Genomic DNA, 112,786 nt, shown 5'->3' with positions numbered 1-112,786 from the left:
GAGTACCGCGTTGGCTACATCGGAGACTTCAGCGCGAGTCGGCATCGGGTTCTGGATCATCGACTCCATCATCTGGGTCGCGGTGATCACGATCTTGTTATTGCGGCGGGCGTGCAGAATGATCTTCTTCTGAATGCCCACCAGCTCGGCGTCGCCAATTTCAACGCCGAGGTCGCCGCGCGCGACCATCACGCCGTCGCTGGCACGGATCAAACCATCGAGCGCTTCGTCGTCGGCTACCGCTTCGGCACGTTCGATCTTGGCGATCAGCCACGCGCTCGAACCGGCTTCATCACGCAGACGGCGGGCCAGCTCCATATCGGCCGCGTCGCGGGGGAAGGAGACTGCCAGATAGTCCAGATCCATCTCGGCGGCCAGCTTGATGTCGGCTTTGTCCTTGGCCGTCAGCGCCGGTGCGGTCAAACCACCGCCGCGACGGTTGATCCCCTTGTTGTCCGACAGGGGGCCGCCGATCAGTACGGTGCAGTGCAGCTCGTCGGCGGTGGTGCTGTCGACCCGCATGACCACGCGGCCGTCGTCGAGCAGCAGCTCGTTGCCAACGCTGCAGTCTTTCACCAGGTCCGGGTAGTCGATGCCGACCACTTCTTGAGTACCCGCATCACGTGGGTGGGTGACGGAGAAGCGGAAACTGTCGCCTTCAGCAAGTTCGATACGCTTGTTGGTGAACTTGGCGATGCGGATCTTCGGACCTTGCAGGTCGCCCAGCAACGCGACGAAGCGGCCGTGCTTCGCGGCTATCTCCCGTACCAATTGAGCCCGAGCGCGGTGCTCGTCCGGCGCACCGTGGGAGAAATTGAGACGCGCGACATCAAGTCCGGCCAGGATCATTTTCTCCAGCACCTCGGGCGAGCTGCTGGCTGGGCCCAGTGTGGCGACGATTTTGGTACGGCGCGAAATCATTCATTGCTCCTTTTTCAGAATGGCCGGGAGGCTACTATGCCGGGCGGATGTAGTCATCGTTGGCATGCACTACTCTTTGAGTGAGGACAGAAGGGGTTTCAAGGCCGCTATAAATACGCCGAAAGGTCTGCAGTTCTGCCTGCCGTGGTCGATAAGCCGTGATCGGAGGATTCTTACCATGCGCACTCTCGTCATATTATTTCTGGCCACCCTAAGCGTAGGCTGCAGCAGCAGAAACGCACTTGATCGTCATCTGGACGCCGCTTACCAGCACTATCAGCTGGGTGATTGCGACCGGGTCATGCTGGAGCTTTCCCAGGCCGAGCGGCGCAGTCGCCCGCGCGATAATCTTCAGCCGGAGATATCCATGCTGCGCGGCCAGTGTCTGGAGCGCCTCGGGCTCTTTGTCGATGCGGTGGAAACCTATCGCTTCATTCAGACACGCTATCCAGCCACTGAATATGCGTTTCGCGGTCGCGCGAGGCTGGAGACACTACGTCAGTTAGGGCACTATCAACCGGAGGAGCGGGTGGTAACCCACGCCGTCAAACCCTGAAGCGATACCAGTCATGGCTGACTGGGCGGGAAGGAACCCATGCGCATTACACCGCTTGTATTCGTAGCGCTTTTTGCGTCGCCATTGGCAACTGCGGAGATCTACCGCTGGGTCGATGCCCAGGGAAACGTCCATTTCGACTCGCGCTCGCGCCCTGGCGCTGAGCAGGTCGAGGTGAGACCGCAGGTCATCGAGCGCGACGAGGCGACCCGCGAGCGGGAGGCCAGAACCGAGCGATTCTTCGACGCGCGTCGGCAGGAGCAGCAAGCCGCTGAGCAAGCGGCCAGTGAGCAGTATGCAAAGCGCGAGCGTGCATGCCGCGAGTGGAAGCAGCAGCTATCGAGGCTGTCGCAGGGTGGGCGCTACTACCGTGCGGATGCAAAGGGTGAGCGGGTCTACTACAGTGATGAAGAAATAGGGGCAACGCGGCGGCAGCTGGCCAGTCGTATCAGTCAGAACTGCAGCTGAGCGGCTGGCAACGGTCGCGGCGATCAAATTGGCGGCAGGCCCGGAACCGATGAATATGCTCAATCAACGCAGTATCCAGCGGCACCAGCTGCCGTATTACCTCAACGTTTTCAATAGGTTCACCGATAAGCCGCTGGGCTTTATCGGCAATCTGTCCGAGACCGGTCTGATGCTTATCAGTCCCTATCCGATGATGACCGATGCGCGCTTCGAGATGCGTCTGAAGATTCCTGGACAGCACGGCCAGCTGCGCTATATCGACTTCAGCGCCACCTGCCGCTGGTCGCGCGAAGATGTCACGCCAGGCAGCTTCGATTCGGGATTCGTGCTGAACACACCGCCCAGCGATATCCGCAACATGATCGATGCGCTGCATCACTATTTCAGCTTCCGGCCGATGCTGAGCATTCCGCCGGCTCGCCTGCCTCATGGCGAGGCGCCGCAGAGCCGCGCCGCTGACGAAGACCGTTGTCACGGCATTTGAGCCGGGCTTGCGAGTTGTCGCGCAACAGGTAATCGCTAGAACATTCCGGCTTTCTTCCATGCCAGGTAACGACTGATCAATGCCGGCCCCAGATCCTGGGGTCGAGCATCGAGTACCGGCACGCCATGGGCCTGCAGCCTATCGTGCAGACGGCCGCGCGCATTCAGATAGTCCATGGTTCCACAATAGGCCAGCGCGTCTTCGAAGCTGCTCAGCGGCCGCTCGCGCAGACCGTCGAGCACGGACTCGCGCAGACTCACCACCAGCACGCGGTGGCGTTTGGAGAGGTGGCGCACGGCGCCGAGGAGGTCATCGTCATCCTCGTCGCGCAGGTTGCTGAGGATGATCACAAGGGCCCGACGCTTCTGCTTTTTCAGCACATCGACTGCGGCCAGCATGAAATCAGCGGGCTGGCGCGTGTTGATCAGATCGTAGGCGCCATGGAGCAAGGCATTGAGTTGCGACTGTCCCTTTGCCGGCGCCAGGAAGCGTTTCTGCTCGGTTGCGAAGGTGTACAGGCCCAGCGCATCGCCTTGGCGCAGGGCCGCATAAGCCAGCAGCAGGCTGGCGTTGAGCGCATGATCGAAGTGCGAGTAAGTGCCGTCTTGGCTGCGCATGCGCCGGCCGCAGTCGAGCATCAGCAAGATCTGCTGATCGCGGTCGTCCTGATACTCCCGCGCAATGGGCACGCGCTTGCGCGCGGTGGCCTTCCAGTCGATCTGGCGAAGGGTGTCGCCTTCGCGAAATTCGCGAAGCTGGTGGAAATCCATTCCCAACCCGCGGCGCGGTTGCTGCCGGACGCCGAGGCGGCTCAGCCAGCTGTCCACTGCCATGAGCGGCGCGCCGTGCAGACGAGTGAAGTCAGGAAACACGCGTGTTTGCGATCCCAGCGGCAGCAGGCGACGCTGGCGCCATAACCCCAGTGGGCTGTGAAGCCGGACCTCACAGTTGTCGAAAAGAAAATGGCCTCGCTGAGCGGGGCATAGCCGGTAGCCGATCTCGCAGCGTTGGCCGGGCGGGAGGGTCACACGCTGCGGCAAATGCTGGAATGCCATGCCAGCCGGCACATGGTCGAAGATTTCCATCTGCAGCGGATCAGCTGTCGCGGCCCATAGCTGAAGCTTCACCTCTTGCCAGCGCCAGAGCGCCAGATGGCCCGGGAGGGTGCGTTGCAGCATTGGCGAATGCTGTCGCCGAAGGCGCCACGCGTCGAGGATCGCCACAACACCGGTACACACCAGTAAGCCCCACCAGGCGGTGGTAGCAATGGCGGGTGAGGCCCGGTCCACGGCTGACAGCAGGCCCAGCGGCAGCGCAAGGGCAAACAGCACCAGAAGCCCATAGACCAGGCGGCGGGATGGGCTCATCACAAAGCCCTCGAGGCGTATCGGCTCACAGTCGCGGCGCCGCCACCTGGTCGAGCAGTTGGCGCAACAGCTGGTCCACTGAAACGCCTTCGATATCCGTCTCGGGCGACAGCCTGACCCGATGCCTGAGCACGGCTACCGCGCAGCCTTTCACATCGTCCGGGGTCGCGAATGTCCCGCCACGCAACAGTGCGCGTGCACGTGCGCAGCGAACCAGCGCGATGGAGGCTCGTGGGCCCGCGCCAAGGGCCAGCCCCGGCCAGTCGCGCGTCGCGCGTGCAATGCGTACCGCGTAGTCGAGCACTTGATCGTCGAGGGGCACATCACTGGCAATTTTCTGCAGGGCCTGGACGTCCTTTGCTTGCAGCAAAACCCGAAGGCCGCTGACGTCCAGAATGTCGGTGCGCGCGGAGCGAGTGACCTGGCGGACCAGCTCCAGCTCCTCTTCGGCCAGCGGGTAATCCATGCGCAGCATCAGCATGAAGCGATCCAGCTCGGCTTCCGGCAGTGGGTACGTACCTTCCTGTTCGATGGGGTTTTGGGTGGCCATTACCAGGAAGGGTTGTGGTGCGGCCAGTGCGCGGCCCTCTAGCGTAACCTGCCGCTCCTGCATGACTTCCAGCAGCGCCGCCTGGGTCTTCGCCGGCGCTCGGTTGATCTCGTCAGCCAGCAGCAGGTTGGTAAACACCGGCCCTTTGCGCAGGTTGAACTGCTCGGTGGCCATGTCGTATACGGCGTGACCGGTGATGTCGCTCGGCATCAGGTCAGGGGTGAACTGGATCCGCGAGAACTCTCCGCCAAAGCAGCGCGCCAGGGCACGAACCAGCAAGGTCTTGCCCAGTCCCGGAACACCTTCGACCAGTACATGTCCGCCTGCGATCAGAGCGGTGAGAACACCATCAACGACCTCCTGCTGGCCGATGACGGCCTTGTGCAGCTCCAGGCGTAACGCCTGTGCCAGCTGACTGGCGCGTTGAAGCTGAATGCTTGCATTGGCGGCAGGCGAGGTACCGGTTGCGGCCTGGTTCGGTTCGCTTGTGGCTTCACTCATAGAGAATTCCTGAGGGTTTGCAGATGGGCAACCTGTGAGGTGAATTCGGCAACGCTGACCGGCTTGGCAGGTGGCGGTCGCATAGCATGGTCGATGGTTTCAAAGGGCAGGCTGCAGAATGTCGCCAACACCCGGCACTGTTGCTCGCGCGCCAACGTTTCGAAACCCGCATGTCGGCGCTGCGCCTTGCCCGCAATGTCGCGCTGCAGGCCGGTCAGCAGCTGACCTTGTCCGGCACGGCGATAGAGGAAATCGGCGCTTGCACGAATGTGCTCCTCAAGCTGCCGGCGGCTGCGATCCGCGCTGTCGATTAGCGGGCCCTGTCGGTGTGACAGATGCCAGAGCGTGAACGCCAGAGCCAGCAGCAGAGCCACGAGCGCTTCGGGAAAGTGGCGTAGCAGCTGTTCGGCCAGACTGTCATGGCCGGTGCGATAGACGAAGGTGACCTCGCGGTCCTGGGTCAGGTACCAGAGCAGCCAGGCATGATCGTATTGACCTATCCGGTCGTTCTGCCATATCCAGCTATCGGTCAATGCAGTGATCAGCCCTGCGCCATGCTGCAATTGCAGCATGTGTGTCGCACCCTGACTGTTGGCCCAGGCGTGGGCCTTCTTGTCCGCATCGTAGAGGTGAAAGCCCGTATCGAACGCGAGATAGGCGGGTGCGTCTTCGTTCTCGAGGTACAGCCGGGTCAGTTCGACGCCCTTGTCCGCGCCAGGCAGCTCCCTGGCTGGTTCAGCAGATTCTTCTCCCGCCGTCTCGTACTGTTGCAAGCCAAGAGCATCGAGTAACAGATCGCCGCTGCTTGCTGCGCGCTCGTCCCAGATACGCTCTGCTACGAACACCAGATGGCCGCCTTGCGCGACCCATTCGAGCAGCTGTTCCGTTTGCTTCGAGGTCATCTCCCCGCGTTCGCCCAGCAATAGCAGAATCTGCTTTTCAGGCTGCAACTCGGCCAGTGTGGCCAGGCTTTCGGCGCGAATGATCGTGCGCTGCTGCTTAGCGAGAAATTGCTCTGCTGCCAGATAGGGCGCGCTGCGCACCTGTGGTGCCGGGCCGTGCTTGATGACTTCCTGGTACGAGGTCGCCCTGCTTGCGGCATACGCGAGCAGTGCTGCGAGCAGTACGGCGACCAGTAACAGGCACGCGATGCGACGGCGACTCACTGTAACGCTCCTGCGCCGAAGATGGCTCGCCACTGACCGCACAACTGATCCTTTGTCGAGATGGGTGGAACCTGATGTCCATAGGCGAGATTCAACCAGTGCTCGGTGAGCGTCTGCGCATAGGCGAGGAGTGCCGGATGATCATGCTGGCGCAACAGTTCCAGGATCTCTCCTTCGGTATGGGCCGTTCTCAGAGGCAATTTATGGTCATGCAGCAGATGGCTGAGCAGGGCTCGGTAGAGCAGGCCGAGCGCCTTGCGCGGACTGTCCAGCCATAGCCGCTCGGCTTCACTCGCGACGTCCCGGGGCAGGCTTTCCGGCTGCACTTCAAGCCCGAACAACACAGCTGGTGTGCGCTGGCGCGTTTTGCCAGCGACGCGAAATCGCGGCGCATGCAGCCTTAGCCAGTCTCGGTAGCGCCAGATGGTGTAAGCCGTCAGACCGAACAATGCGGCCCACAGGAGCGCCTCGATACCCGCTGCGAGGTGGCTGATGCTGCGCTGCAGGCTGCCTGCGCCGAGTAAGGAGTCGAGTAGTCGAGCCAACCAGCCAGGTTCGGCGTCCGTCTGTTCATCGCCGAAGCGCCAGCGGGTCACTGTCTCCTGGTTTCTGAAAGGCGGCTGATCGAGCAACTGGGAAATCTGTTCTTGTGCCGCCGTGCTGGTCAGGGGTTGATTGAGCAGACGTTCGCTTTCGGCGCCCGGGACAGTTGTCGTGTGTTCGCCCTCCGGGGCAGCTTCGACGTCCATCACAAACGGATTCAGTATCAAACCTAAGGCGAGCACCAGTGCGGGCAGCAAGGGTGTGAGTCTCTGTAGCAGTCGGCGGAAACTCAGTTCGATATCCCAGGCCTCGAGTATCGTCCGCCGGTTCAGGTAAAGGCTGAAACCGCTGGCAACGTAGATCGGCTCCCAGATCATCAGCACCAGCACGTACAACAGGTTGGTCAAGTGTTCGAACCAGAGCCAGTTGCCGTCCAGCTCCAGCAGGTCCCGCCAGGTCCAGTCCGCCAGCAGCTGTTGCGGAATAAGTATATAAAGCAGCGCGATCGCACCCAGCCAGAGACCACTTTCCAGATGCGCGCCGACGATGGTGAGCCAGCGTGCAGGGCCGCTGTCACGTTGCCTTAGCACTGTCAGGCGTTGCTGCCTGGTTGAGCCTGAAAGGCCTTCGAGCTGCACGACTGGCAGGTCAAAGCTTCGGGTCAGGCTGAAGCGCCGCCAGGTCATGCTGGAAAACCACTGCGGGCGCAGCACGCCCGGCAATGCCCTGAAGCTAGCGTGCAGAGTTGGGGTATCGCCGAACAGTGAACGGGAAAGAATGTATAGCGGCAATCGCTCGTATAGCGGCTTGCACCACCAGAACAGCAGCAGGGACAGGGTCGGGTGTTGCCAAAGCAACAGGCTGATCAGCACGAATACCGGCAGGGTCAGCAGTGCCCAGCTGAGCATCAACAATTTGGCGTGCCGCCGCGCCAGCAGGATGCCCAGATCCAGGGCCTCCCAGGCGCTGCGCGGGCGGATCGCCATGGTCGCGTCATTCAGCTGCATGGTTACTCCTGCCGCTCAAGAGCAGGTACAGGCCCACCAGCAGCCAAAGGAATGCGCCCACCGCGTACTTAATCAGCGCCGACGGGTAAGTCATCGACGACCAATAAGCTTCGACGAATGCAGCAATCAGGAGCATCAGTGCGGCGCCGGCGATCAGCCGTACGGCGCGGGCGGCGGCCAGCCGAAGGGCTTCACCACGCCTGAGCCGACCCGGCGCGATGAGCGCGCCGCCCAGCTTCAACCCGGCGGCTCCAGCCAGGGTAATCGCTGTCAGCTCGAACGCACCGTGACCAATCACGAACGACCAGAACGGCTGGTCGTAGCCGATTCCGGTCAGATGGCCTGCGATTGCACCGATGATCAACCCATTGAACAGGAGATAGAAGACGCTGCCGACTCCAAACAACAGCCCACCGGCAAAGGTCTGAAACGCGATGCCGATGTTATGCATGACGTAGTAGCCGAACATCATCCAGTCATCGCTCGAACCACGCTCGCCGAAGCGGCCAAGCCGGCTGGCGTCGGGGTCGTACATCGCTTCCATCTGTGCAACCTGATCCGGGCTGACCAAGCTGTAGATGAGATCAGGGAAGATCAAGACCAGAACAGTCATTCCCAGAAGGCTGCCATAGAACAGCAGGCTGGCCGCGGCGAGGTAGCGCCATTCCTGCCGGATCAATCTTCCGGACCCGCCCAGAATGAAACCCAGCAGTCGCCCCAACAGCGGGCTGCGGTGACGATAGAGTTGCTGGTGCCCGCGCTGTGCCAGCAGCTGCAAATCATCGCTGAGGCGTGTGCCGTATCCACGAGCCTGAGCCAGCGCGAGCTGCTGGCAAATACGTCGATAGGCTGCGGGGAACGCCGCGACGGAAGCCGCTGGGGGCTTCTTGCCTCGTTCGAGCGCATCGAGGGTTTTGGCGAACGCCTCCCATTCGGTCTGGTGCTGATGTTGGAACTGGCTCTGTTTCATGGCGGGCCTACCAGGCCGCGGGCGATGCCATGGAGCTGCGCTTCGGCTAGCGCGGGCGTAGTCCCCAGGGGAGCAGCGAGGATTCCTGCAAGCTCCTGTCTGCGCGCAGGGGACAAGCTTTCCTGCCGCTCCGCAAAGCTGATCACCGCGTGTTGCTCGGTCAGTTCGAGTGGGAAGGGTGCGGCGATGGCCTCGACCGTCGGAAGCGCCGCTTTGCTGCCGCCTCGCTCGCGATAGACCACCAGCGTGCCGGCGGCCAGATCGCCGAGTCGTTTGAATGACGGGTGCCAGAGGCAGCAAATCGCCCCGAGAAAGTAGCCGAAGGGCAGTATGTCGACGAACCGCAGCAGGTTGCGCGTGAGCGATGACGCCCAGCCGACTGGCGTGCCGTCGTCATGAACCACCTTCAGCCCCAGCCAGTGCTTGCCTGGCGTTCTACCGTCGTTCAGCACTTCGAACAGCACCATGTACCACCATTGCACGACAAACAGCAGCAGGGAACCGGCTCCCATGCCGAACTGGCCCAGCGAGGCCAGACCCAACCCCAGCGTGGCCAGCAAGGCCAGGCGTATCACCAGATCCAGGGCAAACGCTAATGCCCGGGGCACCAGGCCGGCCGGGCGCAGCAGCAGGTCGATGCCTTCTGGCGTTTCAACTCTGTGTGTGTTGTCCAGAGATGCGGAGACGGGCGGCAATGGTTGTGCTCGATGACGGATTACAGTGGGATGATCGCGCGGTATGGCCGGCCGATTGATGCACAGGAGCATGACCGGCAGAAGCCGCTATGAAACCACCTAATTGTCTGATTCGGCCAGCGTCTGTGCGCGGTTTTGAGCCGGGCGGCAAGTTGCTGCGCATTGAGTCGACGCGCCCGTGCGTCTGGCGCACCTCGTCAATCGTGGCGCAATCGTCAACTGCTCAAGCGCGCTAGACTGCGCCCGAACAATGAGAGGGAGGCTCCCGTGACATCCAGCATCTTCTGGTACGACTTCGAAACCACAGGCATTTCTCCGCGTTGTGACCGCCCGCTGCAGGTCGCCGGTATCCGCACTAACGAGGCGCTGGAGGAGATCGGTGAGCCGCTGAACATCTATTGCCGTCTGAGCGATGACATCCTGCCGCACCCTGCGGCCTGTCTGGTGACCGGTATCACCCCGCGTATCCTTGCCGAGAAGGGCCTTCCTGAAGCTGAGTTCGTTGCACGACTGCATCGGGAGCTGGCGCAGCCGGGCACCTGCAGCGCTGGCTACAACACCCTGCGCTTCGACGACGAGGTATTGCGCTACACCCTGTACCGAAATTTCCATGATCCCTATGGGCGCGAATGGCAGGGCGGAAACAGCCGTTGGGATCTGATCGACCTGGTTCGCACCGCTTATGCGTTGCGACCTGAAGGGCTCAACTGGCCCGAGGAGGACGGACGCGTCTCGCTGAAGCTCGAGCGTCTGAGTGCAGTCAATGGGCTTGAGCATCTGCAGGCGCACGATGCCTTATCAGACGTTCGAGCAACCATTGGCCTGGCGCGGTTGATTCGCGACCGCCAGCCGAGACTCTATGACTACCTGTATAAACTGCGGCGCAAGAATGCAGTCATCGAGCAGATCCAGCTGCTCAAGCCCATGGTGCATATTTCCGGTCGCTTCTCTGCTGCGCGACATTATCTTTCGGTGGTGCTGCCGCTGGCCTGGCACCCGCGCAATCGCAACGCTCTGATTGTTTGTGACCTCAACGCCGAATGCTCTCCGCTGTGGGAGGAAACCAGCGAGGATATTCGTGAGCGGCTGTATACCCGGCGGGAAGACCTGGGCGAGAAACTTCCGATTCCATTGAAGTTGGTGCACATCAATCGATGCCCGGTGATGGTGCCCATGAATGTCTTGCGCGAATCGGATGTAGAGCGGTTGGGCCTCGACCTGAAATGTTGCGAGTCAAGGGCTCGGGATCTGCGCGACCGTTTACCGGAATGGAGCTCAAAGCTCGCCGATATCTATGAGGAACAGGCATTCGCGGGACTGTCGGATCCTGAGCAACAGCTGTACGAAGGCTTTCTTGGCGACCGCGATCGTCGGCTCTGTGAACAGGTACGTGATAGCGATGGAAGTTCGGCTGAAGTACCGCCATTTGATGATCCGCGATTACCGGAACTGCATTTTCGTTATCGCGCGCGTAATTTCCCCGAGTCGCTCACCTCAACGGAAAAACTGCGATGGGAGACGTTCTGCCAGCAACGCTTGACCCTTCCAGAATTCGGCGCACCGAATACATTGCAGCAATTCGAAGCTGCTCTGCAGGCTTTACAGCCCTCAGCAAGCCTGGATCAGCAAGTCTTGCTGCAGCAGTGGGCGGTGCATGCCAATGTCATGCGTGAGCGCTACATCCGCTGAACAATGTTTCAGGCACAAAAAAGCCATCTGGCTTCGTTAGAAGCGTAGATGGCTTGGATGCAGCGAAGGTATTTAGCCGAGCAGAGTAGCCCAGCCTTCAACTTCGTCAGAGCCCCACTGAGCTTTCCATTCCTTCAGCGTCTTGTGATTGCCGCCTTTGGTTTCAATAACTTCGCCATTGTGCGGGTTCTTGTATTGCTTGACGCGGCGGGCCCGCTTGGTTGCAGTTGGCGTCTTGGTGGTGCGCTGTGTCTTGCTGTTCCGGGCATCTGGGTCGAGCAGGGCGATGATGTCGCGCAGCGACTTCTGATATTCGCCCATGAGTTCGCGCAGCTTACCTTCGAACTCAAGCTCCTTTTTCAGCTTGTCGTCTGCCGAAAGAGACTTCAGGCGTTCCTGGAGTTCCTTGATAGCTTCTTCTGTGGCGCGGTATTCATTGATCAGCGACATGTCACTTCCTTGGTATAGGTTTGAACGCAAGTGCTGGCAATCATAGACAGCTGCAATGCACAAGTAAATATAGCGATGAATAAAGATGCTATCCGGAACGCGCACTTATTACTGTGCGCCCGTTAGTTCAATGACTTGCTGGTTCGCTTCGCCAAGAAACTTGCGTTTGTGGGTTGTCATCAAATATTTCCGGAAACCACAGAGCGTCGTAATAAACGGGCCGTGATGGGCATTTAGTAAATGCGGATTGGCCGTTGCAACAGTTATTAAAAACCCTCCCTGAAGTCCATGCGGCGACTGTGGGGATGCGTAAACGCCGTGCCGGTAAGCCCATGACGTAGCGCCAATCATCTGGTTGCGGTTTTCTTCGCTGCGCTAGAATGCGCGACCTTTTTCATGTCGGAGTTTTGTTCATGCGCACGTTCAGGCTGGTCATTGCCTGCCCCGATGGCGTTGGCATTGTTGCCAAGGTCAGTAATTTCCTCGCCACCTACAATGGCTGGATCACGGAAGCCAACCATCATTCGGATCATCAGAGTGGCTGGTTTTTCATGCGCCATGAGATTCGAGCCGACTCGCTGCCTTTTGATCTAGAAGGCTTCCGTCAGGCCTTCTCACCGATTGCACGCGAATTCTCCATGGAATGGCGAATTACCGACTCTCAGCAGCGCAAGCGCGTCGTGCTGATGGCCAGCAGAGAGTCGCATTGTCTGGCCGATCTTCTGCATCGGTGGCACAGCGGTGAACTGGATTGCGATATTCCCTGCGTGATCTCCAACCACGACGACTTACGCAGCATGGTCGAGTGGCACGGTATTCCCTACTTTCATGTGCCCGTTGAACCCGGGCGTAAGGAAGAGGCATTCGCCGAGGTGTCGCGCCTCGTTCGTGAACAGCAGGCAGATGCGATTGTACTTGCCCGGTATATGCAGATTCTTCCTGCCGAATTATGTGAAGAGTTCGCCCAGCGCGTGATAAACATTCATCACAGTTTTCTGCCTTCCTTCGTTGGCGCCAAGCCCTATCATCAGGCCTCCCTTCGCGGCGTGAAGCTGATCGGTGCAACTTGCCATTACGTGACCGAAGAGTTGGACGCAGGTCCGATCATTGAGCAGGACGTGGTACGCGTCAGTCATCGCGACAGCATCGAGGACATGGTGCGACTGGGCAAGGATGTTGAAAAGATGGTGCTGTCGCGTGGCCTGCGCTATCACTTGGAAGAACGCGTGCTGGTTCATAGCAACAAGACGCTGGTATTCAACTGACCGTCGTTCCGGCGCGGAGGGTGCATGAGCGATCCTTTGGCAAAGTCGAGTGCAACCGCGCCGCCGATCATTGGCAGTGGATGTACGCAACGCTACGATCCCGATCATCTGGGGCCAGAACTCGGTACGGATTTTCCTGGGGCTGATGCGTTATGGAAACTATACCGATCCTCTTTCGATGAAGCGGACCAAACGCCGGACGTACTAATTTCAGCCGACGCCTAATAAAAGTTTTCTTGCAGACCTACGAGCTGACGTTGCCAGTCATCCAGTTCCTAACCCTGGGATCAATTGTATGAGCCAAAGTGATCGTTTTGTTTTGGGTGCGGAGGCGTCTGGCGAGCCGAATACGCATCCGCTCCGGCTGATAAATCGACACGGATTGATTGCGGGTGCGACCGGGACCGGCAAGACGGTAACGCTGCAGCGGCTCGCTGAGGCGTTCAGCGATGCGGGAGTCGCGGTTTTTGCAGCCGACATAAAGGGGGATCTTTGTGGGCTGGGTGCTGCCGGTGCGCCGCAGGGAAAGATTGCCGAGCGTATCGCCAGCATGCCCTGGCTGGAACACAAGCCGCAGGCGTATCCGGTGACGCTTTGGGACGTCCAGGGTCAGTCCGGCCATCCTTTGCGCACAACACTGACCGAGATGGGGCCGCTCCTGCTGGGAAGCTTGCTTGAGCTGACCGACAGTCAGCAGGCCGCGCTTTATGCAGCGTTCAAGGTGGCTGATCGCGAAGGTCTGCTGCTGCTTGATCTGAAGGATCTCAAGGCGCTGCTGAGTTATCTCAAGCAGAATCCACAGGCGCTGGGGGATGATCAGGCGTTGTTGACCAGTGCGTCGACCCAGGCGCTGCTGCGTCGCCTGGCTACGCTTGAGCAGCAAGGCGCCGAGGCCCTGTTCGGGGAGCCTGCGCTAGCGCTGGAGGATATCTTGCAACCGGCCGCTGACGGACGTGGCCGCATTCATCTGCTGGACGCCAGTCAGCTCGTGCATCAGGCACCCAAGGTCTACGCGACCTTCCTGTTGTGGTTATTGGCCGAGTTGTTCGAGCAATTGCCCGAACGCGGCGATGCGGATCGCCCACTGCTGGCCCTGTTTTTTGATGAGGCGCATCTGCTGTTCGGCGACACGCCGAAAGCGCTGCAGGAGCGTCTGGTGCAGGTCGTGCGGCTGATTCGTTCGAAAGGTGTAGGCGTCTATTTTGTCACCCAGTCGCCAACTGACCTGCCGGATGAGGTGTTGGCGCAGCTAGGGCTGCGTATCCAGCACGGTCTTAGGGCCTACACGGTGAAAGAGCAAAAGGCCTTGCGTGCAGTGGCTGACGGTTTTCGTGCCAATCCGGCATTCACCACGCTCGATTCCCTGGCGGATCTGGGGATCGGCGAAGCGCTTGTTGGAGGGCTGGAGAACAAAGGCATGCCAGCCGTGGTGCAACGCGTAGCGGTCGCACCGCCGCAGTCCCGGGTTGGGCCGCTAAGTGAGGATGAGCGGCGTGCTTTGATCTCCGCCTCGCCATTGCGTATGCGCTACGACAAGGCAGTCGATCGCGAATCGGCTTACGAGATCCTGCTTGAGCGTGCAGAAAAGGCGGTGGCGGCCGAGCCTGCGGTAAAAAGCGAAAAGACCAGGGCCGAGACCGGCGATGCGTTCGGTGATTTGCTCGGACGCGTGGTCAAGAGCGCTGCGCGTCAGGCTGCGTCACAACTCGGTCGGCAACTGGCGAGAGGGCTGATGGGCTCGTTACTTGGGAAAAGGCGCTGATCTCAATAACGCTGCCCGAAACCACTAATTGCCGAAGCTGGTTGGCAACTTCCTCATCGGGAGAAGCATCGCGCTGCTTCACTCGGATTGTGGTTCTTTCTGCGCTATCTCTTTTTCAATCTTTTCCAGCTCTTTCTTGAATGCCTGATCGTGAATGGTCTGCTTTTTACGCCACGGCTTTCGCTCAGGATCGGGTTGTGCGGCATAGGTGGTTACCTCACCGCCATATACCGTCTTGAAACGATTTGCCTGCTTTTCCAGTTCGGCGCGTAGTTCTTCTTTTGTCACTCTTTATCTTTTCCTGTCTGAACATTCTGGCGTAGCCGCCAGGGGACTAAGGTGTCGCACAGCCGTTCGAGGGCTGGCAGCCTATTTAAAATGGTTGTTTGGCGGCACTGCAAGCGGGCGGAACCGAACGAGCTAATTGAGTAGTTGTATTTCTCAGAACCGGCGGCGCCTCGACAGAGGCTGGTGTCTGCGAATCAACTTGAAGCTGGGTTGGCCCGTGTTGCCGGGCTTTGAGTATCAAATAAAAACAGACGGATGTCTTGTTGTTGTTCTCAGTTATAGCTGGCTGACAGCGCTGGACCCGCAGTTTGCCCCTTCATCTCCAGACTTTCTGCAGCTAATAAAAAACCGCGCCGGAATCGGCGCGGTTCTTAATCACATCGGCAGTTTAGCGAGACTGACTGGCAATGTTGTCAGGCGCGCGGCCGTACACGTCATCCAGTCGCTCGATATCATCTTCACCAAGGTAACTCCCGGACTGAACTTCGATGATTTCCAGCGGGATTTTGCCTGGGTTGGCCAGACGGTGGATCGACGTTACCGGGATATAGGTCGACTGGTTCTCGGTCAGGAGGAAAGTCTTGTCATTGCAGGTAACCTGGGCGGTGCCCGATACAACGATCCAGTGCTCGGCTCGGTGATGGTGCATCTGCAGAGAGAGCTGGGCGCCGGGGTTGACGCAGATGCGCTTGACCTGGAAGCGGCCACCCATGTCGACTGAGTCGTACCAGCCCCACGGGCGGTACACAGCGCAGTGATTCTGGGTCTCGGAGCGCTTCATGGCGTCGAGCTTGTTGACCAGCTTCTTGACGTCCTGAACCTTGTCCTTGTGCGCGATCATGGTCGCGTCCTTGGTCTCGACCACGACGATGTTGTCCAGGCCCACCACTGTTACGAGTTTGCCGTTGCCGTGCACGAGGCAATTGCGGCTGTCTTCGACAATCACATCACCTCTGGTCACGTTGCCGTTCTCGTCTTTTTCCAACACATCCCAGAGAGACGACCAAGAGCCGACATCACTCCAGCCGGCTGACATCGGTACGACGCAGGCCAGCTCGGTCTTTTCCATCACGGCATAGTCAATCGAGTTGTCTGGGCAGCACGCGAATGTGGCCGGGTCGATCAGAACTTCTTCCCCATTCTTGGCGCTGCGCTCAAGGGCAACCCAGCAGGTGTCGTAGATGTCCGGGTCGTGCTTTTTCAACTCTTCCAGGAACACGCTGGCGCGGAACAGGAACATGCCGCTGTTCCAATAGTAGTCACCGGATTCAACGTACTGCTGAGCACGTGCTTCATCAGGCTTTTCAACGAAGTTGGTCACGCGGTTGACGCCATCCGGCAGGCCATTGCGCTGGGTATGGTCGCACTTGATATAGCCGTAACCGGTTTCCGGGCTGGTGGCAGGGATGCCGAACAGGACCATTTCACCATTTTCGGCTGCGTTGGTCGCCAGGGCCAGAGAGCGCTGAAACGCCTTGTGGTCTTCGATCACATGATCCGCTGGCAAAACCAGCAGTAGCTCATCACGCCCATCCTCGATTAGCTTCATTGCCGCAATGGCGATCGCTGGAGCAGTATTGCGGCCGAATGGCTCAAGCATCAGGCCCTGAATGCTCAGCTTACGCGCGGCCAGCTGCTCTTTGACGATGAAGCGGTGCTCCTGATTGCAGACCAGCAGCGGGGGTTGCATGCCTTCGAAGGCCAGCCGCTCGATGGTTTGCTGGAACAGTGTCTGCTCGGCTGTCAGCGCGAGGAACTGCTTGGGAAACGCCTTGCGCGAAAGTGGCCAAAGCCGGGAACCGCTGCCGCCTGAGAGGATGACCGGAATCATGTTGTTTCTCCTGAATCGTTGAGAAGGGGGAAGTTCTTCTTGTCCATTTGGGCGACATGGGCTTCCATGCTCACCATACATTTGCTGGTCGGGCCTTCAGGTGCCGCGCGCCGTCAAGTTTCGTTTTCCAGCAGGAAAACAATCTTCGGGGCGAACTACGTGCTCCGAGCCTGAAATTTGGGGTAATGCCTGATGGTCGTCAGTTGCCGAGTTGAAGGCTGCAGCGCTGATCGCGGTATTGAAATGAGTGCCTGTAAGCCCTCTATCGATCTGGTACAAGCAGACTGGCGTTGATTTCGCACGCGCTTTTTCTGCCTGTTTTTGGCGCGTTCGGCGCTTTACGGTGAATACCGAGGCTGCGCTGATCCGGCTTGTTTGTTCACGATGGGTCATGCCTGGCGACCCTTTAGGTCTGCGCGGGCTGACTCCTTGAAAACCCTGCTCTGAATTCCACTGCACGTTCATGTGCGACGTCCCTTTCCATCTGGAAATGCCGGTACGCGCTTATGATTGCGAGTGGCTTGCGATAGTTCCCCACGTCTATACCGCTGATCGGAGAGTTTTTTACGTTAAGGGAGAGCATCACGTTGCGCCGGAATAATTGTGGGGTGGCGACGGTGAGCGAAGTAAGAATCGTGATCAGCGATTTTAAACTGAGGCCGTTCACCCTCGCCGTGGGAGGCGAGGGCGGTCGGGTGAGCGGGATGTCAGGATTGGGCGTCGCGCAGAAATACGAGATGGTCAGCGAATGAGTCGTCGGCGCTATAGCCATAGCCGTCGTAGTCAAAGCCTTTCAGGTGCTCGGGATCTTCGATGCGCTCCTTGATGACGTAGCGACTCATCAATCCGCGCGCTTTTTTTGCGTAAAAACTGATGATCTTGTACTGGCCATTTTTCATGTCCTTGAAATCGACTTCGATGATGCGTGCGTTCAGCGCTTGGCGCTTCACTGCGCCGAAGTATTCGATCGACGCGAGGTTCAGCAGCACATCGTCGCCTTGGGCGGCCAACGCCTCGTTGAGCCACTGGCTGATGCGCTCGCCCCAGAATGCGTAAAGATCCTTGCCGCGGGGATTGGCGAGTTTGGTGCCCATCTCAAGGCGGTAGGGCTGCATCAGATCCAGCGGCCGCAGCACCCCGTATAGCCCGGAAAGCATGCGCAGGTGCTGCTGAGCGAATTCGAAGTCGTCCTCGCTGAAGTCGCTGGCATTCAACCCGGCATAAACGTCGCCTTTGAAAGCCAGCAGCGCCTGCTTGGCGTTATCGGGGTTGAAGTCCGAGTTCCAGCTGCCGTAACGGGCCACATTCAGGGCAGCAAGCTTGTCGGACAAATGCATCAGCTCGCTGATCTGCTGGGGAGACATGTCGCGCAGTTGGTCGATCAGCTGCTGGCTGTGGTCGAGATGCTCGGGTTGGGTGAAGCGTCGGGTTGGCGGTGGAGTGTCGTAATCCAGGGTCTTGGCCGGGGAAATCACCATCAGCATGCAACGGTCTCCTTTAATGTCTGGGCGATTCTAGGCCGTATCCCTATCCACGCTCCAGCTATGGGCTCGATTAGCCACGCCAGGCGCAAAGGCACGTTGTTCAGATTGAAGAGGAAAAGTACGAATAGCTGATTGCGATCGCTCTAGCTGTCAGTCATCGCACAGGTCGGCACTCGGCTCCAACCCTTGTGGGTGCGTGGGCAGTCAGGCGGACTTAGGATGTGAATCGAGATAGAAGGCAATCTGCAGGTACAGGGCGACGGGGTCATACAGTCCACGATGAAGATTGCGTGGTTTGTCAGCTCTGGCAGTTGGGCGTGTTCATTCGAACTGGCTTGCTCGAACGACCTGGCGCTTGCTGCAAGCCGATGCGAAGGCGTGCTGGTGGGGGATTCGAGCTTATTTTCATGACCGCTGAAATCATTCGCTGCGGCAAAATCGCACAGGTTGATTCCTGAGCCTAGACCTCCGTCTGGCATGAGCCAAGCGCTATTCGTCGTTCTGATAAAAAAACGTCATACGCCTGAAAAAGACTTTTTCCTGTCATCTGTTTTGCGGTATTACCTGAAGCAAGACCGCCGAAACCTGCACTCACAGGTGGCGGCCTCTGGGTGGCCCCAAGCCCCTGCCTCCCAAGTCCGCTCACCTTGCGCACGGTGGTTTTCTCTACGGCGGAGCGCATTCGGCCCTCCGTCGTCCCGGCTCGGAAAAGGTGATCGCGTATGGATGACTACGGCAGACCCCGCGCAACTCAGCCCACCCTCTACGTTCTGGATACGAACGTCCTGATTCACGACCCCAACGCGTTACTGAACTTTCAAGAGCACCAAGTCGCCATCCCAATGACTGTGCTCGAAGAGTTGGATCAACTCAAAGCAGGCAAGCACAGCGTCTCGGCTGAATGTCGGCAGGCGATTCGGCTGATCGACAAGGTGCTGGGTGATGCGACGCCCGAACAGGTTGAGCTTGGCGTGCCGATCCAGCGTGACAAGAGTGGGCCATGTGGCAGCCTCTCGATCCTGATGAGCAAGGGCGCGGACTCCAGCGCGTTGCCGGACGACCTGAACGACAACAAGATCATCAACCAGGTCGTGGACCTGCAACGCCGTACCGCAGGCGTCCCGGTGGTGCTCGTCACCAACGACATCAATATGCGGCTCAAGGCCCGAGCCTGCGGTGTTGCCTCCGAGGATTACCACACCGACAAACTGGTAGACGATGTCGGGCAGCTATCGCGCGGGTATCACAGCCTGAGCGGGTCGTTCTGGGATAGGGTGAGCAAAGTCGACACCCATCAGGGCCACGGCAGGACCTGGCATCGCGTGCAGCTGATCGACAATCTCCCAGCCGTGCATATCAATGAGTTCATTCTCGATGAACAGGGGTTCGTAGGCTGGATCAAGGGCATCAAGGCGGACGAATTGCTGTTGCTGGACATGCATCAGGAACCGTTGCTGCATCAGGAAGCATGGGGGCTCCGGCCGCGGGACATTCATCAGGCGCTGGCACTGTTCGCCTTGCTCGATCCGGACATTCATCTGGTCAACCTCTCGGGCGCTGCGGGCTCAGGCAAGACAATCCTTGCTCTGGCCGCTGCAATCGAGCAGACGGTCGTCAGTAAGCGCTACCGTCGAATCATCGCCACTCGCAGCGTTCAGGGGCTCGATGAGGACATCGGTTTTCTCCCTGGCACCGAGGCCGAGAAAATGGAGCCGTGGCTGGGGGCGATCACAGACAACCTCGAAGCGCTGCACATGGATGATGAGAATACCCACGGCAGCGTCGACTACATCCTGCAAAAGGTGCCGCTGCAGTTCAAATCTCTCAACTACATCCGTGGGCGTAGCTTTCAGCAAAGCCTGATTCTTATCGATGAATGCCAGAACCTGACGCCGCATCAGATGAAAACCATCATTACGCGGGCTGGCAGTGGGTCCAAGGTGGTGTGTCTCGGCAACCTTGCGCAAATCGACACGCCCTATCTTTCAGCGACCAGTTCGGGATTGACCTACCTCACCGAGCGATTCAAGGACTTCCCGCACGGCATGCACATCACCCTTCAAGGGGTGCCGCGTTCGGTGCTGGCTGAGTACGCTGAAGCCCATATGTAATTCCGGTAGGGCAGGGATGCGGTGCGGCCATTGTGTTTACAATGCCGCATCGATATCCGGAGTTGCCCACTTATGCTTACTCACCTCGATGCCCAGGGCCGGGCCAATATGGTCGACGTTACTGCCAAAGCCGTTACGGCACGCGAGGCAGTAGCAGAGGCCAGGATCCACATGCTTCCTGAGACCTTGCAGATGATTCAGCAGGGCGGCCACCCCAAAGGCGACGTTTTCGCGGTCGCCCGCATCGCCGGCATCCAGGCGGCGAAGAAAACCCATGAATTGATACCTCTCTGCCATCCTCTATTGCTGACCAGCATCAAGGTCGACCTCCAGGCGGACGGCGCGGACTGCGTGCGGATCGAAGCCCGCTGCAAACTCGCGGGCCAGACCGGCGTCGAGATGGAGGCGCTGACGGCTGCCAGCGTCGCCGCGCTCACCATCTATGACATGTGCAAGGCAGTCGATAAAGGCATGGTCATTGATGGCGTTCGGCTGCTGGAAAAGCTCGGTGGCAAAAGTGGCCATTGGCAGGTGCCGGCATGATCCGGGTTCAATATTTCGCCCGTTACCGCGAAGCCCTCGGCACCGATTCGGAATCTCTAGAGTGGGATGCGTCTCTGCGGACCCTCGATGATTTACGTGCCCATCTCACGGCGCGCGGTGCCGAGTGGGATGTACTGGCCGAGCAAAACCTGATGTGTGCTCGCAATCAGGAACTTTGCAGCCTGGATGAGCCGCTAGCAGACGGCGATGAGGTGGCGTTCTTTCCTACGGTGACCGGAGGCTGACATGGCAGTGCGTGTCCAACAGGCAGCGTTCGACCCTGGCGTCGAACTCAATGCGCTGCATGCCGCCAATCTAGGTGTTGGTGCGGTGACCGGTTTCGTCGGTTACGTGCGCGATTTCAATGACGGGCACGACGTCGCGGGAATGTTTCTCGAGCATGCGCCGGGCATGACGGAAAAGGCGTTGCAGAAGATCATCGACGAGGCCAGCGAGCGCTGGCCCCTGCTCAAGCTTGAAATCCTGCATCGCGTAGGGAAATTGGGTCCAGGTGAGCCGATCGTGTTCGTTGGAGCTGCCAGCGCGCATCGCGATGCCGCTTTCGATGGCTGTCGATTCGTGATGGATTATCTGAAGACCCGTGCTCCGTTTTGGAAGAAGGAAGACACGCCAGATGGGCCGCGCTGGGTCGAAGGGCGTTGCAGTGATCAGGTCGCCGCCGATCGCTGGAAAGGCAGTGCCGGCGACTAGCTGAAGGTGATCTGCAGTTTATAAAGTAATGTCGACAGCATGAAAACGATGCCCAGGCCAAGCAGGGCAACGCCCCACTTCTGCTCGCGAAAGTTGAAGCCCGCACCCATGAGAATGAAGCTCACGATGATCAGTAGCAACATGGTTTCCAAGCTATCCATGGGCTTGCCCCTGCTGTGAATGTCTTCATTTCACTTTAGATGCTCGTCCTGAGCGCGATGTGACGCAGGTCAGTCTTGCCGCAGTGCCAGGGCATGGCGCAATAAAAAAGGCGAGGCCAGATGCGGCCTCGCCTTGTTTGTTCTTGCGCTAGCGTTTCTGCGGCACGGGTGCAAGTAGTTCGGCGGGGGGCATTTCGCAACTGATCTTGCGCCCCAACAGCGCCTCGATTGCCGGCAGCGCGAAGGAATCATCTTCCCCGGCGAAGCTGATCGATGTGCCACTGGCGCCGGCCCGACCGGTGCGGCCAATGCGGTGCACGTAATCGTCAGGCACTTCTGGGAGCGTGAAATTGATTACGTGGCTGATGCCGTCGACATGGATGCCGCGGCCAGCGACATCGGTGGCGACCATAACGCGGATCTTGCCTTCGCGGAATCCTTCCAGGGCGCGGATACGCTTGTGCTGGGGCACGTCGCCGGACATCTGCACGGCGCTGATCCCGTCTCGAGTCAGGCGCTCTTCGATGCGCCGCACTTCGTCCTTGCGATTGGCGAACACCATTACGCGTGTCCAGTCATTCTGGGTGATGAGGTTGTAGAGCAGCTTGTATTTGTCGCTGCCAGCCACGGCATAGACATGCTGTTCTACGGTGTCGCTTGCGACATTGAGCGCTTCGATCTCGACGATGGCTGGGTCGGTGGTCCATTGCTTGGCCAGGTTCATTACGTCTTCGGTGAAGGTCGCCGAGAACAGCAGTGTCTGGCGTTCGCTCTTAGGCGGTGTCTGGCGGATGATCTGGCGGACCTGCGGGATGAAGCCCATGTCGAGCATGCGATCCGCTTCATCGAGAACCAGCACCTCGACCATGTCCAGGTGCACTTCGCCGCGCTGGTTGAAGTCCAGCAGACGCCCCGGGGTTGCCACCAGAATGTCGCAATAGCGTGATTCGAGTGCCTTGAGCTGCTTGTCGAAGTCCATGCCCCCGACGAAGCTCATTACGTTCAGGCCGGTGTATTTGGTCAGGTTCAGCGCGTCGTTAGCGATCTGCACCACCAGCTCGCGCGTCGGCGCGATGATCAGCGCACGGGGCTCACCCATGTAGCGATCGCCAGGGGGCGGCGTTTGCAGCAGCTGAGTGATGGTCGAGATGAGAAATGCCGCGGTTTTGCCCGTGCCCGTCTGTGCACGGCCAATGGCGTCACGTCCCTTGAGGGTAAAGCCCAATACCTGTGCCTGGATCGGCGTGCAGTACGGAAAGCCGAGCTCGTGAATGGCGTGCATCAGCTCGGGGGCGAGCTTGAAGTCGTGGAACCGTGTTTTGCCTTCAACTGGTTCAACCTGGAAGTCTTCAAGCTTCCAGACCGGTGCGGGAGGGGCGGCAGGTTTGCGGGCGCGCTCTGGCTTAGGCCGGGCAGCTCTTGGAGCAATACCAGACTGCGCTTCAGGCAATTCAGGGCGGGCTGGGCTACTGGGTTCGGTATGAGTAGCGGTGCTGTTATGAGGCTCGGGGGCGGCAGGCTCGTTCGAGCCTTTACCGAAGATCTTCTTGAGTGCTTTGAGCACGGTATTCTCGTCTTTATCTTTAGGTTTGCCCATCAGTGTAATGCAAGACGCACAGCCGGCGAAGACCTGCTCAATGCCGGGTCGGTTCAGCGCGCTGCTTTATCCGCAGACCCGATTTCGACCTTGTTCCTTGGCCTGATACAACGCTTGGTCGGCCTGGTTGATGAGGCTGTCCAGATCATCATTGATTCGCATGGGTGCAACGCCGACGGAAATGGTCACCCCTGGCAGCAAGCCGATCGGTGAATGAAAGGATGCAATGTCCTCCAGGCTCTGGCGCAAGCGCTCGCCTACGTTCCTCGCATCGTCGAGTGCCATCTCGGGTAACAGCACGACGAACTCTTCGCCGCCGTAGCGCACCAGACTGTCGGCCGGGCGAAGCAACTTTCCGAGCGTATTGACCACCATGCACAACGCATGATCCCCCGCAAGGTGGCCGAGCCGGTCGTTGTAATCCTTGAAACGATCCACGTCGAGCATGAGAAGCGAGAGTGGCTGACCGCTTAGTGAGCAGCGTGCACTTTCGCGGCCGTAGATGTGTTCCAGCCAACGGCGATTGAACGAACCAGTCAGCTTGTCGATGTTGGCGTTCTGCTCGCTGTTGATGATCAGCCGGTCGCTAAGGCGAACCCGATGGCAGAGCAGTTCAGCCAGGTTTTGCATCAGTTGTGGCGAGCGGGTCAACAGTTGCATCGAGCGGCGATGCACGCGCAGCAGTGTTGATTGTTCAAGTGCAACCACGAAAGCCGAAGGAGGCAGATCGTCCATGAAGCTGATCTCGCCGGCGCAGTCTCCGGGACCTATTGCCCGAACAGGGTTGCCATCGAGCGTGTCCAGGTGGACTGCGAGTTCACCTTTAAGGAGCAGATAGAGATAACGGTTGTGTTCGAGAGGGGACAGCAGAAGTTCGCCCATTTCGATCTCAAAGGGCTCGAATACTTCCTGCAACAACCGAAGACAGGGTTCATCCACCCGGTCCAACAGCCGCACCCCTTTGAGGTGCTGCATTTCAACCCGCCATTCGGCTAGCTTCATGACTGCAACACCCGGCTGGCTGACTTTCTCGTCATGAGATTGCACGCGTCCGATTACTGGCTAGGTCGGCTTCTTCTGGCCGCGATGCTCGCTACGAAGGCAGGCGCATCGAGTATTAATCTACCCACGCCAAGCGTAGCTGTAATTGCTGGCTGAGACAGGCGCGCGGCGTCACATTTTTCTTTGAATGCGGTCAAGCGCCACGGCCTTTCCTAGCCCAGGCGGTCAGCCAGCCATTGTCCGATATCACGAATCTCATCCGGCACCACTTCGTGGGCCATGGAGTAGTCCTTCCACTGCGCCTGTACCTGGTTCTGTACCAGGCAATCGTAAGCGGCACGACCCATCGCCGGCAGCACCACATCGTCCCGTGAACCATGCAGTACCAGCACCGGCAGGCTTGCCTGTACTGGCGAAAGCTTCAGGTCCGGATTGAATGTCGGTGCATAGGTAGACAGCGCAATCACTCCACCTAGCGGGCCCGGCCAGCGCATGAATGCGGTGTGGTAGACCACGGCGCCCCCTTGGGAGAAGCCAGCCAGGAAAATGCGGGCAGGGTCTATTCCGCTGTCGCGCTGCGCTTCGATCAGGTCGATCACGCTTTGGGCAGAGTGTTCCAATTGCGCCTGATCGATAGCGCGGGCGGGACTCATCGCCAGAATGTCGTACCAGCTCGGCATGGCCCAGCCACCATTGATGGACACGGCTCTCGTTGGCGCCTGGGGTAAGACGAAGCGGGTGGTCAGCAATCGCTTTTGCAGGGCTTCGGCAACGGGGAGGAAGTCGTAGCGGTCAGCGCCCAGGCCATGCAACCAGATGACGCACGCGTCGGCAGTCGTGGCGGGTTCGATGATCAGCGGGTCACTCATGAAAGGCTCCGTTCAGGTGGTGCGCGCTAATTTGGTGCGAGCGCGCAGTGGAAGTGCAGCAAACTGCACCGAGATTACCTGCACCAGCCGCGCGAATGAAGCGCGTGGCCAGAAGCGAGGCGGCTTCAGGATTCTGGTACGGCGCTTGCTTTGGACGATGTATCTGGTGTGTGAACGCGTCTCCAGTACAGCTGAAGACAAAGCACATCAGGGGTGTTGCTGATAACCAAACGGCGGCTAGACTGAGGTCAGTTTCTTCTTCGTCCCCTCGACGGACATCGAGCGGCAGCCTGTGATCCGGGCAGAAGACGCTAACCACAAGAATAAAAGCAAACTGGAGGTTTCGATGATAAGGGTTAAATCCACACTGGCCGTGCTTGGCGCTGCGACATTGTTGGGCACCGGCGGTCTGGCACAGGCGGGGGCGACTCTTGACGCGGTCAAGAGCAAGGGGTTTGTGCAGTGCGGCATCAGCGACGGGTTGCCGGGTTTTTCCTATACCGACGCCAAGGGTGAGTACAAGGGTATCGATGTGGACATCTGCCGCGCGGTCGCGGCGGCAGTTTTCGGCGATGCAGGCAAGGTCAAGTACAGCCCGCTGACTGCAAAGGAGCGCTTCACTGCGTTGCAATCCGGTGAAGTCGACGTGCTTTCGCGTAACACGACCTGGACCAGTTCGCGCGATGCGGCCATGGGCTTGAATTTCACTGGCGTCACCTACTATGACGGCCAAGGCTTTCTGGTGAACAAGTCGGTGGGTGTTTCCAGCGCCAAGGAACTCGACGGCGCTACCGTCTGCATCCAGGCCGGTACGACCACAGAGCTCAATCTCTCCGACTATTTCCGCGCCAACAATCTTAAGTACACCCCGATCACCTATGACACTTCCGATGAAAGCGCCAAGTCGCTGGAGTCGGGTCGTTGCGACGTGCTCACCTCTGACCAGTCCCAGCTCTACGCTCAGCGCATCAAGCTGGCAAAGCCGGACGACTATGTCGTACTCCCAGAGGTCATCTCCAAAGAGCCGCTCGGCCCAGCAGTGCGTCAGGGCGATGAAGAGTGGTTCGACATTGTTCGCTGGTCGTTGCTGGCGATGATCAATGCCGAGGAACTGGGCGTCACCGCGGCAAATGTCGAAGAAACCGCAAAAAGTACAAAGAACCCTGACGTCGCTCGTCTGCTAGGAGCAGAGGGTGAGTACGGCAAGGATCTGAAATTGCCAAAGGACTGGGCGGTGCAGATCGTCAAGCAGGTTGGCAACTACGGTGAAGTGTTCGAGCGCAACATTGGCTCCGGCAGTGAGTTGAAGATCGAACGTGGTCTCAACGCGCTCTGGACCAATGGCGGTCTGCAGTACGCACCTCCGGTGCGTTGACCGAGCTGGGCCGGCGGTGTGCCGGCCTTGTTTCAAGGATGAGCCTTGCCGGTGCTAATGCACCGGCAGTGCCGTATGAGGTTTCTTGATGCGAACCATCGCCAAATCGGGGGCAACGCGCGGCTCGTTGCTTACGGATCCACAGGCGCGTGCCTGGCTGTTTCAGGTCATCGCCGTCATCACAGTCGTCGCAGTCGGCTGGTTTCTGTTTCACAACACTCAAACCAATCTCGCCCACCGGGGCATCACGTCAGGCTTCGGCTTTCTCGACAACGCAGCCGGTTTCGGTATCTCCCAGCATCTGATCGACTACAGCGAGAGCGACTCCTACGGGCGCGTCTTCTGGGTCGGCCTGCTCAATACCCTGCTGGTCAGCGTTGTCGGGATCATCCTGGCGACCATCATCGGCTTCATTCTCGGGGTGGCCCGGCTGTCTCCAAACTGGCTGATACGGCAGATCGCCACGGTCTATATCGAGACGTTCCGCAACATCCCGCCACTGCTACAGATCTTCTTCGTCTACTTCGCGGTGCTCGCGCCTTTGCCGGGTCCGCGAGATAGCCTGAGCCTGTGGGACGCAGTGTTCGTCAACAACCGCGGCGTGCAAATGCCATCACCCAGTGCAGCGGAAGGCTTCTGGCCGTTCTGGGTCGCGATGTTTGTGGCGCTGGTTGCGATTGTCATGCTCAACCGCTGGGCACGGGCGCGACGCCACGCTACCGGTCAGCCCTTTCCCGTGTTCTGGGTTAGCTTTGGGCTGTTCATCGGGATTCCGACGCTCTGCTCGCTACTGTTCGGTGCACCGTTTCTGTGGGAAGTCCCGGAGTTGCAGCGGTTCAACATTCGTGGCGGCTGGGTGGTGATCCCGGAGCTGGTTTCCATCGTTCTGGCGCTGTCGATCTATACCGCTGCCTTTATCGGTGAAACGGTTCGAGCGGGAATTCAGTCGGTCAGCCACGGCCAGACCGAGGCGGCTGCGTCCCTGGGCCTTCGACCAGGCCGGGTGCTACGTCTGGTGATCATTCCGCAGGCGATGAGGGTGATCATTCCGCCGCTGACCAGCCAGTACCTCAACCTGGCGAAGAACTCCTCGCTGGCAGCTGCCATCGGTTACCCCGACATGGTGTCGCTGTTTGCCGGCACGGTGCTGAATCAGACCGGTCAGGCCATCGAAACCATGGCCATCACCATGAGTGTGTATCTCGCCATCAGCATCAGCATTTCGCTTCTGATGAACTGGTACAACAAGCGCATTGCGCTGATCGAGCGGTAAGGACGAGCGCATGACAACTCATACTTTCAAACCGGACCTGCCGGCACCGTCCACCAATATCGGTGTGCTGGGCTGGATGCGGGCCAATCTGTTTTCCAGTTGGATCAATACGCTGCTGACGCTGGTCGGCGTCTACCTTATCTGGCTGACCGTTCCTCCTCTCATCGATTGGGCGATCATCAAGGCCGACTGGACTGGTGAGACTCGAGCCGACTGTTCCCGTGAGGGTGCATGTTGGGTCTTTGTGCAGACGCGCTTCAGCCAGTTCATGTATGGCTTCTATCCGCCGGAACTGCGCTGGCGGGTGGATGCCACGGCGTGGCTCGCCATCATCGGTGCAGCGCCGTTGTTTCTGCGGCAGATGCGACACAAGGGCAGCTACGGGATCGCCTTTCTGGTGATCTACCCGCTGGTTGCCTACTGGCTATTGCACGGCGGTTTTCTGGGGCTCGAAACTGTGCCGACCAGCCGCTGGGGCGGGCTGATGCTGACCATCGTCATCGCGGCGGTAGGCATCGCCGGGGCATTGCCACTGGGCATTCTGCTGGCGCTCGGGCGCCGCTCGAACATGCCGGCGATCCGCGTGCTTTGCGTCACCTTCATCGAGTTCTGGCGAGGCGTGCCGCTGATCACCGTGCTGTTCATGTCGTCAGTGATGCTGCCGTTGTTCCTGCCTGAGGGCATGAATCTCGACAAGCTCATGCGAGCCATGGTCATGGTGGTCTTTTTCGAGGCCGCCTATATAGCCGAGGTGGTGCGTGGCGGCCTGCAAGCGATTCCCAAGGGGCAATACGAGGCGGCTGCCGCGATGGGCCTGGGATACTGGCGCAGCATGGTTCTGGTGATTCTGCCGCAGGCGCTGACGATGGTGATCCCGGGCATCGTGAACACCTTCATCGCACTTTTCAAAGACACCAGCTTGGTGATCATCATCGGTCTGTTCGACTTCCTCAACAGCATCAAGCGCGCCACCTCGGATCCTGCATGGTTGGGCATGTCGACCGAAGGGTACGTGTTCGCAGCACTGGTTTACTGGATCTTCTGCTTTGGTATGTCGCGCTATTCCATGCATCTGGAACGCAAGCTCGACACCGGCCACCGGAATTAAGGACGACATCATGAACGACACTCGCATTCAATCCGAGCAGCCTGAGCGGGCCGGTGAACCGGTCATCCAGATGCAGGGCGTACACAAATGGTACGGGCAATTCCATGTCCTCAAGGACATCAACCTCAACGTCACCCAGGGCGAGCGCATTGTGTTGTGCGGACCATCGGGGTCTGGCAAGTCCACGACCATTCGTTGCCTCAATCGGCTGGAGGAACACCAGCAGGGACGCATCGTGATAAATGGTGAAGAGCTGACCAACGACCTCAAGCAGATCGAGGCGATCCGCAGTGAAGTCGGCATGGTGTTCCAGCACTTCAACCTGTTTCCGCATCTCACGGTTCTGCAGAACTGCACGCTTGCGCCGATGTGGGTGCGCAAGATGCCGCGGCGCCAGGCCGAGGAAATCGCCATGCATTATCTGGAGCGGGTTCGCATTCCAGAGCAGGCTGGCAAGTTTCCGGGGCAGTTGTCGGGCGGTCAGCAGCAGCGCGTCGCGATTGCCCGTGCGTTGTGCATGAAGCCGAAAATCATGCTCTTCGACGAACCAACCTCGGCGCTGGATCCCGAAATGGTCAAGGAAGTGCTGGATACTATGGTCGGTCTCGCGGAAAGCGGGATGACGATGCTTTGCGTAACGCACGAAATGGGTTTCGCGCGCACCGTCGCCGATCGGGTGATCTTCATGGATAAAGGTGAAATCGTGGAGGAGGCCGACCCGGAAACCTTCTTCACCACGCCGAGTAACGAGCGCACCAAGCTCTTCCTGAGCCAGATCCTGCACTGACAAGAATAGTCGCAAGCTGCAAGCCACAAGCGTTCAGCAATCGCATAACAGATGAAGACGCTTGACCGTATCTGGATGACAGTCCAGATACGGATTCGCTTGCAGCCGGTCTTAGCCTCGGACGCTGTCATGGGCTAGAATACGCGGCCCGACTGCTCCCCCCTCCGAGGCTGTTCCGACGATGTTGATCTTGCGCGGCGCTCCCGCTCTTTCCGCCTTCCGTCACGGTAAGCTCCTGGCACAACTGACCGCAAAGGTCCCCGCTGTTAGCGGGTTGTACGCCGAGTTTGCTCATTTCGCCGAAGTATCCGGCACGCTTGGCGCGGACGAGGAGCAAGTGCTCGCCCGGCTGTTGAAATATGGCCCAAGCGTACCGGTACAGGAGCCAGCCGGCCGGCTGTTTCTCGTGATTCCCCGTTTCGGGACCATCTCACCCTGGTCAAGCAAGGCCAGCGACATCGCTCGCAACTGCGGCCTCGAGAAGATCCAGCGGCTCGAACGCGGCATCGCCTACTACGTGGCCGGAGAAATATCTGACGCCGACGCAGCACGGATCGCCGCGGTGCTGCATGACCGCATGACTCAGCTTGTGCTCGCGCAATTCGAAGACGCCGCGGATCTGTTCAGCCATGCCCAGCCGCGGTCTTTGACCGCCGTTGATGTACTCGGTGGCGGTCGCGCTGCATTGGAACAGGCAAACGTTGCTCTGGGCCTGGCGTTGGCTGATGACGAGATCGACTATCTGGTGACCAGCTTCAGCGACCTTGGGCGCAACCCGCACGACATCGAACTGATGATGTTTGCCCAGGCAAATTCGGAACATTGCCGTCACAAGATCTTCAATGCCAGCTGGGACATCGACGGCGAAAGCCAGGAAAAGTCGCTGTTCGGTATGATCAAGAACACCTTCCAGTTGCATGGCGAAGGCGTGTTGTCGGCCTACAAGGACAACGCCGCCGTAATCGTCGGCAACGTGGCGGGGCGCTTTTATCCGAATCCGGACACAGGTGAGTACGCGGCCAGCCAAGAGCCGGTGCACATCCTGATGAAGGTGGAGACTCATAACCACCCGACGGCTATTGCACCGTTCCCCGGCGCCGCTACCGGCTCTGGCGGTGAAATTCGTGACGAAGGCGCTACCGGCCGCGGCGCCAAGCCTAAAGCCGGCCTGACCGGTTTCACCGTTTCCAATCTGAACATCCCGGGTTTCGAACAACCTTGGGAAGTCCCATACGGCAAGCCCGAACGCATAGTCACGCCACTGGACATCATGATCGAAGGGCCGCTCGGCGGCGCAGCGTTCAACAACGAGTTCGGACGGCCCGCGCTGAGTGGTTATTTCCGCACCTTCGAGCAGTCGATCAGCACCCCACATGGCGATGAAGTCCGCGGTTATCACAAGCCGATCATGCTCGCTGGCGGCATGGGCAACATCCGCGAAGATCATGTGCAGAAAGCCAAGATTTCGGTCGGCGGCAAGCTGATCATGCTGGGTGGGCCGGCAATGCTCATCGGTCTGGGCGGAGGCGCAGCCTCGTCGATGGCCACCGGCAGCAGCTCGGCGGATCTCGACTTCGCCTCGGTGCAGCGCGACAACCCGGAGATGGAGCGCCGCTGTCAGGAAGTTATCGACCGCTGCTGGCAGCTGGGCGATAAGAACCCGATCAAGTTCATCCATGACGTCGGTGCTGGCGGCCTGTCCAACGCTTTCCCTGAGCTGGTCAACGATGGCGGCCGAGGCGGGCGCTTCGAGTTGCGCAATGTGCCAAATGACGAACCCGGCATGGCGCCGCACGAGATCTGGTGCAACGAGTCCCAGGAACGCTACGTGTTGTCAGTCGATGCGGCTGATTTGGAGCGGTTCGAGGCCATCTGCAAGCGCGAGCGCTGCCCCTTTGCCGTAGTAGGTGAAGCCACAGCCGAGCCTCACCTGACGGTTTCCGATAGCCATTTCGGTAACGACCCGGTCGATATGCCCCTCAACGTTCTGCTGGGCAAGGCGCCGCGCATGCACCGCAGCGCGAGCCGAGAAGCTGAGCTGGGCGACGACTTCGCGGCCGAGCAGGTTGACCTGTCGGAGGCGATCAGTCGCGTGCTGCGCCACCCTGCCGTGGCCAGTAAAAACTTTCTGATCACAATCGGTGACCGCAGCATCACCGGTATGGTGGCGCGCGACCAGATGGTCGGCCCCTGGCAAGTGCCTGTGGCCGACTGCGCGGTAACCTCGACCAGCTATGACGTCTATACCGGCGAAGCCATGGCCATGGGCGAACGCACGCCGCTGGCGCTGCTTGATGCACCTGCGTCCGGGCGGATGGCGATTGGCGAAACCCTGACCAACCTTGCGGCTGCGCGCATCGAAAAGCTTTCCGACATCAAACTTTCCGCCAACTGGATGGCCGCCGCCGGTCATCCCGGCGAAGACGCTCGCCTCTTTGACACGGTCAAGGCGGTTGGCATGGAGCTGTGCCCGGAGCTGGGTATTACCATTCCGGTCGGCAAGGATTCCATGTCCATGAAGACCCGGTGGAGCGAAGAGGGTGTCGACAAAAGTGTGACCTCGCCGCTTTCGCTGGTGGTATCCGGCTTCGCGCCGGTGGTGGACATCCGGCAGACCCTGACGCCGCAGCTGCGGCTCGACAAAGGCGAAACCGACCTCGTGCTGATCGACCTGGGTCGTGGGCAGAACCGTATGGGTGCATCGATTCTGGCGCAGGTTTATGGCCAGATGGCACGACAAGCCCCTGACGTCGATGATGCCGAAGACCTTCAGGCATTCTTCGCCGTGATCCAGGGGCTCAACGCCGACGGTCTGCTGCTGGCTTACCATGACCGTTCCGACGGAGGCCTGCTGACCACGGCGCTGGAAATGGCGTTCGCTGGTCATTGCGGACTCAATTTGAATCTCGACGCATTGGTCGAGTCGGCGGCGCAGATTCCCGCCGCTTTGTTCAACGAAGAGTTGGGCGCGCTGGTTCAGGTTCGCCAGGGCGATACTGAAGTGGTACTCGCTCAGTTCAGTGCAGCAGGCTTAGCCGACTGCGTGTCGGTGATTGGTCAGCCGGTTAATAACGGCCATGTTGCGATAAAGTTCGAGGGAATGGATGTCTTCTCGGGTGATCGCCGTCTGCTGCAGCGGCAGTGGTCGGAGACCAGCTATCAGATTCAGCGGCTCCGGGATAACGCAGACTGCGCCGACCAGGAATTCGACGCACTGCTTGAAGAAGATAATCCCGGCCTGAGCATCACCTTGGGGTTCGACGTCAACGACGACATCGCTGCGCCGTATATCAAGCGTGGCGTGCGACCAGAAGTGGCAATCCTGCGGGAGCAGGGCGTCAATGGTCAGACCGAAATGGCGGCAGCCTTCGACCGCGCCGGCTTTGCTGCGGTCGACGTGCACATGAGTGACATCCTGTCCGGGCGCATCAGTCTTGAGCGTTTCAAGGGGATGGTCGCGTGTGGCGGCTTCTCCTATGGCGACGTGCTGGGCGCAGGTGAAGGCTGGGCCAAGTCGATTCTGTTCAATAGCCGCGCCCGTGAGGATTTCATCAACTTCTTCGAGCGTAAGGACAGCTTCGCGTTGGGCGTCTGCAATGGCTGTCAGATGCTGTCCAATCTTCATGAGCTGGTGCCTGGAAGTGAATCCTGGCCGCACTTCGTCCGCAACCGGTCGGAGCAATTCGAAGCGCGTGTCGCCATGGTGCAGGTACAGGATTCGGCTTCGATCTTCCTGAAAGGTATGGCCGGCTCGCGTCTGCCGATCGCGATCGCCCATGGCGAAGGCCACGCGGAGTTCGAAAGCGAGGAAGCGTTGCTCGAAGCTGATCTCTCAGGGACCGTTGCGCTGCGTTACGTCGATAACCATGGCAAGGTTACCGAGCGCTACCCGGCCAACCCTAGCAGCTCTCCGCGAGGCATCACCGGCCTGACGACCCGCGACGGCCGCGTCACCATCATGATGCCGCACCCTGAACGAGTGTTCCGGGCCGTGACCAACTCCTGGCGCCCGGATGAGTGGCAGGAAGATGGCGGCTGGATGCGTATGTTCCGTAACGCTCGGGTCTGGGTGGATTGAGGCCTGACTGAGTGAAAGGAGCCCGAAGCGCTTAAGCGTTTCGGGCTTTTTCTTGTCTGAGAATCAGTCGACTGATACGCCGAACCAAGCACCGGGGCGGGCGTCTCATTGACTTGAGGCGCGTTGAAGACCTGAGCCTGAATATGTTCCATGCGGCGGGGATAGGGCGCCCTGACCATCCTGTGCGGAGATGTTGATGTACAAGCTGTGTTTCTATGTTCCGGAAAGCCATCTGGACGCGGTTAAGAAAGCGGTTTTTGCGGCGGGTGCGGGACGGATCGGCAGCTACGACAGTTGTTGCTGGCAGGTCCTTGGGCATGGCCAGTATCGGCCTCTCGAAGGCAGTAAACCGTTTCTGGGCCATGTTGGCCAATTACAGTCAGTGTCTGAGTGGAAGGTCGAAATGGTAGTCGCAGACGAGCTGATTCACGACAGCGTCAAGGCGCTCAAGCATGCCCATCCCTATGAGACACCAGCGTTCGAAGTGTGGCGGCTGACAGACATGCAGTTCTGAAAGGCGCTAAACAAGAAACCCCGGCCTGTTGCGAGGCCGGGGTTTCTTTATGGAAAGGCTATTGCCGACACAGTCATACGCTAACGTTGAGTCGCACTTCGATATTGCCGCGGGTGGCGTTCGAGTACGGGCAGACTTTATGAGCGGCTTCGGTCAGTTGCTCCGCTGCGGTCTGCTCAAGGCCTGGCAGGCTGACGTTCAGCTCCACTTCCAGCCCGAACCCACCGGGGATCTGGCCAATGCCTACCTTACCTGTAACTGTGGTCTCGGCGGGCAGCGGTTGTTTCTGCTGTCCGGCAACGAATTTGAGGGCGCCGATGAAACAAGCTGAATAACCAGCCGCAAAGAGCTGCTCGGGGTTGGTGCCGTCGCCCCCCTGACCACCTAGCTCGCGTGGTGTGGAAAGCTTGACGTCCAGCACATTGTCAGAGGATACGGCACGACCATCGCGCCCGCCTGTTGCAGTAGCGGTTGCAGTGTAAAGCGGCTTGAGAGTTTGCATGGCTCGTTTCCTCGTATGTGTGAATCAGGTGAAATGAATGTAGCGCGATAATATTTATCGCGCAAGATAAATGCTCAAGCGATATTTTTGCTCCCTCTTCGGGTGCATTGCTTCGGTGAAGTTAAGTGTGGTTTCGGACAGTCAGTCGCTTTTCAGCAATCCATTGCGCAGTGAAACAAGCTGGTCGCGGAGAGCCAGTAAGGCTTCTGGCGTTTGGCCGGTGCACTCGAGCATGCAGGCTGGGAAGTCGCGAGCGCGCTCCTCGAGGTCACGTCCGGCCTCAGTGAGGTGCAGCTGCACCACGCGCTCGTCGTTGCTGCTGCGGGTCCGGCTGATCAGGCCTTCTGCTTCCAGCCGCTTGAGTAGCGGCGTTAGGGATCCGGGCTCGGTCAGAAGTCGAGCACTGATGTCCCCAACCGTTATGCCATCCCGCTCCCAAAGCACCAGCATCGCCAGGTACTGCGGGTAGGTCAGGCCGATGCGCTGGAGGAGGGGCTTGTACGCCTTGGTCATCTGCAACGATGCGGAATAGAGGGCGAAACACAGCTGGTTGTCCAGCTGCAGCTGTTCGTTGGAACGCGTCTTCTTCATGGGGGGCCGGGGCGAGGTGAGTGGCTTCACGTTATCGCGCTGCCTGGCTTGATGCCAGCTCGACGGTTTGGTCAGGGGCGGATTTCGATCAGCGTGCCGTTCTTAACAAGGTTCCAGATCTCGCGCATGTCGTCGTTCTTCAAGGCGATACAGCCTTCGGTCCAGTCGAGCGTATGGAAGAACCATTCGGGATATTCCTCATCCAGCGGGGTGCCGTGAAGCATGATCATGCTGCCGGGGCGCGCGCCTTCGCGGCTGGCACGGGCCAGGTCCTTGGCATTGGGATAAGAGATGTGCATCGCCAGGTTGTATTTGTCGGAGTTCTTGCGCCAGTCGATCCAGTAAAAACCCTCGGGGGTACGCTGATCGCCTTCGCGCTCTTTAGGACCTGATTGCTTGCCAAGCGATACCCGATAACTCTTCATCGTGGTGCCGCGGCTGATGAGATGAAGCTGGCGCTCGGATTTGACCACCAGGACCTTGTCGATGAAGGTGTCATCGAATGCCGGCGCGGCGGTGGCGTGGGTGAGGGCAGCAAACGTAAAGCAGAAGATCGCAAACAGCCAGCGCATGGAGCTTTCCTGAATCCTTACGACATCAGACCTGTCTGCGCGCCACTCGCATTGCTTCGATGGCTTCGTTACGCACCGGGAAGGTCTGCTGCACCCGGTCGGCGAAAAAGTATTCTAGGGTACGCCCAACGGTCGGGAAAGCGAGCTCTGACCAAGGGATCTCAGCCTGTCGGAAAAGCCTGACTTCAAGGCTTTCGTCTCCTGCACAGAAATGCTCGTCGATCAGTGCTGCTCTAAAGAACATGTACACCTGGTTGATGTGGGGCAGATCGAAAAGGGTGTAAAGCGCCAGATCGGAAACCCTGGCGCAAGCTTCTTCCAAGGTCTCTCTCACCGCGGCTTCTTGCACCGTTTCGCCGTTTTCCATGAAGCCAGCCGGGAGCGTCCAGTAGCCGCGCCTGGGCTCAATTGCGCGGCGGCAGAGCAATACATGATCTTCCCAGACCGGCAGGCAGCCGGCGACGATACGTGGATTCTGATAATGAACCGTCTCGCAGGATGCACAGACGAAACGGGATCTGTTGTCACCTTCAGGCACACGTTCAACAATCGAACCGCCGCATTGGCTGCAGAATTTCATCAGGATTCCTTAGGGATATCGGGCGCAAGAAGGGCGTGATAAGGCTGATCCGACTATCGCTAGGAGGCGTGTCTGCCGCAAGAGGTTTTGTGAATCCGGAACGATCTAGGCGAGTGGAGCGAATCAAGCATCGCTGGCACCGGCTTTCGCCTTCACCTGTCTTGGGCACCTTGCTGATTCATGCCATGATGCCCGTTAAAGACAAATAGAGAAGTTTCATGCTGGACAAGATTCTCCAACGGGTGCGTGACTACTCTCCGCATCTTCTGGAGCCGGAAGGACGGATGCCTGAAGCGGCCGTGTTGATGCCAATCACCCGGGGCGATTCGCCGGAACTGGTACTCACCCTGCGAGCCAGCGGCCTCTCTACCCACGGCGGGGAGGTGGCCTTCCCCGGCGGCCGGCGTGATCCAGAAGACCGAGACCTCATCCATACCGCGCTGCGGGAGGCCGAGGAAGAAGTCGGCCTTGCGCCTGGCATTGTGGAGGTCGTTGGGCCGCTCAGCAGTCTCGTTTCCCTGCACGGCATTCATGTCACGCCCTACGTCGGTATCGTTCCCGATTATGTCGAATACCGGCCAAACGACGCGGAAATCGCATCGGTATTCTCCGTTCCCCTGGACTTCTTTTGCCAGGACGTACGTGAGGTGACCCATCGGATCGACTATCAGGGTGGCGCCTGGTACGTCCCCTCCTACCGCTACGGTGAATACAAAATCTGGGGACTGACGGCCATCATGATCGTCGAGCTGGTTAATCTGGTGTATGACGCCGGGATTGAAATGCGACGTCCACCGGCTTCATATGTTGATCTGAGCAGAAAGAGGACGTGACCGTGAAATATCGTCTGGGTGATTCCCGTGTAGAAACCCACCCGCAGAGCTGGGTCGCGCCGGGTGCCACGCTGGTTGGCAAGATCCGCCTGGAGGCGGGCGCCAATGTCTGGTTCGGCGCGGTGCTGCGCGGTGACAACGAGCTCATCCACATAGGGGAGAACAGCAACGTGCAGGACGGTAGCGTCATGCATACCGACATGGGGTATCCGTTGACGCTGGGTACAGGCGTTACGGTTGGCCACAACGCCATGCTGCACGGCTGCACCGTAGGCGATTACAGTCTGGTCGGAATCAATGCGGTGATTCTCAACGGCGCCAAAATCGGCAAGTACTGCATCATTGGCGCCAATACGCTCATCGCCGAAGGCAAGGAAATTCCTGACGGGTCACTGGTGGTGGGTTCACCCGGCAAGGTTGTGCGCGAACTGACCGAGCAGCAGAAGAAAATGCTCGAAGCGAGCGCCGCTCACTATGTACACAACGCTCAGCGCTACGCGCGGGATCTTGTGGAGCAGGACGATTGACCTCTGTGGACAAGCCGGTCGCTTCTCCATGCGTGAGCGTCTGTGCGTTGGGCGAAGACGATATCTGTACTGGCTGCCAGCGCAGCATCGACGAGATCCGTCGCTGGAGCCGGATGGATAATCTGGAACGACGTCAGGTATTGCTGCGCTGCCATGAGCGCGCCCGTACAAGCGGGCTGCTCTTCTAGCGCACAAGGCCCGAGCATCGATGACCTTACATTCAAAACTTTGCATATCGAGGAATGTCATGCCCCGAATTGGTACGCCGCTGTCCGCCAGCGCTACCCGCGTGCTGCTCTGCGGTTCCGGTGAGCTCGGTAAGGAGCTGGTAATCGAGCTTCAGCGCCTTGGCGTGGAGGTCATAGCGGTGGACCGCTACGCCAATGCGCCGGCCATGCAGGTTGCGCATCGGCATCATGTCGTTGATATGCTCGATGGCGCGGCGTTGCGCGCGATCATCGAGCAGGAAAAGCCCCATTTCATCGTGCCTGAGATCGAGGCGATCGCTACCGCCACTCTGGTCGAACTGGAGAGCGAAGGCTGTACGGTAATCCCGACCGCCCGTGCGGCACAGCTCACCATGAACCGTGAGGGCATCCGTCGCCTGGCGGCCGAAGAGTTGGGGTTGCCTACCTCACCTTATCGCTTTGCCGATTCCCTGGAAGAGTGTCGCGCGGCGACTGGCGTGCTTGGATTTCCATGCCTGATCAAGCCGGTCATGAGCTCGTCTGGCAAAGGTCAGTCGATTCTGCGGAGCGAGGACGATGTCCTGTCGGCATGGGATTACGCTCAGGCAGGCGGAAGGGCCGGGAAGGGGCGTGTGATCGTTGAAGGCTTCATCGATTTCGACTATGAGATCACCCTGCTGACGGTGCGCCACGCGGGTGGAACGACCTTTTGCCAGCCAGTCGGCCATCGCCAGGAAAAAGGCGACTATCAAGAGTCGTGGCAGCCCCAGCCGATGACGGCTGGCGCCAGGGCTGAAGCAGAGCGCATTGCGCTGGCGGTCACTGATGCATTGGGTGGCCGCGGCATCTTTGGCGTGGAGCTGTTCGTCAAAGGTGACAAGGTGTGGTTCTGTGAAGTGTCCCCAAGACCGCATGACACCGGCCTGGTCACGCTTATCTCTCAGGATCTTTCCGAGTTCGCCCTGCATGCCCGAGCAATCCTCGGTCTGCCAATACCTGCGATTCGGCAATTCGGGCCATCCGCCTCGGCGGTGTTGCTGGTCGAAGGAGAATCAGAGCAGGTGAGCTTCGGAAATCTGGCCGCCGCTATGGCTGAGCCTGATACCGCCGTGCGCCTGTTCGGCAAGCCTGCCGTTAGCGGGCAGCGTCGCATGGGGGTGGCGCTGGCTCGCGACGAATCGATCGAAGCTGCGCGCGCCAAGGCGTTACGGGCAGCCTCGGCTATCGATACTCAACTCTAACGCCCGCGTAGGGCAGTGACGCTGATCACGATGCGTCAACTGCTGCCTGGGTGTCCTCGACTACCCAGGCGCGTACGCTTTTGACCCGGTTGTCAGCGGCTTGCAGGATTTCCAGCCGGTACTGATTGATCTGTAAGCAGATGCCGCTATCCGGAATGTGCTCAAGCGCTTCGGTTATCAAGCCGTTGATGGTTTTCGGACCATCGCACGGAAGCTGCCAGCCCAGCGCGCGGTTCACTTCGCGCAGATAGGCAGCCCCGTCGATCACCAGCGTGCCGTCGTCTTGCGGGTGTATGTCAGGGCTGCGCAGCGCGTCCTGATTGCTGAATTCGCCCACGATCTCTTCAAGAATGTCTTCCAGCGTGACGATCCCCAGTACGTCGCCGTATTCATCGACAACGATGCCGATGCGCCTTTTCTGCTTTTGAAAGTTCACCAGCTGCGTAGATAAGGGGGTGTTTTCGGGGATGAAGTAGGGTTCGTCGCAGGCGTCCAGCAGGCTTTCCCGGGTCAGCTGGTCGTGGCTGAGCAGGCGCGCAATCTGGCGCATGTGCACGATGCCTTCAATCTGGTTGATGTCCTTGCGAAACACAGGAAGGCGGGTATGTGGCGTGGTTCGCAACTGGGTCACGATGGTTTCAAGATCGTCGTCGAGATCGATGCCGGCAACCTCGTTGCGCGGAATCATGATGTCGTCGACCGTCACCCGTTCGAGATCCAGGATGCCAAGCAGCATGCTCTGCCGCTTCATCGGCATATCGCTTCCAGACTCGTGCACAACACTACGGAGCTCTTCGGTGGTGAGGCTGTCGTTGCCCTTGTTGGACAAGTCGACGCCAAGCAGCCTGAGCAGACCATTGCTGATCCAGCTCAGCAGGGCCACCAGTGGATATAGCACTTTCTGCAGCAGGAGCAGTGGAAGGCTGACAGGGTAAGCAACTGCCTCTGGCCGCAAAGCGGCGAGGGTCTTGGGGGTGATTTCACCAAAGATGAGCAGGACAATTGTCAGGCCTATGGTCGCGATCGCAATGCCGGCTTCGCCCCACAGCTTTATGGCCAGGACAGTAGCTATCGCCGACGCAAGGATGTTGACGAAGTTGTTGCCGACCAGAATGGTCCCGAGCAATCGGTCCGGTCTTTCGAGCAGCGCGCTGGCACGTTTTGCGCCGCGATGCCCTTCCTTGGCCTGGTGCCTCAAGCGGTACCGATTAAGGCTGAGCATCCCGGTTTCGGAGCTGGAAAAGAAAGCCGAACACAACAACAGGAAGACCAGCATGCCGACCAGAAAGCCGGGGTGTAGATTCTCCACGTGGTGGTCCTAGATATGCAGGATGAATTCGCGGACTAGCTTGCTGCCGAAGTAGGCCAGCATCAGCAGACAGAAGCCTGCCAGTGTCCAGCGGATGGCCTTGTAGCCTCGCCAGCCGAGTTTGTGGCGGCCCCACAGCAACAAACCAAAAACGACCCAGGCAGTTACCGACAGCAGCGTCTTATGCACCAGATGCTGAGCTAAGAGGTTGTCGAGGAACAGCCAGCCCGAAATCAGCGACGCCGAGAGCAGTAGCCAGCCAGCCAGCAGAAAGCCGAAAAGCAGGCTCTCCATCGTTTGGAGCGGTGGAAAGTTCTTGATGAGTCCGGATGGGTGCTTGTGCTTGAGGTGGTGATCCTGCAGCAGCAGAAGCAGGGACTGGAACACCGCAATCGTGAGCATGCCGTACGCAAGGATTGAAAACAGGATGTGAGCAAGAATGCCCGGCTCCTCGCTGATGGCCGGCGCGGTGCCCGATGGCGCGAACTGCGCGAATAGCACCGTCAGGCAGCCCAGCGGAAATAGCAGCAACAGCAGGTTCTCGACCGGCATGCGGTGAAGTGCCAGCAGAATCAGCAGGATCACAGCAGCTGCGATCAGGCTCGAGGCGGTGAAGAAATCAAGGTGCAGGCCATTTGGCGACAGCAGCTGGATGAACAGGCTCACCCCGTGCGCAATGAGAGCCAGGGCGCCAAGGGCCAGAAGCAGACGTTTGTCCGGGACGGTGCGTTGCGCCAGGCGCAGGCCTTGATATCCGGTGACGCCGGCGTAAAGGCAAGCGGCAGCTAAGCTCGGGAGCAGAGGGTGCATAGGTCTGTTAGCAGGCTCGAAAGGCGTTGAGTGTGGCACAAAGACAGGATGCACAAAAGTGTGTGAACCGCGCAGTCTGTTAAGGGCATCGCAGGTCGAGAAGCGCCTTGCCGCGCTGCGCCAGCTCCGCTTGTGAATATGCCGTTTGGCGGTATTGATGAAATGCGTGGTTGTGGGGTACCGGCTCAGGGGTCGCAGCTTCTATAATCCGTCCCCTTAACCACACCCAGCGTGGAAATGGCACATGTTTGAAAACCTAACCGACCGCCTCTCGCAAACGCTTCGCCATGTTACCGGCAAGGCCAAGCTGACCGAGGACAACATCAAGGACACTTTGCGGGAAGTGCGTATGGCACTGCTCGAAGCGGACGTCGCGCTGCCTGTGGTCAAGGAGTTCGTCGCAAAGGTCAAGGACAGGGCTGTCGGTACGGAGGTTTCCAAAAGCCTGACGCCGGGGCAGGCTTTCGTGAAGATTGTCCGGGCCGAGCTCGAAGAACTCATGGGTGCGGCCAACGAAGATCTCTCGCTGGGGGTGGTACCGCCTGCCGTAGTCCTGATGGCGGGTTTGCAGGGGGCGGGCAAGACAACTACGGTCGGCAAGCTGGCCCGTTTCCTCAAGGAGCGTAAGAAGAAGTCGGTATTGGTCGTGTCGGCCGATATCTACCGTCCAGCGGCCATCAAGCAGCTAGAGACACTGGCCGCAGAGGTCGGGGTCACCTTCTTCCCGTCTGATGCCAGCCAGAAGCCGGTCGAGATCGCGCAGGCGGCCATTCGCGAAGCCAAACTCAAATACATCGACGTGGTGCTGGTCGATACCGCGGGCCGTCTGGCTATCGATGCCGAGATGATGGCTGAGATCCAGGCGGTTCACGCAGCAATCAATCCGGCCGAGACGCTGTTCGTCGTCGACGCCATGACCGGTCAGGATGCGGCGAATACCGCCAAGGCGTTCGGCGAAGCGCTGCCGCTGACCGGTGTGGTCCTCACCAAGGTGGACGGTGATGCGCGCGGTGGTGCTGCGCTTTCGGTGCGCCATATTACCGGCAAGCCGATCAAGTTCCTCGGCATGGGTGAGAAAAGCGATGCGCTCGAACCCTTTCACCCGGATCGTATCGCTTCGCGGATTCTGGGCATGGGTGATGTGCTCAGCCTCATCGAGCAGGCCGAGCAGACCCTGGATCGTGAGAAGGCCGAGAAACTCACGAAGAAACTCAAGAAAGGAAAGGGCTTCGATCTCGAGGACTTCCGCGACCAGCTCCAGCAGATGAAGAACATGGGTGGGCTCGGTGGCCTGATGGACAAGCTGCCGTCTATCGGCGGCGTGAACCTGTCGCAGATGGGCAACGCCCAAGGGGCGGCAGAAAAGCAGTTCAAGCAGATGGAGGCCATCATAAACTCGATGACGCCGATCGAGCGTCGTAACCCGGACATCATCAGTGGGTCGCGCAAGCGTCGCATCGCCATGGGCTCAGGCACCCAGGTGCAGGATATCGGACGGCTGATCAAGCAACACAAGCAGATGCAGAAGATGATGAAGAAGGTCAGCGGCAAAGGCGGCATGGCCAAGATGATGCGTGGTATGGGCGGTATGTTCCCGGGCGGCGGTGGGATGCCCAAGTTCTAGATTCAGGCTTCGCCGCGGCGCACCCTGCGGCTCGCGGCCGAGGCGTAGCGGGCCTCTTGCCTGGGCCTGCGGTTCATTTTGAAAAAGCCATTTGCAAAAGTCCGGATAATCCTTAGAATATGCGGCCTTTCGGGCCTTGGGCCCTGCATTCCAGATTTGCTGTACCGACTACAGGAACGATGTTCACATGGTAACTATTCGTCTCGCCCGTGGCGGCTCCAAGAAGCGCCCTTTCTACCACCTGACCGTGACCAACAGCCGCAACCCGCGCGATGGTCGCTTCGTTGAGCGTATCGGTTTCTTCAACCCGATCGCTTCGGGTGCGGAAGTGAAGCTCTCTGTAAACCAGGAGCGTGCCACTTATTGGTTGAGCCAGGGCGCACAGCCGTCTGAGCGTGTTGCTCAGCTGCTGAAGGAAGCATCCAAGGCTGCTGCCTAAATACATGAACGCAACGTCAGCCCCGGTCGAAGACCTGATCGTCATCGGCAAGATCGTATCGGTGCATGGCGTGCGTGGTGACGTGAAGGTCTATTCCTTCACTGATCCGATCGACAACTTGCTGGGCTATAAACGCTGGACGCTTAGGCGAGGCGATGAAGTCAAGCAGGTTGAGCTGGTCAAGGGGCGCCTCCAGGGGAAAATACTGGTGGCAACGCTCAACGGACTTGCTGATCGTGAGGAGGCGCGAACCTACGCCGACTTCGAGATATGCATCCCTCGTAGCGAACTTCCCGACTTGTCCGGCGAAGACTATTACTGGTTCCAGCTTCAGGGCCTGACCGTTATCAACCAGCTTGGGCAGTTGCTCGGGCGGGTGGATCATCTGCTTGAAACCGGTGCCAACGATGTTCTGGTGGTCAAGCCTTTTGACGGCAGCCTGGATGATCGTGAGCGTTTGCTGCCCTATACCGACCCCTGTGTACTGAAGGTCGATCTGGGTGCAGGCGAGATGCACGTCGAATGGGACGCGGACTTCTGAGCGACATGTCCGGTTTTCGTGTCGAGGTGATCAGCCTGTTTCCGGAGATGTTTTCGGCTATCCGTGACTTCGGTATCACCAGTCGCGCGGTCAAGCAGGGGCTGCTTCAGCTGCGATGCTGGAATCCCAGGAGCTACACCGAGGATCGGCACCAGACGGTGGATGATCGGCCTTTCGGTGGCGGCCCGGGTATGGTGATGAAGATAAAGCCACTCGAGCTTGCGCTGGCGGATGCCAAGCAGGCCGCTGGCGAGGGCGCGAAGGTGATCTACCTATCGCCTCAAGGGCGTCAGCTTAAGCAGGCTGATGTTCGCGACCTAGCTAAGGATGAGGCGCTCATTCTGATTGCTGGTCGCTACGAAGGTATTGATGAGCGCTTCATAGAAGCGCATGTCGATGAGGAATGGTCGATTGGCGACTACGTGCTGTCTGGCGGTGAATTGCCAGCCATGGTGCTGATCGATGCGGTGACCCGCTTGCTCCCCGGGGCGTTGGGTCATGCTGATTCCGCTGAGGAGGATTCGTTTACCGACGGCCTGCTCGACTGCCCGCATTACACACGACCGGAAGTGTATGCGGACAAACGTGTTCCTGAGGTGCTGCTTAGCGGCAACCATGAGCACATCCGGCGCTGGCGCTTGCAGCAGTCCCTCGGAAGGACCTGGGAACGCCGCGCTGATCTTCTGGATAGCCGCTCGCTTTCTGGGGAAGAACAAAAGCTGCTGAAGGAATACATCCGTCAGCGGGACGATAGTTAACGTATCGATGGCACGCCATGAAGGCGTGTCTTAGGAGCACAGCATGACCAACAAGATTATCCAGGCGCTCGAAGCAGAGCAGATGACCAAAGAACTGCCCCCGTTCGCCCCCGGCGACACGGTAGTTGTTCAGGTCAAAGTAAAGGAAGGCGAGCGTGAGCGTCTGCAGGCCTTCGAAGGCGTAGTTATCGGCAAGCGTAACCGCGGCCTGAACAGCGCTTTCACTGTTCGCAAGATTTCCAATGGCGTTGGCGTCGAGCGTACCTTCCAGTACTACAGCCCGATGGTTGACAGCCTCAGCGTCAAGCGCCGTGGTGATGTTCGCAAGGCCAAGCTGTACTACCTTCGCGCGCTGTCCGGCAAAGCGGCACGTATCAAGGAAAAGCTTTCCTGAGAAGGCGCTTTTCGCAGACAAAGAAGCAGCCTCCCGGCTGCTTTTTTGTTTCTGGAGTTCATTGATTTCAACTTTATCCAGTGCTGCCCAGATGGCGGGGTGACAAGAACTACAAGAATCGCAGCGCGACGGTGGCCACAAACCCGAGAAGTGGTATGACTCCAAGAGAAAGTGAAATCCTTCGACGCACCGAGCTGTCCGTTACTCACGTCACGAAGGCAGTTTTTCCTCCGACTACCAACCATCACAACACCCTGTTTGGGGGAACCGCCCTTGCGTGGCTGGATGAGGTCTCTTTCATCACCGCAACCCGTTTTTGCCGACAACGGTTTCTTCCGATCGCATCGACTTCAATCATCCGATTCCAGCCGGCTCCATTGTCGAGCTGATTGGTCGAGTGGTTAAAGTAGGCAACACGAGCTTGAAGATTGACGTGGGAGTGTTCGTCGAGAACATGTACAGCGATGGTCGCGAGCTGGCTATCAAAGGTACATTCAGCTTCGTGGCCGTTGGCGAGGATAATCGACCGGTCCCTGTGCTTCCGAACGTCGATGACTGATCTGGCGAGGCAGCTATTGGCTGTGGAACACTAATGCTCAATTCTTGTGGCGCCCGCCAATGCCTGCTCTTGATGATCCGCTGATCGACCAGTTTTTAGACGCCCTTTGGCTCGAGAAGGGGCTTTCGGATAATACCCGAGACGCGTATCGCAGTGACCTGGCCTTATTCAATGGCTGGCTCGACGAGCGCGGCGTTCGTTTGATCGGGGCGGGGCGCGAGATGATCCTCGACCACCTCGCCTGGCGGCTATCCAGCAATTACAAGGCGCGTTCCACCGCCCGATTGCTTTCGGGGCTTCGTGGTTTTTATCGGTTTCTTCTGCGTGACGGTTTGATTTCGGTCGATCCGACGCTGCGCGTCGAGCTGCCTAAGCTCGGGCGGCCCTTGCCCAAAGCGCTGTCGGAGGCAGACGTCGAAGCGCTGTTGGGTGCTCCAGATATCGGCGATCCGCTTGGTATGCGTGATCGGGCGATGCTGGAGGTACTTTATGCAACCGGGCTTCGCGTGACGGAGCTGATCAGCCTCAGCCTGGAGCAGATCAATCCTCGCCAGGGCGTATTGCGCACTTTCGGTAAGGGCAACAAAGAACGGCTGGTACCGCTTGGTGAAGAGGCGCTGCATTGGGTGACGCGTTACATGCTTGATGCGCGCGCTGCGCTTCTTGCGGGCAAGCCCAGTGATGTGGTGTTTCCCAGTCGGCGTGGTGACCTGATGACTCGCCAGACCTTCTGGCATCGAATCAAGTTGCATGCCCTGCAGGCCGGTATTTCAACTTCTATTTCTCCGCACACCCTGCGGCATGCGTTCGCCACGCACCTGCTCAACCACGGTGCCGACCTTAGAACTGTCCAGATGCTGCTTGGGCATAGTGATCTTTCGACAACGCAGATCTACACGCACGTTGCACGTGCGCGTTTGCAGGCACTGCATGCACAACATCACCCGCGCGGTTGACCCAGGCTGCAGGAGGTGCGCGGTAGGCCACAAAGTCAACTGCCGGGCGAATGGAGGTACGGGCTCGATGGTTGGGGCTATGTTAATCTGCCGGCCTTCCCCCGATCGAAGTCGCCAGGAGACTCCATGCGCGTGATTCGTTTATTTGCTGCCGTGACACTCGGTCTTGCCAGCACCTTCGCCCTGGCTGCTGATGCTGACAAGGCCATCCGTGACTCACTGAAGGCCATTCAGCCCGACATGCCCATCGAGTCGATCGCCGAAAGCCCGATGGATGGTGTGTATCAGGTGCAGCTCAAAGGAGGGCGGCAGCTCTACGCCAGCGCTGACGGTCAATTTGTCATTCAGGGTTACATGTTCCAGTTCAAGGATGGTCAGGCTGCCAATCTGACCGAACAGGCACAGAACCGCTCCGTCGAAAAGACCATCGAGGCGATTCCTGCCAGCGAGATGGTGGTTTTTGCCCCCAAGAATCCAAAGACCCATATCACCGTGTTCACCGACACCGACTGCGGCTATTGCCAGAAGCTGCACAGTGAAGTCGCCGAGCTCAATCGATTGGGTGTCGAAGTCCGTTATATGGCCTTTCCGCGCCAGGGCATGGGAAGTCATGGTGCCAACACGCTGACCAGCGTCTGGTGCGCCGACGATCGTCAGGCTGCAATGAACAAGGCCAAGGCGCGTGAAGACGTGCCGGCCGCCAGTTGTGAAAACCCTGTCGCCAAACAGTACGAATTGGGTCAGCTGATTGGCGTTCAGGGGACGCCGGCCATCATTCTTGCTGACGGGCAAATCATTCCCGGCTACCAGCCCGCCCCGCAACTGGCTGAGCTCGCGCTGAAGGCGCAGTAGTCGCAGCGGGCAGTGTCCCCGGTCATGTAAGGCACTGCTCTTTCGCCTTCGAGTGAACTGTTACGCATCTCGTGTTCAAAGCCTGAAGGCATACCGAGGAGGCGAATAGATGAAGCTTGAAGGTTCCTGTCACTGCAAGGCCGTTCGTTTTTCTCTCGAATCGGCCGAGCCATATCCGTTCATGCGTTGCTACTGCTCAATCTGTCGCAAGACGGCGGGCGCGGGCGGCTATGCAATCAATCTGGGCGGCGACAATCGAACATTGGCCGTCGAAGGGCGGGAGAATCTGAGTGTCTATCGGGCGCGCATGGTTGACGCCGAGACGGGCGCAAGCAGCGTGAGTGATGGCCAGCGCCACTTTTGCAAACTCTGCGGTAGCGCCCTCTGGTTATGGGATCCGAACTGGCCTGATCTAGTACATCCACTGGCGTCCGCAATAGATAGCGACTTACCTTCACCTCCTGAGTGCACCCATCTGATGCTCGCTTCGAAGGCGTCCTGGGTGGAGCCGCAGATCGGGCCGGATGATCGCTGCTTCGACGATTATCCGGATGAATCCCTCAGCCAGTGGCATCACCGTCTGGGGTTGCAGAGCAAGCCTGAATAGCGATGCCCACCGCTGCCACGGATTTGACTAAATCTCGTGCGCTTCGTAATGTGCGACTCTTTTGTTCGGCCGCTGTGCAGGGCCGTTCGCTGGCAATGGGGAGCGCAACTTGAAACCGGTGAAAGTGGGCATCTGTGGGTTGGGAACCGTCGGTGGCGGAACCTTCAATGTGCTCGAGCGCAACGCCGCGGAAATCGCGCGCCGTGCGGGGCGCGGAATCGAAGTCGCGCAGATTGCGGCTCGCCATGCAAACCCCAAGTGCAACACCGGTGACACACCCATTACCGCCGATATTTTCGAGGTGGCGAACAACCCTGAGATCGATATCGTTGTCGAGCTGATCGGCGGCTACACGCTGGCGCGTGAACTGGTGCTCAAGGCCATCGAGAACGGCAAGCATGTGGTCACGGCGAACAAAGCGCTGATCGCGGTCCACGGTAACGAGATTTTTGCAAAGGCGCGTGAGAAGGGCGTCATCGTCGCGTTTGAGGCGTCAGTCGCAGGCGGCATCCCGATCATCAAGGCAATTCGCGAAGGGCTTGCAGGCAACCAGATCAACTGGCTAGCCGGCATCATCAATGGCACTGGCAACTTCATCCTCACCGAGATGCGGGAGAAAGGGCGCACCTTCGAAGACGTCCTCCAGGAGGCTCAGGAGCTGGGTTACGCTGAAGCGGATCCGACCTTCGACGTCGAGGGCATTGATGCCGCCCATAAGCTGACCATCCTTGCGTCGATTGCCTTTGGCGTACCGCTGCAGTTCGAAAAGGCCTATACCGAGGGTATCTCACGCCTGACAACTGCTGACGTCAACTATGCCGAGGCGCTGGGCTATCGCATCAAACACCTGGGTGTCGCTCGCAGTACCGCTTCGGGCATCGAGCTTCGCGTGCATCCAACGCTCATTCCTGCGGACCGGCTGATCGCCAACGTCAACGGCGTCATGAACGCTGTCATGGTCAATGGTGATGCAGTCGGCTCGACGCTCTACTACGGGGCAGGTGCTGGTACGGAGCCGACAGCATCGGCGGTCGTTGCGGATCTGGTCGATGTGGCTCGCGCGCTGACCACCGATCCGAACAACCGTGTCCCGCACCTGGCGTTCCAGCCGGACTCGCTTTCTGCTCATCCGATCCTGGCGATCGAGTCTTGCGAAAGTGCTTACTATCTTCGCATTCAGGCCAAGGATCATCCGGGCGTTCTGGCTCAAGTGGCGACCATCCTGTCCGAGCGTGGCATCAACATCGAGTCCATCATGCAGAAGGAAGCCGAGGTCCAGGACGGACTGGTGCCGGTTATCCTCGTCACGCACCGCGTGGTTGAGCAGCGGATCAACGACGCCATCGCTGCGCTCGAGGCCCTGGACGATGTGGTTGGCAGCGTAGTGCGAATCCGTGTCGAGCAACTGAATTAATCAGCAACGCCGGGCCGCTCAGGCGGCCTGTAGTCCGCTTCCAACGTAGGTTTGAAAAATGCGCTACATCAGTACCCGTGGCCAGGCGCCCGCCCTGAATTTCGAAGACGTGCTGCTCGCCGGGCTGGCCAGCGACGGCGGTCTGTATGTGCCGGAAAATCTGCCGCGGTTCACCGTCGAGGAGATCGCATCCTGGGCGGGTCTTCCGTACCACGAGCTGGCGTTCAAGGTAATGCGGCCTTTCGTGACCGGCAGTATTCCAGATGCGGATTTCAAGCAGATCCTGCAGGAGACCTACGGGGTTTTTGCCCATAGTGCTGTGGCGCCGCTACGCCAGCTCGACAGCAATGAATGGGTACTTGAGCTGTTCCATGGCCCGACCCTGGCATTCAAGGATTTCGCGCTGCAGTTGCTGGGTCGTCTGCTTGATTACGTACTGGCCAAGCGCGGCGAGCGGGTCGTGATCATCGGTGCGACCTCCGGAGACACCGGATCGGCAGCGATCGAAGGCTGCCGTCGCTGTGACAACGTCGATATCTTCATCCTCCATCCGCACAACCGGGTATCGGAGGTGCAGCGTCGGCAAATGACGACAATTGCTGGCGAGAATATTCATAACATCGCCATCGAGGGTAACTTCGATGACTGCCAAGAGATGGTCAAGGACAGCTTCGCCGATCAGGGCTTCCTCAAAGGGACTCGCCTGGTAGCGGTTAACTCGATCAACTGGGCGCGGATCATGGCCCAGATCGTGTATTACTTCCATGCGGCATTGCAGCTTGGTGGGCCGTCTCGTTCGGTGGCGTTCTCGGTGCCCACAGGCAACTTTGGCGACATCTTCGCCGGCTACCTGGCGCGCAATATGGGGCTGCCGATCAGTCAGCTGGTCGTGGCCACCAACCGCAACGACATCCTGCATCGATTCATGAGCGGCAACCGTTACGACAAGGACACGTTGCATCCCTCGCTTTCACCGTCGATGGACATCATGGTGTCGTCCAACTTCGAACGGCTGCTGTTCGACCTGCATGGCCGTAATGGCGCTGCAGTCGCCGAGCTGATGAGTGCCTTCAAGGCCAGCGGCAAGTTGTCGGTAGAGGAAGAGCGTTGGACCGAGGCCCGCAAGCTGTTCGACTCACTGGCCGTGGATGACGAGCAGACCTGCCGAACTATCGCTGAGGTGTTCGAGTCCACCGGCGAGCTGCTGGACCCGCATACCGCAATTGGCGTCTACGCCGCGCGTGAATGCCGTCGTAGCCTGGCGACACCGATGGTGACGCTGGCTACCGCACATCCGGTCAAGTTTCCGGAAGCGGTTGAAAAAGCCGGCGTTGGCAAAGCGCTTGAGCTGCCGGCACACCTGGCTGACCTGTTCGAACGCCCCGAGCGCTGCACCGTTCTGAACAATGACCTCAAGGCGATGCAGGCCTTTGTCAGCGAGCACGGCAATCGCGGAAAGCCACTTTAGACGAGCGCGGATACCAAAAGGCCAGTCTAGTGACTGGCCTTTCTCGTTTCTGTAAGCCCTTATCATAGAGTGGGCTTGAGCCCCCCATCGAAGGCAATGCAAACCGTGTCGACCACGGCTTTGGTGTGCGGGCGCCGATTCTCTGCTGAGCTTATTCGTCGAACTCTTCCCAGCCGCCCATTTCCTTCCACCGATTGACGATGCCACAGAACAGCTCTGCGGTTTTCTCGGTGTCATAGCGCGCTGAGTGCGCTTCCCGGCCATCAAAATCGATGTCTGCAGCCTGGCAGGCCTTGGCCAGCACGGTCTGGCCGTAGGCGAGGCCGGCGAGGGTGGCGGTATCGAAGCTCGAGAACGGGTGGAACGGGTTGCGCTTGATGTCGCAGCGCGCGATGGCCGCGTTGAGAAAGCCCAGATCGAAGCTGCTGTTGTGGCCGACCAGGATCGCACGCTTGCATCCGGCTGACTTTACCGCCTTGCGTACACTGCGGATGATTTCGTTAAGCGCTTGGGATTCTGGGACGGCCATGCGCAGCGGGTGGTCGAGCTTGATGCCAGTGAACTCGAGCGCAGCGGCCTCGATATTGGCACCTGCGAAGGGTTCGACCCGGAAAAACAGGGTTTCCTGTGGGTATAGCAGGCCTTGCTCATCCATCCCGATGGTTACCGCAGCGATCTCCAGCAAAGCGTCGGTGGCGCAGTTGAAGCCACCGCACTCGACGTCCACGACCACTGGCAGAAATCCCCTGAAGCGTCGCGCCATGGGCGAGCGCGGCTTGCCGGGGCTGTTGCTTTCGAGCTCGTCATCAAACTGCTCGTCACTCATGCGTTTGTCTCCAGCCGCCATTGCAGGGTTTCGCCGGCGCGCAATGGCACCACGTTATGGTCGCCAAACGGCAGGTTTGCCGGAACGCTCCAGGGTTCACGTACAAGCGTGATCGTCTCGGTATTGCGGGGCAGCCCGTAGAAGTCGGCGCCAAAGTGGCTGGCGAAGGCTTCTAGGCGGTCCAGTGAGTTGCGCTGTTCGAATGCCTCGGCATACAGCTCTATCGCGGCGAACGCGGTGTAGCATCCTGCGCAACCGCAGGCGTTTTCCTTGGCATGCTGGGCGTGCGGTGCCGAGTCGGTGCCGAGAAAGAACTTGGGGTTGCCGCTGGTTGCCGCGTCGAGTAGTGATTCCTGATGGACGTTGCGCTTGAGGATTGGCAGGCAGAAGAAGTGCGGGCGGATGCCGCCGACCAGCATGTGGTTACGGTTATAGAGCAAGTGATGAGCCGTAATGGTTGCGCCCACGTTACTGCTGGCGCCTTCAACGAACTGCACCGCATCGCGCGTGGTGATGTGTTCGAATACGACCCTGAGGCTCGGGAAGCGCTCGGTCACCCGGCTCAGCTGTTCGTCGATGAAATATTTCTCGCGATCGAAGATGTCGATCTCTGCGCGTGTCACTTCGCCATGTACCAGCAGCGGCAGGCCGACTTCGGCCATGGTTTCCAGCACCGCAAAGATGTTGTCGATGCGGGTCACGCCTGATGCCGAGTTGGTGGTCGCGCCGGCCGGGTAGAGCTTGGCGGCATGGACATAGCCGCTTGCTTTCGCTGCTCGGACGTCGTCCGGCTGCGTGGCGTCGGTGAGGTAGAGCACCATCAACGGCTCGAACCCGCTCCTCGCCGGTTTGGCGGCGAGAATCCGCTGGCGGTAAGCGTCCGCTTCGGCCGCGTTGCGTACCGGAGGAACCAGGTTGGGCATGATGATTGCGCGCGCGAACTGGCGTGCGGCGTCCGCCACGGTGTGAGGCAACGCTGCGCCGTCGCGCAGGTGGATGTGCCAGTCGTCGGGGCGCAGTAAGGTCAGTCGGTCGGACATGCAGAGTTCCAGGCGGGCAAAACGTGCGGGAATGCTACCGGAAAGCTGTGAAAAAATCGCCGCAGGCGGGAGGTCCGGCCATAACAAATGCCTGCGGGAAGGGCACGGCCAGCGCAGCGGTTGGGTTCAAGTTTTGCTGGCCGGCACCGATACCCCGTTTGAATGTTGATCTCCGTGGAGCCTGCCGTGCGCTTGCGTCTTCTAACCATCGTCTGTCTGCTGGCCTCACCGGCCAACGCGCTTACGTTCCAGACACGTCTGGAGCGCGCGCAATGGCAGGTGGAAGGCGACCAGTTCGAGTGTCGGTTGACGCAACCGGTGGCCGGTTTCGGCGCAGGCGAATTCGTCCGGCGCGCTGGCGAAGAGGCGACCTTTCGTTTGCAGTCGCCTGATCGCTGGATGGGCAACGGTTCGGCGACCTTATTAGCGGCGGCGGCACCCTGGCAGCCTGAGCGCGGCGACATCGATTTGGGCATGGTTTCGGTAATTGGCGGAGACGATTTCCCGCTCAACAGTTCACAGCTGCAAGCTGGGCGTTTGCTAAGCGGATTGCTCGAGGGGCGCAGTCCGGTGGTGCGTCACCGCACGCGGCAGGGCGGGGAGGCGTTGGAGGTGAGGTTGCTGCCGGCGCGATTCGGCAAAGCCTATGAAGAGTTCCGGACCTGCACGGCCAAGCTGCTGCCAGTTAATTTCGATCAGGTTCGCCAGTCACAGGTCGGCTTCCCCTCGGGCGATATTGCGCTCGACGCACTTGGACAGGCCAAGCTCGACATCATTTTGCAATTTCTCAAAGCTGACCCTAGCGTCAATCGCATCCAGCTCGATGGTCATTCCGACAACAGCGGCAACCGGCTGACCAACCGCGATCTCTCCAGACGCCGGGCGCTGGCCGTTGAGGAGTACCTGATTGCCAATGGCGTTGCGAAAGAGCAGATCACGCTGCGCTTTCATGGTGAGCGCTACCCGGTGGTGCCTAACAACAGCGAGGCGAATCGGGCAAAGAACCGCCGGGTGACCCTTAAGCTGGAGCGCGGCCCCGCGACTACCACGGCCGCTACTGCTGGCGGCGCTCCGTCGTCCTGATACCGGGCGGCGTTCACGGCCCTGTAAAACAAACGTCGCGACCAGTAGAATCCCCGCTTTCCTACAATCCCGGGAGTGGATGGCAATGGCCGACGTAAAGAAGGTAGTCCTGGCGTATTCCGGTGGCCTGGACACCTCGGTGATCCTTAAGTGGCTGCAAGACACCTATAACTGCGAAGTGGTGACCTTTACCGCTGACCTCGGTCAGGGCGAAGAAGTCGAGCCAGCCCGAGCCAAGGCGCAGGCCATGGGTGTCAAGGAAATCTATATTGATGATCTGCGCGAAGAGTTTGTCCGCGATTTCGTCTTCCCGATGTTCCGCGCCAACACCGTTTACGAAGGCGAGTACCTGTTGGGTACTTCCATTGCCCGCCCTCTGATCGCCAAGCGTCTGATCGAGATTGCCAACGAAACCGGCGCTGACGCCATCTCTCACGGCGCCACCGGCAAGGGCAACGATCAGGTTCGTTTCGAACTCGGCGCCTATGCCCTCAAGCCGGGCGTCAAGGTGATCGCGCCGTGGCGTGAGTGGGATCTGCTCTCGCGCGAGAAGCTGATGGATTATGCCGAAAAGCATGCAATCCCGATCGAGCGCCACGGCAAGAAGAAATCGCCGTACTCCATGGATGCCAATCTGCTGCACATCTCCTATGAAGGCGGCGTGCTGGAAGATACCTGGACCGAGCACGAAGAAGACATGTGGCGCTGGACCAAGTCGCCGGAAAATGCGCCGGACACGCCGACCTACATCGAGTTGACGTATCGCAAGGGCGATATCGTCGCTATCGACGGCAAGGAAATGAGCCCGGCCGAAGTGCTGACCCACCTGAACAAGGTTGGCGGCGAGAATGGTATTGGTCGTCTGGATATCGTCGAGAACCGCTACGTCGGCATGAAGTCACGTGGCTGCTACGAGACGCCCGGCGGCACCATCATGCTCAAGGGGCATCGCGCGATCGAGTCGATTACCCTGGACCGCGAAGTGGCACACCTGAAAGACGAACTGATGCCCAAGTACGCCAGCCTGATCTACAACGGGTACTGGTGGAGCCCGGAGCGCAGCATGCTGCAGCAGATGATCGATGCCTCGCAGATCAATGTGAACGGTGTGGTTCGTCTGAAACTCTATAAAGGCAACGTCATCGTCACTGGCCGCAAGTCGGACGACTCGCTGTTCGATGCCAACATCGCAACCTTCGAGGACGACGCGGGCGCCTACGATCAAGCCGACGCTGGCGGCTTCATCAAGCTCAACGCGCTGCGCATGCGTATTGCCGCGAACAAGGGCCGGACCCAGTTCTAACGGAACGGGACACGGCTCTGACATAACCCCGGCCATGAGCCGGGGTTATGCTTTCTGCCTTGCTATGAATGAGGAGAGCCACACCATGAGACTGCTGCATACCATGCTGCGAGTCGGCGATATGGACCGATCCATCGCCTTTTACACAGAAGTGCTGGGCATGACCCTGCTACGCCGCAAGGACTACCCGGAGGGCAAGTTCACTCTGGCCTTCGTCGGCTACGGCGACGAAGCACATAACAGCGTGTTGGAATTGACCCATAACTGGGGTGTAGAGAAGTACGACCTGGGCGATGGCTACGGCCACATCGCACTGGAAGTCGAGGACGTCTACAAGGCGTGCGAAGACATCCGTGGCCGCGGCGGCAAGATCACCCGGGAGCCGGGGCAGATGAAGCACGGCACCAGCATCCTGGCCTTCATCGAAGATCCGGATGGTTACAAGGTCGAGCTGCTGTCTCCGTCGCGTCGAGACTGACAGCATTCGAAAGCTACAAAAAAGCCCCTATCAACGGGGCTTTTTACATTTCAAAGATCGAAGTCGAACTCGTTGAGCTGCTTCTGCAAACGACGCTCTTCGAGCAGGTTGTCGATGATGCGGCGTTTGGTGAGGTTGGTCTTGGCAACTTCAACCGGAGCTTCAGCGGCATCGTCTTCGTCTTCAGCGACAAAGTCGTCTTCGATCTGAATATCTTCTTTTTCGGACACTTGTAGTACTCCACGGCATAGGCGCGCTGTTGGCGCACCTTATAGCGACAAATGTGGTAGCCGTAAAAAAGATTTTTTCAATCGTGCGATAGCTTTTGCGTGTAGAGGCTCAATCGTCGGAAGTCTTGTGCTTGTACTCGCAGAGATCCTCGATGCGGCAGCTTCCACATTGAGGTCTGCGAGCCTTGCAGACATAGCGGCCATGCAGGATAAGCCAGTGATGCGCATCCAGCAGATAGTCCTTGGGAACGAACTTGACCAGCCTTCGTTCAACCTCGAGGACATTCTTGCCCGGCGCGATATTGGTGCGGTTGGCGACGCGGAAAATATGCGTGTCGACCGCCATGGTGAACTGGCGGAATGCCGTGTTCAGGACGACATTGGCTGTTTTGCGACCTACTCCAGGCAAGGCTTCGAGGTCTTCTCGGTTGTCCGGGACCTCGCTGCCGTGCTTTTCCATCAGGATTCGACAGGTCTCCAATACGTTCTTGGCTTTGCTGGGATACAGGCCGATGGTCTTGATGTAGCTGCACAGGCCGTCATAACCAAGTGCGTAGATGGCTTCCGGAGTGTTGGCAACCGGGTAGAGTCTGGCGGTGGCCTTGTTGACTCCGACATCCGTGGCCTGAGCGGACAGGATCACGGCGATCAGCAGCTCAAAAGGCGTGCTGTAGGCCAGCTCGGTTTTAGGCTCGGGGTTGTCCTCATGGAAGCGACGAAAGATTTCCAGGCGTTTTGCAGCATTCATGATGGCGTTCCAACCGACCTCATTCAATCACGCCGGTTACACGGACGCGACGACTCTGCACGGGTGCTTCTGGCTGCCTGGCCTTGGCGCGCTCGGCCAGTTGGTGGTCGATACGATTCTTCAGTGCAATCAACAGACCCAGCACGATGAAGGCGCCTGGCGGCAGGATCGCCAATAGGAAGCCCTTGTAGTCGGTGAACAGCGTGATTTGCCAATCGGCGGCAATCGGCCCGAACAGTAAGTGCATGTTGGCAAACAGGGCACCGGTTCCCAGTAGCTCACGCACACCTCCCAGCACAACGAGCACCACCGCGAACCCCAGTCCCATTACCAGTCCGTCGTAGGCCGCTATGAGGGGATTGTGCTTGGCAGCGAAGCCGTCAGCTCGGCCTAGAATCACGCAGTTAGTGGTGATCAGTGGAATGAAAATACCGAGGATCTGATACAGCTCGTACGTATAGGCCTGCATGAGCAATTCGATGCAGGTTGTCAGCGCTGCGATGATCATCACGAAGGCGGGCAGGCGCACCGCTGTGTTGACCACGCTCCGCACCAGCGACACACCTATGTTCGAGCACACCAGCACCAATGCCGTCGCGAGCCCGAGACCCAGCGCGTTGACTGCCGAGTTGCTGACGCCTAGCAGCGGGCAGAGGCCCAGCAGTTGGACCAGGGCCGGGTTATTCTTCCACAGGCCGTCGATGCTCAGTTCGCGGTAACTGGGATTGCTCATTGAGGTTGGCCTTCTGGCTCGGGCTGAGGATCGTCGGCTTGCAGGTCGTCACGGGTCGCGGCGGCGCCGGCGCGCGAATGAGTGGTCACCTCGTCCGGTACGACCTCGCTTTCCAGCGCCTGATCGGCCGTCATCGGCGCAGTGGTAGCGGTCAGCAGCTCCTGCTTGTGTGCATCGAAATACTGCAATGCCCGGTGCACAGCACCCACCACGGCACGCGGTGTGATGGTCGCACCAGCGAATTGATCGAACTCGCCGCGATCCTTTTTGACAGCCCAACCGGAAGCGTCGGGGTTATTCAGCGACCGACTTTCAAACGAGCGTATCCAAGGGCTTTTGCTCAGCTCGATCTTGTCACCCAGGCCCGGGGTTTCACGGTGAGCCACGACGCGCACGCCGGCGATCCGGCCGTCCGCGAGCACGCCGATCAGCAGATGTATCGCGCCGCTGTAGCCGTCTGGCGCAACCGCCTGCAGGATCACTGCCACGGGGCGGCCCTCCTTGAGAGCGATGTAGGCGGGTAATGGCTGCCTTGCCCCAAGAAGCGGATCCTGCACGTCGATACTGTTATCGAGCAGCTGATTGTCGTAGCTGCCGCTCGGCAGAATTTCATTCAAGGCACGCAACTGTGCAGCGCGTTCGGACGCTTCTATGCGTTCGGCCGTGAATTGCTGAAGCAGGGTCACAGCACCCACTGTCACAACAGCGAACAGCCCTAGCACCAGGCTGTTCTTGAACATCGAGCGGCTGATTTCGGGAAGCATCATGTCATTCGCCCAGCTTGAAGCCGCGCTCGGCCTTGCGATGGCCATAAGTGCGCGGGCGGGTGTAGTAGTCGATGGTCGGCGCCGCCAGGTTCATCAGCAGTACGGCGAACGCCAAAGCGTCCGGATAGCCGCCCCAGGCGCGAATGATGTAGACGAGGATGCCGACGCCTGCGCCGAAGATCAGCCGCCCCTGATTGCTCGTTGCGCTGCTCACCGGGTCCGTGACGATGAAGAACGCACCGAGCATGGTTGCGCCGCTGAGCAGATGGAACAGCGGGGAGCCATGGCTATCGGAACCTGAGCCGTTCCAGAACAGCAGGCTCATGATCGTCAATGCAACGAGCATCCCGACTGGGGCATGCCAGGTGAACAAGCGTTTGTGCAGGAGAAAGAGACCGCCCGCGAGGAATGCGAGGTTGACGACTTCCGAGCCGATGCCACCAAAGTGACCAAATGCCGGGTTTGCCCAGAGCTCATCGATGGTCAGGCTCTTGTTGACCTTCAGTACATCAAGCGCGGTCGCCTGTGCCCAGCCATCGGCAAGCGGGGCGATACCAAGAATGTGCTGCAGCCCTGCACTCAACCCGACGCCGTGCGGAACCGGCCAGGTGGTCATTTCGACGGGGAAGGAAACCAGCACTACGACATAGCCGATCATCGCGGGGTTGAACGGATTCTGCCCCAGTCCGCCGTAGAGCTGTTTGCCGAAGACGATGGCGCTCCCGGTAGCGATCAGGGTTAGCCACCACGGCGAGTAGGGAGGGAGCGCCAGTGCCAGCAATACGGCCGTAACCAGCGCGCTGCCGTCGCGTAGAAAGAACGGAACCGGGCGATGCCTGAGCTTGAGGACGAGCGCTTCGCAACCGAGCGCGACGGCGCTTGCCCAGGCCAGATTGATCAGCGTACCGACGCCGTAGAGCCAGGTGAGTACGATCACGCCGGGCAGTGTGGCCGCCAGCACCAGCAGCATCACTCGCTGAGTACGGTTGTTGCCCTTGGTGTGGGGTGAAGTAATACGGGGCAGGGCCATTGGCTCTCCGGTTGAACGCTGTGTAGGGCGCCATGACTGGTCGCCCTGGGAATGGTTACGCCTGTGGCGTGTCCGCTCCCAAAGAATCGGTGTGTGCCTGCAATTTGTGCTCGGCCTCTGTCAGACGCAGCTGAGCAGCCGACAAGGCTGCTGGATCGCTGGCTTCATCGCGCTCCAGCTTGCGAAGGTCGGCTCGGGCGAAGGCGAGGTCGGTCTTCACCGTACGAGTCCGTTCGTCTACGGGCCGTTTTTCACTACGGATTAGTTCGGGCACGGGTTTTCCGGAGTTTGCCTCGGCATCGTGCAGCGCCTGCTCGGCGGTGGCCAGGCCATCCCGGAGCCTGCTCAGTTCAGCGTCTTCGGCACCGGCCTTTTCGGCCTTCTTCAGCTCTGCTCGTTTCATCGCCAGTTCAATCTTTGCTTTCTTGAGCGCTACTTCTCCAGGCGTTTTGATTGCAGGAGCTGGCGCAGAGGCGGTCGGCGTTTCGAGCGCTTTTTCAGCTTCTGCCAGCTGCGCGTGCAACTGGCTCAGTTCCTTATCCTGTTCTGAGTCGCGCGCTTCCAGTTTTTCCAGCTTGCGGATCTGTGCACGCAACATGGCGGCTTCGATCTTGGCTTTTTTAGCTGCTTCATCATGTGCCGGTTTGGCTGGAGTGGCGGCGGGTGCGCTATTGGTTGTAGCTGCCAGCGCCTCGTCTGCTGAAGCCAGCTGCGTCTGAAGCTTGCTCAGCTCGGCCTGCTGTTCGGCGTCGAGGCTTTCGACCTTTTCCAGCTTGCGGATCTGTGCGCGCAACATGGCGGCTTCGATCTTGGCTTTCTTGGCTGCCTCGTCATGCGCCGGTTTGGGTGGAGTGGCGGCGGGTGCGCTACTGGCTGTAGCCGCCAGCGCCTCGTCTGCGGCAGCCAGCTGCGTCTGCAGCTTGCTCAGCTCGGCCTGCTGTTCGGCGTCGAGGCTTTCGACCTTTTCCAGCTTGCGGATCTGTGCGCGCAACATGGCAGCTTCGATCTTGGCTTTCTTGGCCGCCTCGTCATGTGCCGGTTTGGCCGGAGGGACGGCGGGTGCGCTACTGGCTGTAGCTGCCAGCGCCTCGTCTGCAGCAGCCAGTTGCGTCTGCAGCTTGCTCAGCTCGGCCTGCTGTTCGGCGTCGAGGCTTTCGAGCTTTTCCAGCTTGCGGATCTGTGCGCGCAACATGGCAGCTTCGATCTTGGCTTTCTTGGCTGCCTCGTCGGTTGCGACAGCGGGCGCCGCTTGGGCAGGAGCTGATGCTGCCGTCGCCTCATCGAGTGCCTTCTGGGCCAGAGCCGCCGCCTCGCGGAGTTGGGCGACCTGTGCTTCGAGTTCCGGCGTCGCGTGGGCTGCGAGCTGCTTTTCGGCCTTCTTCAGAGCAACCTGCGCCATGCTCGCCTCGATCTTGAGCTTTTTCTGCTCATCGGAAAGCACGACTTTGTTTGCCTGTACCCGCGCTAATGGGTCGTCCTGGCTCGTGGGTGAACTGGTCTCGGTCTGAGCCGCCTTGGCGCGAGCAGCACGCTCGGCGCGTGCCTTGCGATCGGCTTCCTTCTGTTCTTCGGCGCGGCGCAAACGCTCCTGACGCAATTCGAATCGCTGTTTCGAATGCTCGGCCTTCTGCTGTTTTTGCTCCAGCCCTCGGATTTCGCCTTTTGCCGCCCGGTAGTACTGCACTAGCGGAATGCTCGACGGGCAGACATAGGCGCAGGCGCCGCATTCGATGCAGTCGAACAGGTTGTAAGCCTTGAGCTGCTCATGCTCCTGGCCAAGCGCGAAGAAGTGAAGCTGTTGCGGCAGCAGACTGGCCGGGCAGGCCTCCGCACATTCACCGCAGCGGATGCAGGGTAGCGCCGGGGGTGGAGGGGGGAGTTCTGCAAGGGTGCTGGCGAGAAGGCAGTTGGTTGTCTTGATCAGAGGGACGTCCATCGACGGCAGGGTGAACCCCATCATCGGCCCGCCCATGATCAGCCGGTTCAAGCGGTCTTTGTCGAGGCCGGCATAGCTCAGCAGATCCGTTACGGGCGTGCCGATCAGCGCCTCGACGTTCATGGGCTGGCCCAGCGCTTCACCCGTTAGCGTGGTGATGCGCGAGATGAGCGGTTTGCCCAGCAGCACAGCATCATGAATGGCCACGCAGGTGCCGACGTTTTGGCAGAGCATGCCGATGTCTGCAGGCAAGCCGCCGCTGGGCACCTCTTCGCCGGTCAGTATCTGTATCAGCTGCTTCTCGCCGCCAGATGGATACTTGGTCGGAAACACCTTGATCTCGAAATTGCGCTCGCCAACAGCTGCGCGCAAGGCTTCTACCGCTTCGGGCTTGTTGTCTTCGATGCCTATCAGCACCTGGTCTGGCTTGATCAGGTGCGCCAGTATCTCGATACCTGCGATGACTTCCGCCGCTTTCTCCCGCATCAGCAGGTCATCGGCCGTGATGTAGGGCTCGCACTCGGTGCCGTTGATGATGAGCGCACGGATCTTGCGAGTGGGTGGGGCGGTCAGTTTGACTGCAGTGGGAAAGCCGGCACCACCGAGGCCGCTGATCCCGGCCTGACGGATAAGCTCCAGCAGATCACTGGGTTGCATGGACCTGTAGTCTGCCGGTGGCTGCAGCTCTGTCCACTCGTCCTGGCCATCGCTGTCGATGACAATGGCATTGCTGAGCATGCCCGACACATGGGGGTAAGGCTGAGGCCCGATGAAGCCGATGGTCCCGGAAGTGGGCGCATGGACCGGCGCGCTGACGAAACCACTGGCTTCTGCGATCTTCTGCCCTTTGAGCACGCGCTCGCCCAGAACGACACAGGGTTCGGCCGGCGTACCCAGATGCTGAGCGAGCGGGACCACAAGCCTGGCGGGCAAAGGGAACTGCTGGATAGGCGTGCGGTTGGAGAGATCCTTGCGCTCGGGCGGATGAATCCCGCCATGGATGTCCCAGACGTTCATCGAAGTCATGCCGCCTGCTCCTTGTCACTGGCAATCAACTGGCCTGGCATCAGCGGCTGGTCCCATTTCCAGCTCTGCAGGTTGCTGCCGACTTCGATCATGTCGATGCAGTCGACGGGGCAGGGCTCCACGCAAAGATCACAGCCCGTGCACTCGGAAACGATGACGGTGTGCATTTGCTTGGCGGCCCCGACGATGGCATCGACCGGGCAGGCCTGGATGCACTTCGTGCAGCCTATGCACTCCGCTTCGCGAATGTAGGCGACACGGGGCGGGACTTCGCCTTCGACCGCATCCAGAGGCTCGGGCTCGACGTCCAGTAGATCAGCCAAGGCCTGGATGGTCGACTCGCCGCCGGGCGGGCACTTGTTGATCTTGTCGCCGCCGGCAATTGCCTCGGCGTAGGGCTTGCAGCCCGGATAGCCGCATTGGCCGCACTGAGTCTGTGGCAGCAGCGCATTGATCTGCTCGGCGATGGGGTCGCCTTCCACGCGAAAACGTACCGCCGCGAAACCTAGGATTGCGCCGCACAGCAGACACAATGCAAGCAATGCGAGTACGGCAATCACGACCAGACTCATAGCTTGATCAACCCGCTGAAGCCCATGAACGCCAGCGATATCAAACCGGCCGTGACCATGCCGATGGCTGCACCCTGGAACGAGCGGGGGACATCGGCAATGGCGATCCGCTCTCGCATCGCGGCAAACAGGACCAGGACGAGGGAGAAGCCCAGTCCGGCCGCAAAGCCATTGGCTGTTGCGGTAATGAAGGTGAATTCGGACTTGTTGGCGTTCAGCAGCGCGACGCCGAGCACGATGCAGTTGGTCGTGATCAGCGGCAGAAAGATTCCCAGCACGCGGTACAGCAACGGACTGGTCTTGTTCACCACCATTTCGGTGAACTGCACCACTACGGCAATGACCAGAATGAAACTGATGGTGCGAAGGAACTCCAGGTCCAGAGGCTTCAAAATGTATTGCTGAACGATGTAGCTGCACATCGCTGCGAGCGTCAGCACGAAGGTGGTCGCCAGGGACAGGCCGATGGCCGTTTCGATCTTCTTTGATACGCCCATGAAGGGGCAAAGGCCAAGGAACTGCACCAGCACAAAATTATTGACCAGAATGGCGCTAACCATGATCAGAGCGAGTTCGGTCATCGCGGGGTTCCTGTGCGCTCTGCATGAGCCGAGGCTAAAAGGCCGCTATTATCGGGAACCGGTGGCGAGGGTACAAGGCCACAGGGAGTACAGCGTGGCTCTTGCTGCGATTCGTTGACACATCCGGACATGCACCTGGCATGCAGCCAGGTGTCAGCCGGTTTTGACTGTGGTCTGATAGTTCGAGGCCGCAGCTTTCAGGCAGGGCGGCTGCCGGAGGTGCACGATGAAGATTCGCATGATGGTCATGGTTTTGGGATTGGGCATTGCAGCTCAGGCGAGCGCTGACTCGCGGGGCGGCGTTTGGTTCTACCAGCCAGACGGCGGTAGCTACCGAGTCGAGAGTCGCTCCCAACAGTACGATCCCCGCAGCCCTTATCCTCAGCACAGGCAGTACCCGCAAAATCTGCCCCCACGCTATCAGGGGCAGCTCCCTCCGCAGTATTACGAGCGTCACCGCGGGTCGGACCGGCAGCACTGGAACCACGAACGTCGGGGAGATGCTCGACAGTTGCAAGGGTGGAAGGGCGAGCGCAGATCAGGATTGGATCGCCCGCAGCGCTGGGATCGTGACCGTTCCAATAACTATGGCCGCCGTCCGCCCGTTCGTGATGGGCGTGATTACAGAACGCACCAGCGTCACGATTACAACGGTAGGCACTACCGCCGCTGATTGGCCCGCACGCCATGAGGCTTGGATGCCGCTGAGCCATCGAGGCCCGGCGGCGTTTTACATCTTCCTGAGAGCGCTAGTCGGCCCTAGCGATTCCTCCAGCGTGGATCTCGTTTTTCCAGAAAGGCGGTGACGCCCTCCAGGGTGTCCTCGGCTTCGAATAGGTCGACGAAGGCTTCCCGTTCCGCTGCAGCTAGGCTGACAGGGCCTCGGCTGCGCATCGAATCGATCAACGGTTTGATCGTGCGTACGGCAACCGGGCTCTGTCGAGCAACCCGTGAGGCCAGCAGAAGCGCATGCCCGCGCGCCTCGCCGGTGGCAACCACCTGTTCCACCAGGCCAATGCGCAGTGCCGTATCTGCCGTCAGACGCTCACCGCAGAGAATCATTCGCTTGGCCCATCCTTCACCCACGAGCCACGCCAGTGCCTGCGTACCGCCTGCGCATGGCAACAAACCGACTGAAGCTTCTGGCAGCCCCAGCTCCGCCTGCTGTTCTGCAATACGTATGTCGCACGCCAGCGCGCACTCCAGCCCGCCGCCTAGCGCGAAACCATTGATGGCGGCGATGGACACACCGCGAAACTCGCGCAACGCCTCGAACGCTTCGCCAAAGCGCTTGGCCATTTCGCGGGCGCGGATTCGGTCGCCATCGGCAAACAGCTTCAGATCAGCCCCGGCGCTGAAAAACTTCTCGCCCTGGCCACTGATGACCAGCGCGTAGACCTCATCGTCATGGTTGAGGTGCTCGACTACCTGCTTGAGGCCGATCAGTGATTCGCGATCCCAGGTGTTGGCGGGGGGGTGGTTAATGGTGATCAGTGCGGTATGGCCATGCTTCTCTACCGTCAGCTTATGGGTCAGGTCGAAAACACCGGCTTTGTAGGGCTCGACTGCGGTTGTGCTCATGTGTAGTCATCCTCTTCGCTCTTGCTTGCTTCGGATATCCGGGACCGCCCGCAGTTCGGACGGCCCCAGACAATAGATCCGTGCTGATAACCAAAGTGTAGGCGTGGACGATGACGGGGTGTGGGCGGTTACGGCGAAGGGCAATCAGCGCTCGCACGTCTGCGGAGCGCTGGCTATGGGACGGAGGAGGGCAGGCTAGAGCCGTTCAGCCAACTATTGCAGCGCGAGCGTCTGGCCTGTGGCGCGACGTTCTGCCTGCCACTCGGCAAGTGACGGCGCAGCCTGTTCGCCGGTGAGACGGTGAACAATTTCGAAGTAGTCCTGCTTGAACCGGTCCTTGAGCACCTCCTCGCGGGGTTTGACCTTGACTGCATAGACCGTCTGCACGTTCTGGTGGTCGAAGGTGCGCCACTGCTGTTCGTCCTTGAGCAGGCTGTAGCGATGCCCTTCGAGCGCGGCGATGACCCGCTCGCTGTCGATGCTGCGCGCCCGCGTGGCCGCATCTGCCCACTGGTAAACGATGCTATAGGCTGATGCAGCCGAGCTGGACGGGTGAGTCTGGTAGCGCTCGTCGTAGCTTTCGACGAATTTCTGACCGGCGACCGAGCCTTCAAGCTCAGGAACCCGCCATGTCCAGGGCTCGGTGCCAAGTACGCCGCGCATGATGTCCGGCCCTGCGGTTTCGACCATGCTCAATGTCAGATTCGGCACCGCGACCTGCATTTTCTTGTTCAGGCCCATCTCGTCTGCAATACGCATCGCGCGCACAAGGTCTTCGCCGAACAACACCAGCACCAGCACTTGCGCGTCGCTGGCTGCGACTTGAGTCAGTGCTTGCCGATAGTCAGAAAGACGGGCGCCAGGGAATGCCGTTTTCACGCCCGGGTGTTTGGCGGTGTCCAGAGTGCTGGTGGCCTGACGCAGCGAGCTCTCGCTGGTGTGGCCCCAAGTGTAGTCGGACGTGATGTAGAAGTAGCGCTTGTCCGGCAAATGCTTGTTCATGTACTGGCCCAGTACTTGGGCGCTCATCCAGGCATTGTTGCATTCGCGGAACATGTATCGATGAGCATCTTTGCCCGTCGTGTCGTTGGAGTAGGTAAGGGTGCCGAAATAGAGAAGTCCACGCTCTTTGGCGCGCTTGCCTGCTGCAATGGCGACCGCGCTCGATGCACCGCCGAACAGCATCGCTGCTTCCTCGTCAGCCAACTTGTCTACGTTGGCGACTGCTTTCTCCGGGCGTGAGGCAGAGTTGCGAGTGGAGAGCTTAAGTGGTCGCCCGAGGACGCCTCCCTTGGCATTGATCTCTTCGATTGCCAGCAGAGCGCCACGCATCTGCGATAGGCCTTCTTCCTTGTAACTGCCGGTGCGGGGATAGTTGAGTCCGAGGGTTATCGGATCGGCAGCTTCAACTGCCAGACAAAACCCCAGCCCAAGAGCGAGGAGCGCAGTCCGTTTCATTGCAGATTCCTTATTGTATTTTTTGTTGGCGAGAGGCTTTTTTACTGTTCGCTGCGACCATTCGTCACGCACTCATTGGTCGTATATGACATGTCTTTTCTACAAATGTGAGGTGGCCAGCATTTTCCGGTAGAACTTGGCGCTATCGCTCCTGTCTCCGTACGCATTGACTCATTCGGGGCCTTCTCTTAGGGTTCAGCGCCTCGTCAGGCCAGGGCCATGCCATGAATCAAGGTGAGCGCGTCAAACTCGAGGAAAGCTGGAAGCAAGCGTTGCACGAAGAGTTCGAGCAGCCCTACATGAAGGAGCTGAGTGCGTTTTTGCGCCGTGAGAAGGCTGCGGGCAAAGTCGTCTATCCGCCGGGCCCGCTGATATTCAATGCGTTGAATTCAACGCCTCTGGAACAAGTGCGTGTGGTGATCCTGGGGCAAGACCCCTATCACGGGCCAGGTCAGGCCCACGGGCTGTGCTTCTCGGTCCAGCCAGGTGTTGCGCCCCCGCCATCGCTGCAAAACATATTCAAAGAGCTCAAGCGGGACCTGAACCTTGAGATGCCGCGTCACGGGTATCTTCAGAGTTGGGCGGATCAAGGTGTTCTGATGCTCAACACGTCGCTGACGGTAGAGCAGGGAATGGCAGGGTCTCACGCCAAAATGGGCTGGCAGCGCTTGACCGACAGGATAATTGAGGTGGTCAGCGAGCAACGCTCGGGGGTGGTTTTCATGCTTTGGGGCGCGCACGCTCAGAGCAAGGCCAAACTGATCGACCCGACGAAACACTTATTGCTGAAGTCCGTTCATCCGTCGCCGCTATCCGCACATCGCGGATTTATCGGTAATGGGCACTTCAGTCGTGCGAATCAGTTTCTTCGCCAATGTGGACTGGTGACGATCGACTGGCAACTGCCAGAGGAAGTGTGAGTGGTGCCGCAGTCGGGCTGCGGCGCTGTCTGGACCTATAGCCTAGACTTATTGCTTGCTGCCGTGGGCAGAGGCCAGCTCTTGAGCGTGCTGTAGATGCTGCTCTAGATCCTTGAGAGTGGTTTCGGCAAACTTTTTGAGCTCTGCATTCTCGCCATCTTTGGCATATTCACGGAACAGCTCGATGGTCTGCTCGTGTGCCGCGACCTGGTTGTTGGCGTAAGCCTGGTCAAAGTTCTCACCATCGCGCAACTTCAGGATCATGGCTTTGGCCTTATCCATGAGAGTGGCTTCGTCCGACATCTCAAGATCGTCATGCTGGCCTGCCAGTTCAGCAAGCTTCTGGTTCGCCTTGGTATGATCATCGATCATCTTTTGAGCAAAAGTTTTGACGTCTTCGGCGGTACCTTTGTCCAGTGCCAGCTTGGCGGTTTCAATTTCTGCCATGCCTTTTGCTGACGCCTCGTCGACAAAGTTTTCGCCGTCGGCCGCCAACGCGAAGTTCGCGGCTACGCCGAATAAAACGGCTGCCGTACCTGAAAAGAAAGTCTTGGTTCTCATCTTGTTCTCCTTCATCTAGCTGACAAGCTGGTGCGCCGCTATCGGTAACACAAGGGCACTAGCGAGATGCGGCAAGATCGCCGTCTATTTTGTGACTGGGCGCGGACGAGACGGTTCCTTGTACCGGGCGAGCGGTCAGGCGAGGTTCAGGAAAAGCGGATGCGGAAAAGGGAAGATGAGTGGGGGAGGGTATCGAGCGATACCCCTCTGAGGCGCTACTGAAGCATGCTCATGGCGGCGTCCATGGCGGCCGACAGGTCTTCGTCTTCCTGCAACAGGGTGTTTGGATCAAGCCCGAGCTTGGAGAACGCTGGGATCTGGTTCCAGTCGAGCTGCGTGTAAGGGTGCGTAGTGCCGATGAAGCTTTGCAAGGTCGCGACCTGAACGATATCGACGTAATCGACCTTTTCCGATACACGAGAGAAGTCCAGGTGTTGGCCGGGGACGATTGCGATCGGGTCCGGGAACTCCCAAGCGCGCAGAATTTTCTCGCCAATTATTGGATGGATGCGGTCGATGACATGATTCAGGCTGATCGAATCGCTCAGCAAAGCGCTGTGCTCTTCGGCATAGGTCAGAATGGGCAGGATTCCTATCTGATGGATCAACCCGGCAAGTGTCGCCTGATCAGCCGGAAGCCGGGTGAAATTGCGGCACAGCACATGGCTGATGGCTGCGATCTCGGTGCTTTTGTTCCACACCTCCCGCATCTTGCGGTCGACGACGTCGGTTGTGGCCTGGAACATCTGTTCCATGGCCAATCCGGTTGCAAGGTTTGACGTGTAGTTGATGCCAAGACGGCTGATCGCCATCTGCAGGTCGTTGATTTCGCGATTGGTGCGCAACAGCGGGCTGTTGACAACCTTGATGATGCGCGCGGTGAGGGCGGTGTCGTTACCGATCACCTTTGCCAGTGTCGGGATGCTGACGTCTGGATCTTCTGCCGCCTCCCGGACTTTAAGTGCGACTTCCGGAAGCGTAGGCAGAACCAGCTCGTCGTTTTCGATCGCCTGCATCAATTCCCGCTGGACTTTGTCGGCAAGAGTGCTCATGTCTTTCCCTATCGATAATCAGTGTTGGGTATGGCTTTAAGTCAGCGCTGGATTTCTTTGTCCGCGTCTAATTTGTATGGCAGTTCGAGAAGCGTGAGTGGCAATCCATCCGGTGAACCGAGAAATATCCGACCGTCAGCTGCCGCGTCTTCCTGGAGGACCGCCAGCAGCTCCATCGCGCCGTCTGCACTGGCTGCAAGCACGACTTCGCCAACGCTTGAGCCATGCACCGGGGAATACAGCTCCAACCCAGGCGACGGCACTTCCACGTCTACACTGTCGGCGCTGAGTCGATGCAGGCGGCGCTTCAATTTGCCGAGATACTGCATCCTGGCGACGATTTCCTGCCCTGTATAACAACCCTTCTTGAAGCTGACGCCGCCTAGCGCCTGAAGGTTGATCATCTGGGGTATAAAGAGCTCCCGGGTCTGCGCGACTACCTGGCCGACGCCGGCGCGAACCTGTGCCAGCAACCACGCGCCGAGCGATGCTTCCTGCAGTTGTGCTGCCAGACGTATCCGAGTCGTGCCTGCCTCGCTGGCGCGGACCCAGAGTTCCGCTCGGCCATCGATCAGGCGGATTGCGATCTGCCCGTGAGCGGTAACGACCTCGTCAGCTTCCTGTGGAAGGTCCAGGCCCAGGCTGACGAGTGCGCCATCGCCGTTGGCGAGGCCGAAGCGAACCCATTCGTCACTTTCGTCGAAGAGTTTGGATTTCGAGAAGGCCGCGAATTTCGTCAGATCAGTCAGCTGCGGCTGAATTAGGCCACGGTCCATTGCCAGCAGATATCCGTCGCCATCCGGCAGGATTCTAAAGCTGGACTGCATACGACCTTTAGGGGTGCAGCGAGCGCCCAGGCTGGAATGGTGGTCATTCAGATAATTCATGTTGCAGGTCAATTGGCCCTGCAGAAACTTGCTTGCATCCGGGCCGCGTACAGCCAGCACACCTTCGTGCGACAAGACGCAGAAAAAAGCAGTGTCGGTCATGAAGAGTCGCCGTGAAGAAATCCGGGTCGGCATCATAGCAGGAGCTTGACGAAACACAGTGTGCGCCAGCTGCCACTCCATGTCGCGAACAGACGTGCCGCGTCGTCCCGCCAGCCGCTATAATGCCGGGCTTCATCTAAGGAGCATTGGCATGGTCGAACAATCCGAACTTAATCGCCTGTTCTGGCAAAGCCGCCGCGGCATGCTCGAGCTGGACGTTCTGCTGGTGCCTTTCGTCAAGGAAGTCTATCCGGAGCTAAACGAAGAAGATCAGCGTCGCTACCGCAAGCTGCTGAGCTGCGAGGATCAGGATATGTTTGGTTGGTTCATGGAGCGCGCCGAGCCAGACGATGAGGACCTGCGCTGTATGGTTCGCATGATCCTTGACCGTGTCCAGCCCAAGTAACTCCGTATTTGAATGCAGCTGGCGGGCGTCGGGCCTGCTGCTCTCGCTATATCTGGCGGTGCTGATGTTGGCGTGCATCACGCTGGTTGTGCTGCCGGTTCCGCTTTGGCTTCAAATGATTCTGCTGGGCGTGTGCGTGCTTCACGCGGTATGGGTCGTTCCTACGTCGATCTTGCTGTCACGCCGTTCATCGTGGCGTGCGTTACGTCACGCGGAGCAAGGATGGTCTTTGTGGAGTCGCCAATCGGGCTGGCAGCCCGTGCAGCTGAGGCCTGACAGCCTTGCGCTGCCAATGGTAGTCATACTTCGCTACCGGGTGCCGGGCGACTGGTTTTCCCACGGGATCTGCATTCCGCGCGGTGCAATGCCGCGCGACCAGCATCGACGTCTGCGACTCAGATTGAAGTTCAGTCGCCGTAGGTGGGCGAAACCAGAATAGTGTCCTTTGCTTCTGGCAATTGCTCGGGATAATCCAATGTAAAGTGCAAGCCGCGACTTTCCTTGCGCGACATGGCAGACCGGATCATCAACTCCGCCACCATTGCGAGATTGCGCAGTTCGATCAGGTCCCGGCTGACCTTGTAATTACTATAGAACTCATCGATTTCCGCCAGTAGCAGGCGCACCCGGTGCTGCGCACGTACGAGCCGCTTCGTGGTTCTGACGATACCCACGTAGTCCCACATGAAGCGTCTGAGTTCGTCCCAGTTGTGCGCGATGATGACGTCCTCGTCCGAGTCGGTAACCTGGCTGGCATCCCATGTCGGAAGGGACGGGAGGCCTTCGATTGATGGCAGCTCTGCAAGCATGTCCTGTGCGGCGGCTCGCGCGTAGACGAAACACTCCAGCAGCGAGTTGCTGGCCATTCGGTTGGCGCCGTGAAGACCGGTGAAGCTGGTTTCGCCTATTGCGTACAGCCCGGGTATATCGGTTTTGCCGGCTTGATCGACCAACACGCCACCGCAGGTGTAGTGCGCCGCAGGCACCACTGGAATTGGCTCTCTTGTGATGTCGATACCAAACTCGAGGCAGCGCTCATAAACCGTTGGGAAGTGGGATTTGATAAACGCAGTGGGCTTGTGGCTGATATCCAGAAAGACGCAGTCAATGCCCAGGCGCTTCATCTCATGGTCAATTGCGCGAGCGACAATGTCGCGCGGGGCTAGCTCTGCGCGCGTGTCGAAGCGGGGCATGAAGCGTTCACCATTGGGCAGTGTCAGAATGGCGCCTTCGCCTCTCAGAGCTTCTGTGATCAGAAAACTCTTTGCCTTCGGGTGGTACAGGCATGTTGGGTGAAACTGGTTGAACTCCAGGTTGCCGACTCGGCATCCCGCACGCCAGGCGATGGCGATGCCATCGCCGCATGCGCCGTCAGGATTGCTCGTATAAAGGTAAACCTTGGCCGCGCCGCCGGTAGCTAAAACCACGAACTTCGCCTGGAAGGAGTCGACCTCGCCAGTTGCGCGATCCAGAACGTAGGCGCCAACGCAGCGTCGGCCGGGCAGTCCAAGTTTTCGTTCGGTGATCAGATCGACCGCTACCCGCTGCTGCAGGAGGTCGATATTTGTCCGATCATGGGCGTGGGAGAGCAGGGTATTGAAGATTGCAGCGCCAGTGGCATCCGCGGCGTGGATGATACGTCGGTGACTATGCCCGCCTTCGCGCGTAAGGTGATATTCGAAACTGCCAGCCTCCCGATCGGCTTCATCTCTGGTGAAAGGGACGCCTTGTTCGATCAGCCATTGAATTGCCTCTCGACTATGTTCCACCGTAAACCGCACGGCTTCTTCTTTGCATAGCCCTCCTCCGGCAATGAGCGTGTCGGCTACGTGTGATTCGACCGTGTCACTGGTGTCGAGCACCGCTGCCACGCCACCCTGGGCCCAATAAGTCGACCCGTTGGCAAGGTCGCCCTTGCTCAATACCGCAATACGCAGCGTCCCTGGCAAGTTGAGCGCCAGCGTCAAACCGGCGGCGCCGCTGCCTATGACCAGGACGTCGTACTCTAAATGTCGGCTCATTTCGGATCTCACATTGAGGCGAGGCCTAGTATATAGGCGCGTCCGCCTGCAAAATAGCGGCCCTTGTTGAACTGGCGGTTGCTTTGGAACTTTTCTTGCAAGCCTATCTCTATAGACAGTTGTGGATGCAGGCCGGGCGCCGATCAGTGGGTGGCCGGTTGGTTTTTATAGTGGATGCCACGAGTGCGCTTTGGAGGCGGTTCGTTTCCAGGTGCTGCTCGCCAATGCCATCAGGTGTGTTGCAGGAATGCTTGCTTGGAGGGGGAGAACTTTTGTGTAAAGCCCGGGTCTATTCTGGCAGGTCAGCTCGCAGGCGAGCGCAGCACCCCTTCCAGGTCATGGAGGAGTGTTTATGCTAACCCAGGAGCAGGACCAGCAACTGGTCGAGCGAGTGCAACGGGGTGATAAGCGGGCCTTTGATTTGTTGGTATTGAAGTACCAGCACAAGATTCTTGGTTTGATCGTGCGGTTCGTACATGACTCTCATGAGGCTCAGGACGTCGCACAGGAAGCCTTTATCAAAGCCTATCGCGCTCTGGCGAATTTTCGTGGAGACAGCGCTTTTTATACATGGCTGTACCGCATCGCCATTAACACCGCGAAGAATCATCTGGTGGCGCGAGGGAGAAGGCCACCTGATAGCGACGTAAGCTCCGAAGACGCCGAATTTTATGAGGGCGATCACGCTCTAAAAGATATCGAGTCGCCGGAACGAGCGCTGCTCAGGGATGAAATAGAGGACACAGTTCATAGAACTATCCAACAACTTCCAGAAGATTTGCGTACCGCTCTAACACTACGTGAATTTGATGGTCTTAGTTATGAAGACATTGCAAACGTCATGCAGTGTCCGGTGGGTACGGTCCGCTCACGGATTTTCCGGGCGCGGGAAGCCATCGATAAAGCATTGCAACCCTTGTTGCATGAATCCTGAGACAGCGGCGACAGCCAAGAGAGGAACCGCTATGAGTCGTGAAGCCCTGCATGAATCGCTGTCCGCGGTGATGGATAACGAAGCGGACGAGTTGGAACTACGTCGAGTGCTTGCCACTGACGGTGACACTGAAATGCGGTCGACTTGGTCGCGTTATCAGTTAGCTCGTGCTGCAATGCACAAGGAGTTGATTGAGCCTCGCCTGGATATCGCTTCGGCGGTCTCAGCAGCTTTGGCTGATGAACCTGCCCTCAGCGCAGCCAAGACCCAACCTTCCGCTTGGCGGAATATTGGTCGGCTTGCGGTTGCAGCTTCTGTAACTGTCGCGGTGCTTGCGGGTGTGCGGCTTTACAATCAGAGCGAAGTCGCGGGTCCGCAGATTGCACAGCAGGCTGCTCAGCCTACTATTGCTGTTCCGCAGGCTAGCCAGGGTCCGGCAGTATTGGCAGGCTACAGCGAAAGCGCGGATGCGCCAGCTGCTCAAGAAGCGGGCGCTGAGGCTTCCGCTGAAGGATGGCATGAGAAAAGGTTGCCTTCGTACGTGCGTCAGCATGCACAACAAGCTGCATTTGGTGCCGGCTCTGAAAGTGCGTTGCCGTATGCGCGTGCCGCAAGCATGGAAGATCGTTAAGGAACAACATGCGTGTAATACCGCTGTATGTGGTGCTCGGAGGCTGGCTATCAATGCCGGCCTTTGCTGCTGATGACGCTAATGCTTGGATGCAGAGGCTTGCGGCAGCTGAGAAAAAGCAAAGTTACGAAGGCACTTTCGTCTACGAGCGCAACGGGAGCTTTTCCAGTCATTCCGTATGGCAGTTTGTAGACGGAGAGCAGCTGCGCGAGCGCCTGCTGCAGTTGGATGGTCCGGCAGCTGAAGTGTCTCTCGTGAATGGCGAGGTTCAATGCGCGAGCGAGGATATGGCGTCCCAGGTGCGATACGCGCAGCCGTGGCGCCAGCAGCAGCTTGAGCCCGACATGCTATCCAAGTCATATAGTTTCAAGGTTATTGGTGAGTCTCGAGTTGCTGGGCGACCTGCTTTGGCGCTAGCCATTAGTCCGCGTGATCAGCATCGTTATGGTTTTGAGCTGCATCTGGATCGGGAAACGGCGCTGCCGCTCAAGTCGTTGCTTCTCGACGAGGGCGGGCAATTGTTAGAGCGGTTTCAGTTCACCCATTTTTCCGCTGATTCTATTAAGGCGGACGATGTCCAGGCAGGTTCTGAATGCCGGCCTGTATCTCTAGCGAGCAACCAAGACACGGTTGATACTGAATGGCGCTCTGATTGGGTGCCTGACGGGTTTGAGCTGATCGATTCGAATGTTCGCCCAAGTCCGGCATCAGAAGAGCCGGTCACCTGGCTCTCTTATGGAGATGGTCTCGCCCGCGTATCCGTGTTTGTCGAGGCTCTGGACGGCGCTGTCGTCGAAGACACTCGTAGCCAGATGGGGCCAACGGTTGCTGTGTCCAAGCGTATTTCGACTTCAAACGGTGATGTGATGGTCACCGTTGTAGGCGAGATCCCTCTGGGGACCGCCGAACGAATGGCATTGTCGATGCGCTCTGGGTCCGAACCGGCGTCGCAATGATCGAAGAGCCTGGCCGCGTCGTTGCGGTAGAAGCGGGCGCTGTTTGGGTCGAGACTCAGCGCAGCAGCACTTGCTCCGGCTGCTCTGTCAGGAGTGGTTGTGGCAAGGGGCTCACCGATAGGCTAGGCATACGCGAGCGTCGAGGTCTGATTCGGGCTTCGTCCGATCTTCATCTCGATGTAGGCGATGCTGTTGTCATTGGCATTCGCGAGCGTGCGCTGCTGCGGGGCGCCTTTCTTGTTTATCTTTTCCCGTTATTGACTCTTTTTGCTTCGGCCGTAGCTGCGTCTGAAATGGCGCTAGCGGAGCCGTACATAATTCTGTTCAGTGCGTTCGGGTTCTTCTTTGCTTGTCTAATAGTTCGCAAGCGAAGCCAGCGAAAAGCTGATGATCCAGCGCTACAACCTGTCGTATTGCGTGCAATGCTGGTGGCAACGCCTGCATAAGCGGGGCGGAAATCATCGGGGGTATGGCTTTGAAGGTGTTACGGAATCGCTTCGCGTCCATCATTGCGTTGTTTCTGCTAATCCAGACGGCTGCAGCTTATGCGCAATTGCCGGACTTCACGCCCTTGGTTGAGAGTGCTTCTCCGGCTGTCGTCAATATCAGTACCAATCAAAAAGCGGCTGCACAGGGGGCCAATCCTCATCTCCCAGACCTCGAAGGCTTGCCGCCGATCTTTCGAGAGTTCTTTGAGCGAAGCATCCCTGAAATCCCGCACGGCGGGCGGCAGCCCGATGCACAATCCCTTGGGTCGGGTTTCATCATCTCCAGTGACGGCTATGTGTTAACCAACAACCACGTTGTTGCCGATGCTGATGAGATCATTGTCCGCTTACCTGACCGCAGTGAGCTGGAGGCAACTCTTGTCGGTGCCGACCCCAGGACGGATGTTGCGCTCCTAAAGCTTGACGCCACTGGTCTGCCTGCAGTGAAACTTGGTAAGTCCAGCTCTCTGAAAGCGGGGGAGTGGGTGCTGGCAATCGGTTCGCCGTTCGGATTCGATCATACGGTCACCGCCGGGATTGTGAGCGCCACGGGGCGGAACCTGCCAAATGAGAGCTATGTGCCTTTTATCCAGACTGACGTGGCCATTAATCCGGGAAATTCCGGCGGGCCGCTTTTCAACCTGCAAGGCGAAGTGATTGGCATAAATTCCCAGATATTTACCCGTTCGGGCGGCTTCATGGGCCTGTCCTTCGCTATTCCGATAGACATAGCCATGGATATAGCCGATCAGCTGCGGACTGACGGTAAAGTCAGTAGGGGTTGGCTGGGAGTGGTCATTCAAGACGTCAATCGTGGCCTCGCTGAATCGTTCGGGCTCGAGCGGCCAGCAGGTGCGCTGGTTGCTCAGGTGCTAGATGGGAGCCCAGCTGCCAAGGGTGGTTTGAGGGTGGGTGATGTCATCCTCAGTGTTGACGGCAACGATATTGATATGTCGGCCGACTTGCCCCATCTGATTGGTACGATCAAGCCAGATACTCAGGCCAGGCTTGGCATCGTTCGAGAGGGCGATCGCCAGACGCTCAATGTTCGGATCGGCGCCATGCCTGAGGACGGCGACGTCGCGACCGCAAGTGAGAGCACTGAGAAAAGCAGCAACAGGCTTGGCGTAAAAGTGTCCGAACTGACCGACGAACAAAGGCGCAGCCTGGATCTGCCTGGTGGTGTGGTAATTACCGAGGTGACGAACGGGCCGGCGGCGATGATCGGTTTGCGGCCAGGGGACGTGATCACCCATTTGGCCAATCAGGCGATTGATTCGGCCTCCACCTTTGGTCGTGTCGCTGACCAATTGCCAAAGAATCGCTCTGTTTCCATGCGAGTGCTGCGTCAGGGTCGGGCGAGTTTCATCACCTTCAAACTTGCTGAATGACCGGTTCATGCGAACGGAAGGCGGCCTTCAGGCCGCTTTTTCTGTTGACGATGTGATTATTCCTTCTACAGGCCGCGTATCGGCGGCGTGGAATAGGTGCCCGGGTCCGGCGTGGCGCTGATTAGACCTATCAGGTACACTTTGCGGCTATTTTCAGCGGGCAATCGGCCTGCGGCGTATTCGAGTGTTGAGCTGTGAGCGACCTGAGTCATATCCGCAATTTCTCCATCATCGCGCACATCGATCATGGCAAATCGACCCTGGCTGACCGATTCATCCAGATGTGTGGCGGCCTCACCGAGCGTGAGATGAACGCGCAAGTACTTGATTCGATGGACCTTGAGCGTGAGCGAGGCATCACAATCAAGGCACACAGCGTCACGCTGTATTACAAGGCTCGAGACGGCAAAACCTACCAGCTCAACTTCATCGACACGCCCGGACATGTGGACTTCACGTATGAAGTCAGTCGTTCGCTGGCGGCATGTGAGGGCGCACTTCTTGTGGTGGACGCCGGGCAGGGGGTTGAAGCGCAGTCCGTAGCCAACTGTTACACGGCGATCGAGCAGGGCCTGGAGGTCATGCCGGTTCTGAACAAGATGGACTTGCCGCAGGCGGATCCCGACAAGGTAAAGGACGAGATCGAGCACATCATCGGAATCGATGCCACCGATGCGGTTGCTTGCAGTGCCAAGAGTGGTATGGGCGTTGATGACGTTCTCGAGCGCCTGGTTCAGGTTATTCCGCCACCTACCGGCGAGATCGATGCGCCGCTTCAGGCGCTGATCATCGACTCCTGGTTCGACAACTATCTTGGTGTTGTCTCCCTTGTGCGGGTCCGTCATGGTCGGATCAAAAAAGGCGACAAGGTACTGGTGAAGTCGACCGGCAAGACCCATCAGGTCGACAGTGTGGGTGTATTCAACCCCAAGCACAGCAGCACGGCGGATCTCAAAGCTGGCGAAGTGGGCTTCATCATTGCCGGTATCAAGGACATTCTGGGCGCCCCCGTTGGCGACACCCTGACGCTTTCAAACACGCCGGACGTGGAAATGCTGCCCGGCTTCAAGCGCGTCAAGCCGCAGGTCTATGCTGGCCTGTTCCCGGTCAGCTCGGACGATTTCGAGGATTTCCGCGAAGCGCTGCAGAAGCTGACTCTTAACGATGCTGCCCTTCAATACGAACCGGAAAGCTCCGACGCGCTGGGTTTTGGCTTCCGTATTGGTTTTCTCGGCATGCTACACATGGAGATCATCCAGGAGCGGCTCGAGCGCGAGTACGATCTGGATCTCATCACCACCGCACCAACAGTGGTCTATGAGCTGGCGTTGAAGAACGGCGAGACGCTATACGTCGACAGTCCCTCCAAGTTGCCTGATCTCTCCTCGATCGAGGACATGCGCGAACCCATCGTAAGGGCCAACATTCTGGTCCCGCAGGAGCACCTGGGTAGCGTCATTACGCTTTGCATCGAAAAGCGCGGCGTGCAAAAGGATCTGCAGTTTCTCGGTTCGCAGGTCCAGGTTCGTTACGACCTCCCAATGAGTGAGGTGGTGCTGGACTTCTTCGACCGGCTGAAGTCTGTCAGCCGCGGCTACGCCTCCCTTGATTACAGCTTCGAGTGCTTCCAGTCAGCGAATCTGACGCGTCTGGACATCCTGATCAATGGTGACAAAGTCGACGCGCTGGCGCTGATTGTTCATCGAGATAATGCACACTACAAAGGTCGGATGTTGGTCGAGAAGATGAAAGAGCTCATCCCTCGTCAGATGTTCGACGTTGCGATTCAAGCGGCGATTGGCGGCCAGATCGTGGCTCGCAGCACCGTCAAAGCACTGCGCAAGAACGTTCTGGCCAAGTGCTACGGCGGTGACGTGAGCCGTAAGCGCAAGCTTCTGGAAAAACAGAAAGCGGGTAAGAAGCGGATGAAGCAGGTCGGCAACGTAGAGATTCCGCAAGAAGCATTCCTGGCGGTGCTGAAGGTAGATAGCTGACATGTCGATCAATTTTCCGCTGTTACTGGTAATTGCCGTTGCGGTATGCGGCTTTCTGGCTCTTATCGATTTGCTGTATTTTGCGCCGCGTCGCCGGGCTGCGATAGCGAACTACGAAGGCCGTGCCGGGGCCGGGCCTGACCAGACGACGCTTGATGCTCTGAATAAAGAGCCGGTGTTGATTGAATACGGCAAATCGTTTTTTCCCGTGCTGGCGATCGTATTGGTGCTGCGCTCGTTTCTTATCGAGCCGTTTCAGATTCCGTCAGGCTCCATGATCCCGACGCTGGAAGTGGGCGATTTCATTCTGGTGAACAAGTTTGCCTACGGCATTCGCCTGCCCGTCGTCGACACCAAAGTCATCGATGTCAGCGATCCGAAACGCGGCGATGTGATGGTGTTTCGTTACCCTAGCGATCCGAACATCAATTACATCAAGCGCGTCGTGGGGCTGCCAGGGGATGTGGTCAGCTACAGCAGCGATAAGCGCCTGAGTATCAACGGCAAGTCGGTTCCCGAAACGCTTGTCGGCGAAGAGCCGGGAAGCCTGGGCAGTGCAAAGCTCTATCAGGAAAAGCTGGGTGAGGCCGAGCATCAGATCCGCAAGGAGATGGCACGCTATCGTGTCGAACCTGATCGTGAGTGGCGTGTCCCCGAAGGTCATTACTTCATGATGGGCGACAACCGTGACAATTCGAATGACAGCCGCTATTGGCAGGATGCCGCTATTCCAGCTGATCTTGCCGGCATGGTGCCCGACCGCAACATTGTCGGTAAGGCGTTCGCGGTCTGGATGAGTTGGCCCGATCCGAAGTTCAGCAACCTCCCGCATTTCTCGCGCGTCGGGCTGATTCACTAAGCTGTGAATCAGCGCCGGGTTCATCTGGCCCGGCTCGCTATATTTGAACAGCCCCGATTCGTGGGTAACGTTACGACATAGAGGTCGACATGAGTTTTGCTCGTTCGCAGAAAGGTCTGTCCATGCTGAGCTGGATCGTGATGCTTGCACTGGTCGCTTTCATCGCCAGTACTGCATTCAAGATGATGCCGCATTACTTCGACTATATGTCCATGGACAAGATCATCAGCGGAGTTGAAAGTGACAAGTCGATGGAAATCCGGACGGTCCGGGATTTCTACAGCCATGTCCGCAAGGGAATGGACGTTAACGGCATTCGCGACCTCAACCTCGAGGAAGCGCTCAAGGTCGTCATCGAGAACAATGAATTCAAGGTCCATCTGGATTACGAGAAACGTGAGCCCCTGATTCGAAACCTCGATCTGGTGGCGAACTTCGACAAAGAATATCGCCTAAGGATGCCGTGAGCACTTCGTTAGCCCGTCTCGAGCGCAGGCTCGGTTATCAATTCAAGGATCAGGAGCTGATGCTCCTGGCCCTGACGCATCGCAGCTATGCCGGACGCAACAATGAGCGTCTGGAATTTCTCGGCGATGCCATTCTCAACTTCATTGCCGGTGAGGCGCTTTTCAACCACTTTCCGCAAGCGAAGGAAGGGCAGCTATCCCGCCTGCGGTCGCGGCTGGTGAAAGGAGAAACGCTTGCCGTGCTCGCTCGGGGGTTCGAGCTTGGCGAATACCTGCGCCTTGGTTCCGGTGAACTAAAGAGCGGTGGTTTTCGTCGTGAGTCGATCCTTGCCGATACGCTGGAAGCCCTAATTGGCGCTATCTACCTCGACGCGGGCATGGAAATGGCTCGCGACCGGGTGCTTGCATGGCTAGCCAACGAACTGGATGGGTTGACGCTGGTCGACACCAACAAGGATCCGAAGACGCGTCTGCAGGAGTTTCTCCAATCGCGCGCCTGCGATCTGCCCAAGTACGAGGTGGTGGCAATACAAGGAGAACCGCATTGCCGGACCTTCTTCGTTGAGTGCCAAGTGTCGCTGCTCCACGAAAAGACCCAGGGACAGGGAGCAAGCCGGCGCATCGCCGAACAGGTTGCCGCTGCCTCGGCATTGATCGCCCTTGGCGTGGAGAATGGACATGATTGATCAAAATTTGGACGGCGACGCCGTCACCCGTTGCGGCTACGTTGCAATCGTCGGGCGTCCCAACGTGGGCAAATCGACCCTGCTCAATCACGTTTTGGGTCAGAAGCTCGCGATCACCTCGCGCAAGCCACAGACCACTCGCCACAACATGTTGGGCATCAAGACCGAAGGTGCGGTTCAGGCCGTTTACGTCGACACCCCCGGTCTTCACAAGAATGGCGAGACGGCGCTCAATCGTTATATGAACCGTACAGCCTCATCGGCATTGAAAGATGTGGATGTCGTAGTCTTCGTAGTCGATCGTACACGCTGGACCGATGAGGACCAGGCGGTGCTTGAGCGCCTCCAATATGTCGAAGGCCCGCTCATCGTAGCGGTGAACAAAACCGACCGCGTCGAAGATAAAGGCGAGCTGTTACCGCACTTCGAGTGGTTGGCGCAGCAGCTTCCGAATGCCGAGATCGTTCCGATTTCCGCCCAGCATGGGCAAAACCTCGATGTATTCGAGAAGCTGGTTGCATCGCATCTTCCAGAGAACGAGCATTTCTTCCCCGAGGACCAGATCACCGATCGCAGCAGCCGTTTCTTGGCAGCGGAACTGGTGCGGGAAAAGATCATGCGCCAGCTAGGCGCCGAAGTGCCGTACCAGATCACCGTTGAGATCGAAGATTTCAAGCAGCAAGGGCGTGTGCTTCACATCCATGCACTGATTCTGGTCGAGCGGGACGGGCAGAAGAAAATCATCATTGGCGACAAGGGTGAGCGCATCAAGCGCATCGGCCAGGAAGCGCGCAAGGACATGGAAGTACTGTTCGACTCCAAGGTCATGCTCAACCTCTGGGTCAAGGTGAAGAGCGGCTGGTCCGACGACGAGCGTGCGCTGCACTCGCTGGGTTACAGCTGAGGCGGCTGCCTCCTGAAACCTGTGTTCGACTGCTGCCAATCGTGCAGCCAGTCGAGCACAAACCATCCGTTTCGTTCCTGCACGCGACACATTCTTGATGACCGCTCAAAACGCCTTCGTGCTGCACAGTCGCCCCTATCGCGAGAGCAGCGCGCTGGTGGACTTTTTTACGCCGCAGGGGCGGCTGCGTGCAGTCCTGCGTGGTGCGCGCGGTAAAGCGGGCACGCTGGCGCGACCCTTCGTTCCGCTGGAGGTCGAGTTTCGTGGGCGCGGAGAGCTGAAGAGCGTCGGTCGGCTCGAAAGCGGCGGGCTGGCCTACTGGCTTGACGGCAATGCGCTGTTCAGTGGCATGTACCTCAACGAATTGCTAATCCGTCTACTCCCCGCCGAAGACGCGCATCCGGCTATGTTCGACCATTACGCAGCAACCCTGCCCGCACTTGCCGCCAAGCGTCCTCTTGAGCCGATCCTGCGTTCCTTCGAGTGGCGACTGCTTACCGAACTCGGCTATGGCTTCGCCCTGGACAGGGATATTGCCGACCAGCCGATTGCTAGCCAGGGGCTCTATCGGTTGTTGCCCGATACCGGGCTTGAGCCGGTCGGGCAGTTTCAGCCGGGGCTCTTCAACGGGGCGGAACTCCTGGCGATGGCTGAGGCCGACTGGAGTGTGCCCGGGGCCCTGGCTGCTGCGAAAAGACTGATGCGGCAGGCCCTGGCACCGCATCTTGGCGGTCGACCCCTGGTCAGCCGTGAACTGTTCATGAATATGAAGGAGGTCCCGCGTGACTGAAGCCAATCGAATCCTGCTCGGCGTCAATGTCGATCATGTTGCCACCCTGCGCCAGGCGCGTGGCACGCGTTACCCGGACCCGGTAAAGGCCGCGCTGGATGCCGAAGAGGCGGGCGCGGACGGCATCACGGTCCATCTGCGCGAAGACCGTCGGCATATCCAGGATCGCGATGTGCTGATGATGAAGGACGCGCTGCAGACCCGGATGAACTTCGAGATGGGGGTGACCGAGGCGATGCTGGCGTTTGCCGAGCAGTTGCGCCCCGAGCACGTATGTCTGGTCCCGGAAACGCGCCAGGAGCTGACCACTGAAGGTGGGTTGGATGTTGCAGGTCAGGAAGCGCGCATACGTGAAGCGGTCACACGGTTGAGTGCCTGTGGCGCTGAGGTGTCGTTGTTCATCGATGCCGATCCACGGCAGATCGAAGCCGCCGCACGCATTGGCGCGCCGGCTATCGAACTGCATACCGGGCGCTACGCCGATGCCCACTCCGTGGCCGAGCGCGCCTGCGAGCTGGCGCGAATCCGCGACGGGGTCGAGTCCGGTCTGAGTCATGGGCTGATCGTCAACGCCGGTCATGGCTTGCACTATCACAACGCTGAGGCCATCGCCGCGATCCGCGGGATCAATGAGCTGAACATCGGGCACGCCATCGTTGCCCATGCGCTTTTCGTTGGGTTCAAGCAGGCCATCAAGGAGATGAAGCATCTGATTCTTTCCGCGTCGGCTCGAGGCTAATCGGCCGGTTGCCCATCTGAAGTCGGGCAGCCATCGAGTTTTAGCGGCGGAAGAACAGGTTCAGCAGGACGGTGATCACCACGCTGAGGATGATCATCGAGGTGATCGGAATGAATGTTCGGCTGCGCGCCGATTCGATGCGGATATCGCCGGGTAGCTTGCCGAACCAGCTCAGCAAACCCGGTGCGAAATGCAGGATTACGCCTAGCAGGAGAAGTGCCAGGCCTGCCCCGATCAGCCATTTCGCCATAACAACTCCTGTCGATTCCCGGCCGCCTCTGCGGCGGCCTATCAGTGGTAAGCGGCAAAAGCTGCGACCACATGCCGTGAGAGGACTTCTACCGGCTCGCTGCACCCTGCGGCACGCAGTAGCTTGATCTGGTACTCGCCTAAAGAGGGCAAGTCTGGACCTTCGTCGAGGCGTTTGATCGGAGGTTTGACCAGACTCAGCGGGTAGGGCGCCACCGCAAGGTCGGCAATCATCGCTGCTTCCTGTCCGGCGCACTGCTCGCTGGAGTAGGCGATGCGATGGGGACGACCTGCACGGTCGAGTGCGTCCAGAGCTTGGCGTCGCCAGGCACATTCAGGGCTGGCCAGTGCCAGCGGCAACGGGTTGCGTTCTGCCGCGACGCCGCCGGCTCTGCCCGCCCAGACCAAGGGTTCGCTGTGGATGACGTCGCCGCGCGAGTCGTCCTGGCCGAGGTTTCCGACGCTGATGAGCGCAACGTCCAGCTCACCGGCGTCTATCCGCTGGATCATGTCAACGCTGCGCCCCACCGAAACGTTCACCTCTACGCCCGGATGCGTCCGAGCGAACAGCGAAAGAAGCCCCGGGAGGATATGTGTCCCGATATCGGCAGGCGTACCGAATCGTACCTGGCCGTTCAGCCGGGGCGTAACGAACGCACTGACTGCTTCTTCGTTGAGCTTGAGCAGCCGGCGGGCGTAGCTCAGCAGCCGTTCGCCTTCGGCTGTCAGTGTGATACGGCGTGCTTCCCTGATGAAGAGGGCGCAGCCGAGCATGGTTTCGAGGCGTTTGATCTGCATGCTGACAGCCGAGGTGGTGCGAAAGATCTGCCCTGCCGCGCGGGTGAAGCTGCCGCTTTCGGCAATCGACACGAAAGTGCGCAGCACGTCTATTTCCAGCAATGGCATCGCGGACTGGGGCAGTTGCTCGGGCATGCCTGGCATGGGTTGGCCTTCAATTTTGTTTAACCGTAGGTTCTATTCTAGTCGTTTGTCTGAAACGTCAAGGGCGTCCAGTGTGGAGCTGTCGACAACACAATCTTGTCGGCAGGCAAGGGTGCGCCGAGCACCCTGCACTGCAGGAGGATGCCATGAAGTGTTCAGAACAGCAGATGAGAAAAGAGTCGGCGCACGGGCACCGTGGGCCAGCGATGCCGGACCTGTACCTGCCGGCGATGTGGCCCATTGAGCTGCAGGAATGGGCGCTCGAATGGTTCAAGGCTTGGCGCAAGCGATGCCTCTATCGGCGCTTGCTCAGGCTCAGTGATCGGCAACTACGAATGCGTGATCTCAGCCGGCCGCGCTTGATGGAGAAAGCCGGCGCGCCGCTGCGCCAGCTTGTGGCCGAACAGCGAAGTCTGAGTAAGCAGCGCTAGGGTTTGCGCGCGATGAGTACGGCACGCATCGGCGCTGGCAAGCCTTCGATGGTCTTGCTGTGGTCCTGAGGATCGAGGAAATCAGGCAGCGATTGATAGCGCATCCAGTCGGTGCTGCGCTGCTCCTCGATGCTGGTGATGCTGACATCGACGCAGCGCACGTCGACGAAACCTGCGCGGCGCAGCCAGCATTCTAGCGCGGCCACCGAAGGCAGAAACCACACGTTGCGCATCTGCGCGTAGCGATCTTCCGGAACCAGTGCAGTGTGCTCGTTGCCTTCGACCACCAGGGTTTCCAGAACGAGCTCGCCGCCTTTGAGCAGGCAATCTTTCAAGTCCAGCAGGTGATCGACAGGGGACCGGCGGTGATAGAGCACGCCCATCGAGAACACCGTGTCGAAGCCTTCGAGTTTGACGGGCAGCTCTTCCAGCGCCATGGGCAGATGCCAGGCTGGGAGTTCTGTGAGGTAGCGCTTCATGGCGTGGAACTGACAGAAGAACAGCCAGTTCGGATCGATGCCGACAACCGAGTCGGCGCCCGCGCCTAGCATGCGCCACATGTAATAGCCGTTGCCGCAACCGACATCGAGGATGCGCTTACCGCTCAGGTCCAGGTGTGGCGAAACCCGGTCCCATTTCCAGTCCGATCGCCACTCGGTATCGACGTGAACGCCATAGACATCGAAAGGCCCCTTGCGCCATGGCGAGAGGCCGAACAGGGCGTCGTGGGTGATGGCGCGCGTGGCTTCGTCGCAATCGGCATCTAGCCGGAACGCGTCGCGCAGATCCACGGTGCTGGGCTGGATATCCGGCAGCGCGTCGACGGCACGCCTCCAGCGCGGCAGGTCACCGTGACCAATGGCGAGCTTGGCATCGAGTTGCGCTTGCAGGCCGTTGGCCCATGCAGCAAGCGGTGTGCCGGCCAAGCGCCAGGCGAGGGGAGTCAGGTCAAGATTCATGGCAGGGCTATCAATGAAGCGAAATTCAGGCACTGAAACCAGGGCACGACTTTGGAAAAACCGGCTTCGAGCAATCGCTGACGGTGGGTTTCCAGGCTGTCGGGCTTCATCACGTTTTCGATGGCGCTGCGCTTCTGGGCAATTTCCAGCTCGCTGTAGCCGTTGGCGCGTTTGAAAGCGATGTGCAGATCGGTCAGCAGCTCATGCTCTTGCTCATCTTCGAAGCGCAGCTTCTCGGACAGAATCAGCGCACCGCCGGGAACCAGCGCCTGGCGAATTTCGCCGAGCAGGGTCGGCCGCTGTTCAGGCGGGATGAATTGCAGAGTGAAGTTCAGGGCAACCAGCGAGGCGGGCCGAAACTGGAGTGCAAGCACGTCGGCTTCGATCACCTCAACCGGGAGCACCTCCTGGAACATCGAGTCCTGACCATGCAGGTATTCACGGCAGCGCTCGACCATGGCAGCGGAGTTGTCGATGGCAATCACCTGGCAGTTATCGGTCTTCACATGCCGGCGCAGTGCCTGGGTGACTGCACCGAGCGAGCAACCGAGGTCGTAAAGACAGGTGTTGGGCTGGGCGAACTGAGCGGCTAGCACACCGATGTTCTCGACAATGGTCGGGTAGCCCGGTACCGAGCGCTTGATCATGTCGGGGAAGACCCGTACCACATCTTCGTTGAAGACGAAGTCCTGGGGCTGGGCTAGTGGATTGGCGAACAGGCGATCGGGTTCGTGGCTCACGGCGGCGTCTGGGCAGGCTGAAAAACAGGGGCGGCATTGTAGCGGAAAGCCAGCCCGATCGCCTTTGGCAACTGGACAGTCGGCAGGCGATGCGTGCGCTACTCGACTTCGATTCGGCAGTCGAAAAGTCCGGCCGGCTCCGCGTCCGATTCCCACGGCCTTTGATAGGTCAGGTAGAGGCGGCCGCTGCCTGGCTCGTTCGCTTGAAAGCGCCAGGTCGACATGCCATCGCCGCCGATCATGTCTGACTTCGGCGAGCTGAACACTTCCGGCCCAAGGCTCTTGAGCTGCTCGGCCGAAACCTCTCGCAGGCTCCAGCGGTAACCGGTAGTGGGATTGCTCGGCAGGCTGACGATGAGCGTCTGGCCGCGTTGCAGGGTCAGCGGGCAATCGGCGTCATCGCTGAGGGCGACGCTGGTTGGCGGCGTACTGGCGCAGGCGGCAAGCAGGAGCAGGGGAGCGAACGGCAGCAGGCGTGCTAAAGACATGGGGCGACCGACTCAAAGGAGGAAAGGAAACGCTCGGGCGTCGGCTCAAACCATAAGGTGCGAATGTCTGTGCGTAAAGGCATTCGCATTGAAGACGGGGGTGTGCAGGGCAGCAAATGAAGCACTGAACGGGCCGTGATGACTTACACGACCCGTCGCATCTGTCAGAACAGAACCTTGACCACGTCGCCGAAGCGCTTGGCGAAGTGCATCGTCAGGCCTTCCTTCAGGTAGTCCGGCAGCTCTTCGAAATCCCCGCGATTGAGTTCGGGGATGATCAGTTCGTAGAGCTTCAGGCGCCGTGCTGCGATCACCTTTTCTCGCAGGCCGCCGATTGGCAGCACCAGCCCGGTCAGCGTCAGCTCGCCGGTCATGGCTACGCCTTTCTTCGGCGCCTGGTTACGCGCAAGCGACAGCAAGGCGCTGGCCATGCTGATGCCCGCGCTTGGCCCATCCTTCGGCGTCGCACCTTCGGGCACGTGCATATGCACAAAGGCCTGATCGAAGAACGTTGGATCGCCTTTAAGCTCCTTGAGGTGCGAATTCACGTAGCTGAAGGCGATCTCGGCGGACTCCTTCATCACATCGCCAAGCTTGCCGGTGAGTTTGAAACCGCGGTTGAGCGTATGAATCCGCGTGGCTTCGATGGGCAATGTCGCGCCGCCCATGCTGTTCCAGGCTAACCCGGTGACCACGCCGACCCCGTTGAGAAGCTGCTCTGGATGCCAGAACGGCATGCCCAAATAGCCTTCGATATCCTTCTGGCCGATTTTGATCTTGCTTTCCGGTTCGTCGAGTAGCTTGACCACCGCTTTGCGCACGACCTTGCCGAGTTGCTTGTCCAGCTGACGCACGCCGGCTTCCCGCGCGTAACCCTCAATCAGGTGCCGCAGTGCGCTTTCGCTGATGGACAGGCGATTCTTCGGCACACCGGCGCGTTGCAATTGCCGTGGCCACAGGTGGCGTTTGGCGATCGCCAGCTTTTCTTCGGTGATGTAACCCGACAGCCGGATGATCTCCATACGATCCAGCAGCGGACCGGGGATCGAGTAGAGGCTGTTGGCGGTGCAGACGAACAGGACCTTGGACAGGTCCAGGCGCAAGTCCAGATAGTGGTCGAGAAAGCCGACATTCTGCTCAGGGTCGAGGGTTTCCAGAAGGGCTGACGCAGGGTCACCCTGGTGGCTGCTGCCCAGTTTGTCGACCTCATCGAGCATGATCACCGGATTCATCACCTCGACTTCCTTCAGAGCCTGGGCCAGCTTGCCGGGCAGGGCGCCGATGTAGGTTCGCCGATGGCCCTTGATCTCCGCCTCGTCGCGCATGCCGCCAACGCTGAACCGGTAGAAGGGGCGGCCCAGCGACTCGGCGATGGATTTGCCGATACTGGTCTTGCCAACGCCGGGCGGGCCCACCAGGAGCACGATAGACCCGGAAATTTCGCCGCGGAACGCGCCTACCGCGAGGAACTCGATGATGCGGCTTTTGATATCGTCGAGCCCTGCATGGTGCGCATTGAGCACCTTTCGCGCGTGCTCAAGGTCGAGCTTGTCCTCGCTGTAAAGGCCCCAGGGCATCGACGTCGCCCAGTCCAGATAATTGCGGGTCACCGCGTATTCCGGGGAACCGGTCTCCAGCACCGAGAGCTTGTTCAGCTCATCGTCGATGCGTTTCTGCGCGGCTGGCGGAACGACCTTGCCCTCCAGGCGTGAACGGAACTCGTCGGCATCGGCGCTGCGGTCGTCTTTGGTGATGCCCAATTCCTGCTGAATGATCTTCAGCTGTTCCTTGAGGAAGAACTCGCGCTGGCGCTCGCCGATCTTGCGGTTCACCTCGCCGGTCAGCTCCTTCTGCAGCTTGGCGACTTCTACTTCCTTGCGCAGCAGCGGCAGGACCTTCTCCATGCGCTTGAGCACGGGCACGGTATCGAGGACTTCCTGCAGCTCGATACCCGGCGCCGTGGTCAGCGCAGCGGCGAAGTCGGTCAACGGTGACGGCTCGTTCGGGCTGAAGCGATTGAGGTAGTTCTTCAGTTCTTCGCTGTACAGGGGGTTCAGCGGCAACAGCTCCTTGATCGCGTTGATCAGGGCCATACCGTAGGCCTTCACTTCGTCGCGTGGGTCTTCATCGCTCTGCGGGTATTCGACTTCCACCAGGTAAGGCGGTTTACGGCGCAGCCACCCTTTGATTCGAACGCGGGCCATGCCTTGAGCGACGAACTGTAACTTGCCCCCTTCCTTGGAGGCGTGATGCACACGAACCATAGTCCCGTGCTCGGGCAGGCTGTCCGGATCGAAGCTCGCCGCGTCCTGCGCCGGGGTGTCCATATAAAAGAGGGCCAGGCGCTGATGCGGCGTCTTGGAGACCAGCTCCAGGGTGTCGGCCCATGGCTCTTCATTGACGATGATCGGCAGCACCTGGGCGGGGAAGAAAGGCCGGTTGTGCACCGGGACGATATACAGCTTGTCGGGCAGGTTCTGATCCGGCAGCGCCAGATCGGTGGTATTGGTCTGCTCGAAATCCTGATTGTTTTCGTCGTTCATGCGGCACCTGTTGCGAGTACGTGCTCTTTAGATGGGTATCCGCCGAATGATTTCAATCCAGAGCCGTTTTGGCGCTTATTGTCCACGCTGTAAAAACCGCTCGGCCTCCGGTAGAGTGCGGCGATACGCCAGGTATCCCGCCATGCTCAACGCACGTCTGCTTCGCCTTGATGATCAGGCCCACGAACACGCTCACGACTACCACCAGTTGGTACTGTCGCTGTCGGGCAGTGCCGAGTTCGAGGTGGACGGTTCGGGTGGTGAGGTTTGCCGTATGCGCGCCTGCTTGGTGCCAGGCCACGCTGAGCATGAGTTTGCCGGTAAGGGTGATAACCGCATGCTCATCATCGATCTCGATGAGCAGGATCTCAGCGCAGACGATCCACGCCTGCTGGCGCAGCTGTTCGAGATCCCGCGCTATCCGGCGCTGGATGCCGACTTCCACAATCTCCTCAATTACGCCGGTGCCGAGCTGGCACGCTACGGCAGTGATCCGTTACTGGCGCGGGCTCTGGGTGGTGTATTGCTGCGTGCGCTGCATCTGCGGGTGTTCGGCGAAGCGAACCAGCAACCAAAAGGGCCGCTGGATATCGCCCGTCTGGATGCGCATATCGAAAGCAACCTGGCGCGCAGGATTACCGTAGCCGAGCTGGCGCAGGTGGTTTGCCTGAGTCCCAGTCACTTTCACGTGCAATTCAAGGACAGCGTTGGCCTGACGCCCCATCAGTACTTGCTCAAGAGTCGCCTTGACCGCGCCGCCAGGCTCCTTCGCGAGAGCCCGCTGCCGCTGGTGAGGATCGCCGAAGAGTGTGGGTTTTCCAGCCAGAGCGCGTTGACCACCGCGACCCGTCGCTACCTAGGGTTAACGCCGAAGCGCTTGCGGCGCAGCGACGATTGAACACCTGAAACGCACCGGGTCGGTGCGTTTATTGTCCAGATCCCACATTATCGCCCCGCTTTAGCGACTTTTCATGACAGCGTTTTGACGCGGATCAAAACTCGTAGGTTTTTGTAAAAGTTCCGTAGTTTTGCGCAACAACCCGAAACGCCCCCGCCTTAGATTCGCCTACCCGTTTGGCGAACCCTCGCGCATTGCTGACCGCGCGTGGTCGTAGAACCAGATCCAAACACAACAACACTCCACGAAAGGAGCGGCGCGATGTTCAAAGCCGGTCAAGTCTTGCAGGGCGATTTCGCCAACCTGAAAGCCGCCGAATTCTTCCCCGCTATCAGCGCCAATTACAGCGTTGACGAAGCGATCTACCTCAATGAGCTCTTGCAGCTGGCCGACCCCGGCGAGGCGGGCATTGAAGCCATTCGTAATGAAGCGCGCGGCCTAATCGAGGCAGTGAGAGGGCGCGACAATGCTGTCGACACCCTCGATGCGCTGCTGCGCCAGTACAGCCTGGACACCCATGAAGGGTTGATGCTGATGTGCCTCGCCGAGGCGCTGCTGCGCGTGCCTGATTCGGCCACTGCTGACGCACTTATCCGCGACAAGCTCAACGCTGCCGAGTGGGAACGCCATCTGGGCAAGAGCGACAACGTGCTGGTCAACTTCGCTGCCTGGGGGCTGGCCATGACCGGCAAGGTGGTCGATCCGGACAACGCTGACGGCCGCCCGAAGAATGTGATCGGCCGGCTGGTCAAGCGCTCTGGCGAGCCGGTGATTCGCGCGGCGATGAACCAGGCGATGAAGCTGATGGGCAAGCAGTTCGTGCTTGGCCGGACCATCTCCGAAGCGCTGAAGAACGGCCGCCCCGAGCGCGAGAAGGGCTACACCTACTCTTTCGACATGCTCGGCGAAGCGGCGCTGACCGACGAAGATGCGCGCAAGTACATGGCCGACTACCGTCAGGCTGTGGAAACCGTCGGTGCCGAGCCGCAGGTTGGTTCGGGCCCACGTCCGTCGGTCTCGATCAAGCTTTCCGCACTGCATCCTCGCTATGAAGTTGCCCAGCGCGAGCGCGTACTGACCGAGCTGTTCGCCAGCGTTCGCGAACTGGCCATCCTGGCGCGCAAGCTCGATGTAGGCATCACCATCGACGCCGAAGAAGCCGATCGCCTCGAACTGTCGTTGGAACTCTACGAGAAACTGATGCGCGACCCGGCCATCGCCGGCTGGGGCGAGTTTGGTCTGGTGATCCAGGCCTATTCCAAGCGCTGCCTGCCGGTACTGGTCTGGTTGACGCTGCTGGGTAAAGAGCTGAATGCGCGCATCCCGCTGCGTCTGGTGAAGGGCGCCTACTGGGACAGCGAGATCAAACAGTCCCAGGTCCAGGGGCTCGACGGCTATCCCGTCTTTACCCGCAAGGAAGGCACCGACACCTCCTACCTGGCCTGCGCCCGGTATCTGCTGTCAGAGCACACCCGCGGCGTGATCTACCCGCAGTTCGCCAGCCACAACGCGCACACCGTCAGCTGCATTCTCTCGATGGTGGGCGAGCTGAAGGTCCCGCGCGAGTTCGAATTCCAGCGCCTGCACGGCATGGGCGACGCTCTGTACGACACCGTGATCGAGAAATACCGCAAGAACGTGCGCATCTACGCGCCGGTTGGTGCCCACAAGGACCTGCTGCCGTATCTGGTGCGACGCCTGCTTGAGAACGGCGCCAACTCATCCTTCGTCCATCAGCTGGTCGACCCGCGCGTCCCGGTAGAAACCCTGATCGACCACCCGGTGACCCAGCTGCGTCAATTCAAGACCCTCGGCAACCATCGCATCCCGCTTCCGCCGGCGCTGTACGGCAATCGGATCAACTCGCAAGGCATCAACATGAACATCCAGACCCAGTGGAACGACCTGTCCAGCGCCTACCAGACTTTCCTCGATCGCCAGTGGCAAGCCGCGCCAGTGATCGGCGGGCAGAAGCTCACCGGCACAGCTCACAAGGTGCATTGCCCGTATCAGCTCAGCCAGGAAGTGGGCACCGCCCAGTTCGCCACTGCCGAGCAGGCCAAACAGGCCATCGATGGTCTGTCCGCCTTCTGGCCGCGCTGGAACGCGACGCCCATCGAGCAGCGCGCGCAGATTCTCGAACGCCTTGGTGACCTGCTGGAAGCCAACCGCGCCGAGCTGATGGCCATGTGCACGCTGGAAGCCGGCAAAACTCTGCAGGACGGCATCGACGAAGTCCGCGAAGCGGTTGATTTCTGCCGTTATTACGCGCTGCAGGCTCGTCTGAAACTCGGGCGCGAAGAACTCAAGGGCCCGACCGGTGAGCGTAACGAGCTGTTCCATGAAGGCCGTGGCGTGTTCGTCTGCATCAGTCCCTGGAACTTCCCGCTGGCGATCTACCTCGGTCAGATCACTGCAGCCCTGGTCGCCGGTAATACCGTGCTGGCCAAGCCCGCCGAGCAGACCAGCCTGATCGCCGCTCGCGCGCTGGAACTGATGTTCGAAGCCGGCCTGCCGAAGGAGGCGATTGCCTTCCTGCCGGGCGACGGCGCCACGCTGGGCGGTGTGTTCTGCCGCGATCCGCGTGTTGTCGGCGTGTGCTTCACCGGTTCCACCGACACGGCGCGCATCATCAACCGCCAGCTGGCCGAGAAGGAGGGCGCCATCGCTTCCCTGATTGCCGAAACCGGCGGCCAGAACGCGATGATCGTCGACTCCACCGCGTTGCCCGAGCAGGTGGTCAAGGATGCCATCGGTTCGGCCTTCACCAGCGCTGGTCAGCGTTGTTCTGCGCTGCGTGTGCTCTATGTGCAGCGCAATATCGCTGATCGGGTAATCGAGCTGATCAAAGGCGCGATGGACCAGCTGAAAGTCGGCCCGACTCACTTGCGCGAGAACGACCTGGGTCCGGTGATTGATGCCGAAGCGCGTGACGGCCTGTTGGCGCATATCCAACAGCTCAAGGCCGAAGGCAAGTTGATCGCCGAAGCCAAACTGCCGGGCAGCCTCAATGGCCATTTCGTTGCGCCGGTGGCGTTCGAGATCGGCGGGATTCACGAGCTGAAAAAGGAACAGTTCGGTCCGGTGCTGCACGTGGTGCGTTTCGATGCGGCGGATCTGGAGAAGGTCGTTTCTGACATCAATGCGACCGGCTACGGCCTGACCCTTGGCATACACAGCCGCAACGAGGAAACAGCCGAGCGCATCGAGGCGCTGGCGCGGGTCGGCAACCTCTACGTCAACCGCAACCAGGTGGGCGCCGTGGTCGGTGTGCAGCCGTTCGGTGGCTGTGGCCTGTCCGGCACCGGCCCGAAAGCGGGTGGCCCGAGCTACCTGCTGCGCTTCGCCAACGAGCGCACGACGTCCACCAACACCACGGCTGTTGGGGGGAATGCGTCCTTGCTGTCGCTGGGTGACGACTGATCGTCGACCCGGCAATAACTGGCAGGCGGCTCGGTTCAGAGACCGCCGGCTCATTACAACAACCAGAACAGTTGGCGGATCGCTCTTCCGCCTCTGATGGGCTCAGGTGAGCCCGTCCCGGTGATGGCGCGAACCGCCATCGCCCTCTGCCAGGTGGGATCGGGAATACCCTCGCGCCCATCCACAACAACTAATGAGGGAACAAAATGAGCATCAGTACACCCACCTTGATCACGTTTTTGATCTACATCGGCGCCATGCTGTTGATTGGCTTCGTCGCCTACCGTGCAACCAAGAACTTCGACGACTACATACTCGGCGGCCGCAGCCTCGGCAGTTTCGTCACGGCATTGTCGGCGGGCGCTTCGGACATGAGCGGCTGGCTGCTGATGGGCTTGCCCGGGGCGATCTTCGTTGCGGGCCTCTCCGAAAGCTGGATCGCCATCGGCCTCATCGCTGGTGCCTGGCTGAACTGGCTGTTCGTCGCCGGTCGTCTGCGCGTACACACCGAGCGCAACAAGAACGCGCTGACCCTGCCTGACTACTTCTCCCACCGCTTCGATGACGAAAGCCGCACCCTGCGGATCTTCTCGGCACTGGTGGTGCTGGTGTTCTTCACCATCTACTGCGCCTCCGGTGTGGTCGCCGGGGCTCGTCTGTTCGAGAGCAGCTTTGGCGTGCCGTACAACCTGGCGCTGTGGATCGGTGCTGCAGCCACCATCCTCTACGTATTCATCGGTGGCTTCCTCGCGGTGAGCTGGACAGACACCGTGCAGGCCACGCTGATGATCTTCGCGCTGCTGATCACGCCGGTGTTCGTGATTCTGGCGCTGGGCGACATGGGCGCCGCGATGGACACCATTGCCACGCAGAACCCGGCTGCCTTCGACATGTTCGACGGCCTGTCCTTCGTCGCCATCGTTTCCCTGCTGGCCTGGGGCCTGGGTTACTTCGGTCAGCCGCACATCCTGGTGCGCTTCATGGCTGCCGACTCGGTGAAAACCATCCCCAACGCCCGCCGCATCGGCATGGCCTGGATGATCCTGACGCTGGCGGGCGCGGTCGCCGTGGGCTTCTTCGGCATCGCCTACTTTGCAGGCCACCCGGAACTGGCCGGCCCGGTCTCCGAGAACGGCGAACGTGTGTTCATGGAGCTGGTGAAGATCCTGTTCAACCCCTGGGTTGCGGGCATCATCCTGTCCGGTGTGCTGGCTGCCGTGATGAGTACGCTCAGCGCGCAGCTGCTGGTCAGCTCCAGCGCCCTGACGCAGGACTTCTACAAGGCCATGCTGCGCAAGAACGCCTCGCAGACCGAGTTGGTGTGGGTCGGCCGCGCGATGGTTCTACTGATCGCCTTCATCGCTCTGGGCATCGCTTCCAACCCGGACAGCAAGGTGCTGGGCCTGGTGTCCTACGCTTGGGCGGGCTTCGGCGCTGCCTTTGGTCCGGTGGTGCTGATCTCGCTGTTGTGGAAGAACATGACGCGCAACGGTGCGTTGGCCGGCATGGTCGTCGGCGCGGTGACCGTGGTGGTGTGGAAGGAATTCATCGGCATGGGTCTGTACGAGATCATTCCGGGCTTCATCCTCGCCAGCCTTGCCATCTTCGTATTCAGCAAGATCGGTGCGGGCGCCACGCCAAGCATGATCAAGCGCTTCGAAGACGCTGAAAGGGAATATCAGGGCCACTGATTCACTGGCCGCCTGACAAAGAAACCCCGCTGTCGGATACCGGCAGCGGGGTTTCTTTTTTCTAATCGCCGACCGTCGGTCGGCTCTGGCTCATGCAGCGCTTTCAGTCGTCGACAACAAGGTTCTCACGTTCGTCCTTGGCGCCAGCGGCGATCAGGTGCTCGGCCATGTCTTCGGTCACGTGAACGCTATGGCCGGCGATGTGGGCCATCGACATGCGGGCTGCCGGATCAGTGCTGACGCGGACATCCGCGATCGCGCTGCGATGGGTCGCGCTTTCGAGCGTGGTGGAACAAGTACCGGTGGCGGTATCGATATTGACTGTCATGGCGGATCTCCTCGGGTTGCGATGGAGCCGCAAGTGCTGGTGCGGCCGTTATGCATCAGACAGTCAGACGCGCGATCTGTTTGGGCGGAGCCTGGGTGATTGGGCCTGGACGGTCGGATCGATGGATCAAGTTGCAATTATCTTGCTGATGAAATGATGGCAATACGCTAGCCTGAACAGGCCAACAGGTTGCCACGGAAAGGCTGCAGTCCACGGTGCTCGCAATGGCGGAGTCGGGGTTATGGTCATGAGTGTCCTGCGGTTCAGTTGTTTCCTCCTGTGTTTATCGCTCGCTGTGCCATTGCAGGCTCGGCCCGTTAGCGTGCAGGTTTTCGATGCGCAGGGGCAGCCGGTCGCGGGTGCCGTTCTCAGTCTTGCCGGAAAAGCGACCGGCACGTCCGCCGCTGTTGCGGTGATGGATCAGATTGACAAGCAGTTCTCACCGGCAGTCCTCGCCGTTGCGACAGGCACGGAAGTGAGCTTTCCCAACCGCGATGACATTCGGCATCAGGTCTATTCCTTTTCACCGACGAAACGCTTCGAGCTACGACTCTACGAGGGCACACCGAGCGCGCCGGTCAGCTTCGACCAGCCGGGCCTGGTAGTCCTGGGCTGCAACATCCACGACTGGATGCTTGGCTACGTGTACGTCACCGATGACCCCTGGTTCGCCGTGAGCGACGAGCAGGGGCGCATCCAGCTGAACGTGCCAGCCGGCCATTATCCCGCGACGCTCTGGCATCCAGCGCTGGTCGATATGCAGCCCATCGATGCCGGACTGTTGCAGATGGGCGCCGCACCGATAGAGCTGACGCTGCCGGTAGCTGTTACCGCTGCGCTACAACCCGAGACCCCGGCACCCACGCCTTTCGCCGATGCGTTCAGGAAGGCCGCTCGTGCCGCGCCGCAGCCTTAGCTTTCACGCGCGCCTATCGTGGATACTCGCCGCCTTTCTGCTGGTGGTGATCGGCGCGTTGTATTTTTCCGTGCGTCTGGTGACCGAATCAGCGGTGAGTCGGCAGGCAGCCGAGCGGCTGGAGTCCGGCTTGCGGGTGTTCGAACGGCTGATCGACATCCGCGGTCGTCAACTGCGCGATGGCGTCCAGGTGCTGGCCGCCGATTTCGGCTTCAAGGAAGCGGTGGCCAGCGGCGATACCCCGACCCTGCAATCGGCCATGGCCAATCAGGCGGCGCGGATCAGCGCCAGCGAAGCCATGCTGCTCGGCCTGGACGGCCAGGTTCTGGCGTCGAGCCTGTCCACCGCCGTCCCGGGCGATGCGTTCCGTTACGCCGCTGAGCTCCGGGGCGCGCGGCAGCAGGGCCAGAGCATGTTGGTCGTGGTGCTCGATCACCAGGCGCATCTTCTCGTCGAGGCGGAAGTGCGGGCGCCTCTGCCAATTGCGCGGGTGGTGATGGGGTTCGCCATGGACGAAGCGCTGGCGCGGGAACTCAAGGAACTGACAGGGCTGGATGTGTCCTTCCTGGCCAGGGAGCAGGGCAGCAGCGGCAAGCTGGCAACCACGCTCGATCCTGCTACCCACGCCGAGCTGATCGAAGCCTGGAGTCGCCACGTCCATGCCAACGGCATCGAGGAGCTGACGCTTGGCGGCGAGCGCTATCTGAACGAAGACGTGGATCTGTCTCATGGCAGCGGTTATACCGTCATCGCCCTCGTGCACAGCTCGCTGGACGACGCACTGGCTGCTTTTCACCAGCTGGACTCGAGAATTCTGCTGATTGCGCTTGCCGGTCTGATCGCCTCGCTGCTTGGTGCGCTGCTGCTTGCCCGCAGCCTGTCGGAACCGGTGAATGCGCTGGCGCGTGCCGCAGAGCGTGTCGGCCGTGGCGACTACCACACGCCGATCGAGCTGGACCGCAACGACGAGCTGGGCAGTCTGGCCAACGCACTGAACCAGATGCAGCGCGGCATCGCCGAGCGCGAACAGCTGATTGCGCACAACATGCTCCACGACGATGTGACGGGGCTGCCCAATCGCTCGCTGGCCGCTGAACTGCTGTCTAGCGCCGTCGAGGCTGGACGCGTCACCGCGGTGCTGCACATCGGCATCGGCAACCTCGATGCGGTGCAGGACAGCGGCGGTTCCGAGGGCGTCGACCAAGCACTGCGCGAACTGACCCAGCGGCTGCAGGCGGGCTTGCAGCCGGGCGACCATCTGGCTCGCATGCTGACCGATGAATTTCTGCTGATCGTCAGCGATACCTCGGCAGACAACGCCTTCAGCGCGGCTGTCGCGGTGCAGCAGGCGCTGGCCTTGCCGGTGCGTGTCGCCGAGCTCGAGATGCGCATCGAGGCGCACATCGGCGTGGCCGGTTACCCGGACGATGCCGGCAGTGTCGATGAGTTGTTGCGTCGCGCGCGCATCGCCATGCAGGACGCTGCCCAGCTGCCGGATGGCCTGCAGCTCTACCAGCACGGGCGCGACGATGCCCATCAACGCCAGATCACGCTGATCCGCGACCTTCGCCGCGCCGCTCAGGTGGGCGGGCTGCTCCTGCATTTCCAGCCCAAGGTCGATCTCGAGCACGGGCGCGTCTATCAGGCCGAGGCGTTACTGCGCTGGAATCATCCGGTTTACGGATTGGTGTCGCCTGCTGAATTCATTCCCCTGGCCGAGCGCACCGGCAGCATCCAGCTGCTGACTGCCTGGGTCATCGAAGCGGTCCTGCGTCAGCTTCATGTCTGGAACGGCCGCGGGCTGTATATGGAAGTGTCGTTGAACATCTCCGCTGAAGACCTCGCCAGCATGACGCTCGACCAGCGGGTAGCGGAATTGCTGCAGCGCTACGTGATCCCCGGCGAACAGCTGGTGTTCGAGATCACCGAAAGCGCCGTGATGCGTGAACCTGAACGCGCCCTGGCGATGCTGCACCGGTTGCGGGCGCTGGGCATTCGCCTGTCGGTAGACGATTTCGGCACCGGCTATTCATCGCTCGCGCAGCTGCGCCGCATGCCTGTGCAAGAGCTGAAGATCGACCAGTCCTTCATCCGCGAGCTGGACGAGACCTGCGGCGACGCGGTCATCGTGCGCTCCACCATCGACATGAGTCATGCGCTGGGGCTGAAGGTGGTGGCCGAGGGTGTCGAGCATGGCGAAACCCGCGATCTGCTGCGGGCTTGGGGCTGCGACACCTTGCAGGGCTATTTCTTCAGCCGTCCATTGCCGGCCGATGCCTTCGAGGCCTGGTTGAAGCAGCAGCCGCATTTGGCGGCCCGGCCCCTCAAGGAGCACTCATGAGACTGTTTCGAGCCTTGTTGCTGGCCGCCTGCTGCATACCCTCGCTGGCCAATGCAGAGGCTGGCCGTCTGCTGGCCACCGGGGGCGCCAGCAGTATCGAGGGTGCGGCCGGCGGCGGCATTACGCCCTGGGCCGTGCTCGCCGGTTATGGCGAGCGGGGCGAGTGGGGCGGTGACGTGTTCGCGACCCGCGTCGAAACCGGGGATTACCGCCTGGACGTCGCCGGCATGGCGTTCGCGTTTGACAATCGCCTGGAGCTGTCCCTGGCCCGCCAACGCTTCGACCTCGGCACGCTTGCGCGGGATTTGTCGCTGCCGGAAAACAGCCTCAGCCAGGACATCTTTGGCGTTAAAATCCGTCTCTTCGGTGATCTGATCTACGACCGCCTGCCCCAGGTTTCCCTGGGCCTGCAGCACAAACGCCAGAAGCAATTTCTCATCCCCTCGCTGATCGGCGCCCAGCGCGATGAAGATACCGAGGGCTATGTCACTGCGAGTCGGCTGATCCTGGGCGGCGCTTTTGGCTACAACCTCCTGCTCAACGGCGGAGTGCGTTACAGCCGCGCCAACGAGCTGGGCCTGCTAGGCTTCGGTGGGGATCGCCGCGACAGCCGCAGCTTGCTCAAGGAGGGTTCGGCCGCCGTGTTGTTCAACCCGCGCTGGGCCGTCGGTATCGAGTACCGGGAGAAGCCGGACAACCTGTACTTCGCGGGCGAAAGCGACTGGGCCGACGTCTTTCTCGGCTATTTTCCCAACAAGCGCCTCGCCGTAGTTCTGGCCTATGCGCGGCTCGGCGAAATCGCCACGCTGGACAACCAGGACGGTGCCTACCTGTCCGTTCAGGGGAGCTTCTGATGAACCGGATCGTTGTGTTGCTCTGCCTCTTGCTCGCCGCCTGCGCTCAGCAGCCATCAAACGATGACGACCTGTACCAGCAGCTCGGCGGCGAACCGGGCCTCAGCCGGATCGTCGAGGGCATGCTGCTGAGGGTTGCCGGGGACCCGCGCATCTTCGAGCACTTCCGAGACGTCGACATTCAACGTGTGCGTGACAAGCTCGTTGAACAGCTCTGCGCCGAAGCGGGCGGGCCTTGCGTGTACAGCGGCGACAGCATGGAAGAAAGCCACAAGGGGCTAGCACTGACACCGAGCGACTTCAATGCGCTGGTGGAAAACCTGCAAGCCTCGATGACCGCCGAGGCGGTGCCGATCCCGACTCAGAATCGCTTGCTGGCCCGTCTGGCGCCCATGCGCAGTGAAATCATCGATCAGTAACCGCACGCGGCCCACGCTTGCTCGTCCACCCTCGCAGGATGGCGTTGAGCGAAGCGATACCCATCGCCACGACACACGCCCCCCACACCATGGTTGCTGCCCTTTCAGATGGGTATCGCAAGCTCAACCCATCCTACGGTCCTGCAAGCCTCGATGACCGCCGAGGCGGTGCCGATCCCGACCCAGAATCGTCTGCTGGCGCGTCTGGCGCCCATGCGCGGGCAGATCATCGATAAGTAACCGCGCTTCTGGTTCACCCCGAACGCAGCTTCGACCCGCCTGCCGAATCGTCCCCCGACTGCTCGCTCAGTCCGCCTGCACTTTTTCTCGACAAAACTGTCCGGTCACGAGCAACGGCCGCATCGAGACGCTATGCTTTCGCGCTTAACCCGACCATCCGTTGCCAGCGCTGCGCCACAAGCGTTCGCGCTTCGTCAGTGGAGGCGGGGGCCATGTCCCCGCAGCACAAGGAAAACAACACCAATGAATGTGAGTACCCCCACTCTGATCACCTTCGTGATCTACATCGTGGCGATGATCCTCATCGGATTCATCGCCTACCGCGCTACCAAGAATTTCGACGACTACATACTCGGTGGCCGCAGCCTCGGCAGTTTCGTAACAGCACTGTCGGCAGGCGCTTCGGACATGAGCGGCTGGTTGCTGATGGGCTTGCCGGGCGCCATTTTCGTCGCCGGCCTTTCTGAAAGCTGGATCGCCATCGGCCTCATCGCCGGTGCCTGGCTGAACTGGCTGTTCGTCGCCGGGCGCCTGCGCGTGCATACCGAGCACAACCACAATGCGCTGACGCTTCCGGACTATTTCTCACATCGTTTCGAAGACACCAGCCGCTTGCTGCGCATCTTCTCGGCGCTGGTGATCCTGGTGTTCTTCACCATCTACTGCGCGTCCGGCGTGGTGGCCGGTGCCCGCCTGTTCGAATCGACCTTTGGCATGGACTACAGTACGGCGCTGTGGGTCGGCGCTGCCGCCACCATCCTCTACGTGTTCATTGGTGGCTTCCTCGCGGTGAGCTGGACCGACACCGTGCAAGCCACGCTGATGATCTTCGCGCTGCTGATCACGCCGGTCTTCGTCATCCTTGCGCTGGGCGACATGGGCACCGCCATGGACACCATTGCCGCGCAGGATCCGTCGAACTTCGACATGTTCAAGGGCCTTTCCTTCATCGCCATCATTTCCCTGCTCGGCTGGGGCCTGGGCTACTTTGGCCAGCCGCACATTCTGGTGCGCTTCATGGCCGCCGATTCGGTGAAGAGCATCCCCAACGCCCGCCGCATCGGCATGGCCTGGATGATCCTGACTCTGGCTGGTGCCGTGGTCGTGGGCTTCCTCGGCATCGCCTACTTCGCCGATAACCCGGCCCAGGCCGACGCCGTGACCGAGAACGGCGAGCGCGTGTTCATGGAACTGGTCAAGCTGATGTTCAACCCCTGGGTTGCCGGCATCATCCTGTCCGGTGTGCTGGCGGCGGTGATGAGTACGCTCAGCGCCCAGTTGCTGGTAAGTTCCAGTGCTCTGACGCAGGACTTCTACAAAGCCATGGTACGCAAGAACGCCTCGCAGACCGAGCTGGTCTGGGTCGGCCGCGGCATGGTCCTGCTGATCGCCCTGATTGCCATCGGTATCGCTTCGAATCCGGACAGCAAGGTGCTGGGCCTGGTGTCCTACGCCTGGGCGGGCTTCGGCGCTGCCTTTGGTCCCGTTGTGCTGATTTCGCTGGTGTGGAAGCGCATGACGCGTAACGGCGCGCTCGTCGGCATGCTGGTCGGCGCGATCACCGTGGTGGTCTGGAAGCAGTTCATCGGCCTTGGGCTGTACGAAATCATCCCGGGCTTCATCTTTGCCAGCATCGCCATCTACGTCGTGAGCCTGATGGGTAAGGAGCCCGCAACCACCATCCAACGTCGCTTCGAAGCGGCCGATGCGGAGTACCGCGCCGGTTGATCACAGTGCGTGGGATCATCGCCACGGCGGCGTTGATCCCCGCGTTCAGCTTCATGCGTGAATACCCTGTTGTTACTGCTCGTCGGGGTGGATACTGCTCTGCAGGCGTCGTACATTCGGCGCCCCCGCTAGGAAATTAGGGAGTATTCCAATGAAAGCGAAATCCGTGACGATTCGTGCCGTGGCCGTCGTGCTCGCGGCAATGTTGATGACAGGCTGCAGCCTTCGGTTGCCAGGCATCGGCATCGATGTTGGCGACGGAGGTGGCGGCCATGGCGGCAAACATTGCCCACCGGGCCAGGCCAAGAAGGGTAATTGCTGATACTGGCGTAACCCTGCCGGACCGGGTGGCGGCCGCCATCCGGTCCTTCTTTAATCGCAATTTCCGCGTTCCGCTCTGGAGCCATTCCAGAGGCTTGGGTTAAGTGAGCCGCTCGCAATGACCGGCCAACCATAAGCGAGACCCCAGTCGTCATATTTCCATGACCATACTGCCGCTCATCTCCCGAGCCGTTGGGTCATTTGACAGGTCCAAGCTATCTGCCACGGTTAGTCGAAGTGCGTGTACCGCTTGCGCTTGGCAGGCCCGGCAAAGCTCGCCCTGAAAGAACAAAAACAATAAACAACCGAGGAAACTCCCATGCTCCCAAGCAAGTTGGCTTCAGCCTGCGCGCGCGCCGTCGCTGGCGTGATGCTGGTCGGTACGATCGGAATAGCCGCCGATGTTCAGGCTCGGTCCAAGCCGATCAAACCACCTCTCTCCAACAGTGAATCCCGCCTTCATGATTCACGTACCTTCGTTCCGATTGTCTCGCCACTCGCGGCCTTTCCCGGCCTGCCGAGCGAGCGCTGGACCGGCGTCTACGAGGGCTCGTCCTATCAGATCGAGGTGCCGCCGAACTGGAACGGCATGCTGGTCATGTACGCGCACGGTTACCGAGGCACGGGGCCTGAGCTGACCGTCGGACCACCACCGATCCGCCCCTGGCTGTTGCAACAGGGCTACGCCTGGGCCGCGTCCAGCTACAGCAAGAACTTCTACGATGTGCGCGCTGGTATCGAAGACACCAACGCCCTGGCGCTCGCCTTCAGCAGCCTGACCGGCAAGGCGCAGCCGACCAAAACCTACATCACCGGCCATTCCATGGGCGGCCACGTCGCAGCCGCGGCGGTGGAGGCAGAAACCTACGCGACCGCCAACAACCGTGTCGTCTACGACGGCTCCGTACCCATGTGTGGCGTAACCGGCGACGCTTACCAGTTCGAATACCTGTTGAACTTCACCCTGGCCGCCCAGCATCTTGCAGGGCAGGGACCGACCAGCTTCCCGGCGACCGACTTCCAGGCCAAGCTGCCGCAGATCATCGGTGCGCTTTGGGATAGCTACCCGACCGATCCGTCGCCGCAGGGCGAAAAGCTTGAGGGTGTGGTTCGTGAACTCAGCGGTGGCGACCGGCCGATCTTCGCCGAGGGCTTCCGCACCAGCCTGCAAAGCGTCGTGTTGGGGACGGGTGGTCGTGATGGCTCGGTTGACGGCATCCTCGCCGATTCGCTGAACGGCAACCTCTCCACGCGCTATCAGTTCGACACGAACAAGGCGATGTCCCGCGAGGAACGCGAATTCAATGACTCGATCATCCGTGTGATCGGCCATGCGCCTGCCAACAGCATCCGCCCGGACGGCCTGCGCTGGATTCCCGTGGTCAACGGCCAGTTCAACGTCCCGGTGGTGAGCATCCACACCCTGGGCGACCTGTACGTGCCGTTCAAGCATCAGCAGATCTACCGCCGCAACGCGGAGGCCAACGGCAACGGCGACCTGCTGGTGCAACGTGCCATCCGCGCGCCCAGCCACTGTGATTTCACCTATCAGGAACAGGTCGAAGCCATGGCCGCGATGCTGCAATGGGAGCAGCAAGGCATCAAACCGGCGGGCGATAGCGTCCTCAATCCACGCACGCTAGCCAATCCCGCTTACGGCTGCGAGTTCACACGTAACGACGGCACGCAGAATCGGACGGCACTGCCGGCCTGTCCTGGGAGTTGAAACGCTAGCCTGAGTCGAAAGCCCTGCTCATGCGGGGCTTTTTGCTGTCCGAGTCGGCGGGTCAGGTTTTCTCTCGTGACGAACCGCCATGCAGGCTCGCGTTACCCCAACTCCGAAGCGCATCCTGCTTGATGCTTGAAATTCTCCAGTCTCCTGCGATGTCTTCGAAACCGAATTCGTAGCTGCCGCACGAGTGAAAGAAGTCTTCGTCCGAGCCAGCAGGGTCAAAGCGGAGAATCAAGTAATTGCACCGCGCACTGACAGAGCGTGCATCTGCGCCCGGCGTAATCAATAGATTGGAAAAGCTGTGGTGCTTGGCCAGCGTGTCTACGGCGTTCTGCCTGCGGCTGACGAAGTCCTCCCCTGTCATCGTCGTCGGCTGCTCCCGCCCCGAGGACGAGTAATCAATCGCGACCTGTGGTGCTAGGCACTCGACCATCGCCGGCCAATCCCGCCTATCGAAGGCCAAGAAGAACCGGCAAAGCACATCGTTAATCCGCATGAAGACGGACGGGTCTACTGTTTTCAAGGTGCGCTCCGATGGATATCCATTAGTTAAGTTGCTCTGCACCGTGCTTCCTACAAGCCGGAATGCGCTGCTTTTACAGCCAGCGCATAGGTACGGCTCGAGCCCGTGTGGAGGGCTTTACTGTTGGAGAACGTTCGCTACGTTTCCGTTGCCGTTTTGAACGATGCTAGCGGAGTGACTGTTGATCGATTGAGCTTGCGTCAGGAACGCCTGGTTGCCGTCACCCGTTTGACTGATCAGCGCATCATGAGCGTGGAAGTTCTGGGAGGCGTCTATGTGGTTGTATGAACCAACCTGAGCGATATCCAGGCTGTGGTTGTCTCCAACCTGTGACGTGATCACCGTGTTGTATTCGCCTTCCGAGTAGCCGGTAAGGCTGCTGTTTTGTCCAGCAATGTAGGACTCAAGCTCGTTACCAGTGCCCTGCTGCACATAGTCCAGCACGCTATTGCCGTCTCTCGCTTCGATCTGTGCAACGTTGGCGACGCCAACCTGCTGCAGGAAAACATCGGCCGCAGGGTAACGCCCGGAGTATTGGTGTATGTCTGCTTGGTTAGCTGCGCCTTCCTGCTCGACCGCCGCGAAACCACCACCGAAACCAGCGCTCAGCTGTTCCAGCCGCACGATGTTTTCGTCTCCGTTTTGCTGGATGTCTGCTGTGCTGAAGCCAGACTGATCCACCTCGACAACGTTGCCCTGTCCGATAGAAACCACGGCAAGCTCGTTTCCTACCCACCTTTGTCTGGCATCGAACTGGTTACCAGTCCCTTCCTGTTGGACGGTCGCGGTAACGGAAAGCTCGTCAAGGTATTCATGCTGCTCAAGGGTGGCGCTATTGGAGGTTCCGGCTTGGTAAAGCTCAGCGCTCGCCATGCCAGGACGGCTTCCATTCACCTGAAAGATTTCGACCTGATTGAGGGTGCCCACCTGCTCGACGCTCGCATGGCCGCCGTCACTGCTGGTGCCAGCTTGGACAGTGATTGCCCCGTTTTCAGAGCCGTTCTGCCGAATAAAGGACTGCTGCCGGACGCCGCTCTGCGTCTGCTCAGCGTTGTTATTTCTGCCGGTCTGCTCAATCTCGGCGACGTGCTCATTGGCTAAGACGCTGCCGCTCACCGCCAGTAAAACGGTTGCAGCTAAAGGACTGAAAATATGCATTGGAACCTCCTGTTTGTAATGGATGAGCTCCGTACAGCAGAGGCGAAGCAATGGGAGTGTTGTCGGTCCGTTTAGGTTGCGAAATACACCGAAAGAATCAAAGCGGAGATCTGTGGGTATTAAGCCGACGCGCCTTGCCGCCGTTTGTTGTGCCTGTGACTTTCTAGCGCCGCCTCACCCCTAATCACTTGGATCTCAGGGGGGCAACTGGGGAAGCCAAGTCACCAGTCGAACCACCGTGCGTCAGGCTCAATTGACCGCGCCATGACATCGCCATACTGTATGCACATACAGTTATGAGGTCTGTACCATGCCCGTTCATTTCCTGGGGCCCGCCGCTCCGTCCGCCATCGTCCTGCCGCTTTTCAGCTTCTGCATACCCGCCGGCTTCCCCAGCCCCGCGCAGGACCACATGGAAGGCACGCTCTCGCTCGATGACCTGATGAACATCCGTGCGCCCCACACCTACCTGGCGCGAGCCGACGGCGACAGCATGATCCACGTCGGCATCTTTGACCGGGACATTCTGGTCATCGATCGAGGGCGCGAGGCGGAGAAAGGGGAGGTCGTCATCGCCGCGCTTAACAACGAACCCCTGGTGAAAATCTTCGACCGGCAAGGCGACCAGATCATCCTTCGCTCGGCCAACCCCAAATTCCCCCCGCGCTACCTGCTGGAAAGCGAAGAGCTATACGTTTGGGGCGTCGTGCCATTCAGCGTGCGCACCCATGGCAAGTATTGAGCGGGCGCTGGCCCTCATCGACTGCAACTCGTTTTACGCCAGTTGCGAGCGCGTCTTCCGGCCCGACCTGCGCACCACGCCCATCGTCGTGCTCTCCAATAACGATGGCTGCGTGATCGCCCGCTCGGCAGAGGCCAAGGCCCTGGGTATCAAGATGGGCGCGCCGTACTTCAAGGTACGCCGTGATCTGGAGCGTTGGGGCGTCGTGGTGTTTTCCAGCAACTACGCGCTTTACGGGGACATGAGCGAGCGGGTGATGACCGTCATCGAACAGCGCGCGCCGGCCGTGGAGGTGTATTCCATCGATGAGGCTTTCGCCGATATGACCGGCGTGCCAGATGCGGAATCGCTCGGGCGCCGCATCCGTGCCGATGTGTTGCGGCTCACCGGCATACCGGTCGGCGTCGGCATCGCAAACACCAAGACCCTCGCCAAGTTGGCCAACCATTCGGCCAAGCGCTGGATGAAGCAAACCGGCGGCGTCGTTGACCTGCGCGACCCCGAGCGGCGCGACAAGGTACTGCGCATCACGAGCGTAAGCGATGTATGGGGCGTCGGCCGGCGCATGACCGAACACCTCAACAGCATGGGCATTCGCAGCGCCTGGGACCTGGCTAATGCCGACGCCTGGACCCTGCGCAAACAATTCAGCGTGGTGATCGAAAAGACCGCCCGCGAACTGCGCGGCACGCCCTGTGTGGAACTGGAAGACGTGATCCCGCTCAAGCAGGAGATCTGCTGCTCACGCATGTTCGGCGACCGCCTGCGCGAGCTAGCCCCCCTCCGCGAAGCCGTCGCCACCTACGCCGCCCGCGCCTGCGAAAAGCTGCGCGCGCAACGCTCCCTGTGCAAACGCGTACGCGTCAGTATCCGCACCGGCATGTTCAACCCCGACGAACCCAGGTTCGCCAAAGGCATTGTCTGCGAACTGCCATACCCCACCGACGACACCCGCTACATCACCCGCGCCGCCATCGCCGGGCTAGAGCTTGTCTATCGAGAGGGTTTCGCCTTCAGCAAAGCCGAAGTACTGCTAATGGACCTCTGCCAACGCGGCGAATACACCGGCGACCTCTTCACCGAAACCCAACCCGCTGCCGCGGAGCGCGTCATGGGCGTGCTCGATGCGGTAAATGCGAAGTGGGGGCGCAATACGCTCAGGCCGGGGCGAGTTCCCACCGCACCGGATTGGGGAATGCGGCGGGAGATGATGAGCCAGAGTTTTACGACGCGGATGGACCAGTTGTGGAGAGTGGGGTGTCGGTAGTGGCTTGGGGATAGCTTGGGCTTCTTCTGATGAGCAGTCAGTGCGGCTTGATCAGGCCAACGCACCAGATATCAATCGGCCGGCGTCATCGTCATCCACTGTAATCCCGTGCGAGAGGCGCCATGCCCAGGATCGGTTTCCTGGTGTGAAGCGTTGTGAATTAAACGCCTCGATTGTTGAGCGCTGATGAAAGCAGAGCTTCAATCTTGTTGCGCAAACGTTTCAGCTGTACGCGCCGTAATTGGTAGCGTGTTCCAGATCAAATCCGCAATGGCATCGGATCGGATGATTCATGGCCCGTCGACGACGCTGAAAGGGCTGATCGAGCTTGGCTCGTACCGTCCCGATTTCATGCTGGCATCGAGGGCATTCAATTGAAAGTCGCAAATAACAATACTAAGGCCGAGGCTCGGCTGGCGGAGATTTTCGAAACAATTATCGGCCTGACCCAATCCCGGGTCACCAACAATACGCCGGAAAAAAAGGATCGCCTCGAGGAAATCGACAAAGGGGAAACCCCTTCAAACAGCGGGACAGGTGGCGATAAATCCAAGGGGCCCGCAACAGCCGAGGAGTTTCGAGCAAAGGCCAAAGAAGAAGACTGGATAGTAGTGGAAGAGAATGATGTGTTGCCCCCGCTCGGCAATCTTAAACCCACCAAGGCCGACGATACGACCTACACCTATAAGTACGACGGGAAGACTTTCGCCGTATCGGCGCATCTGACGCCCTTTAAGCATTCTGTTCTGGAAAACAAGGTAGTTGGTAGTGATATTCGTCGAGCGGATAACGACATCACGGTAAACGTTCCAGATTCCGAAGCGACGGATTTCATGAATGCCAAGACCACGGAAGGTGGAAAGACGGTTGGCGAGCTATTTCAGGACAAGATGAAGGACGAGTGGGGCAAGCTCGATATAAGCGATCCACGGCGTCAATATTATGAGCTGCTTGAGGCAAAGACCGCGCTGGAAACAGGTTATTTATATAAGCCTGCAATAACGGTAGCAGATGGTGATTGGAGTGAGACGAAAGACAGGGATGGCGTCGTTATGCATAGCGCCAACACCTACGGCTTATTGAAGGAAGAGGAGATTTACGAAAAGCTGGCAGCTTTGTCCGATAATGACAGCGTGAAAAAAGGCGTCGACCAGTTAATGGAAGGTGCCATAGACAAAATCGCTGACAAGAACGGTCTGACCAACAAAATTTACAATAGCATGATGGGCGATGACTACAAGGACATGCTGAAAAGCATGGATCCAACAGCCGCCAATGTTCGATTTGCTAATGATTTCAAATCGTTAAAAATGTTGGATGAAACCAAGGCGGATGAGGTTTTTGGCAAACTTTCCAGCGAATTGGGAGGCGGCGTCGAAGTCGACGTCGATATGGTTAATGATGTCGCTGATATGGTTAAAAATGGAAGCTATTCCGACGAATCATTAAAGGCAGCGGTCACAGATACAGTAACCCTTGGGTTATCGAGCACCTGGTCTGCCCTCTTTGGTATTACCTTCGCGGATCGGGCAGTCCAGGGCTACTTGAATGGTCAGGGTGGAGGCAACCTATCCGATGACGTCAAACGCAGCCTCGATAGCTATAAGGCTGCGGTGAAAATATTGGGCGACGCGATGTATGAATCAGTCAAAGGCAAAGGTTTCTTTGACATGAAAGATATATCCTCGCGACTGTCCGACGTTCTCAGTTCAAATAACCCGGATGGGCTAAGTACGCGGCGTGGTGCGGCTGGGCTTATTCAAGCGGCGATGAGTCGTGGGGTAATACCGGCCATAGGCGGGATATTGGCTACAACGGCGGCCATCTATAATCTTTCGAAAAACAAGGGCGAAACGGTTGAAGACCGTATGGCAGCCGCGCGTTTGTTCATGATCAGTATTGCGACGTCTCCCGCCGTGATTGGTAATACCCTGGATATATTCGGTGCGGCATTCAATAAGCCGGGCGTGAGGGACTTGCTTGGGTTTGGCGATAATACGCAGCTGCGCGAGATGTTTGACAAACGGTTCCCTGGCTCGGCTCCTGAGGTGGCCGCCGACAACGCATCAATTAAAGGTCTGTACAGCGCTGATGACTATCGTTCGGTTGTATCGTCAGATGGGTCTCAGTCAACGGTAAATATGGCTGATATTACACACTGGTTTGATGATGTTGCGTCAGGCGACGTGAGCTTTGTTACCGCCAAGTCCAACGTCGATTCCGAAACAGGTTTGAGTTTTCATACGGCGATGGAGGATGGCAACAGCCGCATTGGTGCTGCCGGGTCGGGAGCGGCATCCATCGATCAGGCTGCCGTCGACGACCTGGATCCAAACAGCCGTTCTTTGCTCAACTCTAGGCTTGACGCCACCCTCAGCGACATGGGGCTTGATCCAAAGATCATGGATATCCCCAGCAAATTGAAGCTCGTGGGAACCATCTTGGGCCCCGTCGGAATTGTGGCTGATACAGCGGGCGGTTTTCTTGATTTGGCCCTGGGGGCGATGGGAATTGACAAGCTGTTGAAGAACGGCGGCACCTCGCTTGAATACGCTGAAAAGTCGATGCAAGTGCTGGGCGGAGCCTCTATCGCAGCAATGGCCGGCACCAGTTTAGCGGCTTTGGTGGCAGGCCCCGCAGTTGCCGCGGGGCTTAGTCTCGCTTCGGGCGTATTAGGTATTGTCGGCGTCGGTTTTGGGGTAATCGCAGGGATAATCGCCCGTGAAGTTGCCAAGGAAAAGAGGGGGGAAGAGCTTAACAAGCGGGCCGAGCAGTTTAATAACTGGAGTAAGTTGGGCATCACAGAAGATGATTGGGGGGACAAGCTCAATTACACTCAAAATGCTCGTTATGCCTATTATTACGATTATGGTTCAGAGTCTTACTTCGAAGCTTTTCCGGCTGACATTCCTGTGTGGGAAGCCCGGCCGGACCAGTATGAGGATTTCACTGATCACCTCAGGAATAATGACCACCTCCCCGGTGATGATTGGTTTGACAACTGGGACGACAAGCACGGTGTAGTGATTAATCATGATAGTGACGGTGATGAAAGTGGCTTGCCGCGTTTTGGAGATGATAAATCTTACCGAAACAAAATTGGCGGCGGGAAGGCGTACACAAACGGTACTTTTGAGGATTTCAAAGAGGATGTGGATCGCGTTGATGTCGGGTCTATTGAGTTGCTGGACGATGGCAGGGTTATATTTGTCAAGGACGGGGTCAAGCAAATTATAGACCCCGTGATAGGCAATAACGAGTCCGGACTTAACCCAAAGATTATTAGTTATCTGACCGATCTATACGAACTGGCTCATCCGGGAGGCAAGCGGGACGAGAACATCATCAAGCGCATGACAGACCTGCACAATGAATCCGACAGATACAACGAGATCGACGAATTAAGGCGTGTTTTGAGTGACGACTTTGTTAGCATGTTGGGCAAGGATGACACCAAACCCGGCACTTATAAAGATTTCAAGCGAGACGTTGACCGTGTTGATGTAGATACGATAAAGCTGGATCCGGAGGACAGTAGCGTTATCTACTTTGTCAAAGACGGCAAACAGTGGAAGTTGGACACGGACAATCACGGAAGCCTTAAGGGTGGTCATGCGAAAGAAATATATACGTACCTACGTGACTTGCACGATCTGATTCGCCCTGACGGTAAAAATATCGATAAAGACATCGCTAAAGACGTCACGGACCTGCACAGCAAGAACGATGACTATAACGATATTAAGAGGCTTCGTGAGCACCTCATAAAGAAATTCCCGAAGGAATATGGTGAGGAGCCCGCTACGTTTGGAACTACGTATAACGATAGTGGCAGTGTGAATCACAACAGGATTGGAACCCCGAGTGATTTTATTGAGGATATTGATAAGGTGGATGTAGGGACGATTGCCATATCTGATGATGGCCGATCAGTCGTTTTTGTTAAAGATGGCATTAAACAACGAATATCCGATACCAACGATACCAATTCGGAAATCATTCGCTACCTGAAAGGATTGCACGATATCGCCGACCCCAAGAATGAGTCCTTCAAGGAGCGCGCGAAGGAGATGGACCGGGTGTTTGCGGCGACGGATGACTACAACGATCTGGGCAAGATAAAAGCCTACATGGACCCCCCGAAGCCCCGAACCTGGGCGGATAAGACTCCGGACGGTGAGAGGGGCCTTATGAGGGTGCCAAACCAGGATCAGGATGAGTTCAAGGAGGACATGGACAAGGTGGATGCCGCGTCGATCCGCGTGGTGGATGACGTTGTCTACTTCACTAAAAACGGTGAGTGGCATTCAATGGGGCCGGGCTATGGGGGCGATATGCGCCACATCTATAACCAGCTGGTGATGGTCGCGAACATGACCAATCATGGTAAGGATCTAAAGCTTGCGGCTCGAATAGACCAGATATGGGATCGGACAGATTCCTACAATGAAGCCAATAAGCTTGAGAAGTACCTGAAGAAAATTGGGGCACTTTGAATCAATGGCTGTCAGATAGTGTCGAGCATGCTTCGTAAGTTGTAGAAGTCGAAGCTTCGCCTGGAACATGCAGCCCGATGAACGCCGCTGTATGTCCAGGGCCGGCTTTGGTCAGCCCTTAGCGATGAGTGTTGCATAGGGCACCGACTTTAAGATTCCGATCGCTGCTCAAAGGCCTCTACACCGACGACCTCTTTACCGAAACTCAACCCGCTGCCGCTGCCGCTGCCGCTGCCGCTGCCGCTGCCGCTGCCGCGGGGCGGGTCATGGGCGTGCTTGATGCTGT

At 59.2% G+C, this 112,786-nt stretch carries 113 protein-coding genes and 1 pseudogene (1 of these 114 cut by a window edge); 67 read left to right on the top strand and 47 right to left on the bottom strand.

Annotated elements, in window-relative coordinates:
* Positions 1-921 carry the 5' portion of a pyruvate kinase gene (gene pyk / locus NA619_RS10840; RefSeq protein ID WP_255961879.1) on the bottom strand. 531 nt of this gene lie to the left of the window's left edge, so the window shows 921 of its 1,452 coding nt (coding positions 1-921); the start codon lies at positions 919-921; the stop codon falls past the left edge of the window.
* A gap of 178 nt (positions 922-1,099) precedes the next feature.
* Here pyk and NA619_RS10835 point away from each other — a divergent pair, with 178 nt between their 5' ends.
* Genes NA619_RS10835 through NA619_RS10825 form a run of 3 tightly spaced genes read left to right on the top strand, consistent with a single transcriptional unit; the run spans position 1,100 to position 2,429 of the window.
* Positions 1,100-1,477 carry a tetratricopeptide repeat protein gene (locus tag NA619_RS10835; RefSeq protein WP_255961878.1) on the top strand — a complete coding sequence of 126 codons (378 nt, stop codon included), beginning with the start codon at positions 1,100-1,102 and terminating at the stop codon, positions 1,475-1,477.
* A gap of 39 nt (positions 1,478-1,516) precedes the next feature.
* A complete protein-coding gene (locus NA619_RS10830; RefSeq protein WP_255961876.1) occupies positions 1,517-1,945 on the top strand; it encodes a DUF4124 domain-containing protein in 429 nt (142 codons plus the stop codon).
* A gap of 49 nt (positions 1,946-1,994) precedes the next feature.
* Entirely contained in the window at positions 1,995-2,429 is a 435-nt protein-coding gene (locus NA619_RS10825; RefSeq protein ID WP_255961875.1) for a PilZ domain-containing protein, read from the top strand.
* Between the two features lie 35 nt (positions 2,430-2,464).
* Here NA619_RS10825 and NA619_RS10820 read toward each other — a convergent pair whose 3' ends face one another.
* Genes NA619_RS10820 through NA619_RS10795 form a run of 6 tightly spaced genes read right to left on the bottom strand, consistent with a single transcriptional unit; the run spans position 2,465 to position 9,228 of the window.
* Positions 2,465-3,796, bottom strand: coding sequence for a DUF58 domain-containing protein (locus NA619_RS10820; RefSeq protein ID WP_255961874.1), 1,332 nt, complete (start codon positions 3,794-3,796; stop codon positions 2,465-2,467).
* Between the two features lie 25 nt (positions 3,797-3,821).
* Entirely contained in the window at positions 3,822-4,847 is a 1,026-nt protein-coding gene (locus NA619_RS10815) for an AAA family ATPase (protein ID WP_255961873.1), read from the bottom strand.
* Positions 4,844-6,013 carry a DUF4350 domain-containing protein gene (locus NA619_RS10810; RefSeq protein ID WP_255961872.1) on the bottom strand — a complete coding sequence of 390 codons (1,170 nt, stop codon included), beginning with the start codon at positions 6,011-6,013 and terminating at the stop codon, positions 4,844-4,846. Before NA619_RS10810 ends, NA619_RS10815 begins: the two co-directional genes overlap by 4 nt.
* Positions 6,010-7,563, bottom strand: a complete 1,554-nt coding sequence (locus tag NA619_RS10805) for a DUF4129 domain-containing protein (protein ID WP_255961871.1) — start codon at positions 7,561-7,563, stop codon at positions 6,010-6,012. Before NA619_RS10805 ends, NA619_RS10810 begins: the two co-directional genes overlap by 4 nt.
* Positions 7,550-8,533, bottom strand: coding sequence for a stage II sporulation protein M (locus NA619_RS10800; protein WP_255961870.1), 984 nt, complete (start codon positions 8,531-8,533; stop codon positions 7,550-7,552). The genes NA619_RS10805 and NA619_RS10800 overlap by 14 nt, the downstream gene beginning before the upstream one ends.
* Positions 8,530-9,228, bottom strand: a complete 699-nt coding sequence (locus NA619_RS10795) for an RDD family protein (protein WP_255961869.1) — start codon at positions 9,226-9,228, stop codon at positions 8,530-8,532. The genes NA619_RS10800 and NA619_RS10795 overlap by 4 nt, the downstream gene beginning before the upstream one ends.
* A gap of 267 nt (positions 9,229-9,495) precedes the next feature.
* Between NA619_RS10795 and sbcB the strand changes: the two genes are divergently transcribed.
* Positions 9,496-10,917 carry an exodeoxyribonuclease I gene (gene sbcB, locus NA619_RS10790; RefSeq protein ID WP_255961868.1) on the top strand — a complete coding sequence of 474 codons (1,422 nt, stop codon included), beginning with the start codon at positions 9,496-9,498 and terminating at the stop codon, positions 10,915-10,917.
* 72 nt (positions 10,918-10,989) lie between these two features.
* On the opposite strand, the gene mvaT is transcribed toward sbcB, so the two are convergent.
* Positions 10,990-11,367 (bottom strand): histone-like nucleoid-structuring protein MvaT, encoded by a 378-nt coding sequence (gene mvaT / locus NA619_RS10785; protein WP_255961867.1) that lies wholly within the window; start codon positions 11,365-11,367, stop codon positions 10,990-10,992.
* A 413-nt stretch (positions 11,368-11,780) separates the two neighbouring features.
* Here mvaT and purU point away from each other — a divergent pair, with 413 nt between their 5' ends.
* The 3 genes from purU (at position 11,781) to NA619_RS10770 (ending at position 14,394) form a co-directional block, all read left to right on the top strand.
* Entirely contained in the window at positions 11,781-12,632 is an 852-nt protein-coding gene (purU, locus tag NA619_RS10780; RefSeq protein ID WP_255961866.1) for a formyltetrahydrofolate deformylase, read from the top strand.
* A 24-nt stretch (positions 12,633-12,656) separates the two neighbouring features.
* Positions 12,657-12,857: a hypothetical protein gene (locus NA619_RS10775; protein ID WP_255961865.1), complete on the top strand. Its 201-nt coding sequence runs from the start codon at positions 12,657-12,659 to the stop codon at positions 12,855-12,857.
* Positions 12,858-12,927: 70 nt separating this feature from the next.
* Complete coding sequence (locus NA619_RS10770) at positions 12,928-14,394, top strand: helicase HerA-like domain-containing protein (protein ID WP_255961864.1); 1,467 nt, start codon at positions 12,928-12,930, stop codon at positions 14,392-14,394.
* Positions 14,395-14,472: 78 nt separating this feature from the next.
* On the opposite strand, the gene NA619_RS10765 is transcribed toward NA619_RS10770, so the two are convergent.
* The 4 genes from NA619_RS10765 to yaaA form a co-directional block, all read right to left on the bottom strand.
* Positions 14,473-14,682 (bottom strand): hypothetical protein, encoded by a 210-nt coding sequence (locus NA619_RS10765; RefSeq protein WP_255961863.1) that lies wholly within the window; start codon positions 14,680-14,682, stop codon positions 14,473-14,475.
* Positions 14,683-15,070: 388 nt separating this feature from the next.
* Positions 15,071-16,513 (bottom strand): mannose-1-phosphate guanylyltransferase/mannose-6-phosphate isomerase, encoded by a 1,443-nt coding sequence (locus NA619_RS10760; protein WP_255961862.1) that lies wholly within the window; start codon positions 16,511-16,513, stop codon positions 15,071-15,073.
* Between the two features lie 96 nt (positions 16,514-16,609).
* Positions 16,610-16,906, bottom strand: a complete 297-nt coding sequence (locus tag NA619_RS10755; RefSeq protein WP_255961861.1) for a hypothetical protein — start codon at positions 16,904-16,906, stop codon at positions 16,610-16,612.
* A 314-nt stretch (positions 16,907-17,220) separates the two neighbouring features.
* Positions 17,221-17,997, bottom strand: coding sequence for a peroxide stress protein YaaA (gene yaaA / locus NA619_RS10750; RefSeq protein ID WP_255961860.1), 777 nt, complete (start codon positions 17,995-17,997; stop codon positions 17,221-17,223).
* Between the two features lie 722 nt (positions 17,998-18,719).
* Here yaaA and NA619_RS10745 point away from each other — a divergent pair.
* The 4 genes from NA619_RS10745 (at position 18,720) to moaE (ending at position 21,362) form a co-directional block, all read left to right on the top strand.
* Complete coding sequence (locus NA619_RS10745; RefSeq protein ID WP_255961859.1) at positions 18,720-20,108, top strand: PhoH family protein; 1,389 nt, start codon at positions 18,720-18,722, stop codon at positions 20,106-20,108.
* Positions 20,109-20,180: 72 nt separating this feature from the next.
* The gene (moaC, locus tag NA619_RS10740) at positions 20,181-20,651 is read left to right on the top strand and encodes a cyclic pyranopterin monophosphate synthase MoaC (RefSeq protein ID WP_255961858.1); all 471 of its coding nucleotides are present in this window, start codon (positions 20,181-20,183) and stop codon (positions 20,649-20,651) included.
* Complete coding sequence (moaD, locus tag NA619_RS10735) at positions 20,648-20,896, top strand: molybdopterin converting factor subunit 1 (protein WP_255961857.1); 249 nt, start codon at positions 20,648-20,650, stop codon at positions 20,894-20,896. Before moaC ends, moaD begins: the two co-directional genes overlap by 4 nt.
* A 1-nt stretch (position 20,897) precedes the next feature.
* Positions 20,898-21,362 carry a molybdopterin synthase catalytic subunit MoaE gene (gene moaE / locus NA619_RS10730; RefSeq protein ID WP_255961856.1) on the top strand — a complete coding sequence of 155 codons (465 nt, stop codon included), beginning with the start codon at positions 20,898-20,900 and terminating at the stop codon, positions 21,360-21,362.
* On the opposite strand, the gene NA619_RS10725 is transcribed toward moaE, so the two are convergent.
* The 4 genes from NA619_RS10725 to NA619_RS10710 all read right to left on the bottom strand — a co-directional run bounded on the left by NA619_RS10725 (position 21,359) and on the right by NA619_RS10710 (position 24,991).
* Entirely contained in the window at positions 21,359-21,523 is a 165-nt protein-coding gene (locus NA619_RS10725) for a hypothetical protein (protein ID WP_255961855.1), read from the bottom strand. The two genes, moaE and NA619_RS10725, sit on opposite strands and share 4 nt — an antisense overlap.
* A gap of 148 nt (positions 21,524-21,671) precedes the next feature.
* Positions 21,672-23,087: an ATP-dependent RNA helicase RhlB gene (rhlB, locus tag NA619_RS10720; RefSeq protein WP_255961854.1), complete on the bottom strand. Its 1,416-nt coding sequence runs from the start codon at positions 23,085-23,087 to the stop codon at positions 21,672-21,674.
* Between the two features lie 99 nt (positions 23,088-23,186).
* On the bottom strand, positions 23,187-24,122 hold the full coding sequence (locus NA619_RS10715; protein ID WP_255961853.1) for a GGDEF domain-containing protein: 936 nt from the start codon (positions 24,120-24,122) through the stop codon (positions 23,187-23,189).
* A gap of 212 nt (positions 24,123-24,334) precedes the next feature.
* Positions 24,335-24,991: an alpha/beta hydrolase gene (locus NA619_RS10710; protein ID WP_255961852.1), complete on the bottom strand. Its 657-nt coding sequence runs from the start codon at positions 24,989-24,991 to the stop codon at positions 24,335-24,337.
* A gap of 346 nt (positions 24,992-25,337) precedes the next feature.
* Between NA619_RS10710 and NA619_RS10705 the strand changes: the two genes are divergently transcribed.
* The 6 genes from NA619_RS10705 (at position 25,338) to NA619_RS10680 (ending at position 34,126) form a co-directional block, all read left to right on the top strand.
* Positions 25,338-26,366, top strand: coding sequence for an amino acid ABC transporter substrate-binding protein (locus NA619_RS10705; protein WP_255961851.1), 1,029 nt, complete (start codon positions 25,338-25,340; stop codon positions 26,364-26,366).
* Between the two features lie 88 nt (positions 26,367-26,454).
* A complete protein-coding gene (locus NA619_RS10700; RefSeq protein WP_255961850.1) occupies positions 26,455-27,639 on the top strand; it encodes an amino acid ABC transporter permease in 1,185 nt (394 codons plus the stop codon).
* A 10-nt stretch (positions 27,640-27,649) separates the two neighbouring features.
* Complete coding sequence (locus NA619_RS10695) at positions 27,650-28,747, top strand: amino acid ABC transporter permease (RefSeq protein WP_255961849.1); 1,098 nt, start codon at positions 27,650-27,652, stop codon at positions 28,745-28,747.
* Between the two features lie 10 nt (positions 28,748-28,757).
* A complete protein-coding gene (locus NA619_RS10690) occupies positions 28,758-29,534 on the top strand; it encodes an amino acid ABC transporter ATP-binding protein (protein ID WP_255961848.1) in 777 nt (258 codons plus the stop codon).
* A 181-nt stretch (positions 29,535-29,715) separates the two neighbouring features.
* Complete coding sequence (gene purL, locus NA619_RS10685; protein ID WP_255961847.1) at positions 29,716-33,612, top strand: phosphoribosylformylglycinamidine synthase; 3,897 nt, start codon at positions 29,716-29,718, stop codon at positions 33,610-33,612.
* Positions 33,613-33,808: 196 nt separating this feature from the next.
* On the top strand, positions 33,809-34,126 hold the full coding sequence (locus NA619_RS10680; RefSeq protein WP_255961846.1) for a YqfO family protein: 318 nt from the start codon (positions 33,809-33,811) through the stop codon (positions 34,124-34,126).
* 73 nt (positions 34,127-34,199) lie between these two features.
* On the opposite strand, the gene NA619_RS10675 is transcribed toward NA619_RS10680, so the two are convergent.
* From NA619_RS10675 to NA619_RS10660, 4 genes are all read right to left on the bottom strand, one after another.
* Positions 34,200-34,628, bottom strand: coding sequence for an organic hydroperoxide resistance protein (locus NA619_RS10675; RefSeq protein ID WP_255961845.1), 429 nt, complete (start codon positions 34,626-34,628; stop codon positions 34,200-34,202).
* A 141-nt stretch (positions 34,629-34,769) separates the two neighbouring features.
* Positions 34,770-35,219 (bottom strand): MarR family winged helix-turn-helix transcriptional regulator, encoded by a 450-nt coding sequence (locus NA619_RS10670; protein WP_255961844.1) that lies wholly within the window; start codon positions 35,217-35,219, stop codon positions 34,770-34,772.
* A 71-nt stretch (positions 35,220-35,290) separates the two neighbouring features.
* On the bottom strand, positions 35,291-35,791 hold the full coding sequence (locus NA619_RS10665) for a L,D-transpeptidase family protein (protein ID WP_255961842.1): 501 nt from the start codon (positions 35,789-35,791) through the stop codon (positions 35,291-35,293).
* A gap of 25 nt (positions 35,792-35,816) precedes the next feature.
* Positions 35,817-36,371, bottom strand: a complete 555-nt coding sequence (locus NA619_RS10660; RefSeq protein WP_255961841.1) for an NUDIX hydrolase — start codon at positions 36,369-36,371, stop codon at positions 35,817-35,819.
* Between the two features lie 218 nt (positions 36,372-36,589).
* Here NA619_RS10660 and NA619_RS10655 point away from each other — a divergent pair, with 218 nt between their 5' ends.
* From NA619_RS10655 to purT, 4 genes are read left to right on the top strand one after another with little or no spacing between them, the layout of a single operon-like run.
* The gene (locus NA619_RS10655; RefSeq protein WP_255961840.1) at positions 36,590-37,204 is read left to right on the top strand and encodes a CoA pyrophosphatase; all 615 of its coding nucleotides are present in this window, start codon (positions 36,590-36,592) and stop codon (positions 37,202-37,204) included.
* Between the two features lie 2 nt (positions 37,205-37,206).
* Positions 37,207-37,731, top strand: a complete 525-nt coding sequence (locus NA619_RS10650; RefSeq protein WP_255961839.1) for a gamma carbonic anhydrase family protein — start codon at positions 37,207-37,209, stop codon at positions 37,729-37,731.
* Positions 37,728-37,919 carry a DUF1289 domain-containing protein gene (locus tag NA619_RS10645; RefSeq protein ID WP_255961838.1) on the top strand — a complete coding sequence of 64 codons (192 nt, stop codon included), beginning with the start codon at positions 37,728-37,730 and terminating at the stop codon, positions 37,917-37,919. Before NA619_RS10650 ends, NA619_RS10645 begins: the two co-directional genes overlap by 4 nt.
* Before the next feature lie 59 nt (positions 37,920-37,978).
* Positions 37,979-39,160 carry a formate-dependent phosphoribosylglycinamide formyltransferase gene (purT, locus tag NA619_RS10640; protein ID WP_255961837.1) on the top strand — a complete coding sequence of 394 codons (1,182 nt, stop codon included), beginning with the start codon at positions 37,979-37,981 and terminating at the stop codon, positions 39,158-39,160.
* A 25-nt stretch (positions 39,161-39,185) separates the two neighbouring features.
* On the opposite strand, the gene NA619_RS10635 is transcribed toward purT, so the two are convergent.
* Both NA619_RS10635 and NA619_RS10630 read right to left on the bottom strand, forming a co-directional pair.
* Complete coding sequence (locus tag NA619_RS10635; protein ID WP_255961836.1) at positions 39,186-40,469, bottom strand: HlyC/CorC family transporter; 1,284 nt, start codon at positions 40,467-40,469, stop codon at positions 39,186-39,188.
* A gap of 9 nt (positions 40,470-40,478) precedes the next feature.
* Positions 40,479-41,279, bottom strand: a complete 801-nt coding sequence (locus NA619_RS10630) for a cytochrome C assembly family protein (RefSeq protein ID WP_255961835.1) — start codon at positions 41,277-41,279, stop codon at positions 40,479-40,481.
* Between the two features lie 244 nt (positions 41,280-41,523).
* Here NA619_RS10630 and ffh point away from each other — a divergent pair, with 244 nt between their 5' ends.
* The 11 genes and pseudogenes from ffh to thrC all read left to right on the top strand — a co-directional run bounded on the left by ffh (position 41,524) and on the right by thrC (position 50,891).
* Positions 41,524-42,903, top strand: a complete 1,380-nt coding sequence (gene ffh / locus NA619_RS10625; protein WP_255961834.1) for a signal recognition particle protein — start codon at positions 41,524-41,526, stop codon at positions 42,901-42,903.
* Between the two features lie 187 nt (positions 42,904-43,090).
* Positions 43,091-43,342, top strand: a complete 252-nt coding sequence (gene rpsP / locus NA619_RS10620) for a 30S ribosomal protein S16 (protein WP_122165489.1) — start codon at positions 43,091-43,093, stop codon at positions 43,340-43,342.
* Positions 43,343-43,346: 4 nt separating this feature from the next.
* Positions 43,347-43,883, top strand: a complete 537-nt coding sequence (gene rimM / locus NA619_RS10615; RefSeq protein WP_255961833.1) for a ribosome maturation factor RimM — start codon at positions 43,347-43,349, stop codon at positions 43,881-43,883.
* Positions 43,884-43,888: 5 nt separating this feature from the next.
* The gene (trmD, locus tag NA619_RS10610) at positions 43,889-44,641 is read left to right on the top strand and encodes a tRNA (guanosine(37)-N1)-methyltransferase TrmD (RefSeq protein WP_255962005.1); all 753 of its coding nucleotides are present in this window, start codon (positions 43,889-43,891) and stop codon (positions 44,639-44,641) included.
* 43 nt (positions 44,642-44,684) lie between these two features.
* Positions 44,685-45,035, top strand: coding sequence for a 50S ribosomal protein L19 (gene rplS / locus NA619_RS10605; protein ID WP_021208319.1), 351 nt, complete (start codon positions 44,685-44,687; stop codon positions 45,033-45,035).
* Between the two features lie 155 nt (positions 45,036-45,190).
* Positions 45,191-45,594 (top strand): annotated as a pseudogene (locus tag NA619_RS10600) (acyl-CoA thioesterase).
* A gap of 59 nt (positions 45,595-45,653) precedes the next feature.
* Positions 45,654-46,550, top strand: a complete 897-nt coding sequence (gene xerD / locus NA619_RS10595; RefSeq protein ID WP_255961832.1) for a site-specific tyrosine recombinase XerD — start codon at positions 45,654-45,656, stop codon at positions 46,548-46,550.
* 126 nt (positions 46,551-46,676) lie between these two features.
* Positions 46,677-47,402 (top strand): thioredoxin fold domain-containing protein, encoded by a 726-nt coding sequence (locus tag NA619_RS10590; RefSeq protein WP_255961831.1) that lies wholly within the window; start codon positions 46,677-46,679, stop codon positions 47,400-47,402.
* 109 nt (positions 47,403-47,511) lie between these two features.
* Positions 47,512-48,009: a GFA family protein gene (locus NA619_RS10585; RefSeq protein ID WP_255961830.1), complete on the top strand. Its 498-nt coding sequence runs from the start codon at positions 47,512-47,514 to the stop codon at positions 48,007-48,009.
* Between the two features lie 109 nt (positions 48,010-48,118).
* On the top strand, positions 48,119-49,423 hold the full coding sequence (locus NA619_RS10580) for a homoserine dehydrogenase (RefSeq protein ID WP_255961829.1): 1,305 nt from the start codon (positions 48,119-48,121) through the stop codon (positions 49,421-49,423).
* A gap of 58 nt (positions 49,424-49,481) precedes the next feature.
* On the top strand, positions 49,482-50,891 hold the full coding sequence (gene thrC, locus NA619_RS10575) for a threonine synthase (RefSeq protein WP_255961828.1): 1,410 nt from the start codon (positions 49,482-49,484) through the stop codon (positions 50,889-50,891).
* A gap of 151 nt (positions 50,892-51,042) precedes the next feature.
* On the opposite strand, the gene rnt is transcribed toward thrC, so the two are convergent.
* Both rnt and pyrC read right to left on the bottom strand, forming a co-directional pair.
* Positions 51,043-51,717: a ribonuclease T gene (gene rnt, locus NA619_RS10570; protein ID WP_255961827.1), complete on the bottom strand. Its 675-nt coding sequence runs from the start codon at positions 51,715-51,717 to the stop codon at positions 51,043-51,045.
* Positions 51,714-52,757, bottom strand: coding sequence for a dihydroorotase (pyrC, locus tag NA619_RS10565; protein WP_255961826.1), 1,044 nt, complete (start codon positions 52,755-52,757; stop codon positions 51,714-51,716). The genes rnt and pyrC overlap by 4 nt, the downstream gene beginning before the upstream one ends.
* Positions 52,758-52,943: 186 nt before the next feature.
* Here pyrC and NA619_RS10560 point away from each other — a divergent pair, with 186 nt between their 5' ends.
* From NA619_RS10560 to gloA, 3 genes are all read left to right on the top strand, one after another.
* Entirely contained in the window at positions 52,944-53,840 is an 897-nt protein-coding gene (locus tag NA619_RS10560; RefSeq protein WP_255961825.1) for a flagellar protein MotY, read from the top strand.
* Positions 53,841-53,925: 85 nt separating this feature from the next.
* Complete coding sequence (locus NA619_RS10555; RefSeq protein WP_255961824.1) at positions 53,926-55,143, top strand: argininosuccinate synthase; 1,218 nt, start codon at positions 53,926-53,928, stop codon at positions 55,141-55,143.
* A gap of 85 nt (positions 55,144-55,228) precedes the next feature.
* On the top strand, positions 55,229-55,621 hold the full coding sequence (gene gloA / locus NA619_RS10550) for a lactoylglutathione lyase (RefSeq protein ID WP_255961823.1): 393 nt from the start codon (positions 55,229-55,231) through the stop codon (positions 55,619-55,621).
* A 50-nt stretch (positions 55,622-55,671) separates the two neighbouring features.
* Here gloA and NA619_RS10545 read toward each other — a convergent pair whose 3' ends face one another.
* The 8 genes from NA619_RS10545 to rsxA form a co-directional block, all read right to left on the bottom strand.
* Positions 55,672-55,851 carry a PA3496 family putative envelope integrity protein gene (locus tag NA619_RS10545; RefSeq protein ID WP_122165466.1) on the bottom strand — a complete coding sequence of 60 codons (180 nt, stop codon included), beginning with the start codon at positions 55,849-55,851 and terminating at the stop codon, positions 55,672-55,674.
* Between the two features lie 109 nt (positions 55,852-55,960).
* On the bottom strand, positions 55,961-56,599 hold the full coding sequence (nth, locus tag NA619_RS10540; protein ID WP_255961822.1) for an endonuclease III: 639 nt from the start codon (positions 56,597-56,599) through the stop codon (positions 55,961-55,963).
* Positions 56,600-56,618: 19 nt separating this feature from the next.
* Positions 56,619-57,332, bottom strand: a complete 714-nt coding sequence (locus NA619_RS10535) for an electron transport complex subunit E (RefSeq protein ID WP_255961821.1) — start codon at positions 57,330-57,332, stop codon at positions 56,619-56,621.
* Positions 57,329-58,099: an electron transport complex subunit RsxG gene (gene rsxG, locus NA619_RS10530; RefSeq protein ID WP_255961820.1), complete on the bottom strand. Its 771-nt coding sequence runs from the start codon at positions 58,097-58,099 to the stop codon at positions 57,329-57,331. The genes NA619_RS10535 and rsxG overlap by 4 nt, the downstream gene beginning before the upstream one ends.
* Position 58,100: 1 nt before the next feature.
* Positions 58,101-59,129 carry an RnfABCDGE type electron transport complex subunit D gene (locus NA619_RS10525; protein ID WP_255961819.1) on the bottom strand — a complete coding sequence of 343 codons (1,029 nt, stop codon included), beginning with the start codon at positions 59,127-59,129 and terminating at the stop codon, positions 58,101-58,103.
* 55 nt (positions 59,130-59,184) lie between these two features.
* Positions 59,185-62,091: an electron transport complex subunit RsxC gene (gene rsxC, locus NA619_RS10520; protein ID WP_255961818.1), complete on the bottom strand. Its 2,907-nt coding sequence runs from the start codon at positions 62,089-62,091 to the stop codon at positions 59,185-59,187.
* On the bottom strand, positions 62,088-62,663 hold the full coding sequence (gene rsxB / locus NA619_RS10515) for an electron transport complex subunit RsxB (RefSeq protein WP_255961817.1): 576 nt from the start codon (positions 62,661-62,663) through the stop codon (positions 62,088-62,090). The genes rsxC and rsxB overlap by 4 nt, the downstream gene beginning before the upstream one ends.
* Entirely contained in the window at positions 62,660-63,244 is a 585-nt protein-coding gene (gene rsxA / locus NA619_RS10510; RefSeq protein WP_255961816.1) for an electron transport complex subunit RsxA, read from the bottom strand. Before rsxA ends, rsxB begins: the two co-directional genes overlap by 4 nt.
* A 226-nt stretch (positions 63,245-63,470) precedes the next feature.
* Between rsxA and NA619_RS10505 the strand changes: the two genes are divergently transcribed.
* Entirely contained in the window at positions 63,471-63,917 is a 447-nt protein-coding gene (locus NA619_RS10505) for a hypothetical protein (protein WP_255961815.1), read from the top strand.
* A gap of 86 nt (positions 63,918-64,003) precedes the next feature.
* On the opposite strand, the gene NA619_RS10500 is transcribed toward NA619_RS10505, so the two are convergent.
* Positions 64,004-64,825: an enoyl-CoA hydratase gene (locus NA619_RS10500; protein ID WP_255961814.1), complete on the bottom strand. Its 822-nt coding sequence runs from the start codon at positions 64,823-64,825 to the stop codon at positions 64,004-64,006.
* A 213-nt stretch (positions 64,826-65,038) separates the two neighbouring features.
* Positions 65,039-66,283, bottom strand: a complete 1,245-nt coding sequence (locus NA619_RS10495; RefSeq protein WP_255961813.1) for an ABC transporter substrate-binding protein — start codon at positions 66,281-66,283, stop codon at positions 65,039-65,041.
* Positions 66,284-66,507: 224 nt separating this feature from the next.
* On the opposite strand from NA619_RS10495, the gene ung reads away from it, so the two are divergent.
* Positions 66,508-67,203 (top strand): uracil-DNA glycosylase, encoded by a 696-nt coding sequence (gene ung / locus NA619_RS10490; RefSeq protein WP_255961812.1) that lies wholly within the window; start codon positions 66,508-66,510, stop codon positions 67,201-67,203.
* 48 nt (positions 67,204-67,251) lie between these two features.
* Here ung and NA619_RS10485 read toward each other — a convergent pair whose 3' ends face one another.
* From NA619_RS10485 to NA619_RS10475, 3 genes are all read right to left on the bottom strand, one after another.
* Positions 67,252-67,764 carry a DUF4142 domain-containing protein gene (locus tag NA619_RS10485; RefSeq protein ID WP_255961811.1) on the bottom strand — a complete coding sequence of 171 codons (513 nt, stop codon included), beginning with the start codon at positions 67,762-67,764 and terminating at the stop codon, positions 67,252-67,254.
* A 215-nt stretch (positions 67,765-67,979) separates the two neighbouring features.
* Positions 67,980-68,816: an HDOD domain-containing protein gene (locus tag NA619_RS10480; RefSeq protein ID WP_255961810.1), complete on the bottom strand. Its 837-nt coding sequence runs from the start codon at positions 68,814-68,816 to the stop codon at positions 67,980-67,982.
* A 41-nt stretch (positions 68,817-68,857) separates the two neighbouring features.
* Positions 68,858-69,805 carry a YgfZ/GcvT domain-containing protein gene (locus NA619_RS10475; protein ID WP_255961809.1) on the bottom strand — a complete coding sequence of 316 codons (948 nt, stop codon included), beginning with the start codon at positions 69,803-69,805 and terminating at the stop codon, positions 68,858-68,860.
* A gap of 151 nt (positions 69,806-69,956) precedes the next feature.
* Between NA619_RS10475 and NA619_RS10470 the strand changes: the two genes are divergently transcribed.
* Together NA619_RS10470 and NA619_RS10465 are read left to right on the top strand one after the other, a co-directional pair.
* On the top strand, positions 69,957-70,211 hold the full coding sequence (locus NA619_RS10470) for a succinate dehydrogenase assembly factor 2 (protein WP_255961808.1): 255 nt from the start codon (positions 69,957-69,959) through the stop codon (positions 70,209-70,211).
* Positions 70,195-70,650: a protein YgfX gene (locus NA619_RS10465; protein WP_255962004.1), complete on the top strand. Its 456-nt coding sequence runs from the start codon at positions 70,195-70,197 to the stop codon at positions 70,648-70,650. Before NA619_RS10470 ends, NA619_RS10465 begins: the two co-directional genes overlap by 17 nt.
* Here NA619_RS10465 and nadB read toward each other — a convergent pair.
* Positions 70,619-72,232: an L-aspartate oxidase gene (nadB, locus tag NA619_RS10460; RefSeq protein ID WP_255961807.1), complete on the bottom strand. Its 1,614-nt coding sequence runs from the start codon at positions 72,230-72,232 to the stop codon at positions 70,619-70,621. The two genes, NA619_RS10465 and nadB, sit on opposite strands and share 32 nt — an antisense overlap.
* A 352-nt stretch (positions 72,233-72,584) precedes the next feature.
* On the opposite strand from nadB, the gene rpoE reads away from it, so the two are divergent.
* The 12 genes from rpoE to pdxJ all read left to right on the top strand — a co-directional run bounded on the left by rpoE (position 72,585) and on the right by pdxJ (position 83,071).
* Positions 72,585-73,166 (top strand): RNA polymerase sigma factor RpoE, encoded by a 582-nt coding sequence (gene rpoE / locus NA619_RS10455; protein WP_019342233.1) that lies wholly within the window; start codon positions 72,585-72,587, stop codon positions 73,164-73,166.
* Between the two features lie 31 nt (positions 73,167-73,197).
* Complete coding sequence (locus tag NA619_RS10450; RefSeq protein ID WP_255961806.1) at positions 73,198-73,797, top strand: sigma-E factor negative regulatory protein; 600 nt, start codon at positions 73,198-73,200, stop codon at positions 73,795-73,797.
* A gap of 8 nt (positions 73,798-73,805) precedes the next feature.
* Positions 73,806-74,753 (top strand): MucB/RseB C-terminal domain-containing protein, encoded by a 948-nt coding sequence (locus tag NA619_RS10445; RefSeq protein WP_255961805.1) that lies wholly within the window; start codon positions 73,806-73,808, stop codon positions 74,751-74,753.
* Positions 74,750-75,199, top strand: a complete 450-nt coding sequence (locus NA619_RS10440) for a SoxR reducing system RseC family protein (RefSeq protein ID WP_255961803.1) — start codon at positions 74,750-74,752, stop codon at positions 75,197-75,199. The genes NA619_RS10445 and NA619_RS10440 overlap by 4 nt, the downstream gene beginning before the upstream one ends.
* Before the next feature lie 29 nt (positions 75,200-75,228).
* Positions 75,229-76,632 carry a DegQ family serine endoprotease gene (locus tag NA619_RS10435; RefSeq protein ID WP_272891739.1) on the top strand — a complete coding sequence of 468 codons (1,404 nt, stop codon included), beginning with the start codon at positions 75,229-75,231 and terminating at the stop codon, positions 76,630-76,632.
* A gap of 194 nt (positions 76,633-76,826) precedes the next feature.
* The gene (gene lepA / locus NA619_RS10430; protein ID WP_255961801.1) at positions 76,827-78,626 is read left to right on the top strand and encodes a translation elongation factor 4; all 1,800 of its coding nucleotides are present in this window, start codon (positions 76,827-76,829) and stop codon (positions 78,624-78,626) included.
* Position 78,627: 1 nt separating this feature from the next.
* Positions 78,628-79,485, top strand: coding sequence for a signal peptidase I (lepB, locus tag NA619_RS10425; RefSeq protein ID WP_255961800.1), 858 nt, complete (start codon positions 78,628-78,630; stop codon positions 79,483-79,485).
* A gap of 89 nt (positions 79,486-79,574) precedes the next feature.
* Positions 79,575-79,952 (top strand): DUF4845 domain-containing protein, encoded by a 378-nt coding sequence (locus NA619_RS10420; protein WP_255961799.1) that lies wholly within the window; start codon positions 79,575-79,577, stop codon positions 79,950-79,952.
* Positions 79,949-80,638: a ribonuclease III gene (rnc, locus tag NA619_RS10415; protein WP_255961798.1), complete on the top strand. Its 690-nt coding sequence runs from the start codon at positions 79,949-79,951 to the stop codon at positions 80,636-80,638. Before NA619_RS10420 ends, rnc begins: the two co-directional genes overlap by 4 nt.
* Complete coding sequence (gene era / locus NA619_RS10410) at positions 80,631-81,542, top strand: GTPase Era (RefSeq protein ID WP_255961797.1); 912 nt, start codon at positions 80,631-80,633, stop codon at positions 81,540-81,542. Before rnc ends, era begins: the two co-directional genes overlap by 8 nt.
* 97 nt (positions 81,543-81,639) lie before the next feature.
* Positions 81,640-82,332 carry a DNA repair protein RecO gene (gene recO / locus NA619_RS10405; RefSeq protein WP_255961796.1) on the top strand — a complete coding sequence of 231 codons (693 nt, stop codon included), beginning with the start codon at positions 81,640-81,642 and terminating at the stop codon, positions 82,330-82,332.
* Positions 82,325-83,071, top strand: coding sequence for a pyridoxine 5'-phosphate synthase (gene pdxJ / locus NA619_RS10400; protein ID WP_255961795.1), 747 nt, complete (start codon positions 82,325-82,327; stop codon positions 83,069-83,071). The genes recO and pdxJ overlap by 8 nt, the downstream gene beginning before the upstream one ends.
* A gap of 40 nt (positions 83,072-83,111) precedes the next feature.
* Here the strand turns inward: pdxJ and NA619_RS10395 are convergent, their stop codons facing one another.
* Both NA619_RS10395 and NA619_RS10390 read right to left on the bottom strand, forming a co-directional pair.
* The gene (locus NA619_RS10395; RefSeq protein WP_255961794.1) at positions 83,112-83,321 is read right to left on the bottom strand and encodes a DUF2905 domain-containing protein; all 210 of its coding nucleotides are present in this window, start codon (positions 83,319-83,321) and stop codon (positions 83,112-83,114) included.
* Between the two features lie 41 nt (positions 83,322-83,362).
* Complete coding sequence (locus NA619_RS10390) at positions 83,363-84,253, bottom strand: LysR substrate-binding domain-containing protein (RefSeq protein WP_255962003.1); 891 nt, start codon at positions 84,251-84,253, stop codon at positions 83,363-83,365.
* A 155-nt stretch (positions 84,254-84,408) separates the two neighbouring features.
* Here NA619_RS10390 and NA619_RS10385 point away from each other — a divergent pair, with 155 nt between their 5' ends.
* Positions 84,409-84,693: a hypothetical protein gene (locus tag NA619_RS10385; RefSeq protein WP_255961793.1), complete on the top strand. Its 285-nt coding sequence runs from the start codon at positions 84,409-84,411 to the stop codon at positions 84,691-84,693.
* Here NA619_RS10385 and cmoB read toward each other — a convergent pair.
* The 4 genes from cmoB to lon all read right to left on the bottom strand — a co-directional run bounded on the left by cmoB (position 84,690) and on the right by lon (position 89,423).
* Positions 84,690-85,652, bottom strand: a complete 963-nt coding sequence (cmoB, locus tag NA619_RS10380; RefSeq protein ID WP_255961792.1) for a tRNA 5-methoxyuridine(34)/uridine 5-oxyacetic acid(34) synthase CmoB — start codon at positions 85,650-85,652, stop codon at positions 84,690-84,692. The two genes, NA619_RS10385 and cmoB, sit on opposite strands and share 4 nt — an antisense overlap.
* Entirely contained in the window at positions 85,649-86,392 is a 744-nt protein-coding gene (gene cmoA, locus NA619_RS10375; RefSeq protein WP_255961791.1) for a carboxy-S-adenosyl-L-methionine synthase CmoA, read from the bottom strand. Before cmoA ends, cmoB begins: the two co-directional genes overlap by 4 nt.
* Before the next feature lie 98 nt (positions 86,393-86,490).
* Positions 86,491-86,880, bottom strand: a complete 390-nt coding sequence (locus NA619_RS10370; protein ID WP_255961790.1) for a protease inhibitor I42 family protein — start codon at positions 86,878-86,880, stop codon at positions 86,491-86,493.
* A 164-nt stretch (positions 86,881-87,044) separates the two neighbouring features.
* Positions 87,045-89,423: an endopeptidase La gene (gene lon, locus NA619_RS10365; RefSeq protein WP_255961789.1), complete on the bottom strand. Its 2,379-nt coding sequence runs from the start codon at positions 89,421-89,423 to the stop codon at positions 87,045-87,047.
* A 142-nt stretch (positions 89,424-89,565) separates the two neighbouring features.
* On the opposite strand from lon, the gene NA619_RS10360 reads away from it, so the two are divergent.
* The 3 genes from NA619_RS10360 to putP (NA619_RS10350) all read left to right on the top strand — a co-directional run bounded on the left by NA619_RS10360 (position 89,566) and on the right by putP (NA619_RS10350) (position 95,435).
* Positions 89,566-90,321, top strand: a complete 756-nt coding sequence (locus NA619_RS10360) for an AraC family transcriptional regulator (protein ID WP_255961788.1) — start codon at positions 89,566-89,568, stop codon at positions 90,319-90,321.
* A 261-nt stretch (positions 90,322-90,582) separates the two neighbouring features.
* Positions 90,583-93,744: a bifunctional proline dehydrogenase/L-glutamate gamma-semialdehyde dehydrogenase PutA gene (putA, locus tag NA619_RS10355; RefSeq protein ID WP_255961787.1), complete on the top strand. Its 3,162-nt coding sequence runs from the start codon at positions 90,583-90,585 to the stop codon at positions 93,742-93,744.
* A gap of 206 nt (positions 93,745-93,950) precedes the next feature.
* Positions 93,951-95,435, top strand: coding sequence for a sodium/proline symporter PutP (gene putP / locus NA619_RS10350; RefSeq protein WP_255961786.1), 1,485 nt, complete (start codon positions 93,951-93,953; stop codon positions 95,433-95,435).
* Positions 95,436-95,538: 103 nt separating this feature from the next.
* Here the strand turns inward: putP (NA619_RS10350) and NA619_RS10345 are convergent, their stop codons facing one another.
* Positions 95,539-95,763: a DUF3203 family protein gene (locus NA619_RS10345; protein ID WP_255961785.1), complete on the bottom strand. Its 225-nt coding sequence runs from the start codon at positions 95,761-95,763 to the stop codon at positions 95,539-95,541.
* A gap of 241 nt (positions 95,764-96,004) precedes the next feature.
* Between NA619_RS10345 and NA619_RS10340 the strand changes: the two genes are divergently transcribed.
* The 8 genes from NA619_RS10340 (at position 96,005) to NA619_RS10305 (ending at position 104,308) form a co-directional block, all read left to right on the top strand.
* Complete coding sequence (locus NA619_RS10340; RefSeq protein WP_423836822.1) at positions 96,005-96,679, top strand: methylamine utilization protein; 675 nt, start codon at positions 96,005-96,007, stop codon at positions 96,677-96,679.
* Positions 96,660-99,020 carry a putative bifunctional diguanylate cyclase/phosphodiesterase gene (locus tag NA619_RS10335; RefSeq protein ID WP_255961784.1) on the top strand — a complete coding sequence of 787 codons (2,361 nt, stop codon included), beginning with the start codon at positions 96,660-96,662 and terminating at the stop codon, positions 99,018-99,020. Before NA619_RS10340 ends, NA619_RS10335 begins: the two co-directional genes overlap by 20 nt.
* Entirely contained in the window at positions 99,017-99,874 is an 858-nt protein-coding gene (locus tag NA619_RS10330) for a DUF3034 family protein (protein WP_255961783.1), read from the top strand. Before NA619_RS10335 ends, NA619_RS10330 begins: the two co-directional genes overlap by 4 nt.
* Complete coding sequence (locus NA619_RS10325) at positions 99,874-100,293, top strand: group I truncated hemoglobin (RefSeq protein ID WP_255961782.1); 420 nt, start codon at positions 99,874-99,876, stop codon at positions 100,291-100,293. Before NA619_RS10330 ends, NA619_RS10325 begins: the two co-directional genes overlap by 1 nt.
* Before the next feature lie 108 nt (positions 100,294-100,401).
* Entirely contained in the window at positions 100,402-100,533 is a 132-nt protein-coding gene (locus tag NA619_RS10320; protein ID WP_255961780.1) for a hypothetical protein, read from the top strand.
* 243 nt (positions 100,534-100,776) lie between these two features.
* Complete coding sequence (putP, locus tag NA619_RS10315) at positions 100,777-102,261, top strand: sodium/proline symporter PutP (RefSeq protein ID WP_255961779.1); 1,485 nt, start codon at positions 100,777-100,779, stop codon at positions 102,259-102,261.
* Positions 102,262-102,412: 151 nt separating this feature from the next.
* Positions 102,413-102,583 carry a hypothetical protein gene (locus NA619_RS10310; protein ID WP_255961778.1) on the top strand — a complete coding sequence of 57 codons (171 nt, stop codon included), beginning with the start codon at positions 102,413-102,415 and terminating at the stop codon, positions 102,581-102,583.
* Between the two features lie 318 nt (positions 102,584-102,901).
* Positions 102,902-104,308, top strand: coding sequence for an alpha/beta hydrolase (locus tag NA619_RS10305; RefSeq protein WP_255961777.1), 1,407 nt, complete (start codon positions 102,902-102,904; stop codon positions 104,306-104,308).
* A 61-nt stretch (positions 104,309-104,369) separates the two neighbouring features.
* On the opposite strand, the gene NA619_RS10300 is transcribed toward NA619_RS10305, so the two are convergent.
* Positions 104,370-104,879 (bottom strand): nuclear transport factor 2 family protein, encoded by a 510-nt coding sequence (locus tag NA619_RS10300; RefSeq protein WP_255961776.1) that lies wholly within the window; start codon positions 104,877-104,879, stop codon positions 104,370-104,372.
* A gap of 75 nt (positions 104,880-104,954) precedes the next feature.
* Positions 104,955-105,995, bottom strand: a complete 1,041-nt coding sequence (locus tag NA619_RS10295) for a hypothetical protein (RefSeq protein ID WP_255961774.1) — start codon at positions 105,993-105,995, stop codon at positions 104,955-104,957.
* Between the two features lie 310 nt (positions 105,996-106,305).
* On the opposite strand from NA619_RS10295, the gene NA619_RS10290 reads away from it, so the two are divergent.
* The 4 genes from NA619_RS10290 to NA619_RS10275 all read left to right on the top strand — a co-directional run bounded on the left by NA619_RS10290 (position 106,306) and on the right by NA619_RS10275 (position 112,500).
* Positions 106,306-106,737: a LexA family protein gene (locus NA619_RS10290; RefSeq protein WP_255961773.1), complete on the top strand. Its 432-nt coding sequence runs from the start codon at positions 106,306-106,308 to the stop codon at positions 106,735-106,737.
* A complete protein-coding gene (locus tag NA619_RS10285; protein ID WP_255961772.1) occupies positions 106,724-108,004 on the top strand; it encodes a Y-family DNA polymerase in 1,281 nt (426 codons plus the stop codon). Before NA619_RS10290 ends, NA619_RS10285 begins: the two co-directional genes overlap by 14 nt.
* 186 nt (positions 108,005-108,190) lie before the next feature.
* Positions 108,191-108,382: a hypothetical protein gene (locus NA619_RS10280; RefSeq protein ID WP_255961771.1), complete on the top strand. Its 192-nt coding sequence runs from the start codon at positions 108,191-108,193 to the stop codon at positions 108,380-108,382.
* Positions 108,379-112,500, top strand: a complete 4,122-nt coding sequence (locus NA619_RS10275; RefSeq protein WP_255961770.1) for a hypothetical protein — start codon at positions 108,379-108,381, stop codon at positions 112,498-112,500. The genes NA619_RS10280 and NA619_RS10275 overlap by 4 nt, the downstream gene beginning before the upstream one ends.
* The last annotated feature ends 286 nt before the right edge of the window (positions 112,501-112,786 follow it).

The sequence above is a fragment of the Stutzerimonas stutzeri genome (assembly GCF_024448895.1).
GTDB classification, from domain to species: domain Bacteria; phylum Pseudomonadota; class Gammaproteobacteria; order Pseudomonadales; family Pseudomonadaceae; genus Stutzerimonas; species Stutzerimonas stutzeri_Q.
Note: the sequence above shows the minus strand (reverse complement) of the source record. Positions and strands in the feature narration are given on the sequence as shown.

Excerpts from the sequence above, each read along its gene's own strand:
- NA619_RS10835 (WP_255961878.1), top strand. The coding sequence starts at position 1,100 with ATGCGCACTCTCGTCATATTATTTCTGGCCACCCTAAGCGTAGGCTGC.
- NA619_RS10830 (WP_255961876.1), top strand. The coding sequence starts at position 1,517 with ATGCGCATTACACCGCTTGTATTCGTAGCGCTTTTTGCGTCGCCATTG.
- NA619_RS10825 (WP_255961875.1), top strand. The coding sequence starts at position 1,995 with ATGAATATGCTCAATCAACGCAGTATCCAGCGGCACCAGCTGCCGTAT.
- NA619_RS10820 (WP_255961874.1), bottom strand. The coding sequence starts at position 3,796 with ATGAGCCCATCCCGCCGCCTGGTCTATGGGCTTCTGGTGCTGTTTGCC.
- NA619_RS10815 (WP_255961873.1), bottom strand. The coding sequence starts at position 4,847 with ATGAGTGAAGCCACAAGCGAACCGAACCAGGCCGCAACCGGTACCTCG.
- NA619_RS10805 (WP_255961871.1), bottom strand. The coding sequence starts at position 7,563 with ATGCAGCTGAATGACGCGACCATGGCGATCCGCCCGCGCAGCGCCTGG.
- NA619_RS10800 (WP_255961870.1), bottom strand. The coding sequence starts at position 8,533 with ATGAAACAGAGCCAGTTCCAACATCAGCACCAGACCGAATGGGAGGCG.
- mvaT (WP_255961867.1), bottom strand. The coding sequence starts at position 11,367 with ATGTCGCTGATCAATGAATACCGCGCCACAGAAGAAGCTATCAAGGAA.
- purU (WP_255961866.1), top strand. The coding sequence starts at position 11,781 with ATGCGCACGTTCAGGCTGGTCATTGCCTGCCCCGATGGCGTTGGCATT.
- NA619_RS10775 (WP_255961865.1), top strand. The coding sequence starts at position 12,657 with ATGAGCGATCCTTTGGCAAAGTCGAGTGCAACCGCGCCGCCGATCATT.
- NA619_RS10770 (WP_255961864.1), top strand. The coding sequence starts at position 12,928 with ATGAGCCAAAGTGATCGTTTTGTTTTGGGTGCGGAGGCGTCTGGCGAG.
- NA619_RS10760 (WP_255961862.1), bottom strand. The coding sequence starts at position 16,513 with ATGATTCCGGTCATCCTCTCAGGCGGCAGCGGTTCCCGGCTTTGGCCA.
- NA619_RS10755 (WP_255961861.1), bottom strand. The coding sequence starts at position 16,906 with ATGACCCATCGTGAACAAACAAGCCGGATCAGCGCAGCCTCGGTATTC.
- yaaA (WP_255961860.1), bottom strand. The coding sequence starts at position 17,997 with ATGCTGATGGTGATTTCCCCGGCCAAGACCCTGGATTACGACACTCCA.
- NA619_RS10745 (WP_255961859.1), top strand. The coding sequence starts at position 18,720 with ATGGATGACTACGGCAGACCCCGCGCAACTCAGCCCACCCTCTACGTT.
- moaC (WP_255961858.1), top strand. The coding sequence starts at position 20,181 with ATGCTTACTCACCTCGATGCCCAGGGCCGGGCCAATATGGTCGACGTT.
- moaD (WP_255961857.1), top strand. The coding sequence starts at position 20,648 with ATGATCCGGGTTCAATATTTCGCCCGTTACCGCGAAGCCCTCGGCACC.
- moaE (WP_255961856.1), top strand. The coding sequence starts at position 20,898 with ATGGCAGTGCGTGTCCAACAGGCAGCGTTCGACCCTGGCGTCGAACTC.
- NA619_RS10725 (WP_255961855.1), bottom strand. The coding sequence starts at position 21,523 with ATGGATAGCTTGGAAACCATGTTGCTACTGATCATCGTGAGCTTCATT.
- NA619_RS10715 (WP_255961853.1), bottom strand. The coding sequence starts at position 24,122 with ATGAAGCTAGCCGAATGGCGGGTTGAAATGCAGCACCTCAAAGGGGTG.
- NA619_RS10710 (WP_255961852.1), bottom strand. The coding sequence starts at position 24,991 with ATGAGTGACCCGCTGATCATCGAACCCGCCACGACTGCCGACGCGTGC.
- NA619_RS10705 (WP_255961851.1), top strand. The coding sequence starts at position 25,338 with ATGATAAGGGTTAAATCCACACTGGCCGTGCTTGGCGCTGCGACATTG.
- NA619_RS10700 (WP_255961850.1), top strand. The coding sequence starts at position 26,455 with ATGCGAACCATCGCCAAATCGGGGGCAACGCGCGGCTCGTTGCTTACG.
- NA619_RS10695 (WP_255961849.1), top strand. The coding sequence starts at position 27,650 with ATGACAACTCATACTTTCAAACCGGACCTGCCGGCACCGTCCACCAAT.
- NA619_RS10690 (WP_255961848.1), top strand. The coding sequence starts at position 28,758 with ATGAACGACACTCGCATTCAATCCGAGCAGCCTGAGCGGGCCGGTGAA.
- purL (WP_255961847.1), top strand. The coding sequence starts at position 29,716 with ATGTTGATCTTGCGCGGCGCTCCCGCTCTTTCCGCCTTCCGTCACGGT.
- NA619_RS10680 (WP_255961846.1), top strand. The coding sequence starts at position 33,809 with ATGTACAAGCTGTGTTTCTATGTTCCGGAAAGCCATCTGGACGCGGTT.
- NA619_RS10675 (WP_255961845.1), bottom strand. The coding sequence starts at position 34,628 with ATGCAAACTCTCAAGCCGCTTTACACTGCAACCGCTACTGCAACAGGC.
- NA619_RS10670 (WP_255961844.1), bottom strand. The coding sequence starts at position 35,219 with ATGAAGAAGACGCGTTCCAACGAACAGCTGCAGCTGGACAACCAGCTG.
- NA619_RS10665 (WP_255961842.1), bottom strand. The coding sequence starts at position 35,791 with ATGCGCTGGCTGTTTGCGATCTTCTGCTTTACGTTTGCTGCCCTCACC.
- NA619_RS10660 (WP_255961841.1), bottom strand. The coding sequence starts at position 36,371 with ATGAAATTCTGCAGCCAATGCGGCGGTTCGATTGTTGAACGTGTGCCT.
- NA619_RS10655 (WP_255961840.1), top strand. The coding sequence starts at position 36,590 with ATGCTGGACAAGATTCTCCAACGGGTGCGTGACTACTCTCCGCATCTT.
- purT (WP_255961837.1), top strand. The coding sequence starts at position 37,979 with ATGCCCCGAATTGGTACGCCGCTGTCCGCCAGCGCTACCCGCGTGCTG.
- NA619_RS10630 (WP_255961835.1), bottom strand. The coding sequence starts at position 41,279 with ATGCACCCTCTGCTCCCGAGCTTAGCTGCCGCTTGCCTTTACGCCGGC.
- ffh (WP_255961834.1), top strand. The coding sequence starts at position 41,524 with ATGTTTGAAAACCTAACCGACCGCCTCTCGCAAACGCTTCGCCATGTT.
- rpsP (WP_122165489.1), top strand. The coding sequence starts at position 43,091 with ATGGTAACTATTCGTCTCGCCCGTGGCGGCTCCAAGAAGCGCCCTTTC.
- rimM (WP_255961833.1), top strand. The coding sequence starts at position 43,347 with ATGAACGCAACGTCAGCCCCGGTCGAAGACCTGATCGTCATCGGCAAG.
- trmD (WP_255962005.1), top strand. The coding sequence starts at position 43,889 with ATGTCCGGTTTTCGTGTCGAGGTGATCAGCCTGTTTCCGGAGATGTTT.
- rplS (WP_021208319.1), top strand. The coding sequence starts at position 44,685 with ATGACCAACAAGATTATCCAGGCGCTCGAAGCAGAGCAGATGACCAAA.
- xerD (WP_255961832.1), top strand. The coding sequence starts at position 45,654 with ATGCCTGCTCTTGATGATCCGCTGATCGACCAGTTTTTAGACGCCCTT.
- NA619_RS10590 (WP_255961831.1), top strand. The coding sequence starts at position 46,677 with ATGCGCGTGATTCGTTTATTTGCTGCCGTGACACTCGGTCTTGCCAGC.
- NA619_RS10585 (WP_255961830.1), top strand. The coding sequence starts at position 47,512 with ATGAAGCTTGAAGGTTCCTGTCACTGCAAGGCCGTTCGTTTTTCTCTC.
- thrC (WP_255961828.1), top strand. The coding sequence starts at position 49,482 with ATGCGCTACATCAGTACCCGTGGCCAGGCGCCCGCCCTGAATTTCGAA.
- rnt (WP_255961827.1), bottom strand. The coding sequence starts at position 51,717 with ATGAGTGACGAGCAGTTTGATGACGAGCTCGAAAGCAACAGCCCCGGC.
- pyrC (WP_255961826.1), bottom strand. The coding sequence starts at position 52,757 with ATGTCCGACCGACTGACCTTACTGCGCCCCGACGACTGGCACATCCAC.
- NA619_RS10555 (WP_255961824.1), top strand. The coding sequence starts at position 53,926 with ATGGCCGACGTAAAGAAGGTAGTCCTGGCGTATTCCGGTGGCCTGGAC.
- gloA (WP_255961823.1), top strand. The coding sequence starts at position 55,229 with ATGAGACTGCTGCATACCATGCTGCGAGTCGGCGATATGGACCGATCC.
- nth (WP_255961822.1), bottom strand. The coding sequence starts at position 56,599 with ATGAATGCTGCAAAACGCCTGGAAATCTTTCGTCGCTTCCATGAGGAC.
- NA619_RS10535 (WP_255961821.1), bottom strand. The coding sequence starts at position 57,332 with ATGAGCAATCCCAGTTACCGCGAACTGAGCATCGACGGCCTGTGGAAG.
- rsxG (WP_255961820.1), bottom strand. The coding sequence starts at position 58,099 with ATGATGCTTCCCGAAATCAGCCGCTCGATGTTCAAGAACAGCCTGGTG.
- NA619_RS10525 (WP_255961819.1), bottom strand. The coding sequence starts at position 59,129 with ATGGCCCTGCCCCGTATTACTTCACCCCACACCAAGGGCAACAACCGT.
- rsxC (WP_255961818.1), bottom strand. The coding sequence starts at position 62,091 with ATGACTTCGATGAACGTCTGGGACATCCATGGCGGGATTCATCCGCCC.
- rsxB (WP_255961817.1), bottom strand. The coding sequence starts at position 62,663 with ATGAGTCTGGTCGTGATTGCCGTACTCGCATTGCTTGCATTGTGTCTG.
- rsxA (WP_255961816.1), bottom strand. The coding sequence starts at position 63,244 with ATGACCGAACTCGCTCTGATCATGGTTAGCGCCATTCTGGTCAATAAT.
- NA619_RS10505 (WP_255961815.1), top strand. The coding sequence starts at position 63,471 with ATGAAGATTCGCATGATGGTCATGGTTTTGGGATTGGGCATTGCAGCT.
- NA619_RS10500 (WP_255961814.1), bottom strand. The coding sequence starts at position 64,825 with ATGAGCACAACCGCAGTCGAGCCCTACAAAGCCGGTGTTTTCGACCTG.
- NA619_RS10495 (WP_255961813.1), bottom strand. The coding sequence starts at position 66,283 with ATGAAACGGACTGCGCTCCTCGCTCTTGGGCTGGGGTTTTGTCTGGCA.
- ung (WP_255961812.1), top strand. The coding sequence starts at position 66,508 with ATGAATCAAGGTGAGCGCGTCAAACTCGAGGAAAGCTGGAAGCAAGCG.
- NA619_RS10485 (WP_255961811.1), bottom strand. The coding sequence starts at position 67,764 with ATGAGAACCAAGACTTTCTTTTCAGGTACGGCAGCCGTTTTATTCGGC.
- NA619_RS10480 (WP_255961810.1), bottom strand. The coding sequence starts at position 68,816 with ATGAGCACTCTTGCCGACAAAGTCCAGCGGGAATTGATGCAGGCGATC.
- NA619_RS10475 (WP_255961809.1), bottom strand. The coding sequence starts at position 69,805 with ATGACCGACACTGCTTTTTTCTGCGTCTTGTCGCACGAAGGTGTGCTG.
- NA619_RS10470 (WP_255961808.1), top strand. The coding sequence starts at position 69,957 with ATGGTCGAACAATCCGAACTTAATCGCCTGTTCTGGCAAAGCCGCCGC.
- nadB (WP_255961807.1), bottom strand. The coding sequence starts at position 72,232 with ATGAGCCGACATTTAGAGTACGACGTCCTGGTCATAGGCAGCGGCGCC.
- rpoE (WP_019342233.1), top strand. The coding sequence starts at position 72,585 with ATGCTAACCCAGGAGCAGGACCAGCAACTGGTCGAGCGAGTGCAACGG.
- NA619_RS10450 (WP_255961806.1), top strand. The coding sequence starts at position 73,198 with ATGAGTCGTGAAGCCCTGCATGAATCGCTGTCCGCGGTGATGGATAAC.
- NA619_RS10445 (WP_255961805.1), top strand. The coding sequence starts at position 73,806 with ATGCGTGTAATACCGCTGTATGTGGTGCTCGGAGGCTGGCTATCAATG.
- NA619_RS10440 (WP_255961803.1), top strand. The coding sequence starts at position 74,750 with ATGATCGAAGAGCCTGGCCGCGTCGTTGCGGTAGAAGCGGGCGCTGTT.
- lepB (WP_255961800.1), top strand. The coding sequence starts at position 78,628 with ATGTCGATCAATTTTCCGCTGTTACTGGTAATTGCCGTTGCGGTATGC.
- NA619_RS10420 (WP_255961799.1), top strand. The coding sequence starts at position 79,575 with ATGAGTTTTGCTCGTTCGCAGAAAGGTCTGTCCATGCTGAGCTGGATC.
- era (WP_255961797.1), top strand. The coding sequence starts at position 80,631 with ATGATTGATCAAAATTTGGACGGCGACGCCGTCACCCGTTGCGGCTAC.
- recO (WP_255961796.1), top strand. The coding sequence starts at position 81,640 with ATGACCGCTCAAAACGCCTTCGTGCTGCACAGTCGCCCCTATCGCGAG.
- NA619_RS10395 (WP_255961794.1), bottom strand. The coding sequence starts at position 83,321 with ATGGCGAAATGGCTGATCGGGGCAGGCCTGGCACTTCTCCTGCTAGGC.
- NA619_RS10390 (WP_255962003.1), bottom strand. The coding sequence starts at position 84,253 with ATGCCCGAGCAACTGCCCCAGTCCGCGATGCCATTGCTGGAAATAGAC.
- NA619_RS10385 (WP_255961793.1), top strand. The coding sequence starts at position 84,409 with ATGAAGTGTTCAGAACAGCAGATGAGAAAAGAGTCGGCGCACGGGCAC.
- cmoB (WP_255961792.1), bottom strand. The coding sequence starts at position 85,652 with ATGAATCTTGACCTGACTCCCCTCGCCTGGCGCTTGGCCGGCACACCG.
- NA619_RS10370 (WP_255961790.1), bottom strand. The coding sequence starts at position 86,880 with ATGTCTTTAGCACGCCTGCTGCCGTTCGCTCCCCTGCTCCTGCTTGCC.
- lon (WP_255961789.1), bottom strand. The coding sequence starts at position 89,423 with ATGAACGACGAAAACAATCAGGATTTCGAGCAGACCAATACCACCGAT.
- NA619_RS10360 (WP_255961788.1), top strand. The coding sequence starts at position 89,566 with ATGCTCAACGCACGTCTGCTTCGCCTTGATGATCAGGCCCACGAACAC.
- putA (WP_255961787.1), top strand. The coding sequence starts at position 90,583 with ATGTTCAAAGCCGGTCAAGTCTTGCAGGGCGATTTCGCCAACCTGAAA.
- putP (WP_255961786.1), top strand. The coding sequence starts at position 93,951 with ATGAGCATCAGTACACCCACCTTGATCACGTTTTTGATCTACATCGGC.
- NA619_RS10345 (WP_255961785.1), bottom strand. The coding sequence starts at position 95,763 with ATGACAGTCAATATCGATACCGCCACCGGTACTTGTTCCACCACGCTC.
- NA619_RS10340 (WP_423836822.1), top strand. The coding sequence starts at position 96,005 with ATGGTCATGAGTGTCCTGCGGTTCAGTTGTTTCCTCCTGTGTTTATCG.
- NA619_RS10330 (WP_255961783.1), top strand. The coding sequence starts at position 99,017 with ATGAGACTGTTTCGAGCCTTGTTGCTGGCCGCCTGCTGCATACCCTCG.
- NA619_RS10325 (WP_255961782.1), top strand. The coding sequence starts at position 99,874 with ATGAACCGGATCGTTGTGTTGCTCTGCCTCTTGCTCGCCGCCTGCGCT.
- NA619_RS10320 (WP_255961780.1), top strand. The coding sequence starts at position 100,402 with ATGGGTATCGCAAGCTCAACCCATCCTACGGTCCTGCAAGCCTCGATG.
- putP (WP_255961779.1), top strand. The coding sequence starts at position 100,777 with ATGAATGTGAGTACCCCCACTCTGATCACCTTCGTGATCTACATCGTG.
- NA619_RS10310 (WP_255961778.1), top strand. The coding sequence starts at position 102,413 with ATGAAAGCGAAATCCGTGACGATTCGTGCCGTGGCCGTCGTGCTCGCG.
- NA619_RS10305 (WP_255961777.1), top strand. The coding sequence starts at position 102,902 with ATGCTCCCAAGCAAGTTGGCTTCAGCCTGCGCGCGCGCCGTCGCTGGC.
- NA619_RS10295 (WP_255961774.1), bottom strand. The coding sequence starts at position 105,995 with ATGCATATTTTCAGTCCTTTAGCTGCAACCGTTTTACTGGCGGTGAGC.
- NA619_RS10290 (WP_255961773.1), top strand. The coding sequence starts at position 106,306 with ATGCCCGTTCATTTCCTGGGGCCCGCCGCTCCGTCCGCCATCGTCCTG.
- NA619_RS10285 (WP_255961772.1), top strand. The coding sequence starts at position 106,724 with ATGGCAAGTATTGAGCGGGCGCTGGCCCTCATCGACTGCAACTCGTTT.
- NA619_RS10280 (WP_255961771.1), top strand. The coding sequence starts at position 108,191 with ATGAAAGCAGAGCTTCAATCTTGTTGCGCAAACGTTTCAGCTGTACGC.